61 protein-coding genes and 5 tRNA genes are annotated in these 93,227 nt (G+C 76.0%); 38 read left to right on the top strand and 28 right to left on the bottom strand.

Translation table 11 applies throughout. The features are described from left to right. The 4 genes from D459_RS0100345 to D459_RS0100330 all read left to right on the top strand — a co-directional run. Positions 1-2,958 (top strand): AAA family ATPase (locus tag D459_RS0100345; protein ID WP_017590989.1); only part of this gene is annotated, 2,958 nt, incomplete at its 5' end. A gap of 54 nt (positions 2,959-3,012) precedes the next feature. After that, entirely contained in the window at positions 3,013-3,690 is a 678-nt protein-coding gene (locus D459_RS37465) for a type II toxin-antitoxin system RelE/ParE family toxin (protein ID WP_017590988.1), read from the top strand. 405 nt (positions 3,691-4,095) lie between these two features. Next, positions 4,096-4,899, top strand: coding sequence for an AAA family ATPase (locus D459_RS0100335; RefSeq protein ID WP_081620389.1), 804 nt, complete (start codon positions 4,096-4,098; stop codon positions 4,897-4,899). Then, positions 4,896-5,309, top strand: a complete 414-nt coding sequence (locus D459_RS0100330; RefSeq protein ID WP_017590986.1) for a hypothetical protein — start codon at positions 4,896-4,898, stop codon at positions 5,307-5,309. Before D459_RS0100335 ends, D459_RS0100330 begins: the two co-directional genes overlap by 4 nt. Before the next feature lie 29 nt (positions 5,310-5,338). Here the strand turns inward: D459_RS0100330 and D459_RS0100325 are convergent, their stop codons facing one another. Beyond that, positions 5,339-6,256: a TIGR03621 family F420-dependent LLM class oxidoreductase gene (locus D459_RS0100325; protein ID WP_017590985.1), complete on the bottom strand. Its 918-nt coding sequence runs from the start codon at positions 6,254-6,256 to the stop codon at positions 5,339-5,341. A gap of 92 nt (positions 6,257-6,348) precedes the next feature. Then, complete coding sequence (locus D459_RS0100320) at positions 6,349-8,385, bottom strand: cytochrome c oxidase assembly protein (protein WP_017590984.1); 2,037 nt, start codon at positions 8,383-8,385, stop codon at positions 6,349-6,351. 685 nt (positions 8,386-9,070) lie between these two features. On the opposite strand from D459_RS0100320, the gene D459_RS0100315 reads away from it, so the two are divergent. The 11 genes from D459_RS0100315 to D459_RS0100265 all read left to right on the top strand — a co-directional run bounded on the left by D459_RS0100315 (position 9,071) and on the right by D459_RS0100265 (position 25,331). Then, positions 9,071-10,327: an amidohydrolase family protein gene (locus tag D459_RS0100315; RefSeq protein ID WP_017590983.1), complete on the top strand. Its 1,257-nt coding sequence runs from the start codon at positions 9,071-9,073 to the stop codon at positions 10,325-10,327. Positions 10,328-10,599: 272 nt separating this feature from the next. Beyond that, a complete protein-coding gene (ald, locus tag D459_RS0100310) occupies positions 10,600-11,721 on the top strand; it encodes an alanine dehydrogenase (RefSeq protein WP_017590982.1) in 1,122 nt (373 codons plus the stop codon). A gap of 122 nt (positions 11,722-11,843) precedes the next feature. After that, entirely contained in the window at positions 11,844-12,443 is a 600-nt protein-coding gene (locus D459_RS0100305; protein WP_017590981.1) for a class I SAM-dependent methyltransferase, read from the top strand. Positions 12,444-12,539: 96 nt separating this feature from the next. Next, a complete protein-coding gene (locus tag D459_RS0100300) occupies positions 12,540-13,697 on the top strand; it encodes an enolase C-terminal domain-like protein (RefSeq protein ID WP_017590980.1) in 1,158 nt (385 codons plus the stop codon). A 218-nt stretch (positions 13,698-13,915) separates the two neighbouring features. Continuing rightward, positions 13,916-14,323, top strand: coding sequence for a hypothetical protein (locus D459_RS30275; RefSeq protein ID WP_017590979.1), 408 nt, complete (start codon positions 13,916-13,918; stop codon positions 14,321-14,323). Positions 14,324-14,442: 119 nt separating this feature from the next. Then, entirely contained in the window at positions 14,443-14,898 is a 456-nt protein-coding gene (locus tag D459_RS0100290; protein WP_017590978.1) for a MaoC family dehydratase, read from the top strand. A gap of 294 nt (positions 14,899-15,192) precedes the next feature. Beyond that, positions 15,193-17,190, top strand: coding sequence for a twin-arginine translocation signal domain-containing protein (locus tag D459_RS0100285; RefSeq protein WP_241484936.1), 1,998 nt, complete (start codon positions 15,193-15,195; stop codon positions 17,188-17,190). A gap of 120 nt (positions 17,191-17,310) precedes the next feature. Continuing rightward, entirely contained in the window at positions 17,311-18,888 is a 1,578-nt protein-coding gene (locus tag D459_RS0100280) for a DUF2397 domain-containing protein (protein WP_026119921.1), read from the top strand. Further along, entirely contained in the window at positions 18,885-20,156 is a 1,272-nt protein-coding gene (locus D459_RS0100275; protein ID WP_017590975.1) for a TIGR02678 family protein, read from the top strand. Before D459_RS0100280 ends, D459_RS0100275 begins: the two co-directional genes overlap by 4 nt. 154 nt (positions 20,157-20,310) lie before the next feature. Further along, positions 20,311-24,468, top strand: coding sequence for a TIGR02680 family protein (locus D459_RS0100270; protein ID WP_017590974.1), 4,158 nt, complete (start codon positions 20,311-20,313; stop codon positions 24,466-24,468). Between the two features lie 248 nt (positions 24,469-24,716). After that, complete coding sequence (locus tag D459_RS0100265; protein ID WP_017590973.1) at positions 24,717-25,331, top strand: superoxide dismutase; 615 nt, start codon at positions 24,717-24,719, stop codon at positions 25,329-25,331. Between the two features lie 123 nt (positions 25,332-25,454). Here the strand turns inward: D459_RS0100265 and D459_RS0100260 are convergent, their stop codons facing one another. Then, complete coding sequence (locus tag D459_RS0100260) at positions 25,455-26,129, bottom strand: HAD family hydrolase (protein WP_017590972.1); 675 nt, start codon at positions 26,127-26,129, stop codon at positions 25,455-25,457. Between the two features lie 143 nt (positions 26,130-26,272). Between D459_RS0100260 and D459_RS0100255 the strand changes: the two genes are divergently transcribed. Beyond that, positions 26,273-28,264, top strand: coding sequence for a Xaa-Pro dipeptidyl-peptidase (locus tag D459_RS0100255; protein ID WP_017590971.1), 1,992 nt, complete (start codon positions 26,273-26,275; stop codon positions 28,262-28,264). A gap of 300 nt (positions 28,265-28,564) precedes the next feature. Here the strand turns inward: D459_RS0100255 and D459_RS30270 are convergent, their stop codons facing one another. Beyond that, complete coding sequence (locus D459_RS30270; RefSeq protein WP_017590970.1) at positions 28,565-29,185, bottom strand: DUF4126 domain-containing protein; 621 nt, start codon at positions 29,183-29,185, stop codon at positions 28,565-28,567. Positions 29,186-29,830: 645 nt separating this feature from the next. Beyond that, positions 29,831-30,085 carry a DUF2630 family protein gene (locus tag D459_RS0100245; protein WP_017590969.1) on the bottom strand — a complete coding sequence of 85 codons (255 nt, stop codon included), beginning with the start codon at positions 30,083-30,085 and terminating at the stop codon, positions 29,831-29,833. Positions 30,086-30,301: 216 nt separating this feature from the next. On the opposite strand from D459_RS0100245, the gene D459_RS0100240 reads away from it, so the two are divergent. The 6 genes from D459_RS0100240 (at position 30,302) to D459_RS0100215 (ending at position 35,644) form a co-directional block, all read left to right on the top strand. Further along, a complete protein-coding gene (locus tag D459_RS0100240; protein ID WP_017590968.1) occupies positions 30,302-31,798 on the top strand; it encodes an FGGY-family carbohydrate kinase in 1,497 nt (498 codons plus the stop codon). Continuing rightward, a complete protein-coding gene (locus D459_RS0100235) occupies positions 31,795-32,427 on the top strand; it encodes a histidine phosphatase family protein (RefSeq protein ID WP_017590967.1) in 633 nt (210 codons plus the stop codon). Before D459_RS0100240 ends, D459_RS0100235 begins: the two co-directional genes overlap by 4 nt. 312 nt (positions 32,428-32,739) lie before the next feature. Beyond that, entirely contained in the window at positions 32,740-34,185 is a 1,446-nt protein-coding gene (locus D459_RS0100230) for an FGGY-family carbohydrate kinase (protein WP_017590966.1), read from the top strand. Between the two features lie 65 nt (positions 34,186-34,250). Further along, positions 34,251-34,910 (top strand): class II aldolase/adducin family protein, encoded by a 660-nt coding sequence (locus D459_RS0100225; protein WP_017590965.1) that lies wholly within the window; start codon positions 34,251-34,253, stop codon positions 34,908-34,910. Between the two features lie 190 nt (positions 34,911-35,100). Then, the gene (locus D459_RS0100220; RefSeq protein ID WP_017590964.1) at positions 35,101-35,388 is read left to right on the top strand and encodes a metal-sensitive transcriptional regulator; all 288 of its coding nucleotides are present in this window, start codon (positions 35,101-35,103) and stop codon (positions 35,386-35,388) included. A 49-nt stretch (positions 35,389-35,437) separates the two neighbouring features. Further along, complete coding sequence (locus D459_RS0100215) at positions 35,438-35,644, top strand: heavy-metal-associated domain-containing protein (RefSeq protein ID WP_017590963.1); 207 nt, start codon at positions 35,438-35,440, stop codon at positions 35,642-35,644. A 193-nt stretch (positions 35,645-35,837) separates the two neighbouring features. Here D459_RS0100215 and D459_RS0100210 read toward each other — a convergent pair whose 3' ends face one another. Beyond that, complete coding sequence (locus D459_RS0100210; protein ID WP_394296688.1) at positions 35,838-37,205, bottom strand: NAD(P)/FAD-dependent oxidoreductase; 1,368 nt, start codon at positions 37,203-37,205, stop codon at positions 35,838-35,840. 355 nt (positions 37,206-37,560) lie between these two features. Here D459_RS0100210 and D459_RS0100205 point away from each other — a divergent pair, with 355 nt between their 5' ends. Next, entirely contained in the window at positions 37,561-38,064 is a 504-nt protein-coding gene (locus D459_RS0100205) for a hypothetical protein (RefSeq protein ID WP_017590961.1), read from the top strand. A 1,684-nt stretch (positions 38,065-39,748) separates the two neighbouring features. On the opposite strand, the gene D459_RS0100200 is transcribed toward D459_RS0100205, so the two are convergent. After that, positions 39,749-40,339, bottom strand: coding sequence for an SACE_7040 family transcriptional regulator (locus D459_RS0100200; protein WP_017590960.1), 591 nt, complete (start codon positions 40,337-40,339; stop codon positions 39,749-39,751). Positions 40,340-40,497: 158 nt separating this feature from the next. Between D459_RS0100200 and D459_RS0100195 the strand changes: the two genes are divergently transcribed. The 5 genes from D459_RS0100195 to D459_RS0100175 all read left to right on the top strand — a co-directional run bounded on the left by D459_RS0100195 (position 40,498) and on the right by D459_RS0100175 (position 47,538). Next, on the top strand, positions 40,498-42,123 hold the full coding sequence (locus D459_RS0100195) for a carboxyl transferase domain-containing protein (RefSeq protein WP_017590959.1): 1,626 nt from the start codon (positions 40,498-40,500) through the stop codon (positions 42,121-42,123). Between the two features lie 27 nt (positions 42,124-42,150). After that, on the top strand, positions 42,151-44,352 hold the full coding sequence (locus D459_RS0100190) for an acetyl/propionyl/methylcrotonyl-CoA carboxylase subunit alpha (protein WP_017590958.1): 2,202 nt from the start codon (positions 42,151-42,153) through the stop codon (positions 44,350-44,352). Further along, on the top strand, positions 44,349-45,518 hold the full coding sequence (locus D459_RS0100185; protein ID WP_017590957.1) for an acyl-CoA dehydrogenase family protein: 1,170 nt from the start codon (positions 44,349-44,351) through the stop codon (positions 45,516-45,518). The genes D459_RS0100190 and D459_RS0100185 overlap by 4 nt, the downstream gene beginning before the upstream one ends. A 192-nt stretch (positions 45,519-45,710) precedes the next feature. Further along, the gene (locus tag D459_RS0100180; RefSeq protein WP_017590956.1) at positions 45,711-46,577 is read left to right on the top strand and encodes an alpha/beta fold hydrolase; all 867 of its coding nucleotides are present in this window, start codon (positions 45,711-45,713) and stop codon (positions 46,575-46,577) included. 94 nt (positions 46,578-46,671) lie between these two features. Beyond that, positions 46,672-47,538, top strand: a complete 867-nt coding sequence (locus D459_RS0100175; protein ID WP_017590955.1) for a hypothetical protein — start codon at positions 46,672-46,674, stop codon at positions 47,536-47,538. A gap of 42 nt (positions 47,539-47,580) precedes the next feature. Here the strand turns inward: D459_RS0100175 and D459_RS0100170 are convergent, their stop codons facing one another. The 8 genes from D459_RS0100170 to thrS form a co-directional block, all read right to left on the bottom strand. Then, the gene (locus D459_RS0100170) at positions 47,581-48,120 is read right to left on the bottom strand and encodes a GNAT family N-acetyltransferase (protein ID WP_026119918.1); all 540 of its coding nucleotides are present in this window, start codon (positions 48,118-48,120) and stop codon (positions 47,581-47,583) included. A 49-nt stretch (positions 48,121-48,169) separates the two neighbouring features. Further along, a complete protein-coding gene (locus tag D459_RS0100165; RefSeq protein WP_017590953.1) occupies positions 48,170-49,972 on the bottom strand; it encodes a vWA domain-containing protein in 1,803 nt (600 codons plus the stop codon). Continuing rightward, positions 49,969-51,030: an ATP-binding protein gene (locus D459_RS0100160; RefSeq protein WP_017590952.1), complete on the bottom strand. Its 1,062-nt coding sequence runs from the start codon at positions 51,028-51,030 to the stop codon at positions 49,969-49,971. The genes D459_RS0100165 and D459_RS0100160 overlap by 4 nt, the downstream gene beginning before the upstream one ends. A gap of 146 nt (positions 51,031-51,176) precedes the next feature. Beyond that, positions 51,177-52,784 carry an amidohydrolase gene (locus tag D459_RS0100155; protein WP_152522863.1) on the bottom strand — a complete coding sequence of 536 codons (1,608 nt, stop codon included), beginning with the start codon at positions 52,782-52,784 and terminating at the stop codon, positions 51,177-51,179. A gap of 182 nt (positions 52,785-52,966) precedes the next feature. Beyond that, a complete protein-coding gene (locus tag D459_RS0100150; protein ID WP_017590950.1) occupies positions 52,967-53,752 on the bottom strand; it encodes a class I SAM-dependent methyltransferase in 786 nt (261 codons plus the stop codon). Positions 53,753-53,994: 242 nt separating this feature from the next. Next, complete coding sequence (locus D459_RS0100145; RefSeq protein WP_017590949.1) at positions 53,995-54,903, bottom strand: SDR family oxidoreductase; 909 nt, start codon at positions 54,901-54,903, stop codon at positions 53,995-53,997. A 157-nt stretch (positions 54,904-55,060) separates the two neighbouring features. Further along, on the bottom strand, positions 55,061-56,299 hold the full coding sequence (locus D459_RS0100140; protein WP_017590948.1) for a phospholipase D-like domain-containing protein: 1,239 nt from the start codon (positions 56,297-56,299) through the stop codon (positions 55,061-55,063). Between the two features lie 164 nt (positions 56,300-56,463). Next, positions 56,464-58,434, bottom strand: coding sequence for a threonine--tRNA ligase (thrS, locus tag D459_RS0100135; RefSeq protein ID WP_017590947.1), 1,971 nt, complete (start codon positions 58,432-58,434; stop codon positions 56,464-56,466). Positions 58,435-58,655: 221 nt separating this feature from the next. Between thrS and D459_RS0100130 the strand changes: the two genes are divergently transcribed. Next, positions 58,656-59,846 carry an FAD-dependent monooxygenase gene (locus tag D459_RS0100130; protein WP_017590946.1) on the top strand — a complete coding sequence of 397 codons (1,191 nt, stop codon included), beginning with the start codon at positions 58,656-58,658 and terminating at the stop codon, positions 59,844-59,846. Between the two features lie 96 nt (positions 59,847-59,942). Continuing rightward, complete coding sequence (locus D459_RS0100120) at positions 59,943-60,338, top strand: PGPGW domain-containing protein (protein WP_241484935.1); 396 nt, start codon at positions 59,943-59,945, stop codon at positions 60,336-60,338. Between the two features lie 297 nt (positions 60,339-60,635). Here the strand turns inward: D459_RS0100120 and D459_RS0100115 are convergent. Further along, a tRNA-Val gene (locus D459_RS0100115) sits at positions 60,636-60,709 on the bottom strand. Between the two features lie 437 nt (positions 60,710-61,146). On the opposite strand from D459_RS0100115, the gene D459_RS0100110 reads away from it, so the two are divergent. Then, positions 61,147-61,563, top strand: a complete 417-nt coding sequence (locus D459_RS0100110; RefSeq protein WP_017590943.1) for an SsgA family sporulation/cell division regulator — start codon at positions 61,147-61,149, stop codon at positions 61,561-61,563. Between the two features lie 228 nt (positions 61,564-61,791). Here the strand turns inward: D459_RS0100110 and D459_RS0100105 are convergent, their stop codons facing one another. Further along, positions 61,792-62,634, bottom strand: a complete 843-nt coding sequence (locus D459_RS0100105) for an aminotransferase class IV (RefSeq protein ID WP_017590942.1) — start codon at positions 62,632-62,634, stop codon at positions 61,792-61,794. Between the two features lie 453 nt (positions 62,635-63,087). Here D459_RS0100105 and D459_RS0100100 point away from each other — a divergent pair, with 453 nt between their 5' ends. From D459_RS0100100 to D459_RS36450, 6 genes are all read left to right on the top strand, one after another. After that, positions 63,088-63,519, top strand: coding sequence for a roadblock/LC7 domain-containing protein (locus D459_RS0100100; protein WP_026119917.1), 432 nt, complete (start codon positions 63,088-63,090; stop codon positions 63,517-63,519). 160 nt (positions 63,520-63,679) lie between these two features. Further along, positions 63,680-63,752 (top strand) — tRNA-Gly (locus tag D459_RS0100095). A 60-nt stretch (positions 63,753-63,812) separates the two neighbouring features. Next, positions 63,813-63,885 (top strand) — tRNA-Gly (locus tag D459_RS0100090). Between the two features lie 33 nt (positions 63,886-63,918). Then, positions 63,919-63,993, top strand: a tRNA-Cys gene (locus tag D459_RS0100085). Between the two features lie 21 nt (positions 63,994-64,014). After that, positions 64,015-64,091: transfer RNA gene (locus D459_RS0100080), tRNA-Val, on the top strand. Between the two features lie 382 nt (positions 64,092-64,473). Next, the gene (locus tag D459_RS36450) at positions 64,474-64,932 is read left to right on the top strand and encodes a phosphotransferase (RefSeq protein ID WP_206540742.1); all 459 of its coding nucleotides are present in this window, start codon (positions 64,474-64,476) and stop codon (positions 64,930-64,932) included. Positions 64,933-64,977: 45 nt separating this feature from the next. On the opposite strand, the gene D459_RS0100065 is transcribed toward D459_RS36450, so the two are convergent. Further along, on the bottom strand, positions 64,978-65,553 hold the full coding sequence (locus D459_RS0100065; RefSeq protein WP_026119914.1) for a TetR/AcrR family transcriptional regulator C-terminal domain-containing protein: 576 nt from the start codon (positions 65,551-65,553) through the stop codon (positions 64,978-64,980). A 126-nt stretch (positions 65,554-65,679) separates the two neighbouring features. Between D459_RS0100065 and D459_RS0100060 the strand changes: the two genes are divergently transcribed. Continuing rightward, positions 65,680-66,963, top strand: a complete 1,284-nt coding sequence (locus D459_RS0100060) for an FAD-dependent monooxygenase (protein ID WP_017590939.1) — start codon at positions 65,680-65,682, stop codon at positions 66,961-66,963. A gap of 123 nt (positions 66,964-67,086) precedes the next feature. Here the strand turns inward: D459_RS0100060 and D459_RS0100055 are convergent, their stop codons facing one another. From D459_RS0100055 to D459_RS30250, 10 genes are all read right to left on the bottom strand, one after another. Further along, positions 67,087-68,373 carry a haloacid dehalogenase-like hydrolase gene (locus D459_RS0100055; protein ID WP_017590938.1) on the bottom strand — a complete coding sequence of 429 codons (1,287 nt, stop codon included), beginning with the start codon at positions 68,371-68,373 and terminating at the stop codon, positions 67,087-67,089. A gap of 594 nt (positions 68,374-68,967) precedes the next feature. Further along, positions 68,968-70,188 (bottom strand): RNA-guided endonuclease InsQ/TnpB family protein, encoded by a 1,221-nt coding sequence (locus tag D459_RS0100050; RefSeq protein WP_017590937.1) that lies wholly within the window; start codon positions 70,186-70,188, stop codon positions 68,968-68,970. Positions 70,189-70,888: 700 nt separating this feature from the next. After that, positions 70,889-78,334, bottom strand: coding sequence for a type I polyketide synthase (locus D459_RS30265; protein WP_051065287.1), 7,446 nt, complete (start codon positions 78,332-78,334; stop codon positions 70,889-70,891). Between the two features lie 113 nt (positions 78,335-78,447). Beyond that, the gene (locus tag D459_RS0100040; RefSeq protein ID WP_017590936.1) at positions 78,448-85,824 is read right to left on the bottom strand and encodes a type I polyketide synthase; all 7,377 of its coding nucleotides are present in this window, start codon (positions 85,822-85,824) and stop codon (positions 78,448-78,450) included. 350 nt (positions 85,825-86,174) lie between these two features. Next, positions 86,175-87,428: a styrene monooxygenase/indole monooxygenase family protein gene (locus D459_RS0100035; RefSeq protein WP_017590935.1), complete on the bottom strand. Its 1,254-nt coding sequence runs from the start codon at positions 87,426-87,428 to the stop codon at positions 86,175-86,177. Positions 87,429-87,512: 84 nt separating this feature from the next. After that, a complete protein-coding gene (locus D459_RS0100030; RefSeq protein WP_017590934.1) occupies positions 87,513-88,070 on the bottom strand; it encodes a GTP-binding protein in 558 nt (185 codons plus the stop codon). Between the two features lie 13 nt (positions 88,071-88,083). Continuing rightward, entirely contained in the window at positions 88,084-88,446 is a 363-nt protein-coding gene (locus tag D459_RS30260; protein ID WP_017590933.1) for a DUF742 domain-containing protein, read from the bottom strand. 87 nt (positions 88,447-88,533) lie between these two features. Next, the gene (locus D459_RS0100020; protein ID WP_026119912.1) at positions 88,534-88,959 is read right to left on the bottom strand and encodes a roadblock/LC7 domain-containing protein; all 426 of its coding nucleotides are present in this window, start codon (positions 88,957-88,959) and stop codon (positions 88,534-88,536) included. A gap of 106 nt (positions 88,960-89,065) precedes the next feature. Next, a complete protein-coding gene (locus tag D459_RS30255) occupies positions 89,066-90,433 on the bottom strand; it encodes a sensor histidine kinase (RefSeq protein WP_051065286.1) in 1,368 nt (455 codons plus the stop codon). A gap of 760 nt (positions 90,434-91,193) precedes the next feature. Then, the gene (locus D459_RS30250; protein WP_081620388.1) at positions 91,194-92,267 is read right to left on the bottom strand and encodes a choice-of-anchor A family protein; all 1,074 of its coding nucleotides are present in this window, start codon (positions 92,265-92,267) and stop codon (positions 91,194-91,196) included. Between the last annotated feature and the right edge of the window lie 960 nt (positions 92,268-93,227).

The following is a 93,227-nucleotide window of genomic DNA, read 5'->3' as shown; positions in this document are numbered from 1 at the left end:
GCCCGGCTCGGCGCCGCCGGGCTGTTCCTGGTGCACGGCCCCACCGGCGCCGGGAAGACCTCGGTGCTGGACGCGGTCTGCTTCGCCCTGTACGGCGGGGTCCCCGGGGTGCGCGGCGCCGCCCGGTCGCTGCAGAGCACGCACGCCCCGCCGTCGCTCCGGCCCGAGGTGGCGCTGGAGTTCACCGTGCGCGGCCGCCGGCTGCGCATCACCCGCTCGCCCGCCTGGCGCCGGCCGAAGAAGCGCGGCTCCGGCACCACCGAGGAGAAGGCCAAGGTCACCGTCGCCGAGTACACCGGCGGCACCTGGCAGCCGATCACCCTCCGCCCGGACGAGGCCGGCCAGTTCGTCTCCGACCTGCTCGGGGTCAACCTCAAGCAGTTCTGCCAGGTGGTCCTGCTGCCGCAGGGCGAGTTCGCCCGGTTCCTGCGCGCCCCGGCCCGGGAGCGCCGCGACTCCCTGGAGCAGATCTTCGGCACCGGCGTCTTCACCGACGTGGAGAAGTGGCTGGCCGAGCACTCCGCCGCGCTCGGCCGCGCCGCCGGGAGCGCCGAGGCCTCGGTGCTGAACACCGCCCGGCTGCTCGCCGAGGCGGCCCGGAGCCCGCTGCCCGAAGCGGCCGAGGAGGACCCGGACTCCCTCGTCCCGTGGGCCGCCGAGCTGGCCTCCGCCACCGCCGCCGACGCCCGCGACGCCGCCCCGGCCGCCGCCGACGCGGTGGCCGCCCGGGACCGCGCCCGCACCGCCCTGGAGCAGGGCCGGTCGCTGCTGGAGCGGCGCCGGCGGGGGGCCGCGGCCGCCGCCCGCGAGGCCGAGCTGGCCGCGCGCGCCGCCGAGCGCGCCGCCTGGGACGCCGAACTCGCCGCGGCGGAGCGCGCCGCCCCGGTCGCTCCGCTGCTCCGCACCGCCGAGAACCGGCGGGTGGAGCTGGAGAAGGCCGAGCTGGCCGCGGCGGAGCGCACCTCCCTGGCCGGCGGCCTCGCCGACGCCCCGGAGCCCCGCCCGGCGGAGCCCGCCGGGGGCGCCGGGCCGGTGCCGGCCTCCGACGCCGACCGGCTGCGCACCGCCGAGCGGGGCCGCCGGGACGAGGTCGCCCGGCTGAAGCACCTGCTGGGCGACGCCGAGCGGCTCACCGCGCTGCGCGGCGAGGTCCGCGGGCTGGACGGCCGGGCCGCCGGGGCCCGCCGGGAGCGCGAGCGGCTGGCCGCCCAGGCCGCCGAACTCCCCGGCCGCCGGGCCGAGCTCGCCGCCGGGCTGGACGAGCTCCGCGCCCGCACCGGCCCGCGCGAGGCCGCGGTCGAGGCGCTGGAGGCGGCCCGGGGCCGGCACCGGGCGGCCGCCGACGCCGAGCGCCTCACCGCCGAGCTCGCCGAGGCGGTGCGGCGCCGGACCGACGCGGTGGACGCCGCCCAGGACGCCCGGGACGCCCTGCTCGACCTGCGGCGGCTGCGGATCGAGGGGATGGCCGCCGAACTCGCCGCCGAGCTGGGCTCCGGCGCCCCGTGCCCGGTCTGCGGCTCGGTCGAGCACCCCGCGCCCGCCGAGGGCGGGCCGAGCCGCCCCTCCTCCGAGGACGAGGAGCGGGCCCAGGCGCGCTCGGACGCGGCGGACCGCCGCCGCGCCGAGGCCGAGCGGCTGGAGTCCTCCCTCACCGAGCGGCTGGCCGCGGCGCGGGAGCTGGCCGGCGGGCTGGACCCGCGGGCCGCCGAGGAGCGGGTGCGCGCCCGCCGCGCCGCACTGGACGAGCTGGAGGCCGCCGCGGCGCAGGCCGCCCGGACCGCCGAGCGGATCGCCGCGCTCGACGCCGAACTGGAGCGCGCCCGCGCCGAGGAGTCCCGGCTCGACCGGGAGCTGGCCGAGCTGACCGAGCGGCGCGCCGCGCGCGGCGCCGAGGCCGAGCGGATCGCCGCCCGGCTGGACGCCGCCCGCGGGGACGACCCGGACCTGCCCTCCCGGGTGGCCCGCCTGGAGGAGGAGGCCGGGCTGCTGCACGCGGCCGCCGAGGCGCTGGACCGGCGCACCGCCGCCGCCGGCGAGCTGCACGACGCCGAGGCCGAGGCGCGGCGCGCCCGCGAGGAGGCCGGGTTCCCCGACGCCGCCGCGGTGCGGGCCGCCGAGCGGACCGAGGCCGAGCGGCGGGCCGTCCGGGAGCGCGCCCGCGGCCACGACGACGAGCTGGCCGCGGTGCGCGCGGTGCTGGCCGACCCCGCGACCGCGGAGGCCTGGGCCGCCCCCGAGCCCGACGCCGCGGCGCTGCAGGCCGCCCTGGAGGCCGCCCAGGCCGCCGCCGACCACACCCTGTCCTGGCGGGACCGGCTGGAGCGGCGCGCCCGGGACCTGGCCGACCTCCGCGCCGAGCTGGACCGGCGGCTCACCGGGTCCCGGCCGGCCCGGGAGCGGCACCGGGTCGCCGACGGCCTGGCCCGGCTGGCCTCGGGCACCTCCCCGGCCAACCGGGAGAGCGTCCCGCTCTCCTCCTACGTGCTGGCCGCCCGGCTGGAGCTGGTGGTGGCCGCCGCCAACGACCGGCTCGCCACCATGTCGGGGCGGCGCTACGAGCTCCGGCACACCGTGGACAAGGCGGCCGGCGACCGCACCCGCTCCGGCGGCGGCCTGGGGCTGCGCGTCATCGACGCCTGGACCGGCCGGGAGCGCGACCCGGCCACCCTGTCCGGCGGCGAGACGTTCATCGCCTCGCTGGCGCTGGCCCTGGGGCTGGCCGACGTGGCGGGCGAGGAGTCCGGCGGTACCGACATCGGCACCCTCTTCATCGACGAGGGCTTCGGCACCCTGGACGAGGAGACCCTGGAGGAGGTGCTGGACGTCCTGGACCGGCTCCGCGACGGCGGCCGCGCGGTGGGCGTGGTCAGCCACGTCGCCGACCTCCGCTCCCGCATCCCGGCCAGGCTCCGGGTGCTCAAGTCCCCCTCCGGCTCCCGCCTGGAGCAGACCGGCTGAGATGTATTCGCCGAGAACACCGCGGGCGACATAAGAGATCCTTATATCCAGAGAGTGCACTGGCAGATCACCCTGTTGGAGCCCGTCGAAGCGTGGTTCCCGACCCTCGCCCGGGACTCCCCGTATCCGGCGTCGAAAGTCGAGGAGGCACTCGACGTACTCGCGGAAGACGGCCCCAGCCCGGGAAGACCACTTGTAGATCGCATCCACGGCAGCACCCTGCGCAACTTGAAGGAACTGCGGCCGCGCACTCCCCCTGGGACAGAGATCCGGCTGCTTTTCGTGTTCGATCCTGAGCGCGAAGCGATCATCCTGGTGGCAGGGGACAAGACCGGGCAGTGGAAACGGTGGTATCAAGAGGCGATCCCTCTCGCCGAGAAACGTCACGCTTCCTACCGGGAGGAGGGACCATGGAAGGTGTTCCCTGGGAGGAGACCGAGAGGAAGGTCCGCGAAGCGGATCCCGGCTGGGATTCTCCGGAGCGAGCGGGAGAGCGGACGCGAGCGGCTCCGAGCCGAAGTGCGCGGTGACCGACTCGCCGAACTCCGTCGGCAGGCCGGCATGCCCCAGGCCGAGGTCGCCGCGGCCATGGGGGTGTCCCAGGCTCGCGTCTCCCAGGTCGAGCACGGCCAGGTGACGTCGATGGACCTTGTGCGGGACTACGTCGCCGCCCTGGGGGGAAGCCTGGACGTCGTCGCGACCGTCGGCGGGTGGAACGTCAGAGTCGCCTGAAGGGGATCCCCTTCGGATCTTCGGTGGTCCTCCGCGCGCATGCTCACGGCCGCTCGCCTGCTGTGCGGGCTCGGCCGCATCCGTCCCCCGAGGCGACATCGCGAGCGGGAGTCTCCGGCGCGGGCGGCCGGTCCTTCGCCCTGACCGAAACCTCTCTCGCCGTTCGCAGGGCGGAGGCGCGCTCCCCCGTCCCCGGTGCGGAAATTCAGGAGAGACTCCCGAAGGCACCGGAAGGATCGCTGATCGCCGCAGGTGGGAGCGGGTGTTCCAGTGCCGGCGGGCGGCCCGGGGCGGGTGGGGCCGGGGGCGGGCGGTCCGCCCGGGCGGAGTTCCCGAAAGGCGTGTGAGACCTCTCTCGCCCGCCCTTTAACCCCTGCTTTAGTGCGGCGGGGCATAAGCTCTGGCATGACCAGCCCTCCCCTTCCTCCCCCGGTCCGACCGGTGCCGCCGTCCCCCTCGCACTCTTCGCGGCCCCCGGTCGGCCGCGCCGCGGCGGAGGGCCGCGGGGCGGTCTACCCCCGGCGGTCGCTGGTGCTGGTCGCCGGGGTGCCCGGGGCCGGGAAGAGCACGCTGCTGCGGCGGCTGTTCGGGCTCCGCGGGGACGAGGCGGGGACGGTGGTCGCCGAGGGCGGCGTGCGGGTGATCGACTCGCTGCAGTCCCGCCACCGGCTGAAACCGGTGCTCGGCCGGATCCCCTACCCGCTGTGGCGCTGGGTGGTGCACGTGCTGCACCTGCTCCGGGTGGCCGCGGCGCTGCGCGTCGGCGACCCGGTGGTGGTGCACGAGAGCGGGACCCGGCGCCCGGTCCGGGTGCTGCTCGCGCTGCTCTGCCGGCTCCAGCGGTACGAGGTGCACGTGCTGATGATCGACGCCAGCCCGGAGGAGGCGCGGCGCGGTCAGTACGCCCGGGGGCGGCGGGTGACCGAGCGGAGCCACCGGACGCATTCGCGGCGCTGGCGGCGGCTGCGCGCGGCCGCCCGGAGCGGGCCGGAGGCGTTCGTGCCGGGGGCGCGCAGCCTGCTCGCGATCGACCGGCGCCGGGCGCGGGAGCTGGCCTGGATGCGGTTCACCCCCGGCGCGCCGGCCGGCGGCGGGGAGCACCGCCCCGCGCCGCCGCGGGGCGGTCCGGCGCGGGCCGCGGACCTCACACCCGCGCAGCCCTCTCCCGGTGCGGGCACGCTCCGCGGAGCTGACACAATGTCGGAGTGAATTCGCTGGTCGACATCGTTCTCTTCGGGGTCGTCGGGGCCGTCATGCTGGCGGCGCTGCTCGGCCTCATGCTGCTGACCACCGGCCGCTCCCAGGGCCGGGGGCTGCGCACAGTGTTCGGCATCGCCTCCACGGTCCTGCTGATCGCCGTCCCCGCCCTGGCCGCCGCCGAGGCGCTGGGCTCCGGGCAGGGCTTCGCGGCGGCCCTGGCCACCGCGTTCGGCGTCGAGCTGATCATCTTCGCGGCGAACATGGCGCTGATGCCGGCGGTGCTGCGCCGCGCGGCGGCCGCGCAGGGGGTGACCGGCCCGCTGCCGTCCCCCTTCTCCCCCATCCCGCTCATCGGCGGCCTGGTCAGCTGCGTCCTGCTCGCGCTGGTCGGAACCGGCATCGCCGCGCTCGTCTCCTGACCCTGCCGGGGCCCGGGGAGGGCGGCCGGTCAGCGGCCCGCCTCTTCCAGCCGGCGCACCTCCGGGATGACCCGGGCGAGCGCGTCCCGGTGCTCGCCGTGGGTGCAGACGTAGCCGAACCCGTAGCGGTCCCGATTCGCGACGATCTCCGCGGCGATCTCGCCGACCGTCCCCACCAGGACGACCGGGCTGGCCAGGACGTCCTCCGCGGTCTCCAGCCCGGATCCGGCGCCGTACTCCGCGGCGAGGGCGGCCGCGGTCCGCTCCGCGTCATCGGTGACGGCCACGGTCTGGACCAGGACGTTGAACTCCAGGTCGGCGAGGCGGTCGCCGGCCTGCTCGCGGACGAGGTCGGCGCGGCGCAGCAGGCCGTCCGGGCCCTCCACCCGGAACGTGCCCATCGGCGCGCCGCGGCGCTGCACCAGGCCGCCGAAGCCGACGATGTCGGCGCGCCTGGCGGCCAGCCGGAGCGTGCCCTCCCCGTGGCCGCCGATGAGCAGCGGCGGGCGGGGGCGCTGCACCGGCCCGCGGCCCGGCCCGCCGTCGGCGAGGAACCGGTCCAGCCCGTCGAGGGCCCGCTCCAGCGCGGCCAGCCGGTCGGCGTGGCCGCGCCAGGGGATGCCGGCGGCCTCCGACTCAGACCTCATGTGCCCCAGGCCGATGCCGAGTTCGAGCCGCCCGCCGGAGATCCGGTCCACGGTGGCGGCCTCCCGGGCGAGCAGCGCCGGGTTCCAGAACTCGTTGTTGACCACCATGGTGCCGAGCCGGATCCGCTCGGTGGCGGCGGCCGCCGCGGCCAGCATCCCGAACGGCGCCGGGTGGCCGAGGTGGTCGGGGGCGAGCAGCACGTCGTAGCCCATCCGCTCGGTCTCCCGGCAGTACCGCGGCCACTCGGCGGGGTCGGCGCCCCGGAAGTTGACGCCGAACCGGATTCCTCGTCTGGTCATGGGACGAGGAAACCGCACCGGGGCCGCCCGGTTCCAGGGTTTCTGCCGGGCGCAGAAGCCCCGGAGCCGCGCGGCCCCGGTGCGACCCGTGCTCAGCCCTCCTGCTGCTTGGAGCGGCGCTCCAGCTCCTGCAGGTAGGCGTTGTAGGCGTCGAGGTCGGCGTCCTCGGAGCCGCCCCGCTTGCTGTGCCGCTCGCGGCGCCGCTCGGTGCGCTCCTCGTCCTTGGCCCACTGCCGGACCAGCGCGACGGTGACGAGCAGGGTGGGGATCTCGCCCACCGCCCAGGCGATGCCGCCGCCCCGGTACTGGTCGTCGCCGACGTCCTGGCTCCACGGGATGTCGAAGTTGCCGTAGTAGTCCATGGCGATCGGCTCGGACTGCATCATGATGCCGATGCCGAGGAAGGCGTGCATGCCCATGGCCAGCAGGAGCAGGACGATGCGCAGCAGGTAGGGCATCTTCCGCGGGCCGGGGTCGACGCCGATGATGATCCAGTAGAAGAGGAACCCGGAGAGCAGGAAGTGCACGTTCATGAACAGGTGCCCGGTGTGGTTGTTCATGAGCGTGCCGAACAGCGGGGAGAAGTAGAGCGCGTACGGGCTGAGCACGAACAGCGCGGTGGCCACCGCCGGGTGCGTGGCGATGTGCGAGAAGCGGCTCTGCAGGAAGGCGTTGATCCACTCGCGCGGACCCCGGTCGCCGCGGCGGGCGGCCGGCTTGAGCGCGCGCAGCGCCAGCGTCACCGGCCCGCCCAGCACCAGCAGCACCGGGACCAGCATGGAGATCGCCATGTGCTGCAGCATGTGCGAGCTGAACAGCACCATGGCGTAGGTGGCGAACCCGCTGAGCAGCGACGCGACGATGACCGCCAGGCCGGCGAACCAGGACACCACCCGGACCCACGGCCAGGAGTCGCCGCGCCGGCGGAGCCGGACCACCCCGGCCGCGTACAGCCCGCCGAGCACCACCACCAGCATGATGAAGAAGAGGTCCGGCCGCCACAGGGTGAGCAGCGTCCCGGCGCTCATCGGCGGCGGGATCGGGAACCCGAGGATGGCGGTGGCCGGGTCGACGGTGCTCTCGTCGACCTGCGGCGGCGCGGTGCGGCTGAGCGCGGTGGACAGCCCCATCACGGCGCCCATCACCGCGAGCTCCGCCCCGGCCAGGCGGGCGAAGAGCACCCGCCCGGCGCCCTCCCCGATCCGGTGCACGGTGCTGCGCCGGTGCGCCCAGCCGATCGCGCCGAGCACCGCGAACAGCGCGATCTTGGCGAGCATGATCAGCCCGTAGGGCGTGGTGAAGAGCTGTTCGAGGCCGTAGAGCCGACTGAGCGCGCTGGCGGTGCCGCTGACCGCGACGCCGATGTAGGCCCACAGCGCGATCCGGCTGAACCGCTCGGCGGCGACCGGCGCGTCGTCCGGGGCGGCGCGCAGCCCGTGGAAGGTGACCGCGGCCAGGCCGCCGACCCACACCGAGATCGCGACCAGGTGCAGCGCCAGGCCGGTGACGGCCAGCTCGTGGTTGCCGGAGGCGGCGGCGTGGCCGGTCAGCGCGGGAGGCAGCAGGCCGAACAGGGCGACTCCGAGCAGGAGCATGGCGCCGGCCGCGGACTCGACCGTGCGGCCGAACAGCGCGACCGCGGTGGCCAGCAGGATCACGAACATCAGCGAGCGGCCCTCGGCGATCTGCCCGGCGTAGCTGGTGAGCTCGTTGCCGATGATCTGCGAGGGCACCTGGCCCATGATGTTGGACAGCTCGAAGACCAGCCGGGCGCCGGAGGCGGCCCCCCACACCAGGGCGGCCCAGGAGGCGGCCCGCACGTACCCGGTGGCCTGGGCGCCGATCGCGCCCTTGGCGGAGGGCAGCAGGACCGCGGCGAGCAGCAGCAGGCCGACGGTGAGCGCCCCGGCCAGGTTGCCGAGCACCCGGGAGACGGGCAGGCCCCACCGGGTCAGCGAACCGGCGTCCGGCAGGCCGGGAATGACCTGCGCGGTGACCGCGCCGCCGGCCACCAGGGCGATGATCAGGGTGATCGCGCAGACCGCGGCCGCGGTCACCGCGATGATGGCGGCCGTCTCGACGCCGCGCCCGCGCGCGTCGCTGCTCTGCCGGGTCTCAGGGGGAGCCACGGATGCCACTCCGTCGTGGTCGGGATTGCCTGCTGTCGGAACCGGCGGCCGGGGCCGCCGCGGCGGCGGCCGCGGCACCGCTCCGCCCCTTTCCCCGGAGCCGTGGGGCGGTTCCGGTGGGCGGCTCCGCAGCGGCCGGGGAGGGCGGGGGCCGTGCGCGTCCACCACCGGGCACCAGGGTAATCCCACTACTACGACATGTCGTACCCGGGCCGGTCCGCCCGGAGGCCTCCCCCTCCGCCCCGATCACGGGCCCCGGAAGCCGCCGGAACGGGCGGGCCGCGGCCTCCCCCTCGCGGTCCGGGCCGGGCTCCGGCGGGCGGAGCGGGCCGGAGACGGGGCGGCGCCGGGGTTCCGGATCGCGGGCGGGGCGCCTCCGCGCGCGGTGCTTCCGTTCCACCGCTCCGGGGTTCGCCGCCGACCGCGCCCGGGACGCGCCCGCGCGGCGCGCCCGCGGAACCGGGCGGTGGCCCGAGGACCCCGGAGAAGCGCAGGTCGAAGAGGGGAGAGAAGGGGAGAACCGCCCTCTTTTCGGCGCCGATCGCGGTACGGTCGACGGACCGAATGCGCACCCACCCGCCCCGGATCCCGCTTCCAGCGCACCCTCCGGGAGGCGCGGCGGAACCGGCGGGGAACGGCGGGCCCCGGCCCGCGCGAACGGCACTCCGAGCACGAAGGGGATCCCGTGCCCCAGATCGACACCGTCATCCGCTCCCGCCGGGTGGTCACCGCCAAGGGCGTGATCCCCGCCTCGGTCGGCCTGCGCGGCGGCCGCATCGCCGCGGTGTGCGACCACGGCGCCCCGCTCCCCGGAGCGGCCGAGATCGACCTGGGCGGGGTCGCGCTGCTGCCCGGCCTGGTCGACCCGGACGTGGCCGTGCACGCCCCCGGGCAGCCGCTGCGCGAGGGCTACCTGGAGACCGACGCGGCCGCGGTGCGCGGCGGGGTGACGTCGATCGCGGTCGCCCCCGGCGGCGGCACCGGGCCGCGCGGCGCCCCGACCGCGATCACCGGCGAGGCCGCGCTCAAGGCGCACCAGGCGGCCGCCGCCGGGGTCGGGGTGCACGTCGCGTTCCTCGGCGCGGTCACCGACCGCAGCACCTCGGCCGACCTCGCCGAGCTCCGCTCGGCGGGGGCGGCCGGGTTCCACTGCTCGCTGTCGGACGGCGGGGCGGAGTCGGCCGCCCCGATCGGCGACGAGCAGCTGCGCAAGGCGATGGTGGAGGCGGCCGCGATGGGCGCGCCGATGCTGGTGCACGCGGAGGACCCGGCCGAGCTGGCCGCGCCGGGCGCCCCGGGCAACGGCGCACTGCTCGCCGCCCGCCCGCCGCGCGCGGAGCGGCGCGGCCTGGAGCGGGTGATCGCCGCCATGCGGGTGGCGGGCACCCGCACCCACATCACGCCGTTCACCGCGGCCGAGTGCGCCGCGCTGCTGGGCGCCGCGCGCTCGATCGGTGCGCCGCTGACCGCGCACACCTGCCCGCACTACCTCTGCCTCCCCGCCGAACAGGTCCCGGACGACGCCCCGGCATTCCGCTGCCGGCCGCCGCTGCGCTCGGCGGCCAACCGGGACGCCCTGTGGTCGGCGCTGCTCTCCGACTCCGACAGCGCGGTGCGCACCGTCGGCTCCGGCCACCGGCCGGGCACCGGGGTCTCCGCGCTCTCCTGGACGCTGCCGGCGCTGTGGACCGCCGCCCGCCGCCGCGGCCTGGGGCTGGACCGGATCGCCCGGTGGACCTCGGCCGAGCCGGCCGCCCTGCTCGGCCTGGCCGGCAAGGGCCGGATCGCCCCGGGCGCCGACGCCGACCTGGTCGCCTTCGACGGCGACGCGCCGCACCCGGTGCCGGCCGGCGACCCCGGCCCCTACGCCGGCCGCCGGCTCACCGGCAGGGTGGTCGGCACCTGGATCGCCGGCCGCCGGGTGTTCCCGGCGCCCGGGTGACCCGCGCCCGGCCGGGGCGGCCCGCCTTCCCGGGGGCCGGGGCGCGGCCCGGCCGCGCCCCCGCGCCCGCGGCGGCCGGGAGGGGCCGGAGGGGCGGCCGCGCCGGGAGCGGCGCCCGGGACCGGCCCGGGCCGCCGGACCGCCGTCCGGCCAGGGACGCCCCTTACACGGTGTCAACATGACCTGGGATGACTGTCCATGTTGGAGATGTTCCGCTGCGATGGGGCGCGTCACAGTGAAGGGGTATCAACGAGGATGCAAGGAGGACCCAAGTGCGCGTCGGCGTGCCCCGCGAAGTCAAGAACCACGAATACCGGGTGGCCATCACTCCCGCGGGCGTCCATGAGCTCGTGAGCCGCGGGCATTCGGTCGCCATCGAGCGCGGAGCCGGTGTCGGCTCCTCGATCACCGACGAGGAGTACACCGCGGCCGGCGCCCGCATCCTGGAGAGTGCGGACGACGTCTGGGGCGAGGCGGAGCTGGTCCTGAAGGTCAAGGAGCCGGTGGCCGAGGAGTACCACCGGATGCAGCCGGGCCAGACCCTCTTCACCTACCTGCACCTGGCGGCGTCGCGTCCGTGCACCGACGCCCTGCTGGACCGCAAGGTCACCTCGATCGCCTACGAGACGGTGCAGCTGCCGGACGGCTCGCTGCCGCTGCTCGCCCCGATGTCGGAGGTGGCCGGCCGGCTGGCGCCGCAGGTCGGCTCCGCCACGCTGCAGCGCCCCAACGGCGGGCGCGGCGTGCTGATGGGCGGCGTCCCGGGCGTGCGCCCGGCCAAGGTGACGGTGATCGGCGCCGGCGTCTCCGGGATGAACGCCACCCGGATCGCGGTCGGCATGGGCGCCGACGTGACCCTGCTCGACCTCAACGTGGGCAAGCTGCGCCACGCCGACGAGGTCTACGGCGGCCGGGTCCGCACCGTCTCCAGCAACGCGCTGGAGCTGGAGCGGGCGGTGCTGGAGTCCGACATGGTGATCGGCGCGGTGCTGATCCCCGGCGCGAAGGCGCCCAAGCTGGTCTCCAACGAGCTGGTGTCCCGGATGAAGCCGGGCGCGGTGCTCGTGGACATCGCCATCGACCAGGGCGGCTGCTTCGAGGACTCGCGTCCCACCACGCACGCCGAGCCCACCTTCGAGGTGCACGACACAATGTTCTACTGCGTGGCCAACATGCCGGGCGCGGTGCCGAACACCTCCACCCACGCCCTCACCAAGGACACGCTCCGCTACGCCGTCGCGCTGGCCGGCAAGGGCTGGAAGGACGCGCTGCGCGAGGACGCCGCGCTGGCCGCCGGGCTGAGCACCGTCGACGGCGCGCTCACCAACGAGGCGGTGGCCGAGGCGCACGACCTCAAGGCGGTCCCGGTCGCCGAGGCGCTGGCCGGGGCCTGATCCCGCGGCGCCTGATCGAACCGCCTCCCGGGCGGGCAGGATCCTGTCATGGGGTCCGGCCCGCCCGGTCCCGTTCTCCGGCGGAGGCGGCGGGCGCGGCGGCGAGCGCGGGGAGGCGGCCGATGGCGGCGAGGCGGCGGCTGTGGGACGGGCGGCCGTGCGGGGCGAACCCGTTCGCGCTGCCCCGCGGGCCGCTGGGGCGGCTCGCCGGGGCGGTGATGGCCTGGGAGAACCGGGTGCAGAACACCGAGGCGCTGCTGTACGCCGACCCCGGGCCCCGGGAGGACGTGCTGGAGGTCGGGCACGGCCCCGGCGTGCTGGTGGGGCTGCTCGCCGGCCGGGCCGGGACGGTGACCGGGGTCGACCCGTCGCCGGAGATGGTGCGCATGGCGCGCAGGCGCAACGCCGCCGCGGTCCGGGACGGCCGGGTCCGGCTCCGCCTCGGCGACGCCGCGGACACCGGCGCCCCGGACGCCTCCTTCGACCTGGTCGTCTCGGTGAACACCCTAGCGCTGTGGCCCCGGCTGGAGCCGGCCGCGGCCGAGCTGCGCCGGGTACTCCGCCCCACCGGCCGGCTCCTGCTCTTCTGGCATCTGCGCCCGCGGAGGTTCGCGCTCTCCCCGGCGGAGCGGGGCACCGCGGCCGCCGCGCTGCGGGCCCGGTTCGGCGAGGTCCGGACCGCGGATCTGCGGCACAGCGTGGTGTTCGCCGCACGGCCCTGATCCGCCGTCCGGTGGTCGGCCCCGCCCCGAGGGGATACCGTCGTGAAGGGGCGCCGCCCAGGCGGCGGAAGCGGACTCGGGGAAGGCGGAGCGCGCGTGTCACGTACCGGATCGGCGATCGGGGCCGGCCTGGCCGGGATCGAGGCGATGCTGGTCCGGCTGCCGGCGCCGGTGCCGCGCACCAGGCGCCGGGGGGCCGGCGGCCCGCCGCGCATGGTCCGGCACGCCCTGGTCCGGGTCAGCGACGGCAGCGGGACGAGCGGCTGGGGCGAGATGCCCGACGCCGGCCCGGAGCGCTGGCGGACCCTGGTCGAGGAGTTCGCTCCGGCGCTGCTCCGGCACGCCTGGAGCCGGCCGACCGAGGCCCAGGACGCCTGGGCCGACCTGGCGCCCTGCCCGCAGGCCGCGGCCGCGCTGGACGCCGCCTGCTGGGACCTGTGGAGCCGCCGCCGCGGCACGCCGCTCCCGCACGCCCTGGGCGGGTCGCGCACCGCGATCACCGCGGGGGTGACCATCGGCCGGCAGCCGTCCGTGGAGTCCCTGGTGGCCGAGGTGAACCGGCAGGTCGGCGCGGGGTTCCGGGCGGTCCGGCTGGAGATCGGGCCGGGGTGGGACGTGGAGCCGGTCCGCGCCGCCCAGGAGAGCTACCCGCACCTGGCGCTGCAGGCCGCCGCGGGCGGCAGGTACACCGAGTCCGAGGCCGACCTGGACGCGCTGCGCGCGCTGGACGAGTACCGGCTGCTCTGCCTGGAGCAGCCGTTCCCCGCGCCGGACCTGGCCGCGCATGCGCGGCTCGCCCGGGAGCTGGGCACCACGGTCGCGCTGGCCGAGTCGGTGGACTCGCCGGAGAGCCTGGACGCGGCGGTCCGCGCGGAGGCCGGCGGGGCGGTGCGGCTGGAGGTGGCCCGGCTGGGCGGCCTCACCCAGGCCCGCCGGGTGCACGACCGCGCCGCCGACGCCGGCTGGGACGTCTGGTGCGGTTCGGAGGGGGAGACGGGCCTGGGCCGGGCGGCCCGGGTGGCGCTGGCCTCGCTGCCCGGCATCACCTTCCCCAGCGAGATGCCCGGCGCCGGCGTGCGGGCGGCGCGCGAGGTGGTCGACCCGCCGGTCCGGGCGCACGACGGGATCGCCCCGGTGCCGCTCACCGTGCCCGGCCTCGGGCACGACGTGGACGCCGGCGCGCTGCGCTCGATGGCGGTGGAGACCGCCGTCCTGGAGCGCGCCCGCCCGGCCGAGCCGGAGCGCTCCGGCTGACCCCGCCCCGGACCGGGGCACCGCGTCCCCGCCGGATCCGACCGGACGGGGCAGGCCGTGCGCGGCAGGAGACCCGGCCCTGCTCCGTGCACCGGTTCGCGGCGCCGGGCGCCCGAGAGCGGTGCGGAATCCGCCCAGGTCGAAGCCGGGATGATCCGGTTCGCCCGGGCACGGCGGTTCGTCCGGGCGAGAGCGGCCCTGGTGCGTAATGTAGGCATATGGGCCCGTTCATCGTGCACGCCCGGAGATGGCAGGACGGCTGGGAGCTGCGGATCGTCGGCGCCGGCGTGACCTGGTCCCCCGACCTGGCGCAGGCCTGCCCTCGGGCGCGGGCGTTCGTCGGGGACCCCGACGCCCGGGTGGAGGTCGTCCCCACCGTCGACGAGGAGACCGACCGGCTGATCCTGGACGCCCGCGGGGCGGTCGACGGGGCGGACGCCGCGCGCCGCTCGGCGGCCGGAGCGGTCCGCGGCGCGATGCGGCGGCTGGCCGAGGCCGGGGTGGACGAGGACGACGCCTCCCGCCTGCTGGGCGTCCCGCTGCCCCGGCTGCACGCGCTGGCCGCCGAGGGCGCACCGGCCCCGGCGCAGCGCCCCCCTGCCGAGCCCGGGGCACCGGAAGGGTAGGGCGGTGCCGGGTCCTCGGACGCCCCGGCCGGTTTTCTCCGAGCAGCTACATACTGAACGGTCGGTTGACGCTAGAGTCGTGCCGAGGTCCCCTCCCGGCCGAAAGGAAAGTGCCGCTCATGCGTACCTTCGCCGATGTCAACGAGCTCGCCGCCGCCCAGGGCGAGGAGCTGGGCCGAACCGACTGGCTCACCATCACCCAGGACCGGATCGACGCCTTCGCCGACGCCACCGGCGACCACCAGTGGATCCACGTCGACCGGGAGCGCGCGGCGAGCGGCCCGTTCGGCACCACGATCGCGCACGGCTACCTCTCCCTGTCCCTGCTCGCCCACTTCGGCCCCCAGGTGTTCGCCCTGGAGAAGGCGCCGTCGATGGGCATCAACTACGGCCTGAACAAGGTCCGCTTCCTGCAGCCGGTCACCGAGGGCTCCCGGGTGCGGGACGCGGTCCGCCTGCTCGAGGCCAAGGAGACCGGCAAGGGCCTGCTGTTCACCATGGCCCACACGGTGGAGATCGAGGGGGCCGAACGCCCCGCGCTGGTCGCCGAGTCGCTGTCGCTGATGGTCCCCTGACCCGGGGCGCCCCCGCCGGCGGCGGGGGTGTGCGCGACCTGACATCCGATCATCGGGTGAAAACCCGACAAAACGTCTTATTGGCAGAATATCGGGCATAGGATGGCCGGGTTCGCGGCGGACCGCCCCGCGAACCGCTCACCTGGCAATACGACACCGGCCGTTCCGCACCCCAAAAGACACACCGCACACGGCAAAGACTCGGCCGCGCCCCAGCCCGCCTCCGCGTCGCCCGCACCCCCGCATGCTCTTGTGTTCCTCAAGTCCGGGACGCCGGGAACGACGAGGAGACCAATGTCCGATCAGCGACGACGCCCCGGGGATTCCGACAGCGAGCTCGGCATGGACCGCCGGATCAGTCGGCGCGACTTCTTCGACGGGGCGAGCGCGACGGCGGTCGGCGGGATCGCCGCGGCCGTCCTGGCCGGCTGCGCCCCCGGGGACCGCGACTGGGCCGCCAGCCCCGCGCACCCCGCATCGGCCCCCGCCGGGACCGACTACCCGCCGAGCATGGAGGGCCTGCGCGGCAACACCCAGCAGGCGCTGAGCATCCCGCACAGCATCCGCGACGGCCGGCTCGGCAGCGTCGTCAACACCACCCGGGTCAACGACCTGGACGAGCACTACGACCTGGTCGTCGTCGGCTCGGGCATCAGCGGCCTGTCCGCCGCGCACTTCTACAAGAAGAAGCACCCCGAGGCGAAGATCCTCATCCTGGACAACCACGACGAGTTCGGCGGGCACGCGCGGCGCAACGAGTTCACCCCCGAGGGCCGCGACCAGGTCCTCATCGGCTACGGCGGCACCCAGGCGATCGACACCCCCTCCGCCTACAGCAAGACCGCGATGGGCCTGCTCAAGGACCTGGGCATCGAGGTCGACCGGTTCAAGGACTTCTTCGACCAGAAGTTCTACGACAAGTGGAAGCTGGCCGAGGAGGGCGACACGGTCTTCCTCCGCGCCGAGGAGTTCCGCACCGACCACCTCGCGGTGCGCACCAAGGGCATGCCGGTCGACGAGTGGCTGTCCGGCGCCCCGCTGGAGCCCGAGTCCGTGGAGCAGATCACCGCCCTGTACGCCGACTCCGGCGACGACCCGATGCCCGGGCTGTCCGCGCAGGAGAAGCAGGAGCGGCTGTCCCGGATGACCTACACCGACTACCTCCGCGACGTGCTGGGCTGCAACGACGAGGTGCTGGCCTTCATGGAGACCATCACCAGCGACGAGTGGGCGGTGCCCGCCTCCTCCTGGGGCGCGATCGACGCCTGGGGCGAGGGGCTGCCCGGCTTCGCCGGCATCGGCCTGGACGACTCCGAGGCCTCGGAGTACAACTGCTACTCGCTCCGCCGGTTCTGGAAGTTCGACGACCCCTACATCCACCACTTCCCGGACGGCAACGCGAGCATCGCCCGGCTGCTGGTGCACTCCCTGATCCCCGGCTCCGTCCCGGGCAGCGACGAGCTGGACATGGAGAGCGTCGTGCTCGCCGAGTTCGACTACTCCAAGCTGGACGAGGAGGGGCAGGACGTCCGGCTGCGGCTGCAGTCGCCGTGCACCGGGCTGGCGCACGACGGTCCCCCCTCCAGCGCCGAGCGCGTGTTCGTCACCTACCACCACGACGACGCGCTGCACCGGGTCACCGCCGGCCACGTGGTCATGGCCGCCTGGCACGTCATGGGCAAGTACCTGATGCAGGAGCTGCCCGGCTCCCAGCGCCAGGCCATGACCGACGCCTCCAAGCAGCCGCTGGTCTACGCCAACGTGGTGGTGCGCAACTGGCAGCCCTGGGTCGAGCTGGGCATGCGGCACATCCGGTTCACCGGCGGCGACTGGGCGGTGGCCCAGCTGGACTACCCGGTGAGCATGGGCGGCTACGAGCACCCCAAGGACCCCTCCGAGCCGATGGTCATCCAGATGATCAGCGCCCCCTCCCCCGGTGAGATGTCGCTCCGCCAGGGCGCCGTGCACGCCCGGCACGAGCTGCTCCGGCGCCCCTTCGAGAGCTTCGAGCGGAGCATCCGCCAGACGCTCAACCGCGCCCTGGGCGACGGCGGGTTCGACGCCGCCCGGGACATCGAGGCGATCACCGTGAACCGCTGGGGCCACGGCTACGCCCGCGAGTACACCCGCCGCTGGGACTCGTTCTGGCCGAACGGCCCCACCCCCGCCGAGACCGCCCGCAAGCGGATCGGCCGGATCACCATCGCCAACTCCGACGCGGCGCCCAACGCCTACACCGACACCGCGATCGACCAGGCGCACCGCGCCGTCGAGGAGTTCGACGAGCTCTGATCCGCGCCCCGCGCGGCAGGGGCGGGCCCGGTGCCGGGCCCGCCCCTGCCCGCGAGCGAGGCGCGTCACCTCGCATCCGGTCCGGGAGTGTCGGCTCCAGGCGCTAAGTTGGTGCGGGTCATGCCCTACACGCCTTCCGAACCGGACGACCTCGAGCGGCTGCGGCTCTACGCCTACCTGTCGGCCCCCGAGCGCCGCACCTACCTGGCCGTCATGCGGCTGTTCACCGGGACCCTCCTGGCCGACCTGGGGGCCGGGGAGGTCGCCGCGGCGCTGGCCGCCGCCGAGCGGCGCGGCGAGGTCGACGAGGGCGAGTCCCGGATGGAGACCGTGGCCGACCGGCTGGACCGGCTGGCCCGGTGGGGGAACCTGGTGCCCGGGCGGCGCGAGCCCGCCGCCACCATCGCCGAGTTCACCCGCAGCCGGGTCCGCTACCAGGTGTCCAAGCTGGCCATGCGGGTGCAGCGGGACGTCGACGACATGCTCCGGGTCGCCGAGGGCGCCCGGGAGGTCTCCCGGGAGCTGCTGCCCGCGATCGCCCGCGGCCTGGCCGACATCGCCCGGACCCTGGGCGACCTGGACGCCGCCGGACGCGGCGAGGGGCCCGGCGACGCCTCCGGGAGCGCCCTGCGCGAGCGCCTCGCCCAGCAGGTCACCACGGTCTTCCTGCAGCACGGCGAGTTCGCCGCCGCGGTCCGCGACTTCTACGCCTACCTCGGCTCCGTGATCGCCCGCTACGACCTGGGCCCCGAGGAGACCTCCGGGTTCAAGCACATGCTGCTGGAGTACGTCGACCTGATCGCCCAGGACGTGCTCCGCCACTCCGGGACGGTCGTGGAGCGGCTGGGCGCGCTGGAGGCGCGCCGCGGCGACCTGCTCGCGCTGCTCGGCACCGGCCAGGACGCCTTCACCCCCAACACCTCGGTGGTCGGGCAGACCGAGCTGATGGAGCGGGCCCCCGGCCGCACCCCCGCCGACTGGGACGGCCTGGCCGACTGGTTCCTCGGCCGCCCGGGCCGCCCCTCCGAGGTCGACGAGCTGCGCGACGCCACCAGCAGGGCGATCAGCGCGCTGCTCGGCAGCGTCAAGCGCTCGACCGGCAGCGGCGGGGTGGATCCGGGCCGCCGCCGCGACCTGCTCACCCTGGCCTCCTGGTTCGACGGGGCCGAGCCGACCGCCGCGCACGACATGTACGCCGCCGCGTTCGGCCTGTTCTCCGCGCGCCACCTGGCGCTGGCGCCGGAGGACGGTGCCCCCGCCCCCGCGTCGGCCTGGGCCGACGGCGAGGGGGTGCCGGTCGAGGTGAACGTGCGCAGCAAGGGCGAGCGCGCCCCCGGCGGGCAGGTCCCCCGGGTCGGCGACGACCCGCTGGGCCGCGCCGCGCTGCTGGAGGAGGAGGCGCGGCGCCGGGAGCGCAGGTCCGCCGCGGTCGGCGAGCTCGCCGCGGCCTCGGGGAACCTGGCCGGCGCCCGGCTCTCCGCGGACGCCCTGGACCTCTTCTGCGAGCTGCTGACCCTGGCCGGGGCCTCCCGGGACGCCCCCGCCGAGCAGGGCACCGCGTCCGACCCGGTGTCCGGACTGACCCTGGTGGTGCGGCCGCGCCCGGACGGCGCCGCGGACCGGGTCGGCTCGGTCTTCGGCACCCTGGAGCTGCACGGCGCCGAGGTGGAGCTGACCGTCGCGGAGGCCGCCCGATGAGCCGCCGGACGCATCTCGGCCGAGCAGAGGCATCGGTCCTGGAGGGGCTGGACTCGATCGAGGCCGCCCAGGTCCGCCGGTGCGCGCGGGTGCTGCTGCGCCGCCCGCTGCTGCGCGCCGACGGCCCGGAGGGCGAGGTGCTGCCCGCGGTGCGGCGCTACACCGACCGGCTGCAGGCGCTGTTCTCCGGGTACCTGGGCTACCGGCTGGTGGTGGAGCCCGGGTTCGCCCGGCTGTACAAGGCCGGCCGCACCCCCGACGGGGTGCGCGGCGCGCACAAGGCCAACGGGGCGCCGTTCACCCCGCGCGCCTACGCCTACCTCGCGCTGGTGCTGGCCGCGCTGACCGGCTCCGGCGGCCAGGTGCTCCTGTCCGGCCTGGTGTCGGAGGTGCGGGCGGCCGGCGCGGAGGCCGGCCTGGAGCCGGGCACCGGCATCGTGGACCGGCGCGCCCTGGTGGCCGCGCTGCGGCACCTCATCGACCTGGGGGTGCTGGCCGAGACCGACGGCAGCGTCGGCCCGTGGGCGGAGGACTCCGCCCGGGAGGCGCTGCTCACCGTGGACGTGGAGCTGCTGGGGCACCTGGTCGCCGCGCCGCTGGGGCGCTCCTCCTCGGCCGCCGAGCTCGCCCGGGGCGGGCCGCCCTCCGGCGAGGACGAGCGGCACCGGGTGCGCCGCCGCATCGTCGAGGACCCGGTGGTGCTCACCGCCGACCTCTCCGCCGAGCAGCGCGACTGGCTGCGCACCCGGCTGCGGGCCGAGACGGAGTTGCTGGAGGAGCTGTTCGGGCTCCGCCTGGAGGTGCGCTCCGAGGGCGTGCTCGCGGTGGACCCGGACGGCTACCTGAGCGACCTGCTCTACCCCGGCCACGGCACGCTCTCCCGGATCGCCCTGCTCGCCGCGGACGAGCTGGTCGGCCCCGGGGCCCGGGACGTCCCGGCGGCGGAGGACGGCCGGGTCCCGGTCCCGCTCGACCGGCTGGGCGAGGTGGCCGCCGCGATCGCGGAGCGCTACCCGAAGGCCTGGTCGAAGGAGGCGGTGCGGGACACCGGGCGGCTCGCCCGGTCGGTCGCGCAGACCCTGGTCCAGGCCGGTCTCGCCCGGTCCGCCCCGGCCGCCGACGGCCTGCCGGAGACGGTGGAGATCAGCCCGGCCGCCGCCCGCTACCGGCCGCGCCCGGACGGCCCGGACGAGGAGGACGGCGAGCCCGCCGCCGAACCCGCCGCCCCCGGCCCCGGCGAGGGCCAGGAGTCCCTGTTCGGGCCCTGACCCCGCCCCGGGCGACGGCGCCCCGACCCGACCCGCGAGCACCAGGAGCGAGGTGAGCACCGCCGATGGCCCCCGGCCCGGCCCGCACCGCCGCCCCGGAGCGGCGGCTCCGCCCGCGCCCCGCGCGCACCCGAACGACGTGAGGACCTCAGACGTGGACCCCAAGCCCGACCTCCGAAGCCGCTGGCGCCTGCACCGAGGCGGCGTCGTCAACATCTGGCAGTACCGGGACGAGGAGTTCGACCTCTCCGGCGGCCGGGTGATCTTCAAGGGGACCAACGGCTCCGGCAAGTCCCGGACGCTGGAGCTGCTGCTGCCGCTCTGCCTCGACGGCGACCTGCGCAACATGGGCTGCAAGGGCTTCGACACGGTCAGCATGAGCCGGCTGATGCTGGACGACTACACCGAGGGCACGGTCCGGCTCGGCTACGCCTGGGTCGAGCTGCGCCGGGTGCTGGCCGACGGCACCGAGGACTTCTGCACCTGCGGGATCGGGGTCAAGGCCAGCGCGTCCGGACGGCAGATCAGCGACTCCTGGCGGTTCATCACCCCGCTGCGGGTCAACCGGGACTTCGCGCTGCTGGAGCAGGACCGGCCGATCACCTCCGCCCGGCTGCGCGAGCACATCGGCGAGGACGCGGTCGCCGGCGGCCAGGAGGCGTTCCAGCAGCGGGTCGCCGAGACCGTGTACGGGATCAGCGGCGGCAACCGCTACCCCGACCTGCTGCACCTGCAGCGCACGCTGCGCAACCCCGACATCGGCCTGAAGGTGCTCCAGGGCCAGCTGGAGCAGCTGCTGTCGGACGCGCTCCCGCCGGTGGACCCGGGCGTCATCACCCGGACCGCGACCGGCCTGGACAACCTGGAGGGGGTGCGGCGCAACGTCGCCCGGCTGCGCCGCGCCGACTCCGCGCTGCAGGAGTTCCTGGAGGGCTACCGGGGGTACGCGCGCGGCGTGCTCGCGGACCGCTCGGCCCGGCTGGAGAAGGCGGAGAAGGCGGCGGGCCGCGCCCGCGCGCAGCTGGAGAAGCGGCGCGCGGAGCGGGACGCCGCCCAGGAGGCGCACCGCGCCGCGGTGCAGGAGCGGGACGCGCTCGGCGAGCGCCGGGACGCCGTCCAGGGCGAGCTGGATGCGCTGAAGGCCTCCCCCGCCTACGGCGCCCTGGGCGACCTGGAGGACAAGGAGGAGGCGGTGGCCTCGCAGCGCAGGCACGCCGAGGCCGCGCTGCGCTCCGCCGCCGACCTGCGCACCGCCGAGGAGCACGCGGTCGACGCGATCGAGCGGTCCGCGGCGGTGCCCGCGCGGATCGGCGCCGCCGCGGCCGCCGGCGCGGCCGGCGCCCGGGAGGCGCTGCACGCCGTCGGGCTGGGGGCGGCGCTCGGCGCGCTGCCCGGCCTGGTGCCCGACGCCCAGCGGGGCGAGGCCGCGGAGCGGGTGCTGTGCTCCGCCGAGCCGGACGCCCGGCCGGAGGAGGTGCGCCGCCCGGTCGCGCCCGAACCCGATGTGCAGGCCCTGGCCTCCGCCGCCGCGGAGGCGGCCGGGCAGGTCGAGGCGGCGGGCCGGGCCGCGGGCGACCGCGGCCGGCTGCTCGGCGGGCTGCGCGCCGAGGCCGAGCGGCTCGCCGAGGCCGAGGCGGGGGTGGACCGGCTCGCCGAGCGGGCGGAGGCCGCGGCCGAGGAGTCGGCCGGGGCCGACCGGCGGGCCCGGGAGGCCGAGGAGCGGCTGGCCGGCGCGGCGGAGCGGTGGGCCGGGGCGGTGCGGGCCTGGCGCGACGAGGCGCTGCCCGCCGGGGACCGCCCGGAGGAGGGGGAGCTGCCGGAGCTCCCCGAGGCCGACGCGGTGCTGCTCGACCCGGCCGCCCACCGCGACGCGCACAAGGGGGTCCGGTCCGCGCTGCAGCCGCGGGTCCGCGCGGTCCAGCGCGCGGTCGCCGCCGCCGAGCAGCGGCTGGCCGAGGCGGGCGCGGAGCGCGTCCGGCTGGAGGCCGAGCTGGACCGGCTGCGCGGGGCCGCCGAGGTGGAGCCGCCCGCGCCGGCGCACAGCACGGCCGAGCGGGACCCGGCGGCGGGCGCGCCGTTCTTCCGGCTGGTGGACTTCGCCGAGCACCTGGGCGAGGCGGAGCGCGCCGGGCTGGAGGCCGCGCTGCGCGCGAGCGGCCTGCTCACCGCCTGGGTGGCCGCGGACGGCGCGCCGTCCGCGGAGGGCGACGAGACCTGGGCGGCGGCGGGGCCGCCCGCCGGCGGGGCCTCGCTGGCCGACGTCCTGGTGCCGGCCGGCGACGACGGCTCCCCGGTGCCTGCCGGGGCGGTCGCGGGCCTGCTCCGCTCGGTGCCCCTGCTGCCCGGCGCCGCCGAGGGGGCGGCCGGCGCGGCCGCACCGCTCTCCATCGGCCTGGACGGGCACTGGTCGGCCGGGGCGCTGCTCGGCCGGCACGGCAAGGAGGAGGCCGAGCACATCGGGGCCGGCGCCCGGGAGCGGGCGCGGAAGAAGCGCATCCGGGAGGCGGAGTCCGCCCTGGCCGAGACGGCGTCCCGGGAGACCTCGCTGCGGGCGTCGCTGGAGGCCGCGCAGGCCCTGGAGCACCAGTGGAACGTCTGCCTGGACTCCTTCCCCGACTTCGCCCCGGTGCTGGCCGAGCACGTGGAGACCCGGCAGCGCCGCTCGGCGGCGGCGCGGGCCGCCGCCGACGCGGAGGCCGCCGAGGCCGAGCACGCGCGCGCCCGGGCCCGGCTCGCCGCGGAGCGGGCCGAGCACGTGCGGACCTGCGGCGACCTGGGCGTCCCGGACGGCGCCGAGGCGCTGCGGGAGCTGTGCGAGCGGGCCCGCGGCGCGGTGGCCGAGCTGGAGCGGATCGCCGGGCGGCTGCGCGAGGACTACCCGGAGGCGCTCCGCTCGCTCTCCGCGGCCGTGCAGGACCTGGCGCGCACCGCGGCCGCCCGGGCCGGCGCCGAGGAGGAGGCGGCGCGCACGCACCGCTCCTACGCCGAGGCGCACGCCGTGCTGGCCACCCTCCGCTCCTCGCTGGGCCGCGACGCCGAGGAGGTCGGCGCCCGGGTGCGGGAGCTGGCCGAGGAGCGCACCCGGCTGCGCGACGCCGCCCCCGCCGCCCAGAAGGGGGTCGAGGACCGGATCGCGGCGCTGACCGGGGCCGAGGGCAGGGTCGAGGAGGCCGAGGGCCGGCTGCAGGAGGCGCAGGGCGCGCTGGCCGACGGCGAGGACGCGCTGACCGACACCGCGGAGGTGCCCGGGGTGTGGGAGGCGGCCACCGGGCTGGTCGAGGTGCCCTTCGAGCGGGCCGACCTGCGCTCCGCCCTGGCCGGCGCGCTCGCCGAGGCGGGCGCCGCGGGGACGCCCACGTCGCTGGAGCGCGACCTGATCAACCGGATCCAGGCGCTGCAGACCGCGCTCGCCGGCACCCACGACGTCCAGGCCGACCGGCTGCCCGACTCCGACGTGCTGACCGTGACGGTGAGCGACGAGACCGGGACCGCGCCGGTCGCCTCCACCGCGCGGCTGACCGCGGCCCGGCTCGCCCAGGCCGAGGAGAACCTGACCTCCGGCGAGGAGCGGATCTTCGAGGAGTTCCTCCTCGGCGACGTGGCCGAGGAGCTGCACCGGCAGATCCGCGCGGCGGAGTCGCTGACCCGGCGGATGAACACGGTCCTGGAGGGGGCGCACTCCAGCCAGGGCGTCCGGGTGGAGCTGGCCTGGGAGCCGGCGCCGCACCTGGACCCGGCCGAGCGGTCGGCGTTCGCCCTGGCCAAGAAGTCGGTGGCGGAGCGCTCCCCGGAGGAGAACGACCGGCTGCGCCGCGCCCTGATGGACCGGATCCGCGCCACCCGCGCCGAGGGCCGCAGCAGCGGCTACGCCGAGGTCCTCGGCACCGCCCTGGACTACCGCGACTGGTTCGCCTACCGGGTCCGCATCCACGACACCGGCCCGGACGGCAACCCGCGCGACCGCCGCGTCCGCCAGCTCTCCTCCGGCGAGACCCGGCTGGTCTCCTACGTCACCCTGTTCGCCGCCAGCGCCGCCTTCTACGACGCGCTCCGCAGCGAACTGGACGGCCCGCTCCGCCTGGTCCTGCTCGACGAGGCCTTCGAGCGGCTGGACGACCCGACCATCGCCCGCCTCCTGGAGCTCCTCGTCGACCTGGACATGGACTGGGCCATCACCTGGCCTTCGGGCTACGGCGTCTCGCCCAGGATCGACCGGATGCACATCTACGACATCCTCAAGCGCAAGGGCGCCTGGGGCGTCGCCTGCGCCCGCACCACCTGGACCGGCAACGGCTTCGAGCGGGCGGCCTGACGGCGGGCCGGGGCGGCCGGGGAGCGGCGCGCCCCGGCCCGGGGGCGCCGGCCGCGGGTTCGCGCGGCCCCTGGAGGGAACGACTGCGACCGGGGTCCGCGCCGTGGCCGGTTCGGTGTGGTTTATTCCCGAAGTCCCATGTAGCAAGGGCTACACGAGGCCGCCTGGGCCTCTGCTGATAAGTTCGTGCCCAGCGGTTCGAGATCGCTCACAGCCAATCACCAGACGTGTCAAGGAAAGGTGCGTACATGTCCGCGCCCTACTCGCTTCCCGAGCTGCCCTACGACTACGCGGCGCTTGAGCCGTGGATCTCCGGGCAGATCATGGAGCTGCACCACGACAAGCACCACGCCGCCTACGTCGGCGGTGCCAACACGGCGCTGGAGAAGCTGGCCGAGGCCCGCGAGAAGGGCGACTTCGGCACCGTCAACATGCTGGAGAAGAACCTCGCGTTCAACCTCGCCGGCCACGTGAACCACACCGTGTTCTGGCCGAACCTGTCGCCGGACGGCGGCGACAAGCCCGAGGCCGAGCTCGCCGCGGCGATCGACGACCAGTTCGGCTCCTTCGACGCGTTCCGCGCGCACTTCAGCGCGGTCGCGACCGGCGTGCAGGGCTCCGGGTGGGCGATCCTCGCCTGGGACGCCCTCGGCCAGAAGCTGATCATCGAGCAGCTCTACGACCACCAGGGCAACCTGGCCGCCGGCTCCTACCCGCTGCTCATGCTGGACATGTGGGAGCACGCCTTCTACCTGCAGTACAAGAACGTGAAGGCGGACTACGTCAAGGCCTTCTGGAACGTCGTCAACTGGGCCGACGTGCAGAAGCGCTTCGACGACGCGCGCAAGGTCGTTCTCGGCTAGCACCCGCGGCGCACGGGTGGCGAGGGGGGCGGTGCCGGCCGGCACCGCCCCTCCCTGCGTTCCGCGGGCCCCGGCGCGGTCCGCGGCGGGCCCGGTCGGCCGCGGCGGGCCCGGCCGGCGGGCTCAGCCGGCCAGGAGGCGGACCGCCTCGGCGGGGGTGCCCACCACGGGGTGGCCGGTGGCCTCCAGCCGCTCCCGGCTCATCATGCCGCTCGCCACCAGCACCGCGCGGGCGCCGGCCTCCCGGGCGGCCCGGGCGTCGTCGTCGATGTCCCCGATGAGCACCACCGTCGCCGGGTCGATGCCCTGCCCGGTGAGGTGCTCGACGAGGTGCTCGGCCTTGGAGTCGGAGCGGGAGTCGTACTTGCGGCCGTCCACCCGGGTGAAGTGGCCGTCCAGGCCGCGCTCGGCGACCAGCGGCACCACGTGGCCGTGCGAGGCCATGGAGAGCAGCGACTGGGTCCCGCCGGTCCCGGCCCACTCGTGCAGCACGTCCGGTACGCCGTCGGCCAGCGGGCACCGGGGCAGCACCTGCATGTAGTGCCGGTCGTAGTCGTCGTTGATCCGCGCCCACAGCTCGGGGGCGATCGGCCTGCCGAGGTGCTCCTCGTAGCAGTCGAGCAGCGGGCGCCGGAAGACGGTCCGCCAGTAGTCCAGGTCGACGGGGGCGCGCCCGTGCGGTTCGCAGACCCGGTTCAGCGCGGTGAGGTTGGCGTGGTTGTCGTCGAGGAGGGTCCCGTTCCAGTCCCAGACGATGTGCCGGATCCCGTCCAGGTGTTCTGATCTGTTCTGTGCCACCCCCGCATGCTAGACGCCCCCTCATCCCATGGCGCCCCGGAGGGATCCGATCACCGGACGCGCACGGGGGACTCTGGACTCCGCGGGGCCGGTCGGGTGAGATTGCAGGGTCCTTGATCCCCCGCATCCCCGTGAGGAACCCCGTGCACGAGCGAGACCCCGAGCGGGCCCCGGCCCGCGCCGCGCTGCGCACCGGTGCGCTGGCGGCCGCCGCGCTGCTGGCCGGCGCCGGCCTGCCCGCCCCCGCCGCCGCGGACCAGGCGCCCGAGCTGTCCGTCGAGGACGGCCGCACCCAGCCGGTGTTCGACTACGCCGAGGCGATCTACCAGGAAGTGGACATCCCCACCGAGGCCGACAGCGACCGGGACGGCGAACCGGACACCGTGCGGCTGCGCCTGATGCGCCCCCGGGAGACCGAGGAGGGGCTGCGCGTCGCCACCGTGCTGGAGCCCAGCCCGTACTGGTCCGGGACGCACGAGGCCGACATGTACGAGGTCGACCTGGACGACGACGGCGCGGGCACGGTCCCGCGCGGCGGCCGGGGCTCCGGGTCCGCCGCGGCGATGGCCGCCGAGGTCGACGGGGAGGCGGGCCGGACCGGAAGCGGGCCCGCCACCATGCCGAACTACTACGACAACTACTTCCTGCCGCGCGGGTACGCGGTGGCGCAGCTGGACAGCCTGGGCAGCGGCGACTCCACCGGCTGCCCGACCAGCGGCGGGAGGAACGAGACGCTGGGCGTCACCGCCGCCGTGGACTGGCTGAACGGCCGGGTCTCCGGGCGCACCCCGGAGGGCGAGGAGGTGACCGCGGAGGACTGGTCCACCGGGGACGTCGCGATGACCGGCATCTCCTACAACGGCACGCTGCCGGTGGCCGCGGCGAGCAGCGGCGTGGAGGGGCTGCGCACCATCGTGCCGCAGGGCGCCATCTCCTCCTGGTACGACTACTACCGGGCCGGCGGCGGGGTGGTCGCCCCCGGCGGCTACCAGGGCGAGGACGCCGACGTGCTGGCGGAGGTGGTCTACACCCGCGCCGACGACCAGGTGTGCAGACCGGTCATCGACGAGGTCACCGCCGGCCAGGACCGGGAGAGCGGCGACTTCAACCGGTTCTGGGCCGAGCGCGACTACCGGCGGTCCGCCGGGGACTTCACCGCCAGCGTCTTCCTGGCGCACGGGCTCAACGACTGGAACGTCAAGACCGACCAGGCGCTCCGGCTCTGGGAGGAGCTGGGCGAGCACGGCGTCGAGCGCCGGCTCTGGCTGCACCAGGGCGGCCACAGCGACCCGATGAACCTGCGCATCGACACCTGGCTGGACCGGCTGCACGGCTGGTTCGACCACGAGCTGTACGGGATCGACAACGGCGCGGACCAGGGGCCGGCGGTCGACATCGAGCGCAGCGACCTGGTCTGGGACACCCAGGAGTCGTGGCCCGCGGAGGGCACCCGGACGGTGCGGCTGCGGCCGACCCCGGGCGGCGGCGACGGCGAGGGCGGGCTGGCCGCCAGCCGGCCCCGGCGCGGCGAGGTGGAGGGCTTCACCGACCGCGGGCGCACCGCGACCGCGGACGAGCTGGTCGCCTCGCCCGACGAGGGCTCCGACGGCGCCCTGGTCTACCGCACCGCCGAGCTCACCGAGGACGTGCGGGTCAGCGGCGTCCCCCGGGTCACCTTCCGCGCCTCGATGGACGGCGCGTCGCCCTACCTGACCGCGGTGCTGGTCGACTACGGCACCGACACCCGCGCCACCGGCCGGGTGCGGTACGACACCGAGACCGAGGTCTGCTACGGCGAGGGCGTCCCCGAGGACCCGGGCTGCACCTACCCGACGATGCACGTCACCGAGGAGAGCCCGTACAAGATCGTCACCCGGGGCTGGCTGGACGCCCGCAACCGCGGCTCGGAGTGGCGGCAGCGCCCGGTGGTCAGCGGCAAGGAGTACACCTTCTCCTGGGAGCTGCAGGCCCAGGACCACGTGTTCAAGAAGGGCCACCGGATCGGGATCGCGCTGATCTCCACCGACCACGACTACACCCAGCGCTACCCGTCCGGCACCGAGGTGGAGCTGGACACCGGCAAGGCCGTCGTCGAGCTCCCCGTCTCGACCGGCCGCGGGGCGCTGCAGGGCTGACCCCGGGGTCCGCCGCCCCGGCGCGGCGGACCCGGTGATCGCCGCGGGGCGCCCGGCCGGAACCCCCGGCCGGGCGCCCCGCGCGGGCGGAACCGGTCCCGGCGGCGCCCCCCGGGACCCGTTGGCTCGGGGCGGGCGCGGCCCGCCGCCGGAGCCGCCGGCGGGGTGCGCTCCTCCCCCGTGTTCAGGCGCGGTCGGGTGGGGCCGCCGGGCGGGCGTCCGATCGAGCGGCCGGGGCCGGCCCCTGCTCGGCGGCGCGGCCGGCCCGGGGCCGGGAGAGGGCCCCGCCGGGCCGCGGGCTCACCCGTCCGGCGGTCCGGCGGCGCCGGGGAGCCGCGGGGCCTCCGCCTCGCGCCGCTTCCTGCGGCGCCGGCGGCGCCAGGCCCAGACGCCCAGCCCCAGGGTGGCCGGGAGGACGATCAGCACCAGCACCGGGATCACGATGGCGACCACGGACATGAAGGCGCTGGTGATGTCCTCCAGGGTGCTCACCACCGGACCGCCGACGCCGAAGGTGACCGTGTTGAGGACCGGCCGCGCCGCGGCCTTCAGCAGGTGGAACACCAGGGCGATGAGCACCCCGGCGACGATCCCGCCCCACGAGGTGCCGTCGGCGGACTGCAGGTCGGGGGTGAAGGAGGTGCTCCCCGCGCCGAAGGTGATGCCGCCCGAGGTCGGCCGGACCACCGTCTGCACCACGTCGTTGACGCTGTCGACGGCGGGGACCTTGTCCGCGACCACCTCCAGCACCAGTAGCAGGCCGAGCAGGACCAGCGTCACCGGGTGCTCCAGCCACTGCCAGCCGCCCCCCAGGTCCAGCAGGCCGGTATAGCGGGAGAGGAGCCCCGCGAGGAGCAGCGGGATGTAGGCGTTCAAACCGGCGGCCGATGCGAGTCCGGCCCCGGACAGCGTTGCGAGCATTCCCCGTCTTCCCTTGGCCTTCCGCGCCGCTCGGCGCGGCGCGCCCGGCGGGCGCGCAGGGAGAGGTTACGGGAACCCGCCGACCGGCACCGTCCCGGACGGCCCGCCCGCGGTGGCCACAGGCGGCCGCGGAGCGGCGCCCCCGTTTCCCGCCGCCGGGACCGCTCCGCCGGAGCCCGGCCCGGCCGGGCGCTCCTCGCACCCCGGCCCCGGCCCTGGCGGCCCGTTCCTCCTCCACGGCGCCGCCCGATCCGCAGACCCCGCGCCCCTTCCGGACCCGCCGCAGGCCGCCCCCGGCCGCCCGGGGCCGCCGGCGGCCCGCCCGTCCCCGGCGGTCCCCTCATCCGGCCTTGCCACCGGACGCCGGACGCCTCCCCGATCGACCTGCGCGGACGCCGCCCTGTGCGCCGGCCGCGCGCGGAGCTTTCCCGGTACGGGCGGTCCGGGCGCGGGTGCGGGTCGAGCAGGTCGGCCGCGTGCGGACAGCGGCCCCGGGCCGCCGGCGGGGAAGGCCGCCGACGGCTCGAGGGGCTCCGTTCGGTCCCGCGGCTCGCCCTCCCCGGTCTCCGGGCCGCTCCCCGGGACCGGTCCCGGCGCGTGCGCGGTCGCGGAGGGCGGGGCATCGGCCGGCCCGGGACGGGGCGGTCAGCTCAAGTAGCCTTCGACCTCCTGGGCGGAGCGGACCCTCGGTTCCGGGGCCGCCTCTCCGTACTCCTCCCGGGCGCGGCGCTGCCGGAGGAGGTCCCAGCACTGGTCGAGTTCGGTGGCGACCTCGCGCATCCGGGCCCGCTCATCGGCGGTGAGGCGGTGCTCGCTCTGCTCGCGCAGAGCCCTCTCCTCCTGGACGAGTTCGCTGATCCGGCCGAAGATGTCCTTCTCCGCCCGCTTGTCGTCGTTCATGGGTCCCATGATCGGCGGGCCGCTGCGGAGCGGCAAGTGACCCCACCGGTGTCCGCGCAGGTCGGCGGGGTTCCGCCGGGCCCGCCGCGGGGTTCCCGAAAGCGCCGCGGGCGCGGCCGCCGCCCGTGTTGCGCCGCCCTCCGGGGCGCCGAGTAGGGTCGCCTCGAACCATCGACAATGAGAAGTTAACATTCTTCATAACACAAGGGGGTGGGCATGTCCGGTGCAGCGGACCCGCTGTGGGTCGGGATCGACATCGGGACCCAGGGGGTCAAGGCGGTCGCCGCCGCGTCCGACGGCGGCGTGGCCGGCCGCGGATCGGCGCCGCTGCGCAGCTCGCGCGGTGACGGCCGGCACGAGCAGGACCCCGAGGAGTGGTGGGCCGCCGCGGGCCGGGCCGCGCGCGAGGCGATGGCCGGGGCCGCCGGTCCGCGCCGGGTCGGGGCGGTCGCGGTCTGCGCCACCTCGGGCACCGCGCTGGTCGCGGACGCCCGGCTGGACCCGGTCGGGCCGGCGCTGATGTACGACGACGCGCGCGCCGCCGGCGCCGCCCCGGCCCTGGCCGCAGCCGTGGACGACGCGACCTGGGAGCGGGTCGGCTCCCGCCCCCAGCCGCACTGGGCGTTCGCCCGCATCGCCCACCTGGTGCGCACCGTCCTCCGCCCGGGGCGGGGCGATCTGGTGCTGCACCAGTCCGACTTCGTCAACGGCCGGCTCAACGGCGGCCCGGTGGCCGCCGACACCAGCCACGCGCTGAAGTCCGGCGCGGACCCGCTGGCCGCGGCCTGGCCGGGCCGGGTCGCCGCGGCCCTCGGCGCCCCGCCGGGCGCCCTGCCCGAGCTGGTCGCCCCGGGCACCGTGATCGGCTCGGTCTGCGCCGCGGCCGCCGGGCACACCGGCATCCCGGAGGGCACCCCGATCGTCGCGGGGATGACCGACGGGTGCGCCGCCCAGCTGGCGGCCGGCGCGCTCGAACCGGGCCGGTGGAACTCGGTGCTCGGCACCACGCTGGTCCTCAAGGGCGCCTCCGAGCACCGGATCGCCGACCCGGCGGCCGGCGTCTACAGCCACCGCTCCCCGGACGGCCGGTGGTGGCCCGGGGGCGCGTCCAGCTCCGGCGCGGGCGTGCTCACCGCCGCCTTCCCCGGCGCCGACCTGGCCGCCATGGACGCCGCCGCGGACCTGGAGCGCCCGGCCTCCGCGGTGGTCTACCCGCTGCCGGGGCGGGGCGAGCGGTTCCCCTTCACCGCGCCGGACGCGGCCGGGTTCACCCTCGGCGCGCCGCGCGACGAGGCCGACCGGTACGCCGCGACCCTGCAGGGCGTGGCGTTCCTGGAGCGGCTCTGCCTGGAGCGGCTGGCCGGGCTCGGCGCCGAGGTGCGCGGCGCGCTGCGGGTGACCGGCGGCGCGGTCGCCAGCCCGGCCTGGACCCGGCTCCGCGCCGACGTGCTCGGCCGGCCGCTGGAGGTCCCGGAGAGCGCCGAGCCGGCGTTCGGCATGGCGGTGCTGGCCGCCGCCTCCGACACACCGCTCTCCGAGGCGGTGGCGCGGATGGTGCGCGTCCGGTCCAGAGTGGAACCGCGCCCGGAGGTGGGCGAGCGCCTGCTGGGCTCCTACCGGCGCCTGGTGCGGGAGCTGGCGGAGCGGGGGTGGACCGCCGGGGCCGGGGAGCCCGCGGCGGTGCGGACGGCGAACGGGAGGGGTGTCCGATGACGGAGGCGGCCGAGCTGATCGTGGTGCGCCACGGCGAGACGGTGTGGCACGCGGAGAACCGGTACGCGGGGTCCAGCGACATCGCGCTGACCCCGGCCGGCGAGGAGCAGGCCGCCGCGCTGGCCCGCTGGGCCGCCGGGGCCGGGCTGAGCGCGGTGCACTGCTCCACCCTGTCCCGGGCCGAGCGCACCGCCGGGCCGGCGGGGCGGGCGGCGGGCCTGCCGGTCACCGCCGACCCGCGCCTGGTGGAGCAGGACTTCGGCGACGGCGAGGGGCTGACCGCGCAGGAGATGCGCGAGCGGCTGGACGGCGCGCGGGAGCGGTTCGAGACGGACCCGTTCCGCAACCCCCTCCCCGGTTCCGAGGACCCGGTGGAGGTGGTCGGGCGGGCCCGGGCCGCGCTGGCCGACGCCGCCCTGGCCGGGGCGGGCGGCAGGGTGCTGGTGGTGGCGCACGGGACGCTGATCCGGCTGGCCCTGTGCTCGCTGCTCGGCATCGACCTGGGCCGGTACCGCCGCGCGTTCCCGAAGGTGGGCAACTGCCGCGGCGCCCGGCTGCGCTGGCGCGGGGACGGCGACGTCGGCCTGCTCTCCTTCAACGAGGAGCTGGCCGCGCCGCCGGCGGGCTGACCGGGCGCCCCGGCCGGGCCGCGCGGCGGTCCGGCCGGGGCCGCTCCCCTCGCCCCCTTGACGGGGCATGACATATAACCGTAAAAAATGATAAGAAAACATTCTCAGATGTTAAATCCACGCTCCCGCGTGGTTTCCCATGCCGCCTCCCCACTGTTCCGCGCGTCCCGCGGGCGCTCCGCCGAGCCGCCCGCCGGGTAGCCGCCGGCCCGGCGGGAGGCTGAGGAGGCTCGATGGCGCACCCCCGGACCCCCGTCCCCCCGCTCCCCCGCGGCCGCTCCGGCCGGCCGGCCTGAGAGCGGGGCGCGGCGCATGTACATCGGAGTGGACATCGGCACCTCCCTGACCAAGGCGGTCGCCTTCGACGCCGAGGGGCGCGAGGCCGGCACCGAATCGGTCTCCACCCGGCTGCTGCACCCCGGCCCCGGGCGGGTGGAGCAGGACCCCGACGAGGTGTTCGCCTCGGTCGGCACCGTGGTCGGGCGGCTCGCCGCCCGGCTGAGCGAGCCGGTCCTGCTGCTCGCGCTGACCGGGCAGGGCGACGGGCTGTGGCTGCTGGACGACCGGGGGCGCCCCACCCGCACCGCGCTGTCCTGGATGGACGGCCGGGCCGCCGACCTGATCCGGCGCTGGGAGGCCGCCGGCGTCCCGGACGAGGTGTTCCGCGCCACCGGCAACACCCTCTTCCCCGGCGCCCCGGCCGCCCTACTGGCCTGGCTGGACGCCGAGGACCCCGGCGAACTGGACCGGGCGGCGACCGCCGGCTACTGCAAGGACATGGTCTTCCAGCGGCTCACCGGGGTGCGCGCCACCGACCCCTCCGACGCCTCGCTCCCGTTCGGCGGCGGACCGGACGGCTACAGCTCCGCGGCGCTGCGCGCCACCGGCCTGGAGCACCGGGCCGGCCTGCTCGCCCCGGTGCACGACGGGCCGCCCGCCGCCCCGCTGACCGCGGCCGGCGCCGAGGCCGTCGGTCTGCCCGCGGGCACCCCGGTCACCTCCGGCCCGTTCGACCTGCCGGCCTGCGCCCGCGGCTCCGGCGTGCGGCGGCCCGGCGACGGGATGGTCATCATCGGCACCACCCTGGCCTGCCAGGTGGCCCGGGAGAAGGCGCAGACCACCGGGGAGCCCTCGGGCATGTCCCTGGCCACCGGCGGCGGCGCCCACCTGCGGGCGATGCCCGCGATGGTCGGCACCGCCGGCCTGGACTGGGCGCTGCGCACCACCGGGCGGAGCATCGGCGACCTGGAGGAGCTGCTGGCCGGGTCCCCGCCGGGGGCCCGGGGCGTGCACATGCTGCCCTACCTGGCGCCCTCCGGCGAGCGGGCCCCGTTCGTGGACCCGTTCGCCCGGGGCGAGATCGGCGGGCTCAGCCTGCACCACGGGCCCGCCGACGTGGTGCGGGCGCTGTGCGAGGGCATCGCCTACGCCGCCCGGCACTGCCTGGAGGCGGCCGGGCTCGACGGCGAGCTGGTGCTGTGCGGCGGCGGATCGCGCAGCCCGCAGTGGGTCGAGGTGTTCTCCGGGGTGATGGGCGTGCCGGTGACGGTGAAGGCCGGCGCGCAGGTGGGGGCGCGCGGCGCGGTGCTGGCCGGGCTGGCCGCCGTCGGCGAGCCGGCCGACGAGGAGGCCTGGACCCGGACGCCGCGCTCGGCCGCCCCCGACCCGGAGTCGGTCCGGCTGTACCAGGAGGGCTACCTCCGCTACCGCGACCACCTGGACGCGGTGCGCCCGCTGTGGGCCGGGGGCGCCCGGTGAGCGGGACCGGAACAGGACGAGCGGCCCGGCGCGCGGGCGCCGCGGCGGAGAGGACGGAGGCGCCGATGCGCTGCGAGCAGGAGCGGCGGGCGGTGGTGGACGCGGCCCGGACACTGGTGGCCGAAGGGCTGGTGGTCGGGACCGCGGGCAACGTGAGCGTGCGCACCGGCGCCGGGGAGGACGCGCTGGTCGCCGTCACCCCCAGCGGCCTGGACTACGCGGCGATGACCCCGGACCTGGTCGGGCTGCACCGGCAGGACGGGACGGCGGTGGACGCGCCGCTGGCGCCGACCAGCGAGATGGGCATGCACCTGGAGGTCTACGCCCGGACCGGGGCCCGCGCGGTGGTGCACACCCACTCCCCCTCGGCCGCGGCGCTGTCGGTCCTGGTGGAGGAGGTCCCGCCGGTCCACTACTACCTGGCGCTGTTCGGCGGCCGGGTGCCGGTGGTCGGCTACGCCCCCTACGGCTCCGCCGAGCTGGCCGGGGCCGCGGCCGACGCGCTGGAGGGGGCCGGCGGCTGCCTGCTGGGCAACCACGGCGCGGTGACCGTCGGCGCCGACCTGGGCCAGGCCCTGGAGCGCGCGCGGCACCTGGAGTGGCTGTGCGAGGTCTCGCTGCGGGTGCTGGGCGCGGGCCGCCCCTTCCGGGCGCTGTCCGCCGAGGAGATGGCCGAGGTGGGCGCGCGGATCGGCGGCTACGGCCAGCGGCCGCCGGAGCGGTAGCGGCCGCGCGGCGGCTCTGTTCCACCCGGCCCGTTCTGCCCCGATACTCGAGGGGTGCCCCGTCCGCGGGGCGCCCCTCGTCCGCGTCCCCGGCGGGCGCCGCCGGGAATCCCGGCGAACCGCCGGTGGTTATATACCGGCAGGGGGTATATTGATGGCTGCGGAACCAGAAGACCAGGGGAGCACCCGGATGGCGACCTACGGCTACCACGACGACAAGCAGAGCCACATCAACCGGCTGCGCAGGATCGAAGGCCAGGTCCGGGGCTTGCAGCGGATGGTCGAGGAGGACGAGTACTGCATCGACATCCTCACCCAGACCGCCGCGGTGAACAAGGCGCTGCGCTCTTTCGCCCTCTCCATGCTCGACGAGCACCTCAAGCACTGTGTCGGGCACGCCGTCGCCAGCGGCGGCGAGGAGGCCGATGAGAAGGTGCGCGAGGCCTCCGAGGCGATCGCGCGCCTGGTGCGCTCCTGATCGAAGGGCCCCGATACCAGGCAGACGGCAACGGAAAGGGAGGCCGCCAGTGGCAGCCACCACCATCACGGTCACCGGCATGACCTGCGAGCACTGCGTCCGCTCGGTGAAGGAGGAGGTCTCGGAGATCCCCGGGGTCACCTCCGTCGAGGTCGACCTCGGCAGCGGCCGGGTGGACATCGCGAGCAGCGAGCCGATCCCGGACGAGCGGCTCAAGGCCGCGATCGACGAGGCCGGCTACGAGATCGCCGGCTGAGTCCCGCAGCAGGGAAGTGGGAGAGAGGGAGGGGCGGGGCCCCTCCCTCCTCCGTTCCCGCCCGCGCGGAGCAGGCGCACGGGTCCCTCTCAGGGCCGGCTCCGGTGCGGACGGGGACCCATAGTCCGTGCGGCAGCGCGGAGCCGGCCTCCGGTCGGGGGGCGGCCTCGGGCACCGCCTTCCCGCCGGGCTTTCACTCGCCCCGGGTCAGCCGGGCGGCCTCCTTCTTGACCGCGTCGGCCGCCAGGTAGTGGTCCTGTTCGATGTCGACGAAGGCCGACGGCTTGCCGTGGTGGAAGCCGAGGCGGGCGACCTCCCCGCCGAGCAGGGTGTCGATCGCCCAGTTGGCCAGCACCCGGGCCCGGGACGGCGCCGAGGGGACCGCCATCAGGTGGTAGGCGCGGGTCACGCCGAGCGCCGGCAGCCCGGTCAGCTCGTAGCCCAGCGGCCGGGCCAGCGCGTCCTTGCCGCTCAGGTCGACGACGAGCCCCAGGTCCTTGTGGTGGAACTCGTGCAGCGGGCGGCCGAGCAGCGAGGAGACGACGTTGTCCGCGGCGACCGCCCCCTGCCGCTGCGCGTACTGCGCGGTGGGCGGGCAGTACCGCCCCTCCTCCCTGGACAGGTCGGGGACGGCCGCCCCGTCGCCCAGCGCGAAGACCCCGGGCAGACCCGGCGCGGCCATGTCCGGGCCGACCACCAGCCGACCCCGGTCCACCTCGCCGCCGAGCCCGCCCATCAGCGGACTGGGCGTGGTCCCCGCGGTCCAGATGAGGGTGCGGCAGGGCAGCACCCGGCCGTCGGTCAGCGTCACCCGGGTCTCGGTGACCTCCTTGACCGAGACCCCCAGCTTGACCTCGATGCCCATGCCGCGCAGCAGGTCCAGCGCCTCGTCGCCGAGCTTGGGGCCGAGCTCGGGCAGGATGTGCGGGGCGACGTCGACCAGGTGCCAGCTGATCAGCGGGCGCAGCTCCGGGTAGCGGCGCGCCATGTCCTGGGTGAGCCGCTCCAGCGCGGCCGCCGTCTCGGTGCCGCTGTAGCCGCCGCCCACCACGATGAACCGGCAGCGCTCCTCCCGCTCCACCGGGTCGTGGCTGGCGTTGGCCAGCTCCAGCTGGGCCAGCACGTGGTCGCGGAGGACCACCGCCTCGGCGAGGTTCTTGTTGCCGAAGGCGTGGTCGCGGAGCCCCGGGATGTCGAAGGCCCGGGTGAGGCTGCCGGGCGCCAGCACCAGGCGGTCGTAGCGCTGGTGGGTGAACTCGCCGTTGATCTTCTCGATCACCACCACCCGCTCCTCGGTGTCCACCCCCACCGCGGTTCCGGGCACCATCCGGGTGCGGCGCAGCACCCGGTTCAGCGACACCGCCACCGACTGCGGCGTGAGCAGCCCGGACGCCACCTGCGGGAGCAGCGGGCTGTAGAGCATGTAGTCGTTGGGAGCGACGAGGACGATCTCGGCCGCTCCGCGCGGGACGCGCCGCTCCAGCCTGCGCAGCGTGTGCAGGCCGGCGAACCCGGCGCCGATCACCACGATCCTCGGACGTGCCGTACTGGGACGTGCCATGGTCGTACCTCCCCCTTCGGCCGCCCGGCACCGCCCCGGCGTCCGCCCGGCGGCAGGCGCCGACGCGGCGGCCCCGTCTCAGGGACGGGCTGCCCGGTCCGCCTTGCCCCAAACGTAGCCCCGGGCGGGGCCGGCGCCCCGGGGACGCGCCCGGACCAGGCCCTCCTTTGGCCGGGGATTTGCCTTCCGCCCGGATTCCGATATCCGGCGCCCGTGTGGCGCTGACCCTGAGAGAAATCACAGATAGTTAGGCTTGTGCACCAGAGCGTGATCGACGGCTCGGGATCCCGTCGTCCCCGTGAACGCCGGGCCCCGAGACCGGGCGAGACGTCGTCGACCCGAGGAAGGAAAGACCATGCACCGTGCCAGCAAGGCGGCGGCCGTCGTCCTCATGACCGGTGGTCTCGTCGGAGCGGGGTTCGCCTCCTCCGCGGCGGCCGCCGCGCCGCCCGACCCCGAACTGCGCGAAGCCATCGCCGCGGTCTGCGCGGCCGCCGGGAGCGGCGCCCAGGAGAGCACCGGGTCCGCGGCGAGCCCGCCGGAGAACCCGGTGGCCGGAGCCCAGGACCCCGAGCCGAAGCCCCCGGAGGGGCAGCTGCCCGAGGCCCCCGGGGAGGCCCCCGCGGAGCTCCCCGAAGGCCCCGGCGAGGCGCCCGCGGAAGTCCCTGCGGAGGTCCCCGCGGAAGAGGGGGCGCCGCTGCCCGGGGCTCCCGGCGAGACCTCCGAGGTTCCGCCCGGCAGCCCGCAGGCGGCCCCGGCCGCGAGCGTGGACGCCGAGGTCGAGCGCCTCTGCGACCTGGCCGCGGAGAAGAAGCTCCTGGACGTGGAGTCCGCCCCGGCGGCTCCCGGTCGGGGCTGAACCGGGAACCGGCGGCCGGCTCGCGCTCCGCGGGCCGGCCGCCGGCCTTTTCCCTTTCCTCGGCCCCCCGCGCCCCAGCACGCGATGACCTCGGCGCTGCGGCCCGGTCAGAGCGCTTGCCGTCAAGTGGCCGTTGTAACGAGGAACCCGGGAGGGGCGAGGGGTGAGGGGCCGGAAGTGCCCCGACCGAGCGCCTCACCCGAGCGCGACGCCCCACGGGGCGGAGGTTCAAGCGGGCGGCGAGGGCGGGAGGGGGACCGGCCGGTCGGTCGGGCGCGGCGCATCGCGGAGCGAAGGTTCAAGCAGCGGCGACGGCAGCGGTGGGGGCGGGGCGGAGGCGGTCGCCCGGGCGCGGCGCCTCGCGGAGCGAAGGTTCAGACCGGCGGCGACGGCGGCGGTGGGGACCGGCCGGTCGGTCGAGTGCGGCGTCTCGCGGAGCGGAGGTCAAGACGGGCGGCGACGGCAGCGGTAGGGGCGTGGCCGGGCGCTCCGGCCGGGCGCGAGCTCCACGAGGTGAGGGTTCAAGCAGGCGGCGAGGGCGGTGGTGGGCACCGGCCGGTCGGTCGGGTGCGGCAGAGCGGGTGGGGGCGGTCGGGGTGGGCCGGGGTGGCGGGTTCGCCGTTCCCGCGTTGCCTCGGGCGCCGGGGCCGGCTGCCGGGCAACCACCGCACCTCCCTGACCTGGGTGAATACGGAGGGTGATGGCAGGGTAGGGCGCCCTGCGCACCGCGAGAGCACCCCGGGGATTCCCGGGCGCGCATCCCGGCCCGGATCGGCCCCCGGGAGGCCTGAATCGCCCTGATCGGGCCGGTGTTCGGGGGTTCGAGCCGCCCGGAAGATCGGGATGCAGGGGGCCGGAACCCGGGAAGGGGCGGTACGGGGGCGAGATGTCGCTTTTGCCCTGCCAGGAGGGCCCGCCTTGGCCACTCTGGGTGACCAGGGAGAGGGCGACGGGGGCCTCAGGGATTACTACTCGCTGGTAGATGTCATCGGGGTGCTCTCGCAGTGCGCAGGGCGCCCCCACCCCTGCCCGACCCTCGCCGAAAACCCGGCATACGGGATATGACCACCCCCGGTGGGAGCACGTGCCGAAGCTGGCCGGTGAACGCGGCGCCCGGCCCCCTCCCCGCCCCCGCCGTCCGCTTGAACCCCCGCCCCGTGAGGCGCCGCGCCCGGGTGAGGCGCCCGGCCCCGTCCCTACCGCTGCCGTCGCCGCCCGTCTGGACCTTCGCTCTGCGGGGCGCCGCGCCCGACCGGCCGGCCGGTCCCCTCGCTGCCGCCGTCGCCGCCTGCCTGAACCCCGGCCCCGTGGGGCGCCGCGCCCGGGTGAGGCGCCCGGCCCCGCCCCTACCGCCGCCGTCGCCGCCCGTCTGGACCTTCGCTCCGCGATGCGCCGCGCCCGACCGGCCGGTCCCCCTCCCGCCCTCGCCGCCCGCTTGAACCCCCGCCCCGTGGAACGCCGCGCCCGGGCGATCGCCTCCGCCCCGCCCCTACCTCCGCCGTCGCCGCCCGTCTTGAACCTTCGCTCCGCGATGCGCCGCGCCCGACCGACCGGCCGGTCCCCCTCCCCTCTGATCCTCTGGTGGGCGGTGTTGCAGCGGACACTGGAAACCACCCGCTCCGATAGGGCCTCCGATAGGGCCGCAGCGCCGAGGTCATCGGGGTCGGGGGCGGGGCGGGAGTGCTCAGCCGGCGGGCGCGTCCTCCGCGGCGGAGAGCAGGGCGGCCCGGCCCATCCGGAACAGCAGCGCCGACATCCGCTCCGGGGCGAGCCGGCCCGCGCTGTGCGGGGTGGAGTTGAGCAGCCCGAAGACCGCGTGCACGCCGGCCCGCAGGGTCTCCGCGGGGACGCCGGGGCGCAGCTCCGCCAGGACCGCGACCCACCGCTCGGTGTAGCCGCGCTGCAGGCTGCGGATCCGGCGGCGGTCCGGATCGGGGACGTTGCCGAGTTCGCGGTCGTGCACGGTGATCAGGGCCGGCTCGTTCAGCGCGAAGTCGATGTGCCCGCGGAGCAGGGCGTCCAGCGCGGCGCCGGGCCCGGCGGCCGCGGCGGCCAGCTCGGCGCCCTGCGCGGCCAGCCGCTCGCTGATGTCCAGCAGCATCGCGCCGAGCAGCGCCTCCTTGCCCGGGAAGTGCCGGTAGAGCGCGGGGCCGCTGGTGCCCACCGCGCGCCCCAGGTCCTCGATCGAGGCGCCGTGGTAGCCGCGCGCCGCGAACAGTTCGGCCGCCGCGCGCAGGATCTCCGCGCGGCGCGCTCCGGCGACCCGGTTGGCCATCGGCGCTCCCCTCGTCCTCCCCGGCCTCCGCCGGTCCCGCCCCGGCCAGGGGCACCGGGGCGGAATCGTACCGCCGCCGGCCGGTGTGACCCTGGACACCGATGTTAATCATCATTAACATCAGCCATGTTAGCGGTCATTAACCAAGAGGGGAATCGATGAGCAGGGCACCCGCGCTCTCCTCCGCGGTCGACACCGGCTCCGCCGCGTTCGCCGCGAACGCCGAGGCCAACAGGGCCCTCGCCGCCCGGCTCCGGGAGCGGATCGCCGAGACCTCGCTCGGCGGCCCGGAGAAGACCCGCATCCGCCACGTCGAACGCGGCAAGCTCCTCCCCCGGGACCGGGTCCGGGCCGTCCTCGACCCCGGGTCGCCGTTCCTGGAGCTGTCCCCGCTCGCCGCCTGGGGCCTGTACGGCGAGGACGGCGGCGACGCCCCCGCCGCGGGCATCATCACCGGCGTGGGCCGGATCGCCGGGCGCGAGGCCGTCATCGTCGCCAACGACGCCACCGTCAAGGGCGGCACCTACTACCCGATGACGGTGAAGAAGCACCTGCGCGCCCAGGAGGTGGCGCTGCACAACCGGCTGCCCTGCGTCTACCTGGTGGACTCCGGCGGCGCGTTCCTGCCCATGCAGGACGAGGTGTTCCCGGACCGCGAGCACTTCGGCCGGATCTTCTACAACCAGGCCACCATGTCCCGGCTGGGCATCCCGCAGCTGGCCGCGGTGCTGGGCTCGTGCACCGCCGGCGGCGCCTACGTCCCGGCGATGAGCGACGAGGCGGTCATCGTCCGCGAGCAGGGCACCATCTTCCTCGGCGGGCCGCCGCTGGTGAAGGCCGCCACCGGCGAGGTGGTCACCGCCGAGGAGCTGGGCGGCGGCGACCTGCACTCGCGCGTCTCCGGGGTCACCGACCACCTCGCCGACGACGACGCGCACGCGCTGTCCATCGTCCGCGGCATCGCCGGCACCCTGGGCCCGCGCCCCGAGCCCGCCTGGGAGCGGCGCGAGTCCCGTCCGCCCGCGCTCGACCCCGGCGAGCTGTACGGCATCGTGCCGACCGACACCCGCACCCCCTACGACGTGCGCGAGGTGATCGGCCGCATCGTCGACGCCAGCGAGTTCACCGAGTTCAAGGCCGAGTACGGCTCCACCCTGGTGACCGGCTTCGCGCACCTGCACGGCCACCCGGTCGGCATCGTCGCCAACAACGGCATCCTGTTCGCCGAGTCGGCGATGAAGGGCGCGCACTTCATCGAGCTGTGCGACCGCCGCTCCATCCCGCTGGTGTTCCTGCAGAACATCTCCGGGTTCATGGTCGGCCGCGACTACGAGGCCGGCGGCATCGCCAAGCACGGCGCGAAGATGGTCACCGCCGTCTCCTGCGCCCGGGTCCCCAAGTTCACCGTGGTCATCGGCGGCTCGTTCGGCGCCGGCAACTACAGCATGTGCGGCCGCGCCTACTCGCCCCGGTTCCTGTGGATGTGGCCCAACGCCCGGATCTCGGTGATGGGCGGCGAGCAGGCCGCCTCGGTGCTGTCCACGGTGCGCCGCGACCAGATGGCCGCCCGCGGTGAGGAGTGGCCCGCCGAGGCGGAGGAGGGCTTCAAGGCGCCCATCCGCGAGCAGTACGAGGAGCAGGGCGAGCCCTACTACTCCACCGCCCGGCTGTGGGACGACGGCGTGATCGACCCCGCGGACACCCGCACCGTGCTCGGCCTGGGCCTGTCGGCCGCCCGCCGCGCACCGCTGGAGCCCGTGGGCTACGGCGTCTTCAGGATGTGAGCCACCGTGCCGGATGAGAGGTTGACGATGACGACGACGGGCCCCCGAGAGCAGGCCACCGGCTGCCGCCCCGGCGAGCCCCCCGCGGTGCTGGTCGCCAACCGGGGCGAGATCGCGGTGCGGATCATGCGCACGCTGCGTCGGCTCGGCATGCGGTCGGTGGCGGTCCACGGCGACGGCGACGCCGGCGCCCGGCACGTCCGGGAGGCCGACACCGCCGTCCGCCTCGGCGGCGCAGCGCTGGCCGACAGCTACCTGAACGGGCCGGCGATCGTCCGCGCCGCGCGCGCCGCCGGCGCCGCCATGGTCCACCCCGGCTACGGGTTCCTCTCCGAGAACGCCGGGTTCGCCCGCGAGTGCGCCGCCGCGGGCCTGGTGTTCGTCGGCCCGCCGCCGGAGGCCATCGAGGCCATGGGCGACAAGATCCGCGCCAAGGCCGCGGTCGCCGCGGCCGGGGTGCCGCTGCTGCCCGGCTTCGCCGAGGAGCCCGGCGCGCCGCTGGGCGACGCCGAACTGGCCGCGGCCGCCGAGCGGGCCGGGTACCCGCTGCTGATCAAGCCGTCGGCGGGCGGCGGCGGCAAGGGCATGCGGCTGGTCCGCGCCCCCGAGGAGCTGGCCGCCGCCGCCGCGGCCGCGCGCCGCGAGGCCCTGGCCGCCTTCGGCGACGCGACGCTGCTGGTCGAGCGGTACGTCGAGCGGCCCCGCCACATCGAGGTGCAGGTCCTGGCGGACGGCCACGGCACCGTGCTGCACCTGGGCGAGCGCGAGTGCAGCCTGCAGCGCCGGCACCAGAAGATCGTGGAGGAGGCGCCGTCCCCGCTGGTCGACCCCGCGCTGCGCGCCGCGATGGGCGAGGCCGCGGTCGCCGCCGCCAAGGCCTGCGGGTACGTGGGCGCGGGCACGGTGGAGTTCATCGTGCAGGGCGGGCCCGGCGGCTCCGCCCCGGAGTACGCGTTCCTGGAGATGAACACCCGGCTCCAGGTCGAGCACCCGGTCACCGAGGAGGCCGTCGCGATCCGCGGGCGGCGCGGCATCGACCTGGTCGAGCTCCAGCTGCGGGTGGCGCAGGGCGAGCCGCTGCCGTTCGACCAGGCCGACGTGGGGCTGTCCGGGCACGCGGTGGAGTGCCGGGTCTACGCCGAGGACCCCGCCCGCGAATTCCTGCCCACCGGCGGGACCGTGCTGCGCCTGGACGAGCCGGCCGGCGAGCACGTCCGGGTCGACTCCGGGCTGGACGAGGGCACCGAGGTCACCTCCGCCTACGACCCGATGCTCGCCAAGGTGGTCGCCTGGGCGCCGGACCGGGCCTCCGCGCTGCACCGCGCCTCGGCCGCGCTGGCCGGCTACACCCTGCTCGGCTGCGGCACCAACGTCGCGTTCCTGCGCCGGCTGCTGGCGCACCCGGCGGTCGCCGCCGGCGACCTGAGCACCGACCTGACCGAGCAGGTCCGGCCCGAGCTGGTGCCCTCCCCCGAGCGCGCGGTCCCCGAGGAGGTGTACGCCGCGGCCGCCCTCGACCACCAGCTGGGCCTGGAGCCGGAGGGCGCCGGGGCCGACCCGTTCGAGGTGCCCAGCGGGTGGCGGGTCGGCGGCCGGGAGTGGACCACCTGGCGGCTGCGGGCGCCGGGCCGGGACCCGGTCGCGGTGGACGTGCACCGGATCGGCCCCGCCGAACCCGGTGCGGCCGGCGGCGGCGCCCGCCGCTACCGGGTGCGGGTCGCGGGCGCGGAGCCGGCCGAGGCCGCCGCGTCGCGCTCCGCCGACGGCCGCACCCTGACCGTGGCCCTGGCCGGGCGCACCGAGCGGTACGCCCGGGCCGCCCGCGACGGCGAGCTGTGGCTCGGCCGCGCCGGCGCGGCCTGGTCGTTCTCCGACGCCCCCTCGGTGGCGCCGATGCGCGACCCGGCCGCCGCCGACGACGGGCCGCTGCGCAGCCCGATGCCCGGGACCGTGCTCGCGGTGCCGGTCGCGGTCGGCGACGAGGTCCGGGCCGGGGCGCCGGTCGTCGTCGTCGAGGCGATGAAGATGGAGCACTCGGTCGCCTCCCCCGTCGACGGGACCGTCGCCCACCTGGCGGTGCGCCCCGGAGACGCGGTGGCCATGGACGCGGTCCTGGCCACCATCGCCCCCGCCGGCGCGGACGGCCCCGCCCCGGCCCCGCCGGGCGGCGCCGGACCCGCCGCCCCCGACCAGCCCGCACCGGACGAACCCGCCGAGGAGCAGGAATGACCGCGATGACCCGACCCACCGCCCTGTCCGCCGAGCACGAGGAGCTGCGGGCCACCGTCGAGGCGTTCGCCCGCGAGGAGGTGGCGCCGGTCATCGGCGACCTCTACGAGCGCGGGGAGTTCCCCTACGACATCGTCGCCAAGATGGGCCGGATGGGCCTGTTCGGGCTGCCGTTCCCGGAGGAGCACGGCGGCATGGGCGGCGACTACTTCGCGCTCTGCCTGGCCCTGGAGGAGCTGGCCCGGGTCGACTCCTCGGTGGCGATCACCCTGGAGGCCGGGGTGTCTCTGGGCGCCATGCCGATCCACCGGTTCGGTTCGGAGCAGCAGAAGAAGACCTGGCTGCCCCGGCTCTGCTCGGGCGAGGCGCTGGGCGCCTTCGGCCTGACCGAGCCGGGCGGCGGCTCCGACGCGGGCGCCACCCGGACCACCGCCCGGCTGGAGGGCGGCGAGTGGGTGGTGAACGGGTCGAAGTGCTTCATCACCAACTCCGGGACCGACATCACCGCGCTGGTGACGGTGACCGCGGTGACCGGGGAGCGGCCGGACGGCCGCCCGGAGATCTCCGCGATCCTCATCCCCTCCGGCACCCCCGGCTTCACCGTCGGCAGGAAGTACTCCAAGGTCGGCTGGAACGCCTCGGACACCCGCGAGCTCGCCTTCGACGGCGTCCGGGTGCCCGAGGCCAACCTGGTCGGCGAGCGCGGCCGCGGCTACGCCCAGTTCCTGCGCATCCTGGACGAGGGCCGGATCGCCATCGCCGCGCTCTCCGTCGGCCTGGCCCAGGGCTGCGTGGACGAGAGCCTGCGCTACGCCGCCGAGCGCGAGGCGTTCGGCTCCGCGATCGGCGGCTACCAGGCCATCCAGTTCAAGATCGCGGAGATGGAGGCCCGCACGCACACCGCCCGGCTGGCCTACTACGACGCGGCCGCCCGGATGCTGGCCGGGGAGCCGTTCAAGAAGGAGGCGGCCATCGCCAAGCTGGTGGCGTCCAACGCCGCCATGGACAACAGCCGGGACGCCACCCAGGTCTTCGGCGGCTACGGGTTCATGAACGAGTACCCGGTCGGCCGGTTCTACCGGGACGCCAAGATCCTGGAGATCGGCGAGGGCACCTCCGAGGTGCAGAAGATGCTCATCGCCCGGGAACTGGGCCTCCCCGCCTGACCCGCCCCGGCCCGGCCCGGCATCGATGCGGCGCCGGGCCGGACGCCCCTCCCGTCGACCGCTCCGGCGAGGCGCCTCCGGGCGCGGACGCCTCCCGGGCGGCCGGTACCGTTGTCCCGACCGGGCCGTACCCGGCGGGGCGCCCGCGCCGCCGCCCTTCCGCCCGGACCGCGACCCCTGAGGAGGACCGAGGTGAGCGCGCCCGTGCCGACCCGCCGCCGGCGGCGGAGAAGGGGGTCCGCCCCCGCACCGGAGGGCCGCGGGGCCGTCGTCTACGACCTCGCCGGCTCGGGCACCCCGGTGGTGCTGCTGCACGGCCTGGGCCACCGGCGGCAGACCTGGTACCCGGTGATGCGGGAGCTGGCCGGCGCGCACCGCCTGCTCGCCCCGGACCTGCCCGGCTTCGGCGCCTCCGACGCCCCGCCGCCCGGCGCCCGCTACGACGTCGCCTCGCTGGCCGACACGGTGCAGCGGATGTGCTCCGAGCTCGGCCTGGAGCGGCCGCACCTGGCCGGGAACTCGTTGGGCGGAGCGCTCGCGCTGGAGCTGGGCGCGCGCGGGTTCGCCGCCTCGGTCACCGCCTTCTCCCCCGCCGGGTTCGCCCCGGCCGCCACGCACGCGGGGCTGCGGCTGCTGGCCGCGGGTGCCCGCGCGGCCGGCCGGGTCCCCGAGCCGGTCCGGGTGGCCGCCGCGACCAGCCCGCCGGCCCGCGCGATCGCCCGCCGGGTGCTGCGCGGCGACCCGGCCTCCCCCGCCGCCGCGCACCTCGCCTTCGACGCGACCCTGGTCGGCGCGGACTCCCCGTTCGTCCGCCTGGTCCCGCGGATCGCCTCCTACCGGTTCGCCTCCCCGGTCCCCTGCCCGGTGACCATCGCCTGGGGCGACCGGGACCGGCTCCTGCCGCCGTCGGGGGCGCCGCGCGCCCTGCGCCGCATCCCGCACGCCCGCCTGGTCACCCTGCTCGGCTGCGGCCACATCCCGATGGCCGACGCCCCGCACCTGGTCGCCGCCGAGATCGCCCGCACCGTCTCCACCGCCGAACACCTGGCGGCCGGCTGACCCGCCCGCGTCCTGGAATTCCAGCAGAGGCGGATTTCCCGGTTCTTCTCCACTTCCGACGGCTTCGCCACGGCACCGCCGCTACCGTCCCGACATGCCCAGCCCCGAGCACGAGATCCGGACCGAGTTCTTTCGGAACCGGCCGGAACTCGCCCCCTTCCTCCTCGAATCCGTATTCGACCACCTGCTGCCGGAGTACGCCTCCGCCAGAGCCGCCCCCACCGACTGCAACGACCTCCAGCCGAAGGAGTACCGGGCCGACACCGTGGTCGCCCTCACCGACGGCTCCGGGAGGAACCGGTTCGGCATCGTGGTGGAGGTCCAGCGCGGCCGGGACGAGCGCAAGCGGTTCAGCTGGCCGGTCTACCTCGCCACGGTGCGGGCCCGGCTGGAATGCCCGGCGCTGCTCCTGGTGGTCTGCTGGAGCGAGCGGACCGCCTGCTGGGCCCGCGATCCGATCGACATCGGGCACCCGGACCGGGTGCTGCACCCCATCGTCCTCGGCCCCGCCGAGATACCGGTCGTCACTTCGGCCGAGGACGCCCGCGCCGACCCGGAACTGGCCGCGCTGTCGGCCCTCGCACACGGCTCCGAGCAAGAGAAGACTCTCCGGGCATTCGCCGAGGCGCTGCGCTCCGTGTCCGACGACCGCTTCGCCCTTTATCATGACCACGTGGTCGCCGAGTTCTCAGCGGCGGCCCGAATCCACTGGGAGGCACTGATGGCAGAGAGCGGAAGCGCCCTCAAGACCGAATTCGCCCGCAGGCACCACGGAAAAGGCCTCTCCGAAGGCCTGACCAAAGGCGAAGCACTCGCCATCATCGAATTCCTCAAGGCGCGCGGCATCCCCGTCAGCGAGCAGGCGCGCGAACGCATCACCTCCTGCACCGACCGCGGAACCCTGGAGACCTGGATCCGCAAGGCCGCCACCGTCGCCGCTGTGGACGAACTGTTCGACTGATCCACCCGGCTCCGGCCGCCCCGGGACTCCGCTCCGGGGCGGTCAGAGGTCCTTGCCGTAGGCGAGCAGGGTGAAGCCGGGGATCGGACTCCAGTCGCGGTCCGGGAGGCGGGTGAAGCCGCGGGAGGTGTAGAGGCGCTGGGCCGCCGCCATGGCGGGCTGGGTGGAGAGGACGATCCGGTCGGCGCCGCGGGCGGCGGCGCGCCGCTCCACCTCGGCCATCAGGGCCCGTGCCACGCCGCGGCCGCGGGCCTGCGGGGCGACCGCCAGGGCGCGGACCTCCGTCTCGTGCGCTCCGCGGGCGACCTCGCTGTTCGGCGTCCAGGGCTCGATCATGACGGTGCCGAGCAGCGCGGGCGCCGTTCCGGGCCCGCCACCGGGATCGGCGGCGGCGTCGACGTCGGAGGCGTCCCCGGCGGCGTGGGCGGCCACCAGGATCTCACCCTTGCCGCCCGATCCGAGGCGGCGCAGCACCTCGGTGTAGGGCGGGTGCACGGAGAGCAGGTCCTCGGCCCGGTACGCGGCGACCCGCAGCTCTCCGACCTCGGCGGCCTCCTCCGGGAGCATGTCTCGAACGATCATGGCCCCATTCGAGCACCCGCCGGTGGCGGCCTCCCTCCCGGGGCCGGGGTCAGTGGACCTCGAAGACCGGGCCGGCGGGGCGGAACGGGAGCCGGCCGCCGCGCGGCAGGAGGTAGGCGTGCTCGCGGCGGACGCGCAGGGTGTCGCACCAGCCGTCGGTGATGACCAGCAGCGGCGCCGTGTGCGGGAAGTCGTCGGCGCGGTGCAGCAGGTCGATGCCGGGCTGGAGCACCGTTCCGCCGCGGCCGCGGACCCGCACCCGGTCGGCGACCTCGGCGGGGGCGAGGTAGCCGGCGTCGTAGGGGGCGGCGTCGCAGAAGACCACCCGGGCGGCGGGGACGTCGCGGGCCTCGGCGTAGGAGGCGATGGCGCCCAGCGCCTTGCCGAGCAGCCGGGCGTCCATCGACCCGGAGGTGTCCAGCACCACCCCGAAGGTGCACCGCTCCACCTCCTCCGGCGGGAAGTACCGGCCGGCCCGCGGAATGCCCGGGGTGGACGCCTGGCGGCGGGACGGGCGCGCGTAGGAGCGGACCGCCTGCGGGCGGGGCACGAACTCGTCGAACCAGCGGGCCAGCCGGACGTCCCAGGGCGGCGGCGGGTGGGCCAGCGCCCGGATCTCCTCCACCAGGCCGGCCGGGAGCAGCCCGCGCTCGCCGCGGTCGTGCAGCTCCAGGCCGCGGACCAGGCCGCGCCGGTAGAACTCGTCCAGGTCGACGTAGTCCTTGGGCGGCCGGGGCAGGGGCTCGCCGAGGACGTCGCCGGCCCCTTTGCCGCGCAGGGTGGACAGCCGGCGGATCCGGCGCGCGTCCGCGGCGATGCGGTCGTAGACCTCCTCCGCGGAGAGGCCGGCCAGCCGCGGGTCGTGCAGCACCCCGTGCGGCATGGCGCCCACCTCCATCTCGCGCAGCCACCCGTTGACCACGTAGTCGGCGGCGACGTTGAACAGGTAGGGATCGCGCGGGCCGCGCCGGTCCCCGTGGCGGAGCGCGGCGTGCAGCATCTCGTGGGCGAGGATGAACCGCCACTCCTCGTCGGTGTGCGAGGCGAACGGGTTGAGGTAGATCTCGCCGGCCGAGGCGTCCACCGCGGCGATCGCGATGCCGTGCGCCCGGGCCAGGTCGGCGTCGGCGACCAGCTCCATCCCGGCGGCGATGCCGCCGAGCAGCGGGTAGGAGGAGATGAACCAGTCCATCGCCCGCTCCCAGGGGCGCCGGTCCCGGATGCGGCCGTCCGGTCCCAGGGGCCTGCCGCCGGCCTGCTCCATCGCCGCGGACATGGTCCGGGTCAGCCCGTGCGCGAACGCCCGCTGCCAGTCCGGCCGCTGCCGGTGGCCCAGCCAGCGGAGCGGCCGGTGGTCGGGGCCGGCCCCGCCGGGGCCGCAGCGGGCGTACTCCTCGGGGACGCCGTCGCGGCGCCACCGCTCGGCGAGGGCCTCCTCGTCGGATCCGGGGAAGTCGAGCGGGACGTGGGCGGGCGGGGTCCCGGTCCCGCCGAGGGTGGACTGGAACCGGGCGACCGCGGCGCACCTGGCCGCGGCCAGAGCGGCGTCCGGCTGCTCCGGTTCCCCGGTGGCCGCGGGCACGTGGCCGAAGCCCAGGTGGAGCACGCAGTGCGCGATGGCCCACGTCCACTCGGCCGGCTCGGCCCGCCGGGAGGCGTTCACGTGCACGACGCCGTTGGAGTCGACCGCGGCCATCCCGCCCGGCGCGACGTGCGTGCAGCCCGTCTCGCAGTAGGCCACCTCGATGGCGGAGAGCACCGGGTGGGCCGCGGCGGCGGCGGCCCCGGCCCGGAAGGCCTCCCGGGCCGGGTCGGGGCGCCCGCCCTTGCCGCGCCTACCGCCCCGGCTCACCGGCGCGCCTCGACCAGCCGGGGCATGTCCCGGGCCGCCTCGACCAGGAACCAGGAGGGCAGCACCGGTTCGCCGTCGGGGCCGTCGGCGATGACCGAGCGCGCCACCTCCACCGAGACCTCGGCGAGCTGGACCAGCAGCGCCTTGGAGCGGTGCACGGTCTGGCGCACCGCCGGGGAGGCGTGCTCCTTGTTCGCGGGGAGCTCCTTGACCAGGCGGCCGCGGAACGCGTCGGCGAGGAAGTAGAGCAGGTCGCGGTCCTCGGGGCGGTGCGGCCAGCGGGCGTCGCCCTTGATGACGGCCTCCAGGCCGTACCGGCTGCGCACCACCTTGGCGTAGCCGCAGAAGGCGGTGGCGTGCGCCGGGGTGAGGGTGCCGTGCGCGATGACGGCGAGGGTCTCCTCGTCCACGTCGGAACCGAAGGAGTGCAGCGCGTCGGAGAGCATGTGCCAGGAGCGCGGCGTGGAGAACGGCTCCTCGGTCTTGGGCGGCGCCGACCAGAGGTGGTCGGGCCGGTCGGTGATGTAGTCGGTGACCCAGGGGTGGATGCCGCTGTCGGCGGCCCAGGCGAGCCAGTCGGTGGCCGACGCCTGCAGGTGCACGTGGGTGAGCCGGTTGACCAGCGCGGACGCGATGGGCCGGGCGAGCGCGTTGTCGGTGGCGCGGTTGCCCGCGCCGATCACGATGCTGCCCGCGGGGAGTTCGTAGCCGCCGATGCGGCGGTCCAGGATGAGCGAGTAGAACGCCTTCTGCACGTCCGGGGAGGCGGCGTTGAGCTCGTCCAGGAAGAGGCAGTACGGCTCGTCCCGGGCGATGGCCTCCGGCGGGCAGAACACCGACCGGCCGTCGCGGATCTGCGGCACCCCGATGAGGTCCTCGGGGGCGAGCTGGGTGCCCAGCAGGCTCACGCACTCCAGCCCCAGTGACTCCGCGAACCGCCGCACCAGCGACGACTTCCCGATCCCGGGCGCGCCCCAGAGGAAGACGGGGCGGACGGTGGCCAGCCCGAGCAGCAGCTCGGGGACGCGGGCGGGGGTCACGGCGACGGCTGCCTGCACGCAACGGCTCCTTCGGTGTCGGGGGACGCGCGCGCAGGGGCGCTGTGTCCGTTTCCGCCCAGATTGCCGGAGCGGGAGGAGGAGCGGCAACCCGTTTTCCCCTGCTCCGCCCCTGCCGGGCGCCGCCCCGCACCGCCGCGTGAGGGTCAGGCCGCGCGCCGGCCGGCCAGCCAGGTGCCGCGTTCGGTGATCGAGGCGATCTCCATCGGGTCGACGGCGCGCGGGTCGCGGTCCAGCCAGACCAGGTCGGCGTCGGCGCCGGGGCGGAGGGTGCCGCGGCGGTGCTCGGCACCGGCCTGGTAGGCGGTGCCGGTGGTGTAGGCGGTGAGGGCCTGCTCCGCGGTGAGCCGCTCCTCGGGGATCCAGCCCCCGGCGGGGTCGCCCGCGAAGGTGCGGCGGGTGACCGCCACCTGGATCCCGTCCAGCGGGCGCTCGGTGCTGACCGGCCAGTCGCTGCCGAAGCTCAGCCGGGTGCCGCCGCGGAGCAGGGTCGCCATCGGGTACTGCAGCGCGGCGCGGCCCTCGCCCAGGCGCGGGATGGTCAGGTCGACCTGGAGCGGGTCGAGCTGGGCCCAGTACGGCTCGAAGTTGGCGACCGCCCCGACCCGGGCGAACCGCTCCAGGTCGGCCGGGTCGACGAGCTGGGTGTGCGCGATGACCGGGCGGCGCGGCCGGGGCGGGTTGGTGCGGGCCGTCCGCTCCAGCGCGTCCAGGGCGTTGCGGACGCCGGCGTCGCCGATGGCATGGACGTGCACCTCGAAGCCGAGCCGGTCGAAGGCGGCCACCGCCTCGGCCAGCGCCGCCCCGGGCCACACCGGCATGCCGTGCGAGTGCGGGCGGTCGGTGTAGGGCTCCAGCAGGGCGGCCGTGCCGCCCTCGATCACCCCGTCGGCGAAGAACTTGACGGTGCGCGCGGTGAGCAGCCCGGCCGCGGCGGGTTCGGCGCGGACCTCCTCGCGCAGCTCCGGGAAGGCGGACAGCTGGTCGCGCCACTCGCCGGGGTCGGCGCGCAGGGCCAGGTCGGCCCGGGTGAGCAGGGAGCCGCGCCGGGCGGCCTCCAGGTAGGCGCCGACCGTGGCCGGGTCGACCCAGGCGTCCTGGTACCAGGTGATGCCCGAGCGCAGGTAGCGCCGCCCGGCGTCGGCGAGGGCGCGCACCCGGTCGCCGGCGGCCTCCTCCGGGACCAGGTCCAGGACCAGGTCGACGGCGCCCCATTCGCGCAGCGTGCCCATGGGGGTGCCGTCGGCGCGGCGGACGATGGCGCCGTCGCCGGGGTCGGGGGTGCCGGCGGTGATGCCGGCCCGGCGCAGCGCCTCGGAGTTGACCCAGACGGTGTGGTAGTCGTAGGCGTGCAGCACGACCGGGCGGTCGGGCACGGCGGCGTCGAGCACCCGGGCGTCGAACTCGCCGCGCGGCGCGATCGCGGGGTCGTAGCTGCCGCCGACGATCCACTCGGCCCCGGGGTTCTCGGCGGCCCAGCGGCCCACGGCGGCCGCCACCCGCTCCGGGTCGGCCAGGTCGCGGACGGGCGGGCCCTGCGCCTCCAGCCCGCCGAAGAGCGGGTGGGCGTGGCCGTCGCCGAAGGCCGGCATGAGCAGGCCGCCGTCCAGGTCGACGACGTCGGCGGCCGTCCCGGCGAGCGCTTCGGCCTCGGCGCCGGCGGCGACGATCCGCCCCTGCGCCGCGGCGAGCGCGCCGGCGTCCCCCTCGCCGGTCCACACGGTTCCCCCGGTCCAGACCGTCACATCCCGCACAGCCGCCTCCCGCACCGAAGCGGGGCGCCGGTGGTGCCCGGCGCCCCGCCGCCGACGTTCTCCGAACGGCCGCTCAGGCTACCGGGGTCCGCCGCGCCGGAACAGTGCCCGCCCGGCCCTCCGGGGCCCGCGCCCGCCTGCGGCGGGCTCCGGGCCGGGCGGCGGCCGGCGCGGCGGGGGCGTCACGGCCCCGCGGTGACCCGGATCTTGGACTGGCCGTGCGGGCGCTTCTCCCAGTCGTCCATGAACCGCGCCTGCAGGCCGTGCTTCTCGGCGAGGGCGATGAGCGTCCCGGTCCGGTAGTAGAAGTCCTCGCGCAGCACCTGGTGCTCGGCGCCCTCGGTCCGGTCGAAGGTGAAGTCGAAGAAGCCGCCGGGGGCCAGGATCCGGCCCACGTGCGCCAGGCACTCGTCGATGACCTCGATGGGCGAGTGCGAGAAGACGCTGTGCGCGTGCACCACGTCGAACCGGCCGTCCGGCAGGAAGTCGAAGGTGAGGTCCTGGGTGATGGTCAGGTGCGGCAGCTTCTCCTGCAGGCCGCGCTCGGCCAGCACCTTCTTGGCGGCGATCAGGATGTCCGGGGAGATGTCGATGCCGTAGTAGTTGCCCTCGTCCAGGTAGTCGATGAAGCGCCAGCCGGCCCGCAGGTTGCCGCAGCCGATGTCGAGCATCCGCTGGTCCGGTTTGAGCCCGTGCTCGACCAGGTAGTCGAACTGCATCTTGCCGAGCGCGAGCCACCGCTTCTCGTTCCGGCTGCCGACCGCCGCCTTGGGGTCCCGCGCCGCGTCGGAGGCCATCACCGCCCGGTAGTAGGAGACGTGGTCCCGGTGGAGGAGGCGGAACCTCAGGTCCCGTGCGGAGCGCTGCACGTAGGGCAGGATCCTCCCGGGGTTGCGCAGCGCGTAGCGCACCTTGTGCGGCAGCGAGGAGCGGTTCGCGTTCAACGAGGCGGTCGTCTTCTTCGGCATCGCTCGGTTCTTCCGTTTCGGGATCGTTCCGCCGCGACCGGGGTGCGGGCCCGGCGGTCGAAGGCGCAATGGCATCACGCGTCGGTGACGCGAGGGTACTTCTTCCGGACGGGAGGTGAGGAATCCGGCGACGGGAAGGTGTACGCGTGTCCCGCCCCGGGCGATGGTCTTGACGTTGCGGGGGTATTCCGAGCGCTCGGAATACCCCCGCAACGTCAAGACCATCGGAGAGGAGGGCCGGCTCAGGCCCCGTAGGCCGGTTCGGGTTCCGGGGCGTCGCGGATCAGGCCGCGCACGGCGGCGCCGACGTCGGCCGGGTCCCAGCGGGCCCCGCGGTCGGCGGCGGGTCCGTGCCGGAAGCCGTCCATCAGGCAGATCCGGCCGCCCTCGGCCTCGAAGACCCTGCCGGTGACCCCCGTGCACTCCGCCGAGCCCAGCCAGACCACCAGGGGCGAGACGTTGGCCGGGTCCATGGCGTCGAACGCGCCGCCGCCGGGGCGGGCCATCTCCGCCGCGAACGCCCCCTCGGTCATCCGGGTGCGCGCCGCCGGGGCGATCGCGTTCACCGCCGCCCCGTACCGGCCCAGTTCGGCCGCGGCGACCAGGGTGAGTCCGATGATCCCCGCCTTGGCCGCGGAGTAGTTGGCCTGGCCCACGCTGCCCAGCAGCCCCGCCCCCGAGGAGGTGTTGACCACCCGCGCCACCGGCGTCCGGCCCGCCTTGGCCTCCGCCCGCCAGTGCGCGCCGGCCTGCCTCAGCACCAGGAAGTGCCCCTTGAGGTGCACCCGCAGCACCGCGTCCCACTCCTCCTCGGAGATGTTGACCAGCATCCGGTCGCGCAGGAACCCGGCGTTGTTCACCAGGGTGTCCAGCCGCCCGAAGGCCCGCAGCGCGGTGTCCACCGCCTCGGCCGCGCCGGCGGCGGTGGCGATGTCGCCGGTGGCGGTGACCGCCTCGCCGCCGGCCGCGCGGATCTCCGCCGCGACCTCCTCGGCGGGGGCCGCGGAGCCGCCGGCGCCGTCCAGGCCCACGCCGACGTCGTTGACCACCACCCGGGCGCCCTGCCGGGCGAACTCCAGGGCGTGGGCCCGGCCCAGCCCCCGGCCGGCGCCGGTCACCAGCGCCACCCGGCCCTCGCAGATCCCGCCCATTCCGCCTCCCGGTCGGCCCGCGCGCTCGGGGGCCCGGCCGCGGCCGGGCCCGTCCCGCACCGGCCGCGCACCGGGCCCGCCCGGTATCCCCTTTTTCTAACAAACGCTTGGGCGGAACGTAAGGGCCCGGAACCGCGCCGGCCGCGCGGCCGGCGGCTCAGAACAGCGGCCGGAGCGGCCCGATGATGCGCTCGGTGAGCTTGGCCAGCAGCGGCCTGCCGCGCCACTCGGCCTCGGTCAGCGGCACCGCGTTGGTGCTGTCGTTGGCGAAGACCTCCTCCAGGTGGGCGGCGACGCCGTCGTCGTAGATCTCGACGTTGATCTCGTAGTTCCCGGTGAGGCTGAGCCGGTCCACGTTGGCGGTGCCCACGGTGGACCAGCGGCCGTCGATGGTGGCGGTCTTGGCGTGCACCATCGCCCCGCGGAACCGCCACAGGGTCACCCCGCCGCGCAGCAGCGCGCCGTACAGCCCGCGCGACATCCAGTCCGCGACGATGTGGTTGGAGTCGGCCGGCACCAGTACCCGCACGTCCACCCCGCGCTGGGCGGCGGCCACCAGCGCGTCGACGATCTCCCGGTCCGGGATGAAGTAGGCCTGGGTGATGTAGATGTGCTCCCGGGCCCGGTCGATCGCGTCCAGGTACATCCCGCGGATCGGGTAGACGAGCAGGTCCGGCACGTTGCGCTGGGCCTTGATCGCGGGCGTCCACTGGGCCTCGCCGATCGCGGTGAGCCGGGGCTGGCCCGCCCGGCGGTGCCGGTTCCAGAACTCGCAGAAGGCGTTCTCCAGCTCCCACACCGCCGGGCCGGAGATGCCCAGGTGGGTGTCGCGCCACTCGGTGGCGTAGGCCTTGCCGACGTTGTAGCCGCCGACGAAGCCGGTCTCGCCGTCCACGGTGAGGATCTTGCGGTGGTCCCGGCCGATCTTGCGGACGTCCAGCAGCAGCACCCCCGGGTGCACCACCGGGAAGCGCAGCACGTTCACCGAGGGCGGGAAGCGGAAGAAGGAGCGCGGCACCACCAGGTTGGCGAAGCCGTCGTAGACGACGTGGACCTCCACGCCGCGCTCGGCGGCGGCGATCAGCTCGCGCTTGAACTCGCGCCCGGTCTGGTCGCCCTTGACGATGTAGGACTCGAACAGGATGCGCCGGCGCGCCCCCCGGATCGCGTCCAGCATGTCGGAGAACAGGTCCTCGCCGTAGGTGTAGGTGGTGACGAGGTTCTCGCCGACCGGCAGCTCCTTGGGCGCGGTCCGCGGGAAGCGGGCGCGCTTGGGGCGGACCCGCTTGCGCCACAGGTCGATGCCGATCAGGCCGATGATCGCGGCCGCCTGAGCGGTGAAAAGGCCGATGATCAGGCGCTTGACGGCGGTGATGATGGTCGTTCTTCGAAGCATTCCGTCGTCTCCGGTCCGCGGACCGCCCGGCCCGTGCCGGGCGGCCCCCCACGCTACCCTCCGCGCGCCCCCGGCGCCGTACGGTGCGACACGCCGCGTCCCCCTCCGCGGGGCGGAGGGGGACGCGGGCGGGGGCCGGTGCCGGCCCGGAGCCGGGTGCGGGGCTACTTCCTCTCGCGCACCGCTTCGACGATCTCGCGCACGGCCTCGTCGATCGGAACGCCGTTGTTCTGCGACCCGTCGCGGTACCGGAAGGAGACGGCGCCCTTGCTCACGTCGTCGTCCCCGGCCAGCAGCATGAACGGGACCTTCTGCTTCTGCGCGTTGCGGATCTTCTTCTGCATCCGGTCGTCGCCGGCGTCCACCTCGACCCGGATGCCCTCGGCGCGCAGCCGCCGCGCGACCCCGTCCAGGTGCGGGACGTGCTCGGCGGCGATCGGGATGCCCACCGCCTGCACCGGGGCCAGCCACGCCGGGAACGCGCCCGCGTAGTGCTCCAGCAGCACCGCGAAGAACCGCTCGATCGAGCCGAACAGCGCGCGGTGGATCATCACCGGGCGCTGCCGGGTGCCGTCCGCGGCGGTGTACTCCAGGTCGAAGCGCTCCGGCAGGTTGAAGTCGACCTGGATGGTGGACATCTGCCAGGTGCGGCCGATGGCGTCCCGGGCCTGCACCGAGATCTTCGGCCCGTAGAAGGCCGCGCCGCCCGGGTCCATGACCAGTTCCAGGCCCTGCTTCTCCGCCGCCTGGCGGAGCGTCTCGGTGGCCTCGGCCCACACCTCGTCGGAGCCGATCGACTTCTCCGGGTCCTTGGTGGACAGCTCCAGGTAGAAGTCGTTCAGGCCGTAGTCGCGGAGCAGGTCCAGCACGAAGGTGAGCAGCGAGTCGAGCTCATCGGCCATCTGCTCCTTGGTGCAGTAGATGTGCGCGTCGTCCTGGGTGAAGCCGCGGGCCCGGGTCAGGCCGTGCACCACGCCGGACTTCTCGTACCGGTACACGGTGCCGAACTCGAACATGCGCAGCGGCAGCTCCCGGTAGGACCGGCCGCGCGCGCCGAAGACCAGGTTGTGCATCGGGCAGTTCATCGGCTTGAGGTAGTAGTCGATGCCGCCGTCCAGCTGCATGGGCGGGTACATGCCGTCCGCGTACCAGTCGAGGTGGCCCGACTTCTCGAACAGCTTCCCCTTGGTGGCGTGCGGGGTGTAGACGAACTCGTACCCCGCCTCCTCGTGCCGCCGGCGCGAGTACTCCTCCATCTCCCGCCGGACGACGCCGCCCTTGGGGTGGAAGACCGCCAGCCCGGAGCCGATCTCGTCCGGGATGGAGAACAGGTCCAGCTCCGCGCCGAGCCTGCGGTGGTCGCGCTTCTCCGCCTCCTCCAGGAACGCCAGGTACTCCTTGAGCGCGTCCTTGGTCTCCCAGGCGGTGCCGTAGATCCGCTGCAGCTGCGGGTTGGTCTCCTTGCCGCGCCAGTAGGCCGCGGCGGTGCGCATCAGCTTGAACGCCGGGACGGCCTTGGTGGTGGGCAGGTGCGGGCCGCGGCAGAGGTCCTTCCAGCACAGCTCGCCGGTGCGCGGGTGGATGTTGTCGTAGACGGTCAGGCCGCCGGCGCCGACCTCGACCGAGGCGCCCTCGGCGTCGGAGGCGCCGCCCTTCAGCCCGATCAGCTCCAGCTTGTAGGGCTCGGTGGCGAGCTCGGCGCGGGCGTCCTCGTCGGAGACGTCGCGGCGCTGGAAGCGCTGCCCCTGCTTGACGATCTCCTGCATCTTCTTCTCGATGGCCTTGAGATCGGCGGGGGTGAACGGCTCGGTGACGTCGAAGTCGTAGTAGAAGCCGTTCTCCACCGGCGGGCCGATGCCCAGCTTGGCCTCGGGGAACAGCTCCTGGACCGCCTGGGCCAGGATGTGCGCGGTGGAGTGGCGCAGGATGGCGCGGCCGTCCTCGGAGCCGATCTCGACCGGCTCCACGGCGTCGCCGTCGGCCAGCTCCCGGTACAGGTCGCGCAGCTCCCCGTTGACCCTCGCGGCGACGGTCGTGCGGCCGTCGGCCTCCAGCGCCTGGCCCGCCGTAGTGCCGGCCGCCACCGCGCGCTCGGTTCCTGCGACGGTGATGTGCAGCTCAGGCTGGGCGGACACGGTGACTCCTCAAATCTTCTCCGGGATCGTCCGGAGGACACCGCCCCGCGGGCGTCCGCGCTCCGGCGGACCGTGCGGCGGGCGGGCCTCCCTGCACCGATGCTATCGGGTGAGCGGGTCTCCCGGAGCGCCCCCGGCCTCCCCCGCCCGCCGGGTACCGTTCGGCCACACGGGTATGCACAACGCGGGGGCCGGACGCGGCGAGGACACGGAGGCTGCACGTGCGGATCGTGATCGTGGGGGCGGGGATCGCCGGGCTGACCCTGGCCGCGGCGCTGGCCGGGGCGGGGCGCCGGTGCGTCATCGTCGAGCAGGCCCAGGACTTCTCCCCGGTCGGCTCCGGCATCCGCCTCGCCCCCAACGCGACCCGCCTGCTCACCGGCCTGGGCCTGGGTCCGGCACTCGCCGAGGCCTCCTCCCGGCCGCTCCGCCGCGACATCCTGCGCTGGGACGACGGCCGCCTGCTGCACAGCACCCCGCTGGGCGGGGAGGCGGAGAAGCGGTACGGCGCCCCGCTGCTCACCCTGCTCCGCTCCGACCTGCACCGCATCCTGCTGGACGCGGTGCCCGAGGGGACCGTGCTCCCCGGGCGCTACGTCACCGACGTGCTGGAGAACAGCGACGAGGTGACGCTGCGCTGCTCCGACGGCCGGGAGTTCCACGGCGACGTCGCGGTCGGCGCCGACGGCGTGCACTCCTCGCTGCGCGCCCTGCTCCGCCCCGGGCGGTACCGCACCTCGGGGCAGGCGGTCTACCGCGGGGTGGTGCCCGCGGACCGGCGCCCCGAGGCCGAGGCCGAGCCGCGCATCCGGATCTGGGTGGGCGGCGACCGGAACTTCACCGACTACCCGGTGTCGGGCGGCCGGCTCAGCTTCTCGGCGACCCTGCCCATCGCTCCCCCCGGTTCCGGGGCGTGGACCACCGAGGGGCGGATCGCCGCCCTGGGGAGCGCCTTCACCGGCTGGGACCCGCGGCTGCTCGCGGAGGTCCCCAGGGCCGAGTGGGTCGGCCTGTGGGAGCTGAACGAGCACGACCCGGTCCCTCCCTGGACCACCGGCCGGGTGGTCCTCGTCGGGGACGCCGCGCACCCGATGCTGCCCTACTTCGCCCAGGGGGCCGACCAGGCGGTGGAGGACGCGGTGGTGCTGGCCGAGTTCCTCCGACACGCCGACGCGCTCAGCGTCGGGCGGGCGCTGGCCGGGTACGCCGAGGCCCGCCGGGAGCGCACCGAGCGGATCCACGCGCTGGGGCGCCGGGCGCTGCGCGCGTTCACCCCGCACGCCGAGGGCGCCCCGGAGGACCGCCCCCTGCTCCTGGGCGATCTGGAGCGGGCCGAGAGCGAGTGGATCTTCGGGCACGACGCCGGTGCGGACGCGGCGCGCCGGATCCGCGGGCCGCGCCGTCCCCGGTGACCCGGGGGCCGGTGCCGGAACGCGCCCGGACCGGGGATTGACGTCCCTGTTTCCGCCCGTATACCCGACCTTGATCCGCCCGATATTGTGTGCACCATGACTCAGACCCCACTGACCGGCACCGAAGAGCCGGACCCGGCGGGATCCAGAGCCACGCCCGCGCACAAGCGGTACTGGCGCCGCATCCGGGTCCGCATGCGCATATGGCGGATGAAGATGCGCTCCCATCCGCTCCTCCACGTCACCTGGCGGACGGTGGTCGGCGTGGTCGGCGGTGCCGTGCTCACCGTGGGCCTCATCATGTGCGTCACCCCCGGACCGGGGATCGCCGGGATCGTTCTCGGCCTGGCGATCCTGTCCAGCGAGTTCGGCTGGGCGAACGGGCTGCTCCGCCGGGCCCGGACGCACGCGGTGCGGGCCAAGGAGTCCGCGCTCGCCGCGGAGCGGCGGCGGCGCGAGCGCCGGCGGCGGAAGAAGGCCGGCCGGCGCTGACCCCCGGGGGCCGCTCGGACCGGCGTCCCCGTATCGGACCGCCTCTTTCCGGTCGCACCGCGCCCTGAATGGGCGGGCCCGGCCGTCCGGCGGTGTCGCGCAGCTCACCCCGGCCCGCTCGAACCTTCCGGCTTCCGGGCTGGTCCGAGAGGGTGGACGGGGAGAAAGCGGGGCGCTCCGGCCAGACGGTGCACGGCGCCGCTCCCGGACGGGGCGCCGCGGCGGCACCGGGGCCCGGCCGAAACCCCAAAAGAAAAAAGCCGACTCCGGTTGATCGGAGCCGACCTTGTCGAGAGGTGGGCGATACTGGACTCGAACCAGTGACCTCGTCGGTGTGAACGACGCGCTCTAGCCAACTGAGCTAATCGCCCTGGTGTCTTCCCGCCTGCTCGGCGGGGCGAACAATGAAAACTCTAGCGCATCCGTCGGGGTGCTCGTGCAACCCGCGTCCCCGGAGGACCGCACAGGGTGTGACCGAGGTCTCAGACCGGACCGGCTCCGCTCGTTCAAAGGCGCGTAAAACGTGAAAGCCCCTCGGCAAAGGGGATGTGAACGGCGGGCGGCGGCGAGGCCACCGGAGCCCCCGCGCGTGGGTGACGGGGCACACACATGATCCGGAAATTCCTGGTTTCCGCAGCTCATTACAGTGACCGAGGATCGCAGAGGCCGTACTTGGACACCCCTTGGCGATCCGGTAGCGAAAAGTCCCGCGATCATCGCGTCATAGATCGCGGACGGCCGCGTTGGAGCGGGTGAGACGGCATACGGTTCCGCGCCGCGGGGCCGGACGAGAAAAGGTTTGGCGAACATGAACAGTAGCGGCACCACTGCCAGCGCCGAGCTGGGCCTGCAGCTCCTGGTCCCGGAGCGCACCTCGGTCCCCCTGGTCGCGCGGCTCGACTACACCGCTGACGACCCCTACGCGATCAAGGTCGCCTTCCACACCGGCGAGGACGAGCCGGTCGAGTGGATCTTCGCCCGCGAGCTGCTGACCGTCGGCATCGTCCGCCCGGTCGGCGAGGGCGACGTCCAGGTGTGGCCCTCCAAGAGCGGCGACGAGCGCACCGTCAACATCGCGCTCTCCTCGCCGTTCGGCCAGGCCCAGTTCGACGCGCCGGTGGCGCCGCTCGCCGAGTTCCTGCACCGCACCTACGAGATCGTCCCGGCCGGCGAAGAGGCCGACCACATCGATCTGGACAGCGAGATCGAGCGCCACCTCTCCTGATCCGCCCGCGCGCCGGCACGGGGCCTACGGGAGCGGCCCCGGCGCACCGCCGCGCGGCCTGGAACGGCCGAGCACGCACGGACCACCCGTGGTTTACCCCGGCACTCCACGACACAAACCGCATCAGCGACATATCCCCCGGCCTCTCGGCAAACGGACGAGTGCCGCGACTCCGGTCGAGTCGCGGCACTCGCCGTATCCCGGGCCCCGGCGGACCGGGCGCCTGGATCAGGGGTCCATGTCGGAGGCGGAGCGCTCCGCGAACACCTCCATCGTCTTGCGGGTCACCGGACCCGGTGCGGCGGGCAGCACGCGGCCGTCGACCGCGCTGATCGGCTGCACGTCGCGGCCGGTGGAGGTGAGGAAGGCCTCGGAGGCCTCCTCCAGCGCCGACATCGGCAGGTCGGTCTCCTCGCCCCCGGCCCACTCCAGCACCAGCTCGCGGGTGATGCCGGCCAGCGGCCCGGCGGACAGCGGCGGGGTCACCAGGTGCCCCCGCACCACCAGGAAGATGTTACTGCCGGTGCCCTCGCAGAGGTTCCCCGCGGTGTTGGCGAAGATCGCCTCGCTGCCGCCCCGCTCCTTGGCGTAGGCGAGCGCCCGCACGTTGCCAGCGTAGGAGGTCGTCTTCAGCCCGGCCAGGTCGCCGTTCTCGTTCCGCGTCCAGGGCACCACGGCGACCTTGGTGGACGGCGCCATCGGCGGCATCGGGGCGACCGCGACGATGTAGGTCGGCTCCGCGTCGCCGCGCTCGGAGCCGAGCGGGCCGAGGCCGCCGGTCATGGTGATCCGGATCCGCGCCGCCTGGGCCTCGGGGGCGGCGTCCAGGGCGCGGCGCACCCCGTCGGCGAGCAGCTCCAGGTCGGGCTCGGGCAGGCCGATGCCGGCCGCCGAGCGGGCGAGCCGGCGCAGGTGCCGGGAGAGCGCGAAGGGCTGGCCGCCGACCCCCTTGACGGTCTCGAAGACCCCGTCGCCCACGGTGATCCCGTGGTCCAGGGCCGGGATCCGGGCCTCCGCGGCGTCCACGACCGCCCCGCGGCCGTACCCTGCCCCCGCGATCCACACCCGCATCGCTCTCACCTCATCATTCGACGGTTCCGATCGGGACCGATCCTGCCACGCGGACCGCCGCCGCGCGGGCCGACCGGCCCCGCCGCCCGGACGGTTCCGGGACGGCGGCCGCACCGCGGCCGGGGCGGCGCCGGGCGCCCCGCCCCTCCTCCGGCGGCCCCGGGGCGGCCCGCGAGGGGGCCTAGGGGTGCGCCGCGCGCCGCGCAAGCCCCGTGTCCGGCAGTGGCCGCGCCGCGCTTTCCGGCCGTCTTTCCGGCCACCGTATGCACAGGTGACCGACGTCCCGGCGGGCTCCGGACACCCGTCCGCGGCCGCGACACAGGCCGGAAATCCGGCTACATGGGTTACGAATGGCTATCATCTGGGCAACGCTTACGGGGATCGCCCCCTCCGGCGCGGACGCCCGTGCCAGACGATCGATCCCGCCCCACCCCACGACAGATCTTGAGAGTCATGACCATTCGGAGCACCGCCCCTGGCGAACTGAGCTGGCTGCTGGACGACCTCCTCACCCGGGCTCAAGGAACACGGCACGCCATCGTGCTGTCCACCGACGGCCTGCTGATGGCCTCGTCCAGCCGGCTGGACCGGTCCGCCGCGGAGCACCTCGCCGCGATCGCCTCCGGCCTGCACAGCCTGGCCGGCGGCGCCAGCCGGCAGTTCAACGCCGGAGAGATCCGGCAGAGCATCATCGAGATGGACGGGGCCTTCCTCTTCGTGGCCGCGGCGGGCGAGGGGGCGTGCATGGCGCTGCTCTCCGACACCGACAGCGACGTCGGCCTGATCGCCTACGAGATGAACAAGGTGATCCAGCGGGTCGGCCAGTACCTGTCCGCCCCTCCCCGGCCGGACATGCCGGTCTCCCCGACACGCGTCGAGCGGTGAGGCCGGCCGGGCCGGCCCGCCCGAGCGGCGGCGGCCCGCCCCCCGCTCGGCACCCCCTCTGGCGATTCGATTTCGCGCTCGCGCCGAAAGTCCGCTAGAGTTCAACACATCGCAGCGAGGGCGGCGACCGGGAGGACCCGGGAGGCACCCCCAGAGCGATGCGGACGTGGCTCAGCTGGTAGAGCATCACCTTGCCAAGGTGAGGGTCGCGGGTTCGAATCCCGTCGTCCGCTCTGAGCCGCCTGGCGGCTCGCAACAAAACAGGGTACGGGGGGTTCGCCCCCGCGTATCACGCGGACGTGGCTCAGCTGGTAGAGCATCACCTTGCCAAGGTGAGGGTCGCGGGTTCGAATCCCGTCGTCCGCTCGGAGAGAGGCACTCGCGAGGCCACGTGCTCGCGGCGGAGTGGCCGAGTGGCTTAGGCAAGGGACTGCAAATCCCTGTACACGGGTTCGATTCCCGTCTCCGCCTCCACCCCTTGTTCCGGGGAAACCCGGGCGGTTAGCTCAGTTGGTTAGAGCGCTACCTTGACACGGTAGAGGTCACAGGTTCGAATCCTGTATCGCCCACCACCTCGACGGCAGGTCAGAGAATGCTCTGGCCTGCCGTTCGCGTTCCCCGGCCCCCGGGCCCGGGTGGCGCGGCGGCCCTGCGGAGGAGGCGGAGATCGGACACGTCGAGATCGCCGGAGGCCGGGTCCTGCGCGCCGCGGGCCCCTGGACGCCCACCGTCCACCGCCTGCTCCGCCACCTCCGCGCCGCGGGCTTCACCGGGGCCCCCGCCCCGCTCTCCCTGGAAGGCGGCACGGAGGCGGTCGAGTACATCGAGGGCGAGGCGGGGAACTACCCGCTCAAGACGGCGGTCCGCTCCGAGGGGGCGCTGGCCGGCGCGGCCGGGCTGCTGCGCGCCCTGCACGACGCCGCGGCCGGCTTCGACCACCGCGGCGGCACCTGGATGCTCCCCCCGCGGTCCCCCGCCGAGACGGTCTGCCACGGCGACTTCGCCCCGTACAACTGCGTCTTCCGCGGCGGCAAGGCGGTCGCGGTCATCGACTTCGAGGCCGCCCACCCGGGACCGCGCAGCTGGGACATCGCCTACGCCCTCTACCGCTTCGCCCCCTTCACCGCCCCCGGCAACCCTGACGGCTTCGGCTCCCCTGCCGAGCGGGCCCGCCGCGCCCGCCTGTTCTGCGACGCCTACGGCCTGGCCCCCGACGCCCGCGAACGCCTCCCCGGGGAGATCGCCGACCGCCTCCAGGCCCTGGTCGACCTCATGCTCGCCCGCGCCGCCGCAGGCGACCCCAAGTTCACCGAGGACGTCCGGCAGGGCCACGCGGACCTCTACCGCCGCGACATCGCCCACATCCGCCGCCACGCCCCCCGCATCCGCGAAGCCCTCCGCCCGCACCGCTGAGGCCGCGGGGGCCGGCGCGCCGGAGGCGGCAGGACCGGGGGCCGTTCAGTGGTCGGCCAGGAGCCTGGCGACGCCGAACTCGAACCGCTCCTCGAAGGACTCCTCGGCCAGCAGGGGGAACACCCGCTTCAGCGCGGGGCGCGGACCCACGTCGCGGGTGCGGATCGCCCGGTCGGGCAGGGCCTGCTCCTCCTGGGTCAGTCCGAGGACGAAGTAGACGAGGCTCCAACTCGTCCAGGCGGCCTCGCGGTCGGACATGCCGCCGTCGAGCAGGGCCGCGACGAGCGCCTCGGCGACGTCCAGGGTGGCCGGTTCGGCCGCGTAGGTGCCGGCCACGACGGCCGCGCCGTCGCGGTGGGCCAGCAGGGCGCGGCGGTAGCGGCGCGCGATCTCGGCCGCGCGGTCGCGCCAGTGCTCCGGCAGGCCGTCGAGCGGGACGCCCGCGACGATCGCGTCGGCCATCAGCTCCTCCAGCCTGGCCTTGCTCTTCGCGTGCCAGAGGACGGTGTTCATCCGCACTCCGAGCCGCTGCGCGATGGCGCGCAGGGAGACGGCGGCCGCGCCGCGCTCGTCGAGGACGTCCAGGGCCGTCCGCACCACATCCGCTTGACTCTTGGTCACTGACCTAGTGTACTCGTCACCACATGTTGGTCAGTGACCAAGAACGCTCATGCGGAGGGTGTGGGAGACGTGGGAGACGCGGGTGCGGCAGGCGCGGCGCCGGTACCGGACGGGCGCGGCGGAGCGGTGGACGACGTCGTCATCGTGGGGGCCGGGCCGACCGGGCTGTGGCTCGCCGGGGAACTGCGGCTGGGCGGGGCGTCCGTGACGGTCCTGGAGAGCCGACGGGAACGGGACCCCCATTCGAAGGCGCTCACCATCCACCCCCGCACCATCGAGATCTTCGACAGCCGCGGCATCGCGGAGCCGTTCCTGGCGGAGGGGGTGCGCATTCCCGACGGGCACTTCGGCGGACTGCCGGACCGGATGGACTTCTCGGTGCTGGACACCCCGTACCCCTTCACCCTCGCGCTGCTGCAGGCCCGGTCCGAGGAGATCCTCGAAGCCCGGGCCCGGCGGATGGGCGCCGCCGTCCGCCGGGGCTGCCGGGTCGCGGGCCTCGCCCGCGACGGCGCCGGGGCGGCGGGCGGCGTCGTGCTCGCGGACGGGGAGGTCGTCCCGGCACGCTACGTCGTCGGCTGCGACGGGACCCGCAGCACGGTCCGGACGGCCGCGGGCATCGACTTCCCCGGTACCGACGCCACGACGTGGGGCTGGCTCGGCGACGTGGTGCTCGACGCCCCGCCGGAGCGCGGCGCCGCCTCCTTCTCCGGCACCGGGGGCGGCCTGCTGGTCGTGCCGCTGCCGGGCGGGATCCACCGCCTCGCCGGCAGCGACCCGCTCACCGACCGGCCGGAGTGGCCCGGCGATCTCACCCTCGACGAACTGCGGGCGACGGTCCGGCGCATCACCGGCACCGACTTCGGCATGCGCGACCCGGTGTGGCTGTCGCGCTTCGGCAACGCGACCCGGCAGGCCGCGGCCTACCGCGCGGGCAACGTGCTGCTGGCCGGGGACGCGGCCCACATGCACTTCCCGACCGGCGGCGTCGGCATGAACGTCGGCATCCAGGACGCGCACAACCTCGGCTGGAAGCTCGCCGCCGTCGCCACCGGCCGCGCCGACGGGCCGCTGCTCGACACCTACCACGAGGAACGCCACCCGGTCGGCGCCGACCTGCTCGAACACACCCGCGCCCAGACCGCGCTGATGACGGCGTACTCCGCTGAGGGCCAGGCGCTGCGCGCAGTGGTGAGCGGACTGATCGCGACGTCCCCGGACATGTCCCGGGAGCTGGCCGAGCGCCTCTCGGGGCTGAACGTCGCCTACGCGACCGGCGGACGCGTCCGCAACCTGCGCCTGGAGGACGGCGGCACCCTGTTCGAGCGGCTGCGCGGCGGCGGGCACGTCCGCACCGAAGCCGGCCTCGTCCGCCCGGACGGCCACCTCGCGGACCCGGCGGCCGCCTGACCCCGGCCGGCCCGCCGCCGGCACCGCGGCGGCCGCGGGTCCGGAGGACATGCCCTCTCCGCTCTGCCGCGGGCGCCGAACGCGGTGCGGGGCGGCGGCGGAAGGCGGCCGGGGCGGCCCGGGTCAGTGGGCGGTGTCCTGCTGGTCCGGGATGGCGGTGCCGTCGTCGCGGAGGACCGGGGCGGTGCCGCCGTTGGGGCGGGTGTAGCCGGTGGTGGAGCAGGGGTAGGGGTCGGTCCGCTGCGGGAGGGGGTCGATGAACATCGGGTTGACCAGCCAGGCGCCGTCGGCGTCGTCGTAGGCGCGGCACATGATCTCGTCCTGGTTGCGGTTGACGACCAGGCGGGCATGGGTCGCGTCGGAGACGAAGGAGACGTCGGTGTCGGAGTCGCCGGAGCCCAGTGCGATGCGGCGGCCGGCGTCCTGCCGCTCCCAGGCGTCGGGGCCGTCGACGCCGAAGATCTCCTGGTTGACCCAGCAGCGCTTGCCCTCGATGTAGGGGATGACCTCGCCCCGGCCGCCCTCGGTGCCGCCGCACCCTTCGTTGCGGGTGGTGATCCGGCCGCCGTCCAGGACGCTGCGGATCGCGATGGTGCGCGACGGCGGGACGCCGACGCCGGCCGCCCAGACCTCGGCGATCGGCTCGAAGCCGGCCGAGACGATGTGGACGTCGAACCCGGCCCGGCGCAGGGTGCGGATCAGGTCGCGCTGCTGCGGGTAGTAGCGGACGTAGCCGGGGACGGTGTGCGTACCGACCCGCTGCACGGCGCCGACCGGGGCGGCCAGCGCGCGCCTGCGCGCCTTCCGGGCGATCTCGCGGACCTCCTCCGGGGTGCGCCCGGCGAACAGCTGCGGGACCCAGGCGTACTCCGGGACCGTGCGGCGGTGGTTCCACCGGCCTTCGAAGGCGCGCTCGCCGCTCATCGTCCGCGCCTCGCCGCGGATGGAGAGGATCTCGTCGGCGCAGCCGGCCTCGGTGGAGGTGGGCAGCGGTTCGTCGACCGGCACCTCCGTGCCGCAGGCCTCGGTCAGCGCCCGGTCGGCCGCCGGGGTCAGCCACGGGCTGACGCCGCTCCAGTCGGCGGGGCGGAGGATCTCGTCGTGCTGCAGCGCCCAGACCAGCGTCGCGTCGGTGACGTCGTTCTTGGTGACCGTGTCGTCCCAGTCGAACGCGGCCACCGGCCGGTCGCCGCCGCGCCCGCCGCCCCCGCCGTCCTCACCGCAGACGCCCAGTTCGTCGATGACCCGCTGCAGTTCGGCGCGGTTGCCGCCGTACCACTCCAGATCCTCCGAGAGGGTCGGGCAGCGGCCGTCCGCGGCCCGGCCGGCCTCCGCCGCGGCGGCCCCGGGCCCCGTGCAGGCGACCGCGGCGGCCAGGGCCGCCGCACCGATCCGTGCTGGGATGCGCATGTGCTCCTCCGTCACTCGGCGGTGGCGGCCCCGGAAACGGTCACCGTGTGCGGCCACCCGTGATCAGAACGCAACATACACCGGCGCCGCCGGGCCGCGCCGACCCGCGCTCCGATCTGTGGACGGCGGCGCGGACCCGATCGGCGCGGAACGGCACGAACCGGCCGCCCGGGCCGGCCGCCGCCCCCTTGTCCGCGTCCCGGGCCGGTGCCACGCTGGTCGGTGTCCCGCCCGGCTCCCCGCCCTCCTCCCCCCGGGAAGGATCCCGATGCAGCAGCCCCTGCCCCCTCCGGCGGTCCGCGGCTCCCCGGGGGATTCGCCCCGCTGCGCCCCGGCGACCCGCGGGTGATCGGCCCGTTCCAGCTGGTGGGCCGGATCGGCGCGGGCGGCATGGGCGCGGTCTACGGGGCGCTCGGCGGGCGCGGCGAGCGGGTCGCGGTCAAAGTGATCCACCCGTTGCTTGAATCTCAGCGATCGTCTCGCTGGTCTTCTTCCTGCTTCACCGACCGCCGCCGGCTCCGAAGAGCGAGGTCTCACGCGGTCTCCGCGAGGCGTTTTTCCTCTCCGGGCAACTTCCCGGCGAGGGGTCCGATGTCAAGCGGCGCTTTCTTCGAGCATCCTGGCGAGGAGATTGCCCGCTGCGTTGGCGTCCCGGTCGTGGACGGCGCCGCAGCCGGGGCAGGCCCAGGTGCGGTCGGCCAGCGCCAAGGCGCGGTTGACCCGCTTGCAGTGGCCGCAGGTCTTGGATGAGGGGAACCAGCGGTCGGCCTTCCACACCGTGGAGTCGTACCAGTCGGCCTTGTACTCCAACTGGCGGACGAACTCGGCGAACCCGGCATCGGAGACGGCGCGGGACAGCCTGCGGTTCCTGGCCATGCCCTTGACGTGCAGGGTTTCCACGGCGACGGCCGACTTGGTTCTCGCCAGCCTGGTGGTGGTCTGGTGCAGGAAGTCCCGCCGCCGGTCGGCCACCCGCAGGTGCAGCCGCCCGACGCGGCGCCGGGCCTTTTCCCGGTTCTTGGAATCCTCAGCCGAGCGGGAGAGCCTGCGCCCGGCGCGCTTGAGGGCGCGTTGTGCGGCCTTGAGCGGTTTCGGGGCGTGGATCTCCTCGGTGGTGCCGTCACTGTTGGCAATGACCGCGAAGGTCTTCAAACCGAGGTCGATCCCGCAGGCGGGAGCACCATCGGGCACCCGGCGGCGCTTGTTGAGGTCGTCGCGGTCCACTTCGATCTGGAAGGAGACCCACCACCGTCCGGCCCGCTCGCGGACGGTGGCGCCAAGGATCCGGGCGGAGCCGGTGGCCGTCCGGCCGGTCAGCCACGACATGTCCTCATGCACCGCCACGTCCCCGATCCCCGGGAGGCGCACGGTGCGGGTGTTGAGCGGTCTGGCGCGGTCGGCGTCGTAGCGGAACCGGGAGCCGTGCTTGCGCCTGCGCCACCTCGGCCAGCCCACCCGGGTCCCCTTGCGTTTGCCGTCCCGGGAGGCGAAGTAGTTCTTCAGACCCGCCGCCCGCACCCGGCACGCCTCCTTGGGCACCCGGGAGGACAGCCCGCCCTGGGAGAACCAGGGGTAGCGCTCCGGGTGAGCGGCGCGCCACTCCCTTTCCAACGCCGGGGCCGACCACGGCACCTTGGTCAGGTCCTCGCCGGTGATGCCGTAGCTCTCCTCGGCCTTGCGCTGGGCGTACTTCTTCCGCACCGTCTCCAGGCAGAAGTTCTCCACCACCCGCGACAGCCCGCAGTGGCGGCCCATGGCGACCGCTTGCTCGCCGGTGGGGGCCAGCTCGCAGCGCAGCCCCTGCTTATGGCTCACGCGCAGCCCTCCTGTACGACGGCGAGTGCCTTCCCCGTCCGCCTGCACAGCAGACGGGCGGAGAACAGTGCCACTGCATCGGTCATGGCACACGCCCCCTCCTCGGAGGCTTCGCCTTCGTCCATGACCCGCAGGGTACGGTCCCGCACTGACAGTAAAGACTCGATGCGGTCCGGACCGGGCGGGCCGACCGCGGGCGCCCTGTCTCCAGAGGGGGGACGGGAAACCGGCCCGCCGGCGTCTTCGACCACCGGCACGGCCGTCCCGCCTTCTTGCCCCGCTTTCAGGCGCTCTGATGGTGACCGCCCTGCATGCATGCCCGATCGCTGAGCCGCACGTGAAGACCATGGCAGAGGAACACTGATCAACGCCGATGAATCGGTCGGCAGAATTCAGCCCCGAGTCTGGCCGAGATCATGGAGGACGCCGAGGTCACCGCCTGACGGGTCGGCCGCTCGCCGCTCCAGACCGCCGACGGCGAGCAACCGATGAGAGGCGGGGCCGGCGGAGACCGGGGCCGCCTGCGACCGGACCGGCCGCCTCCGGGCCCACCGCCCCTCCGCCTCCCCCGCAAGACCTGACCGCCCGCAGGAGTGCAGGAGACCGGGGCCGCGGGATGCGGCCCCGGTCGACCTCGCTCTTCGGAGTCGGCGGCGGTCGGTGAAGCGGGAGGAAGACTCAGCGAGAGGAACGCTGAGATTCACTCAACGGTCAGGCGTGCTCCCACTCCCCCCCTGCACTGGGCCGGGACCGGGGCGGCGGGGCGGGCGGACTCCGTGTCGGCCAGCCGGGCGTGCACCGCCCGCGCCGCCGCCCCGGCGTGCTCCTCCAGCATGGTGAGGTGGTCGCCGGGGACCCGCTCCTCGGTGTGCGGGAGCGGCCAGTCGAACCGGCACGCCTCCGCGGGCATCGGCTCCCCGTCCAGGCCCGGCAGGGGCTCCTGCGGGCGGAGGAAGACCGCGGGCGCGGCCACCTCCGGCGGCGTCCACTCCCAGAAGAGCCGCAGGTAGCCGCCGCCGGCCGTGGCGCGGACCGGGTCGACCAGGCCGAGGTCCGCCTCGCGCGCGGCGATCCCGGCGCCCACCACGTCCAGCGTCCGGTCGTCCCCGGGGGCCGGGGTGTCCAGCAGGAAGAGCGCCTCGGGGCGCGCTTCCCGCTCTTCGAGGCGCCGGGCGGCCGCGTGCGCCGCCCACCCGCCGGAGGAGCGGCCGAGCAGGGCGAACGGCCGCCCCGCCGCGTACTCCAGGACCGCGCGCGCGTGCACCTCGGCCAGCGCCCCCAGGCCCGCCGGCAGCGCCTCCCCGTGCTCGAATCCCGGGTGCGGAAGGGCCGCGACGTCCCGCTTCCCGCGCAGCGCCGCGGCGAACCGGGCGTACTCGTGCGGCCCGGCGGCCATCACCAGGGAGGGGAAGCAGATGAGCAGGGCCCGCCCGTCCGCCGGTGCGCCCTGGGCCAGCCGGACCGGGCGCACCGGCTCCCCGCGCTCTTCGGCCGACCTGAACACCGGCCGCAGCACGGACGCCGTGCGCAGCATGGCGGCCCCCTCCGCGGCCCTTCCGGTGCGGCAGGCCTCCAGGAAGAGGCCGACCAGGCCGCCGTCCGCGGGGTCGGGCGCGGTGGAGGGCGGAGCGGAGGGCGCGGCCGCGCCGGAGGCGGGCGCCCCGGCCTCCGGTGCGGGGGCCGCTCCCCCGGTGGCCGTCCCGGTGCCGACCGGGGCGGCAGGCCCTTCGGGGGCGGTGGAAGGCGGGGCCGCCGGAGCGGTTCCCGCCTCCGTGCCCGGTGCGGCGGGCGCCTCGGAGGCGGTGGAGGGCAGGGCGGAGGACGGCTCCGTGCCCGCCGCCGGGGCGGCGGGCGCCGCGGTCTCCAGGTGTCCGGCCAGGCGGCGCGGGGTGGGATGGGCGAAGACCGCGCCGGAGGCGAGGCGGGTGCCGAGGTCGGTGCCGAGGCGGTTGCGGAGCTCGACCGCGGTGAGCGAGTCGAAGCCCAGCTCCAGGAAGGAGGCGTCGGGCGGGACCGCCCCCGCCCCGCTGTGCCCGAGGACCTCGGCGGCCCGGGTGCGGACCAGGGTGAGCAGGTCGGACCGGTCGACCTCGGCGGCGGGGGCGCGCCCGCCCCGGCCCGGGGCGCCGGCCAGGCCGCGCAGCACCGGCGCGGTGTCGCCGGCGTCCGCGGCGCGCAGGCCCGGCAGGTCGAGCGCGGCCGGCACCAGGTGCGGGCGGCCGGAGGCCAGGGCCGCGTCGAACAGCTCCAGGCCCAGCCGGACCGGCATGGCGCGCAGCCCGGCCCGGCCCATCCGGGCCAGGTCTGTCCCGGTCAGCTCCTGCGCCGCGGCGCCGCGGACCTCCCACAGCCCCCAGGAGAGCGAGGCGGCGGGCAGTCCGAGGGCGGCGCGGTGCTCGGCGAGCGCGTCCAGGTAGGCGTTGGCCGCCGCGTACCCGGCCTGGCCGGCCGTGCCCAGCACGCCCGCCGCCGAGGAGAACAGCACGAACGCCGCCAGGTCGGCGTCGAGGGTCCGCTCGTGCAGCGCCCAGGCGGCGTCCGCCTTGGCCCGCATCACCGCGTCGACCCGCTCGGCGGTGAGCGAGGCGGCCGTCCCGTCGTCGATGACGGCGGCCGCGTGCACCACCGCGGTCAGCGGCCGGTCCTCGGGGACCGCCCGCAGCGCCCGGTCCAGGTCCTCCGGGTCGGAGACGTCGCAGGCCAGGACGGCGGCCTCGGCGCCCAGCGCGGCCAGGTCGGCGCGGAGCCGGCCGGCGCCCGGGGTCCGGGGGCCCTGCCGGCTCAGCAGCAGCAGGCTGCGCACCCCGTGCTCGGCGGCCAGGTGCCGGGCGAGCCGGCCGCCGAGCGCGCCGGTGCCGCCGGTGATCAGCACGGTGCCGCCGGGGTCCAGGGGTCGGGGCACGGTCAGCGCGATCTTCCCGGTGTTGCGGCCGCGCTGGAGCCGGTGCAGCCCTTCCCCGGCCGCCCGCACCGGCAGGCAGGAGAGCGGCGGCAGGGGCAGTATCCCCTTGTCGAACAGGGCCGTGATCTCGGTGAGCATCTCGGCGGTCCGGTCCGGCCCGGCCTGCTGGAGCTCGAACGGGTGGTAGACGGCGCCGGGGTGCTCCGCGGCGACCCGGTCCGGGTCGCGCTGGTCGGTCTTGCCGAGCTCGACGAACCGGCCGCCGCGCACCAGCAGCCGCAGCGAGGCGTCGACCAGCGGGCCGGTCAGCGAGTTGAGCACCACGTCGACGCCGGTGCCGCCGGTGGCGCGCAGCACGTCGTCCTCGAAGGCGGCGGAGCGGGAGTCGGAGACGTTCTCCGCGGGCAGCCCCATCCCGAGCAGCACCGGGCGCTTCTCCCGGCTGGCCGTGGCGAAGACCTCCGCCCCCAGGTGCCGGGCCAGGTGCACGGCGGCCATCCCCACCCCGCCGGTTCCGGCGTGCACCAGCAGCCGCTCCCCGGGGCGCAGCCCGGCGACGTCCACCAGGGCCCGGTAGGCGGTGAGGTAGACGCCGGTGGCGGTGGCCGCCCGGGCGAAGCCCCAGCCCGGCGGGATCGGCGCCAGCAGCCGCCGGTCGGCCACCCCGACCGGGCCGACGGCCGCGCTGAGCAGGCCCATCACCCGGTCGCCCGGGGCCAGGCCGTGCACCCCCGGGCCGGTCTCGGTGACCACCCCGGCGGCCTCGGAGCCGACCCTCGCGGTCCCCGGGTAGGCGCCGAGGGTGAGCAGCAGGTCCCGGAAGTTCAGGCCGACCGCCCGCACCTCCACCCGGACCTCCCCCTCGCCCAGCGGCCGGGAGGCGTCCGGGTGCGGTACCCGGGCCAGGCCGTCGATGCGGCCGCTGCCGTCCGGTTCCAGCCGCCAGCCCCGGTCGGTGAGCGCCCCGGGGTCGGCGCGCTCGGGGACCAGCCGCGGGGCGAGCGGTTCGCCGTGCCGGACCGCCGCCTGGGGCTCGTCCGAGGCCAGCGCCCACGGCAGCAGGTGCTCCTCGCCCGGGCCCAGGTCGACGATGCGGAACCGCCCCGGGTGCTCGGTCTGCACCGACCGCAGCAGCCCCCACACCGCGGCGCCGGCCGGGTCGGCGACGCCCTCCCCGGCCCGGGTCGCCACCGCCCCGCGGGTGACCAGCACCAGCCGGGTGCCGTCCAACCGGTCCTCGGCGAGCCAGCGCTGCACCAGGTCCAGGGCGGCGCGGACCGCCTCCCGGGCGGCCTCGGGCCCGGTGCCCTCCCCGGCACCGGGCGCCGCGGCGACCGCGAGTCCGGGGGCGGGGGCGCCCGCCGCCACCGCCTCGGCCAGCCCGGCCGGGGAGGGGTGGGCGGGGAGGGCGGCGAGGGCCCCGGCGGCGGGGTCGGCGCCGAGCAGCGCCCACCGGCCGGCCGGCGGCGGGCCGGACGGCCGCGGACCGGTCTGCACCCAGTCGAGCCGGTACAGCGACCGGCCCGCCCCTCCGCCCCCGGGCCCGGCGGCCTCGCGCACGGTGAGCGCGTCGGCGGTGAGCACCGGGGCGCCGTCGGGCAGGGCCGCCTCGACCCGGTAGACCTCCTCTTCCGCGCCGCCGGTCCGGGTGAGGGAGACCCGCAGCCGGGACGCGCCCGCGCGGTGCAGCCGCACCCCCTCCCAGGCGAAGGCCATCCGCAGCCCGGGCCGGGGCTCCCCGGCGCCGTCGACGAGCATCGCGTGCAGGGCGGCGTCGAGCAGCGCCGGGTGGAGGCCGAACCCGCCGCCCGGGCTCTCCTCGGGCAGCTCCACCTCGGCGTGGACCGCGTCCGCGGTGCGCCATGCCGCGCGCAGCCCCTGGAACGCCGGCCCGTACCGGTAGCCCCGGTCGGCCAGGCGCCGGTAGACGCCGTCCAGCGGGACCGGTTCGGCGCCCGGGGGCGGCCATGCGCGCGGCCCGGCCGGCTCCCCGGCGGGGCCGGGCTCGGCCAGCACCCCCTCCGCGTGCAGGGTCCACCCGCCGCCGGTGTGCTCCGGGCGCGCCCCGCGCGGTTCGGCCGGGCGGGAGTGGATGCGCAGCGCGCGGCCGCCGCCCGGCCCGGGGGCGTCCACGGTGAGCTGGATCCGGAGGTCCCGGTCCGGGGGGAGCTCCAGCGGGGCGAGCATCTCCAGCCCTTCCAGGACGGGGCGGCCGCAGCGGGCCCCCGCGTGCAGTGCCAGGTCGAGCAGGGCGGTCCCGGCGAGCAGGGCGGTGGAGTCGGTCGCGTGGTCGGCCAGCCAGGGCTCCTCGGCCAGGGAGAGCCGCCCGGTGAGCAGCGGCCCCGCGCCGTCCGGCCGGGGGAGCTCCGCGCCGAGCAGCGGGTGGGCGGCGGCGGGCGCGTCGCCGCCGGTGCGGCGGCGGGGGGCGAGCCAGTACCGCTCCCGCTGGAAGGCGTAGACCGGCGGGTCCGCCGGGTGGGCGGCGCCGGGGCCGAAGAGCAGGTCCCGGTCGTAGGCGACGCCGGAGGCGTGCGCCTCGGCGAGCGCCTCGGTGAAGCGGTCCCGCCCGCCGTCGCCCCGGTGCAGGGTGGACAGCACGGCGCCGCCCGGGTCGGCGGGAGCGCCGACCGCGGCCTCCAGCGTCGCCTCGATCCCGTCCGCGACCACCGGGTGCGGGCTGACCTCGATGAACGCGGTGCGGCCGCGTTTCGCCAGATCGCGGATGACCGGTTCGAACAGCACCGGCCTGCGCAGGTTGGCGAACCAGTACCCGGCGTCCAGCGCGGTGCCGCGCACCGGGGCCCCGGTGACCGTCGAGTGGATCGGGACCTGCTCCGGCCCGGGGTGCACGGTGCCCGCCGCGGCCAGGAAGTCCGTGCGGATCCCGTCGACGGCGGGGCTGTGCGCGGGGTAGGACACCGACACCCGCCGCGCCGGGTACCCCTCGGCCGCGCACCAGGCCTCCAGTACGGCCAGTGCGGCGGGGTCTCCGGCGACCACCGCCGCGGCCGGGCCGTTGCGGGCGGCGACGGTGAGGCCCCGGTCCGCGCCGGCCAGCCAGGCGTCCAGCCGGTCGGCCGGCGCCCCGACCGAGACCAGGGCGCCCCGGCCGACCAGCGGCAGCGCGGCCCTGCTGCGCACCGCGACCAGCCGGGCCGCGTCGTCCAGGGTGAGCGCTCCGGCCACCGCGGCCGCGGCGATCTCGCCCTGGGAGTGGCCGACCACCGCGGTGGGCCGGACCCCGCAGGCCTGCCAGACGGCGGCCAGCGACACCATCATCGCGAACAGCGCCGGCTGCACCACGTCGACCCGGTCCGCGCCGGGGCCGCCGCGGCCGCGCAGCACGTCGGTCAGGGACCAGTCGACGTGCGGCCGCAGCGCCGCCTCGCACTCGGCCGCCCGCGCCGCGAACACCGGGGACTCCTCCAGCAGCGCGGCGCCCATGCCCGCCCACTGGGAGCCCTGCCCGGGGAAGACGAACACGGTCTGCTCCGGCGGGCGGGTGCGCCGGGGCGGGACGGTCCGCACCCGGTCGGCCGGCCCGTGCGCGGCGCCGGCGCGTCCTCCGGCGAGGCGGCGCAGCCCGTCGGCGAGGCCGCCGGGGGTGCGGGCCAGCACCGCTCCGCGGTGCTCCAGCCGGGCGCGGGGCCCGGCCAGCAGGTGCCCGGCGCCCTCCGGCAGGCCCGGTTCGGCGGCGTGGGCGTCCAGGTACTCCGCGAGCGCGCGGGCCTGCGCCGGGACGTCCTCCGGGGTGCGCCCGGCGACGGTCCAGGGCACCGGCCCGCCGGGGGCGAAGGGGCGCTCGGCCGGTGCGGTCCGCCCCTCGGCGGGGGCCTCCGGGGCGCCGTCCGCGGCCGGTCCGGCGGCGGACGGCTCCTCCAGGACGAGGTGGGCGTTGGTGCCGCTGATCCCGAACGAGGAGACGCCGGCCCGGCGCGGCCGCTCCCCCGGCGTCCAGGGTTCGGCGGCGCTGAGCGGCCGGAGCGCCGAGCCGTCCCAGTCGACGTGCGGGGTCGGCCGGGTGATGTGCAGCGACGCGGGGAGCAGCCGGTGCCGGAGCGCGAGCACGGTCTTGATCACCCCGGCCACCCCCGCCGCGGCCTGGGTGTGGCCGATGTTGGACTTGACCGAGCCGATCGGCAGCGGCCGGTCCCGGTCCGCGCCGTAGACCGCGCTCAGCGCCTCGGCCTCGATCGGGTCGCCCAGCCGGGTGCCGGTGCCGTGCGCCTCCACGGCGTCCACGTCTCCGGGTTCCAGCCCGGCGTCGGCCAGCGCCGCGCGGATCACCGCCTGCTGCGCCGGGCCGCTGGGCGCGGTCAGCCCGTTGGAGGCCCCGTCGGAGTTGACCGCCGACCCGCGGATCACCGCCAGCACCGGGTGGCCGTTGCGCCGCGCGTCCTCCAGCCGCTCCAGCAGCAGCAGGCCCGCCCCTTCGGCGAAGCCGGTGCCGTCGGCGCCGGCGTCGAACGCCCGGCACCGGCCGTCGGAGGAGAGCCCCTGCTGCCGGGAGAACTCGACGAACAGGGCGGGGGTGGCCATCACCGCGGCCCCGCCGGCCAGCGCGAGCGTGCATTCGCCGCCGCGCAGGCTGCGCACCGCCAGGTGCAGCGCGACCAGGGAGGAGGAGCAGGCGGTGTCGACCGTGACGGCCGGGCCGCGCAGGCCCAGGGCGTAGGCGATCCGGCCGGAGGCGACGGCGCCGGAGGTGCCGGTGGTCCAGAACCCGCCGGCCTCCTCGGTGGCGTCGAGCGCGTCGGCCGCGTAGTCGTGGTTGCCGATCCCGGCGAACACCCCGGTGCGGGTGCCGGCCAGCGCGGCCGGGTCGATCCCGGCCCGTTCCGCGGTCTCCCAGGCCAGTTCCAGCAGGATCCGCTGCTGGGGGTCCATGGCGGCCGCCTCGCGGGGGGAGATCCCGAAGAAGCCGGCGTCGAAGTCCGCGGCGCCGTACAGGAAGCCGCCCTCCCGGGTGGAGGAGGTGCCGGCCCGGCCGCGCTCGGGGTGGTAGAGGCGCTCGGTGTCCCAGCCCCGGTCGGTCGGCCACCCGGAGACCGCGTCGGTCTCCGAGGCGAGCAGCTCCCAGAGCCGGTCCGGGGTGTCCGCGCCGCCGGGGAACCGGCAGCCCATCGCCACGATGGCGACCGGCTCCCGGCGGGCGGCCTCGGCCTCCCGCAGCCGGGCGCGTGTCCGGCGCAGGTCGGCGGTGGTGCGTTTGAGGTAGTCGAGGAGTTTCCGGTCGTCCGCCATCACGGCCTCTCTGTCAGGGGGGCGACTGTCCGGCGATGGTGCCGAGCGGGCCCTGCGGTCGGGCCCCGTTCCGGTTCCCGGGAGCGGCACCGCGGGTGTTCCGGAGCGCGGGGTCAGGCCCCGTCGAGCTCCGCGTCGATGAGGGCGAGCAGCTCCTCGGGGGTCGCGTCGTCGACCTCGGCGTCGCCCGATGGTCGCCCGCTCCCCGGCCCGCCGAGCAGGGCGCGGATCCGCCCGGCCGCGCCGCTCCGCTCCAGTGCGGCCGGGCCGGCGGCGGAGAGCGCCGCCTCCACCTGGGCCAGGGCGGTGTCCAGCCGCTCCTCCGCGGTGGGCTCCGCCGGTCCGGCAGGCTCAGCCGGTCCGGTCTCGGCGTCCAGGTGGGCGGCGAGCGCGGCCGGGGTGGGGTGGTCGAACGCGGCCGAGGCGGGCAGTTTCAGCCGCAGCGCGGCGGCGAGCCGGTTGCGCAGTTCCAGGGCGGTGACCGAGTCGAGGCCCTGCTCCTTGAAGGCGCGGCCGTCGGCGACGTCGCCGGCCGAGGCGTGGCCGAGGACCGCGGCGGTCTCCCGGCGCACCAGGGCGAGCAGGGCCCGCCCGCGGTCCTCTCCGGCGGCGGGCTCCGCCGGGGCGGACCCGGCGGCGGGATCCGGCGCCGCCTCGGGGATCCGGTCGAGCAGGGTGGCGGGCCGGACCGCGGTGAAGGCGGCGGGGAAGCGGGACCAGTCGAACCGGGCCAGCACCACCGCGGTGTCCCGGTTGCGCACGGCGCGGAGCAGCGCCTCGGCCGCGGTGCCCGGGTCCATCCCGGGCAGGCCGTGCCGGGCCAGCCGGTCGCCGGTCCCCTCGGCGGCCATGCCCGGGCCGGCCCAGGCGCCCCAGGCGACGGCGGTGGCCTCCAGGCCGAGGGCGCGGCGGTGCCGGGCCAGCGCGTCCAGGACCGCGTTGCCCGGGGCGTAGTTGCCCTGCCCGGCCACCCCGACCAGCCCGGCCGCCGAGGAGAACAGCACGAACGCGTCGAGGTCGGCGCCGAGGGTGAGTTCGTGCAGGTGGAGCGCTGCGGTGGCCTTGGCGCGCAGGGCGCGTTCCATCCGGGCGGGGGTGAGCGCGTCCACCGGGGCGTCGTCCAGTACGGCGGCGGCGTGCAGCACCGCGCGCAGCGGCCGGTCCGCGGGGACGGAGCCGAGCAGCCGGCGGAGTGCGCCGCGGTCGGCCGCGTCGCAGGCGGCGACGGTGACCTCCGCTCCGGCCCGGTGCAACTCCTCGACGAGGGCGGGGGCGCCGGGCGCCGCCATGCCGCGCCGCCCGGCGAGCAGCAGGTGCGGTGGCTCGGGTTCGGCGGCGAGCCGCCGGGCGACCTGCGCCCCCAGCGCCCCGGTTCCGCCGGTGACCAGCACCGTTCCCGGGCGGATCCGGTGCCGTGCGGGCGCGCCGCCCAGCGGTGCCCGCTCCAGCCGCCGGGCCAGCAGCCCCTGCGCCCGGACCGCGGTCTGGTCCTCGCCGCCGGGGGCGCCGAGCGCCGCGCAGAGCAGGCCGAGGTCCCGTTCGCCCGGGTCGGGCGGCAGGTCCACCGTGCCGCCCCAGCGCGCCGGGTGCTCCTGGGCGGCCACCCGGGCCAGGCCGCAGACCGCGGCCCGGCGCGGGTCGGTGATCGCGTCCTCCGGGGCCGCGGCGGCCGCGCCCCGGGTGGCGCACCACAGCGGGGCGCCGATGCCCGCGTCGCCGAGCGCCTGCACCAGCGCCGCCGTCTCGGCGAGGGCGCGCGGCACCGACGGCGTGTCCGGTCCGAGCGGTCCGCCGTCCGCGCAGGCGAGCAGGGAGAGCACCCCGGCGGGGGGCTCTCCGGCTCCGGCCGCGGTGGACAGTGCGGCGGCGAGCGCCGCCCGGTCGGCGCCCGGCGGGGCGGCGACGGGGACGACCCGGGCGCCGCAGCCGGCCATCCGGCGGGCGGCCGCCGCGGCGAGCGCCCCGGTTCCGCCGTCCGCGCCGGAGACCAGCAGCCAGGTGCCGGTGAGCCGGGGGCGGTCCGGGGCGGGTACCCGCACCCAGGCCTCGCGGTAGCGGAGCCGGTCGGCCTCGGCGTCCGCGCGCCGGCGGCGGCGCCGCTCGGCGAGGGCGGGCAGGACGGGGGCGAGCTCCGCGCGGTCCACGCCGAGCTCGGCGGCGGCCCGGTCGGCGTCGCCGTCCTCCACCGCCGACCAGAGGGCGGGGTCGTCCTCCGTACCGTCCGCGGCGGCCGGCGCGGCGGTGTCCAGCCAGTACCGGCGGCGCTGGAACGGGTAGGTGGGCAGGGCCGGCGGCGGGCCCGCACCGTCCGGCCGGTCCGGGAACCGGCCGCGCCAGTCGACCGGGGCGCCCTCGGTGAAGGCGCGGGCCGCGGCGGCCAGCAGGGTCCCGGAGGCCCGGCCCAGGTCGAGGCCGCCGTGGGCCAGGGCCTCGCCGAGCGCCGCCGCCATCCGGTCCGGCCCGCCCGAGCCGCGGCGCAGGGTGCCGGTCGCGGTGCCCTCCACGCCGGCCTGCCCGATCGCGCCGGTGACCGCCGCGATCAGCGCCGGGTGCGGGCTGACCTCGATGAACGTCCGGTGGCCCGCTTCGGCGAGGGCGCGCACCACGGGGGCGAAGCGCACCGTCGAGCGCAGGTTGGCGTACCAGTAGCCGGCGTCCAGCGGCGTCCCGCCGAGCGGTCCGCCGAGCAGGGTCGAGTGGAACGGCACCGCCGGTTCGGCCGGCGCCACCCCGGCGAGGGCGGCCAGCACCCGCTCCCGCACCGCTTCGACGTGCGGGGAGTGCGAGGCGTAGTCCACCTCCACCTGGCGGGCGTCGGCGCCCTCCGCCTGGCAGCGCGCCACCAGCGCGCGCACCGCCTCCGGTGCGCCGGACACCACCGTGGAGGAGGGGCCGTTGACCGCGGCGACGTGCACGTCCCCGCCGAGCGCGGCGATCCGCTCGGCCGTCGCGGCCTCGCCGAGCGCGATCGCGGCCATCGCGCCGCTGCCGGCGATCCCGGTGATCGCGGCGCTGCGCAGCGCTGCCACCGCGGCCCCGTCGGCGATGGTCAGCGCACCGGAGACGCAGGCGGCGGCGATCTCGCCCTGGGAGTGACCGACCACCGCGGCCGGCCGCACCCCGTGCGAGCGCCAGGTCTCGGCGAGCGCCACCATCACCGCCCACAGCACCGGCTGGACGACGTCGACCCTGCTCAGCGGGGCGGCTCCGGGGTCGCCGCGGAGCACGGCCAGCGGGTCCCAGCCGACGTGCGGCCGCAGCGCCTCGGCGCACTCGGCGGCGGTGCGGCGGAACACCTCCGAGCCGCGCATCAGCTCGGCGGCCATCCCCGGCCACTGGGTGCCCTGCCCGGGGAAGACGAACACCGGGCCGTCCGGGTCGGCCGCCGGGGGCGGGGCGGGCGCCCCGCCGCCCTGCCCGGACCGGCCGGCCGGTTCCGCCGTGTTCTCGGGGGCGCCGAACACCCCGGCTCCGCCCTCCGCGACGCCGGCGAGCCCGGCGAGCAGCGCGGGGCGGCCGGCGGCCAGCACCACCGCGCGGTGCTCCAGAACCGCCCGGGTGGCGGCCAGGGCGCGGGCCACCTCGGCGAGCGGGGTGCCCCCGTCCCGCTCCAGATGGTCGATCAGCCGCAGCGCCTGGTCCCGGAGGGCCTCCGGGGAGGCGGCGGAGAGCACGAAGGGCAGCAGCGGCCCCGGCTCGTCCCGGTCCGCCGCAGCAGGGCCCTGCCCGGACGGCCGCCCCGCCGAGGCGTCGGACCGGCCGCGCCCGGCGGGAGTGCGCCCCTCGGCCGGAGCCGCCCCGGACCGTTCTTCTTCGGCCTCTCCCCCGGTCAGGCGGGCGACCGGATCCGGACCGCCCCGATCCGCCTCCGCAGAGGATCCCGGCGAAGACGGCCGGACCGCCGGGGAACCGGACGGGACGCCCCCGGCCCGCTCCTCCGTGCTCGGGCGGGCGGCCGAGTCCTCCCGGTCCGCTTCCCCGGGAGAGCCCTGCGCAAGCGGCCGCTCCGCCGAAGCACCGGACGGGCCGTGCCCGGCCGGGCGGCGCGCCGCAGGCGGGGTGGGCCGGGCCGGGTGCTCCGGGGGTTCTTCCAGGATGAGGTGGGCGTTGGTGCCGCTGATCCCGAACGAGGAGACGCCGGCCCGGCGCGGCCGCTCCCCCCGCGTCCACGGCTCGGCGGCGGGCAGCAGGGCCAGCCCGCTGCGCGCCCAGTCCACCTCCGGGGTGGGCTCGTCGAGGTTGCGCGATGCCGGCAGCACCCCGTGCCCGAGCGCGAGCACGGTCTTGATCACCCCGGCCACCCCCGCCGCGGCCTGGGTGTGGCCGATGACGGATTTGAGCGCCCCCACCCGGAGCGGCCGGTCCCGGTCCGCGCCGTAGACCGCGCTCAGCGCCCCGGCCTCGATCGGGTCGCCCAGCCGGGTGCCGGTGCCGTGCGCCTCCACCGCGTCCACGTCGCCCGGCCTCAGCCCCGCGTCGGCCAGCGCCGCCCGGATCACCCTCTCCTGCGCCGGGCCGCTGGGCGCGGTCAGCCCGTTGGACGCCCCGTCGGAGTTGACCGCCGACCCCCGGATCACCGCCAGCACCGGGTGGCCGCTGCGACGCGCGTCCTCCAGCCGCTCCAGCAGCAGCAGGCCCGCCCCCTCGGCCCAGGCGGTACCGTCCGCCGCGGCGGCGAACGGCTTGCACCGGCCGTCCGGGGCCAGCCCGCCCTGCGCGCCGAACTCGGTGAACATCTCCGGGGTGGCCAGCACGCACACCCCGCCGGCCAGCGCCGCCGAGCATTCGCCGCGCTGCAGCGAGCGGACCGCCCGGTCCACCGCGACCAGGGAGGAGGAGCAGGCGGTGTCCACGGTGAGCGCGGGCCCGCCGAGTCCGAGCAGGTAGGCGATCCGGCCGGAGGCGACGCTCGGCGCCGCCCCGGTCATCAGGTAGCCCTCGTGGCCCTCCCGCCGGAACGGGCCCGGACCGCCGTAACCGGACGCGGTGGCGCCGACGAACACCCCGGTGCGGGTACCGGCAAGCCGGTCGGGGGCGATGCCCGCGCGTTCGACCGCCTCCCAGGCCAGCTCCAGCAGGATCCGCTGCTGGGGGTCCATGGCGGCCGCCTCGCGCGGGGAGATCCCGAAGAAGCCGGCGTCGAAACCGGCGGCGTCGTGCAGGAACCCGCCCAGCCGCACCCCGCCGGAACCGCCTTCCCAGCCCCGGTCCACCGGGAACCCGGAGACCGTGTCGGCCCCTTCCTCCAGCAGCCGCCAGAGCGCCTCGGGGCCGTCCACCCCGCCCGGGAGCCGGCAGGCCATCGCGACGATCGCGACCGGCCCGGCCGGTCCGCCCGGGGCGGGCGGCGCCCCCGCGGCCTCCCGGCCCCGCTCCGGGCCGTGTTCCAGAGCGCGGGCGAGCAGCGCCGGCGTCGGGTGGTCGTAGACCAGGCCGGCGGGGAGCCGCCGCCCGGTGGCCCGTTCCAGCCTGGTGCGCAGCTCGGTCCCCATCACCGAGTCGAAGCCCAGGTCGCGGAAGGTCCGCTCGGCCCGGACCCGGTCGGGTCCGGAGTGGCCGAGCACCTCGGCCGCGTGCCCGCGGACCAGGTCCAGCGCGTCGCCGGCCGACAGCCGCGGGGCGGGACGGGCGTCCCCGGCCCCCGCACCGGGAGGGGCGGAGGGCGCCGGCGCATCCGGGGCGGCGGGCGGCGCCGCGTCCGCTCCGGCCCGTTCGGCGAACCAGTGCCGGCTCCGCTGGAAGGCGTAGCCGGGCAGGTCGACGGTGCGCGCCCCGGGGATCGGGCCGGGGTCGGGCGGTTCGGCGGTGCCGGGGCGGTCCGGGCCGGTACGGACGGCGCCGGTGGGCCCGTCTCCGCGTTCGGCCGCGGCCAGCCCGCGGAGCAGCTCTTCCCGGCCCCTCCCGTACAGGTGGATCCGGTAGGGCAGCCGCTCCCGGGTGGTCGCCAGGGAGTGCGCGATGTCGGCCGGGTCGGCCGCCGGGTCCGCCTCGACGTGCGCGCGGAGGCGGGCGCACTGCGCGCGCAGCGCCTCGGCGGAGGCCGCAGAGACGATCCAGCACAGCCGCCGGCCGGCCGGCGGCGCGGCTCCCAGTGCCTCCGGCGGCCTGCCCGGCTGCTCTCCCGGCGGCGTGCCCGACGTCGTGGTCCTCGGCGCCTTCGACGGTGTGCCGGGTGAGGCCTGCGGCTGCGCGGTCGGCGGTGCGGCGGCCAGGACCACGTGGCAGTCGGTGCCGCCCATGCCGAAGGAGGAGACCCCCGCCACCGGGTGTCCGCCGGAGGGCCAGGGGGCGGTCTCGGTCTGGACCCGCAGGCCCAGCCGGTCCAGTGGGACCTCCGGGGGCGGGGCGGTGAAGTTCAGGCTGGGGAACAGCTCCCGGGAGGAGAGCCCGAGGACCGTCTTGATCAGGCCCGCGATGCCCGCGGCGGCGGAGAGGTGGCCGATGTTGGTCTTGACCGAGCCGACCGGCAGCGGCCGGCCGGCGGGGCGGGCGGCGCCGTGCACCGCGCCCAGTGCGGCCGCCTCGACCGGGTCGCCGACCGGGGTCCCGGTGCCGTGCAGCTCGACGTGGTCCAGCCGCCCGGGCTCGATCCCGGCGTCGGCGCAGGCCGCGCGGAGCGCGCGCTCCTGCCCCTCCCGGCCGGGGACGGCCGGTGCGGGGGTGGCCCCGTCCCCGGTCACCGCGCCGCCGAGGATCAGCGCGTGCACCCGGTCGCCGTCGGCCAGCGCGTCGGCCAGCCGCTTGAGCAGCACCGCGCCGCCGCCCTCCCCGCGCACGTAGCCGTTGGCCCGCCGGTCGAAGGTGAAGCAGCGGCCGTCCGGGGAGAGGCCGCCGAACCCGGCCTCGGCCGCGGCGGCGTGCGGAGCCAGGTTGAGGTGGACCCCGCCCGCGATCGCCGCGCCGCAGGCCCCGGCGCGCAGGCTCTGCACCGCCTGGACCACCGCGGCCAGCGACGACGACTGGCCGGTGTCCAGCACCGCGCTGGGGCCGTGCGCCCCCAGCGTGTAGGAGAGCCGGTTGGCGATCATGGTGCGGTGCAGGCCGGTCATGGTGTGGTGGGCCGGCGGGCCGCCGCGGACCTGCCGGAGCAGTGCGTAGTCGTCGCCGGAGGCGCCGACGAACACCCCGGTGGAGGTGGCCCGCAGCGCGTCGGCCGGGATCCGGGCGTCCTCCAGCACCTCCCGGCCGAGCTCCAGCATGAGGCGCTGGCGCGGGTCGGTCTCGGCCGCCTCGCGCGGGGAGAAGCCGAACAGGTCCGCGTCGAACAGGTCGGCCCCGTCGATGAACGCCCCGTACCGGCCGGCCGGGCCTGCGGCCGGGTCGCCGGCGAAGAGCCGGTCGCCCGGGACCCCGGTGACGGCCTGCCGCCCTTCGGTGAGGAGTCTGCGGAAGGCCCCCGGCCCCGGCGCCCCCGGGAAGCGGCACGCCACGCCGACCACGGCGACCGCCTCGTCGAGGTGGACATCGGAAAGCCGAACCGTCGACCGCATCGGGAATCACTCCAGGATCGCGCCGTCCGTCGCTGATCAGTCGTTCAAGGCGGGAGAGGACCGGAAAGGTTCCGGTTAAAAAGCCCATTCGACATGAATCGACACAATTGCCCCCCTCGTGACGACGTGCGGCGATCCTAACTCCCATGCATAAGCACGGCAATATGCAGGTTCGTTTCGGACCTACACCTTCTTCCCATAAGAACACGGACAACACGAGCCCCGCACACCACCGGTTCTTCACCGGGAACGAAAAAAGCCCGGATGTCGACCGTTTCGACATCCGGGCCCCACACCATCCGTTTTGCGTATTTTCCCGGTGCGCGCCGCCCTCTGCGCCGGCCCCTCGGTCAGCGGCCGCGGGCCGCCTTCAGTTCTTCCAACCACTTCTTTCCGCCCTGCTCGTCGTAGAGCCAGGTGAAGAAGTCAGGCGGGTAATTCCACCCCTTGAGCAGCCGGTCTCCGACCCCGGGGACCTCCGCCATCAGCCCGAAGATCTCCTGCACCCAGTCCGGCAGCCGCTGCTCCCACATCGTGGAGACCCATTCCGACCAGTGCTGCGCGGTGTGCCCGTACTCCCAGAACTCCTCGAAGGTCCGCTCCAGGAAGTCCCGGTCGAAGGGCTTGTCCCCGTGCGCCAGGATGCTCTCCAGGTAGCTCTTCGCACACCGTGCGGAGTGGTTCCATCCCTGCAGGACGTAAGGGTCCATCGAGATGACCACGTCGGAGATGCCCAGAACCAGCCCGCCGGAGGGCAGCACCCCGACCGGATTGCGCACCTGCGGCTGGAGCATCCCGGCGATGGTGCTCCGCCCGTCGACCAGTTCGGCGTCCTTCACCCGCTCGTAGTAGGGCGGCGCGTACTTGCGGAGCAGCTCCTGCATCCAGGCGAACTGGTCGTCCGGGCGCGGCCGGGCCGGCCAGGCCCCCATCGAGCCGCCCGGCCGGTCGCTCATGAACAGCGCGTGGCAGGGCCCCTCCCGGGTGAGGAACGGGACCAGGAAGAAGCAGCCCAGCTCGGGGGAGGTCCCGGCCCAGCCCACGCTGTCCTTCTCCCCCGGGTCGACCGCGACGTCGAAGATGTTGGCCTGGGCCAGCGCCCGCTTGCGCGCCGCGCTGAACCGGCTGGTGTCGTGGTCGAACAGCGCCCCCAGCTCGCCGTGGCCCACCGCGATGACGATGAGGTCGAACATGCGCGAGAAGTAGTCGAGGTCGCTGACGGTGACCCCGTGGATGACCACCTTGCCGCCGCAGTCCTCGAAGTACTCCAGCCAGTCGGCGATCTTCACCCGGCGATCGATCGCGATGCCGTAGCCGCCGTTCTCGAAGCTGCTCGCCATGATGGTCGGCGACGCTCCGGGCGGGAACAGCCCGATCTTGAACTTCTCGATCCTGGGCGCCTGGGCGCTCCAGAAGTCCAGGTGCAGCTCGCGTTCGAGCTCCAGGGCGGTGGGCATGGTGAGCTGGGTGATGGCGGGCCGGTTGGTGCGGATCTCGATGGACGTCTGGCCGGTGATCACGGTGACGTCGTAGCCGTTGTTCAGCAGGCCGTGGGCGAGCTGGAGACCCGAGTGCCCCGCTCCTACGATGAGGATCTTGCGCATCTGAAGTGTTTCCTTCTCGAAAGGTCGGCGGGCCCGGCGCCCGCGCCGCCGGCTCGGCGGGCGGAGCGCCGGCCCGGACCGCCGTCAGCCGACCGGCTCGGCCTCGGCCCCGGCCTGCAGGGAGTAGCGGAGCAGCGTCTTGAGCACCGTTCCGCCTGAGGTGCGGTCCCGGGCGTCGAAGTCGATGATCGGCACCGTCGCGCCGACCTCCAGCGCCTCGCGCACCTGCTCGGAGGTGTACTCCAGCCGGCCGTCGAACCGGTTCAGCGCGACGATGTAGGGGATCCTCCGGTTCGTCTCGAAGTAGTCGACGGCGTCGAAGCTGTCCGCGAGCCGCCGGCAGTCGACCACGACCACGGCGCCCACCGCGCCGCGGATCAGGTCGTCCCACATGAACCAGAACCGGGACTGCCCGGGGGTCCCGAACATGTACATGACCAGCTGCTGATCCACGGTGATGCGGCCGAAGTCCATGGCCACGGTGGTGGTGACCTTGGTCGGCGTCACGCTGGTGTCGTCGTGCGGGAGGCTGGCCTCGGTCATCACCGCCTCGGTGGTCACCGGCGGGATCTCGCTGACGGCGCCGACCAGGGTCGTCTTTCCCGCGCCGAAACCGCCGGCCACGACGATCTTGGTCGACATCTTCGTCTGGGCGTCACTGGAAAAGTCGTTCGAGACCACGAAGAGCCCTCTCCAGAACCTGGTTTTCCGACGGGCTGTTACCCGTGATGGTCGGGTGGATGTAGACGAGGCCCAGCTCGGCCAGGTCGCTGAGCAGCACCTGGGTGACCCCCAGCGGGATCTTCAGCTCGGCGGAGACCTCGGCGACGGAGCGCGTCTCGCGGCACAGCAGGTAGATGTCCTGGGACTCCGGCATCAGGTTCTCGGGCGGGTCGTGGCCCGGGTCCGCGGTGGAGACCAGGGTCTGCACCATGAGCGGGTGCCGCGACCGGGTGCGCCCACCGGTGAAGGTGAAGGACCGGATACGCGTGCTGCTCCTGCGCCTGCGGTAGCTCATAACTGTGGCGTCCTCTTCACTATCCGAATGACTCGGATGATCCGAATGATCCGGTCGACCCGGGCCGGAGCGGGGCGGATCGCGGGATCACTTCCCGATCACCTCGCGCAGCTCGGACCGGAGCTGCGGGGTGAGAGCGTGCGCGACGCGCTCCACCAGGCGGGTCATCTCGTAGGCGACGACCTTCATGTCGGCCCGCTTGTCGCTCAGCACGGCGAGGGAGGACCCGTCGCTGATCGCCATGACGATGAGGTGCCCCTGGCGCATCCGGATGATGAGCGACTGGCATTCGCCCTTGCCGAACAGCTTCGCGCCGCCCAGCGCGAGGCTCTGCAGGCCGCTGGCGATGGCCGCGAGCTGTTCGGCGTGCTCCTCGGGGAAGTCCCGGGAGGCGGTCAGCAGCAACCCGTCCGATGACACGACGATCGCGTGCTCGGCTCCGTGCACGTCCCGGACGAAGTTGGAGACGAGCCAGGAGAAATCATCGGCGGTCACATTCAACTGCTCGTTCATGGATGTACCAGCCTCTTGCTAGCCGTGGTGTGGGGGAGGTCCTGCGCGGGCGGGCCGCCGGGGGCCGAAGCCCTGGGCGGTGCGTGCCCCGCGGGCACCCGCCCCTTCACTCGAACTCCCGGCCGGCGGCCCGCTCGCCCTCGAGGAAGCCGCCGAGTTCGTCGCGGATCATGGCGGCCCGGTCCTCGACCGGGCCGTTCGCCTCCGGGGCGCGGCGGCCCCGGCCGGACCGGGCCTCGTCCTCCGCGGCCAGGTCCTGGCTGATCTGGGCGAGCAGGGCCGCCTTCGCCGGGTCCCGGTGGGCGCTGCGCCGGGGCAGCCCCGCCGCGGTGACCGCCGACCCCGGGGAGAGCGGCGCCGACGGGGGCGGGACGAGCGGCGCCGGCGGGTGCATCGGCTTGGGCGGCAGCGACGGGGTGTTCCGGCTCGCGGACATGCCCCCGCGCCCGCGCTCCGGCCGCGGCCCGCGGTCGGTGAGCAGCCGGGCCGGGACCACCGCGTAGGCGCTCACCCCGCGGAAGGCCCGCGCCTCCAGCTGCACGGTCAGCCCGTGCCGGTAGGCGATCCGGCTGGCCACGTAGAGCCCCATGTGCCGGAGCGCGCGCTGGTCGAGCACGGGCGGGCCGCTGAGCCGGGCGTTGAGGTCGGCGATCTCCTCCCGGGGAATGCCGATCCCCTCGTCCTCCACCACGTAGAGCAGGCCGCCGTCGGCCATCGGCTGGGCGCTGATCACCACCTGGGCGTGCTCCGGGGAGTGCTCGGTGGCGTTGTCCAGCAGCTCGGCGAGGAGGTGGCTGATGTCGTCGGCCGCGGTGCCGAGCACGTACCCGTTGGGCAGCCGACCCACCTGGATCCGGGCGTAGTCCTTGATCTCGGAGATCGCCGCGCGGGCCACGTCGAGCACCGGCACCGGCTCCTCGTCCGGGTCGGTGGCGCTCTGCTCGGTGAGCAGCAGCAGGTTCTCGCTGTGCCGCCGCATCCGGGTGGCCAGGTTGTCGATCTCGAAGAGCTTGTCCATCAGGGCCGGGTCGTCCGCGCTGTCCTCCAGCTCCTCGACCGTGCCCAGCAGGGCGTCGACCAGGTTGAGGTCGCGCATGGCCATTCCGGCCACGACGTCGGTCATCAGCACCCGGTCCTGGCGGCGCGGGGCCTCGCCGCCCGGCGCGCCGGGCTGCTGCGCGGCGGTCCGGGCCTCGGGCCGGGCGGAGTGGTGCGGCGGGGACTGCGGGCGGGCGTAGGGGGAGGGCTGCGCCGGGGAGGCCGGCGCCTGCCCCGCTCCCTCCGGGGGCGGGCCGTGCTGCGGGCCGTGCGGATCGCGGCCGGGGGCCGCGGGCTCGGCGGTGCGGTCGCCCTGCGGCCGGGGGTCCCTGCCGTGCCCCTCCGGGCCGTGCGGAGCGGGCTCCTGCTCCTGGGGGGCGGGGGTTCGTTGGGCGGTCTCCGGGCTCCTGCGGGCGAGACCGATCCGGGACATCATTCGCCGGAGTCTTCCGGGCTGCCGGTGGCGTGCGTTCTCGTTCGTCATCATGTGCGCTAACGGGCTTCCATCGCGACCTGGCGGTGACGGCGCGTGTGCCACAACACGTCTCCTTGATCGGGTGGGGGGCGGACGGCGACCTCGGTTCCGGCCACCGGAGCGCGAGCGCGCCCGGTACTCCGGCCGGAACCCGCGCTCCGGCGCGGATCCTCCGCCGGCCCCGTCCTGCTTCTCAGGGGTCTGCGCGGCCTGTGGTCCCGGCGCCCCTTTCTGGGGTTCACCGCTCACCCCGGGCGGGAATAAAGCCTCCGATCACATGGGCTTCTTTCGGCACGGTGAACTCGGCGTTTCGGTCGAACCGTCGATGTTCCACCGATTCGATGGCCCACACTAGCAAAGCGGCAATCGCCGCTCAGGAAAAACGACGAATTCAGTGGAACCTTGCAAAACCCCAGGCCAGCGGGGACCAGAGGGAAAACAGAGAAGAATGCCCGGTTTTCCCGGAACGCCGCTCCCGCCCGCCGGGGAAACCGGGCCGGGGGCCCGCATTTCCTACTAAGCATTTTAGGAAGAGGCCGCTCAGCGGGGGTCTCGGCGGAATCACGGGGGCCGCTCCGATATGCCTCCCGACCGGAGGACGGAGAAGGCCGCGGGCGCGGAGGCCCGGGCGCGGGGGGGCGGGGGGACGGACGGGGGGTCGTGCCGGGCGCCCGTCCGAAAGGCCGCGCCGGCCCCGGCCGGAGGCCGGGGCCGGCGGGGCTCAGCCGCAGTCGGGCAGGTCGCCCTCGAACGGGTGGGCGTGGATGCGCTGCCCGCCGCCTCCCCCCTCGGAGGCGTGGACCAGGGACCCCGCGGTGAACAGCCGGCCGCTGGTGCCGGGGAGGGAGAGCCGGGTGACGCTGTCCCGCTCGCCGACCATCACGCTCCCCTGGAACTGCCCGCTGCCCTTGAGCCGGAGCGCCGAGGCGTCCGGGAAGTTCCACAGCAGCCTGCCGCGCAGGCCGTCGGGGAGCGAGCCGCTGTAGGTGTCCACGACCGGGTCCTCGCCGACCACGTTGACCAGGACGGTCGCCTCCTGCGGGATCTCCCGGAACACGAGGCGCTGCGGGCGCCCGCCGCTGTCGGCGAGGTCGAAGTCGACGGTGAAGACCTGCAGCCGGGAGGCCCCGTCGCCGGTGAAGACCGTGGCCGCCCCGGCGTCCAGCGCGGTCCCGGTCGGCTCGCGCAGCCGTCCCTCCGGGTAGGCGTAGCAGGCGCTGGCCTCCTCCACCCGCTCCAGGAGCCCGCGGAACGGGGCGGCGGCCTCCGGGTCGTGCACCGCGCTCGGCGAGACCGCGCCGGCCAGCGCGCCGGCGTAGCGCACCACGCCGCGCACGTCGTCCTGCTCGGCGAGGAGGCGCTGCCCGTCGGCGACCGCGATGTCGGCGCCGACGGTCATGAAGTCCGATCCGGCCTCGGGCCGGTACCGCGAGTTCGGCCCGGCCCCGCCCACCCGGTAGGCGTCCCGGTAGGCCTCGCCCTGCTTGTCCATGTCGAAGCCGCCGAGGACGATCACCTTGCCCTCGGCCCCGGCCGCGCCCTCGCGCACCCGGAAGTCACCGCCGACGAACACGTTGACCCCGTCGTCCTGGATCGCGACGGGGTGGCTCCCCTTCTGCGAGGAGTCGCCGCCGCAGGACTCGGCCCGACATCCGGGCCGGTCGCTCCGGGACTCCGCCGCTTCGGCCCCCGCGCACAGCCCCGCCAGTGCGAGCGCCCCCGCGGCCCCGCAGGCGGCCAGCGCACCGGGCCGCCGGCGCGGCCGGCTCCGTGTGAACCCACCCTTCATTTCCATACCGAGAGCATCACACCGGTCACGCTCCGAAATCGAGCCCGAAGCGCCAACGCCCGGTAAACGCTCCCTACAGTCCCGGACCCCGGCCTCCGCCCGCCCCCTCGATGATCTTGACGCTGCGACCCGAACAACGCGGGCTGGTTTCCAGCGTCCGCTGCAACACCGCACACCAGAGGGCAGGAGGGGAGGAGGAGCGGCCGGTCGGTCGGGCGCGGCGTCCCGCAGAGCGAAGGTTCAAGCAGCGGCGACGGCAGGGAGGGGCACCGGCCGGCCGGTCGGTCAGGCGCGGCGCATCGCGGAGCGAAGGTCAAGACGGGCGGCGACGGCGGCGGTAGGGGCGGGGCCGGGCGTCTCACCCGGGCGCGGCGCCCCACGGGGCCGGGGTTCAAGCGGGCGGCGAAGGCAGGGAGGGGGACCGGCTGGTCGGTCGGGTGCGGCGCATCGCGGAGCGAAGGTCAAGACGGGCGGCGAGGGCGGGAGGGGGCGGGGTGCCGCGTTCACCGGCCCGGCTCGGCACGTGCCCCCGCCGGGGGTGGCCTTATCCCTATATGCCTGGTTTGCGGCGAGGATCGGGCAGGGGCGGGGGTGCCCTGCGCACCTCCGCAGCACCCCGATTACATCTACCAGCGAGTAGTAGCCCCGAAGCCCCCACTGCCCCCTCTCCGGTTACCCGGAGTGGCCAAGGTGGGCCCTCCTGGCAGGGCAAAAGCGACATCTCGCCCCCGCCCCGCCCCTGCCCGGGTTCCGGCCCCCTGCTCTGCGGCCTTGCGGGCGGCTCGAACCCCCCAACACCGGCCCGAACGGCCCCAATCGGGCCTCTAGAGGCCTGTTCCGGGCCGGGATGCGCGCCCGGGAATCACCGGGGTGCTCTCGCGGTGCGCAGGGCACCCCGCACCACCATCACCCTGCGTATTCACCGAGGTCAGAGGGGGGCAGCGGTTTCACGGGTAGCCGGCCCCG

Source organism: Nocardiopsis potens DSM 45234, assembly GCF_000341105.1.
Lineage (GTDB): Bacteria > Actinomycetota > Actinomycetes > Streptosporangiales > Streptosporangiaceae > Nocardiopsis_A > Nocardiopsis_A potens.
This window is presented reverse-complemented; position numbering and strand designations above follow the sequence as displayed.

Coding starts and splice junctions, on each gene's coding strand:
- D459_RS0100190 (WP_017590958.1), top strand. CDS start 42,151: ATGACGACGACGGGCCCCCGAGAGCAGGCCACCGGCTGCCGCCCCGGC.
- D459_RS0100285 (WP_241484936.1), top strand. CDS start 15,193: ATGTCCGATCAGCGACGACGCCCCGGGGATTCCGACAGCGAGCTCGGC.
- D459_RS0100305 (WP_017590981.1), top strand. CDS start 11,844: ATGGCGGCGAGGCGGCGGCTGTGGGACGGGCGGCCGTGCGGGGCGAAC.
- D459_RS0100225 (WP_017590965.1), top strand. CDS start 34,251: ATGCGCTGCGAGCAGGAGCGGCGGGCGGTGGTGGACGCGGCCCGGACA.
- D459_RS0100195 (WP_017590959.1), top strand. CDS start 40,498: ATGAGCAGGGCACCCGCGCTCTCCTCCGCGGTCGACACCGGCTCCGCC.
- D459_RS0100110 (WP_017590943.1), top strand. CDS start 61,147: ATGAACAGTAGCGGCACCACTGCCAGCGCCGAGCTGGGCCTGCAGCTC.
- D459_RS0100240 (WP_017590968.1), top strand. CDS start 30,302: ATGTCCGGTGCAGCGGACCCGCTGTGGGTCGGGATCGACATCGGGACC.
- D459_RS0100035 (WP_017590935.1), bottom strand. CDS start 87,428: ATGCGCAAGATCCTCATCGTAGGAGCGGGGCACTCGGGTCTCCAGCTC.
- D459_RS0100245 (WP_017590969.1), bottom strand. CDS start 30,085: ATGAACGACGACAAGCGGGCGGAGAAGGACATCTTCGGCCGGATCAGC.
- D459_RS0100325 (WP_017590985.1), bottom strand. CDS start 6,256: ATGACCAGACGAGGAATCCGGTTCGGCGTCAACTTCCGGGGCGCCGAC.
- D459_RS0100265 (WP_017590973.1), top strand. CDS start 24,717: ATGTCCGCGCCCTACTCGCTTCCCGAGCTGCCCTACGACTACGCGGCG.
- D459_RS0100120 (WP_241484935.1), top strand. CDS start 59,943: ATGACTCAGACCCCACTGACCGGCACCGAAGAGCCGGACCCGGCGGGA.
- D459_RS0100020 (WP_026119912.1), bottom strand. CDS start 88,959: ATGAACGAGCAGTTGAATGTGACCGCCGATGATTTCTCCTGGCTCGTC.
- D459_RS0100230 (WP_017590966.1), top strand. CDS start 32,740: ATGTACATCGGAGTGGACATCGGCACCTCCCTGACCAAGGCGGTCGCC.
- D459_RS0100150 (WP_017590950.1), bottom strand. CDS start 53,752: ATGCCGAAGAAGACGACCGCCTCGTTGAACGCGAACCGCTCCTCGCTG.
- D459_RS36450 (WP_206540742.1), top strand. CDS start 64,474: ATGCTCCCCCCGCGGTCCCCCGCCGAGACGGTCTGCCACGGCGACTTC.
- D459_RS0100275 (WP_017590975.1), top strand. CDS start 18,885: ATGAGCCGCCGGACGCATCTCGGCCGAGCAGAGGCATCGGTCCTGGAG.
- D459_RS30265 (WP_051065287.1), bottom strand. CDS start 78,334: ATGGCGGACGACCGGAAACTCCTCGACTACCTCAAACGCACCACCGCC.
- D459_RS0100200 (WP_017590960.1), bottom strand. CDS start 40,339: ATGGCCAACCGGGTCGCCGGAGCGCGCCGCGCGGAGATCCTGCGCGCG.
- D459_RS0100235 (WP_017590967.1), top strand. CDS start 31,795: ATGACGGAGGCGGCCGAGCTGATCGTGGTGCGCCACGGCGAGACGGTG.
- D459_RS30270 (WP_017590970.1), bottom strand. CDS start 29,185: ATGCTCGCAACGCTGTCCGGGGCCGGACTCGCATCGGCCGCCGGTTTG.
- D459_RS0100105 (WP_017590942.1), bottom strand. CDS start 62,634: ATGCGGGTGTGGATCGCGGGGGCAGGGTACGGCCGCGGGGCGGTCGTG.
- D459_RS30275 (WP_017590979.1), top strand. CDS start 13,916: ATGGGCCCGTTCATCGTGCACGCCCGGAGATGGCAGGACGGCTGGGAG.
- D459_RS0100140 (WP_017590948.1), bottom strand. CDS start 56,299: ATGCTTCGAAGAACGACCATCATCACCGCCGTCAAGCGCCTGATCATC.
- D459_RS0100055 (WP_017590938.1), bottom strand. CDS start 68,373: ATGCGCATCCCAGCACGGATCGGTGCGGCGGCCCTGGCCGCCGCGGTC.
- D459_RS0100175 (WP_017590955.1), top strand. CDS start 46,672: ATGCCCAGCCCCGAGCACGAGATCCGGACCGAGTTCTTTCGGAACCGG.
- D459_RS30260 (WP_017590933.1), bottom strand. CDS start 88,446: ATGAGCTACCGCAGGCGCAGGAGCAGCACGCGTATCCGGTCCTTCACC.
- D459_RS0100290 (WP_017590978.1), top strand. CDS start 14,443: ATGCGTACCTTCGCCGATGTCAACGAGCTCGCCGCCGCCCAGGGCGAG.
- D459_RS30255 (WP_051065286.1), bottom strand. CDS start 90,433: ATGATGTCCCGGATCGGTCTCGCCCGCAGGAGCCCGGAGACCGCCCAA.
- D459_RS0100205 (WP_017590961.1), top strand. CDS start 37,561: ATGCACCGTGCCAGCAAGGCGGCGGCCGTCGTCCTCATGACCGGTGGT.
- D459_RS0100030 (WP_017590934.1), bottom strand. CDS start 88,070: ATGTCGACCAAGATCGTCGTGGCCGGCGGTTTCGGCGCGGGAAAGACG.
- D459_RS0100145 (WP_017590949.1), bottom strand. CDS start 54,903: ATGGGCGGGATCTGCGAGGGCCGGGTGGCGCTGGTGACCGGCGCCGGC.
- D459_RS0100100 (WP_026119917.1), top strand. CDS start 63,088: ATGACCATTCGGAGCACCGCCCCTGGCGAACTGAGCTGGCTGCTGGAC.
- D459_RS0100170 (WP_026119918.1), bottom strand. CDS start 48,120: ATGATCGTTCGAGACATGCTCCCGGAGGAGGCCGCCGAGGTCGGAGAG.
- D459_RS0100040 (WP_017590936.1), bottom strand. CDS start 85,824: ATGCGGTCGACGGTTCGGCTTTCCGATGTCCACCTCGACGAGGCGGTC.
- D459_RS0100210 (WP_394296688.1), bottom strand. CDS start 37,205: ATGGCACGTCCCAGTACGGCACGTCCGAGGATCGTGGTGATCGGCGCC.
- D459_RS0100280 (WP_026119921.1), top strand. CDS start 17,311: ATGCCCTACACGCCTTCCGAACCGGACGACCTCGAGCGGCTGCGGCTC.
- D459_RS0100185 (WP_017590957.1), top strand. CDS start 44,349: ATGACCGCGATGACCCGACCCACCGCCCTGTCCGCCGAGCACGAGGAG.
- D459_RS0100335 (WP_081620389.1), top strand. CDS start 4,096: ATGACCAGCCCTCCCCTTCCTCCCCCGGTCCGACCGGTGCCGCCGTCC.
- D459_RS30250 (WP_081620388.1), bottom strand. CDS start 92,267: ATGGAAATGAAGGGTGGGTTCACACGGAGCCGGCCGCGCCGGCGGCCC.
- D459_RS0100220 (WP_017590964.1), top strand. CDS start 35,101: ATGGCGACCTACGGCTACCACGACGACAAGCAGAGCCACATCAACCGG.